Annotated in this window: 104 protein-coding genes (2 of these 104 cut by a window edge); 42 read left to right on the forward strand and 62 right to left on the reverse strand. The window is 62.5% G+C overall.

Annotated features, from left to right (window positions below; translation table 11 throughout):
- Both ACSVHC_RS05290 and ACSVHC_RS05295 read left to right on the forward strand, forming a co-directional pair.
- Positions 1-47 carry the end of a LysM peptidoglycan-binding domain-containing protein gene (locus ACSVHC_RS05290; RefSeq protein ID WP_437772763.1) on the forward strand. The gene continues 1,141 nt to the left of window position 1, outside the view, so 47 of the gene's 1,188 nt are visible here — the last part of the coding sequence; its start codon lies beyond the left edge, outside the window; the stop codon is at positions 45-47.
- A gap of 522 nt (positions 48-569) precedes the next feature.
- Complete coding sequence (locus ACSVHC_RS05295) at positions 570-935, forward strand: TfoX/Sxy family protein (RefSeq protein ID WP_437772762.1); 366 nt, start codon at positions 570-572, stop codon at positions 933-935.
- Positions 936-982: 47 nt separating this feature from the next.
- On the opposite strand, the gene ACSVHC_RS05300 is transcribed toward ACSVHC_RS05295, so the two are convergent.
- The 3 genes from ACSVHC_RS05300 to ACSVHC_RS05310 all read right to left on the reverse strand — a co-directional run bounded on the left by ACSVHC_RS05300 (position 983) and on the right by ACSVHC_RS05310 (position 2,932).
- Positions 983-1,171: a YegP family protein gene (locus tag ACSVHC_RS05300; protein WP_236816014.1), complete on the reverse strand. Its 189-nt coding sequence runs from the start codon at positions 1,169-1,171 to the stop codon at positions 983-985.
- Positions 1,171-1,584 (reverse strand): hypothetical protein, encoded by a 414-nt coding sequence (locus ACSVHC_RS05305; RefSeq protein WP_437772761.1) that lies wholly within the window; start codon positions 1,582-1,584, stop codon positions 1,171-1,173. Before ACSVHC_RS05305 ends, ACSVHC_RS05300 begins: the two co-directional genes overlap by 1 nt.
- Positions 1,585-1,651: 67 nt before the next feature.
- Positions 1,652-2,932 carry a multidrug effflux MFS transporter gene (locus ACSVHC_RS05310; protein WP_437772760.1) on the reverse strand — a complete coding sequence of 427 codons (1,281 nt, stop codon included), beginning with the start codon at positions 2,930-2,932 and terminating at the stop codon, positions 1,652-1,654.
- A 209-nt stretch (positions 2,933-3,141) separates the two neighbouring features.
- Between ACSVHC_RS05310 and ACSVHC_RS05315 the strand changes: the two genes are divergently transcribed.
- The 8 genes from ACSVHC_RS05315 (at position 3,142) to ACSVHC_RS05350 (ending at position 8,438) form a co-directional block, all read left to right on the forward strand.
- Entirely contained in the window at positions 3,142-4,053 is a 912-nt protein-coding gene (locus ACSVHC_RS05315) for a helix-turn-helix transcriptional regulator (protein WP_437772759.1), read from the forward strand.
- Positions 4,054-4,238: 185 nt separating this feature from the next.
- Positions 4,239-4,973 carry a GAF and ANTAR domain-containing protein gene (locus tag ACSVHC_RS05320; RefSeq protein WP_437772758.1) on the forward strand — a complete coding sequence of 245 codons (735 nt, stop codon included), beginning with the start codon at positions 4,239-4,241 and terminating at the stop codon, positions 4,971-4,973.
- A gap of 16 nt (positions 4,974-4,989) precedes the next feature.
- Complete coding sequence (locus ACSVHC_RS05325) at positions 4,990-5,247, forward strand: hypothetical protein (protein WP_439180639.1); 258 nt, start codon at positions 4,990-4,992, stop codon at positions 5,245-5,247.
- A complete protein-coding gene (locus tag ACSVHC_RS05330; protein ID WP_437772756.1) occupies positions 5,244-6,023 on the forward strand; it encodes a GAF and ANTAR domain-containing protein in 780 nt (259 codons plus the stop codon). The genes ACSVHC_RS05325 and ACSVHC_RS05330 overlap by 4 nt, the downstream gene beginning before the upstream one ends.
- Positions 6,024-6,140: 117 nt before the next feature.
- Positions 6,141-6,860 carry a GAF domain-containing protein gene (locus tag ACSVHC_RS05335; RefSeq protein WP_437772755.1) on the forward strand — a complete coding sequence of 240 codons (720 nt, stop codon included), beginning with the start codon at positions 6,141-6,143 and terminating at the stop codon, positions 6,858-6,860.
- A 9-nt stretch (positions 6,861-6,869) separates the two neighbouring features.
- Positions 6,870-7,193, forward strand: coding sequence for a hypothetical protein (locus tag ACSVHC_RS05340; protein WP_437772754.1), 324 nt, complete (start codon positions 6,870-6,872; stop codon positions 7,191-7,193).
- Positions 7,194-7,526: 333 nt separating this feature from the next.
- Positions 7,527-7,760, forward strand: a complete 234-nt coding sequence (locus tag ACSVHC_RS05345) for a hypothetical protein (RefSeq protein WP_437772753.1) — start codon at positions 7,527-7,529, stop codon at positions 7,758-7,760.
- A 354-nt stretch (positions 7,761-8,114) separates the two neighbouring features.
- Complete coding sequence (locus ACSVHC_RS05350; RefSeq protein WP_439180640.1) at positions 8,115-8,438, forward strand: hypothetical protein; 324 nt, start codon at positions 8,115-8,117, stop codon at positions 8,436-8,438.
- 778 nt (positions 8,439-9,216) lie between these two features.
- Here the strand turns inward: ACSVHC_RS05350 and ACSVHC_RS05355 are convergent.
- Entirely contained in the window at positions 9,217-10,020 is an 804-nt protein-coding gene (locus tag ACSVHC_RS05355; protein WP_437772750.1) for a DUF2599 domain-containing protein, read from the reverse strand.
- A gap of 31 nt (positions 10,021-10,051) precedes the next feature.
- On the opposite strand from ACSVHC_RS05355, the gene ACSVHC_RS05360 reads away from it, so the two are divergent.
- The 6 genes from ACSVHC_RS05360 (at position 10,052) to ACSVHC_RS05385 (ending at position 21,927) form a co-directional block, all read left to right on the forward strand.
- A complete protein-coding gene (locus ACSVHC_RS05360) occupies positions 10,052-10,270 on the forward strand; it encodes a hypothetical protein (RefSeq protein ID WP_437772749.1) in 219 nt (72 codons plus the stop codon).
- Between the two features lie 1,218 nt (positions 10,271-11,488).
- Positions 11,489-13,486: a type I restriction-modification system subunit M gene (locus ACSVHC_RS05365; protein WP_437772748.1), complete on the forward strand. Its 1,998-nt coding sequence runs from the start codon at positions 11,489-11,491 to the stop codon at positions 13,484-13,486.
- Positions 13,483-14,778 carry a restriction endonuclease subunit S gene (locus tag ACSVHC_RS05370; protein ID WP_437772747.1) on the forward strand — a complete coding sequence of 432 codons (1,296 nt, stop codon included), beginning with the start codon at positions 13,483-13,485 and terminating at the stop codon, positions 14,776-14,778. The genes ACSVHC_RS05365 and ACSVHC_RS05370 overlap by 4 nt, the downstream gene beginning before the upstream one ends.
- On the forward strand, positions 14,775-16,508 hold the full coding sequence (locus tag ACSVHC_RS05375) for an ATP-dependent nuclease (protein ID WP_437772746.1): 1,734 nt from the start codon (positions 14,775-14,777) through the stop codon (positions 16,506-16,508). Before ACSVHC_RS05370 ends, ACSVHC_RS05375 begins: the two co-directional genes overlap by 4 nt.
- Before the next feature lie 143 nt (positions 16,509-16,651).
- On the forward strand, positions 16,652-19,729 hold the full coding sequence (locus ACSVHC_RS05380; protein WP_437772745.1) for a type I restriction endonuclease subunit R: 3,078 nt from the start codon (positions 16,652-16,654) through the stop codon (positions 19,727-19,729).
- Complete coding sequence (locus ACSVHC_RS05385; RefSeq protein ID WP_439180641.1) at positions 19,726-21,927, forward strand: KAP family P-loop NTPase fold protein; 2,202 nt, start codon at positions 19,726-19,728, stop codon at positions 21,925-21,927. The genes ACSVHC_RS05380 and ACSVHC_RS05385 overlap by 4 nt, the downstream gene beginning before the upstream one ends.
- Positions 21,928-22,185: 258 nt before the next feature.
- Here the strand turns inward: ACSVHC_RS05385 and ACSVHC_RS05390 are convergent, their stop codons facing one another.
- Positions 22,186-23,118: an HNH endonuclease gene (locus ACSVHC_RS05390; RefSeq protein WP_437772741.1), complete on the reverse strand. Its 933-nt coding sequence runs from the start codon at positions 23,116-23,118 to the stop codon at positions 22,186-22,188.
- Positions 23,119-23,393: 275 nt separating this feature from the next.
- The gene (locus tag ACSVHC_RS05395) at positions 23,394-24,329 is read right to left on the reverse strand and encodes a 2-hydroxyacid dehydrogenase (RefSeq protein ID WP_437772740.1); all 936 of its coding nucleotides are present in this window, start codon (positions 24,327-24,329) and stop codon (positions 23,394-23,396) included.
- A 15-nt stretch (positions 24,330-24,344) separates the two neighbouring features.
- On the opposite strand from ACSVHC_RS05395, the gene ACSVHC_RS05400 reads away from it, so the two are divergent.
- From ACSVHC_RS05400 to ACSVHC_RS05415, 4 genes are all read left to right on the forward strand, one after another.
- Complete coding sequence (locus tag ACSVHC_RS05400; RefSeq protein WP_437772739.1) at positions 24,345-24,878, forward strand: hypothetical protein; 534 nt, start codon at positions 24,345-24,347, stop codon at positions 24,876-24,878.
- 58 nt (positions 24,879-24,936) lie between these two features.
- Positions 24,937-25,485 carry a hypothetical protein gene (locus tag ACSVHC_RS05405; protein WP_437772738.1) on the forward strand — a complete coding sequence of 183 codons (549 nt, stop codon included), beginning with the start codon at positions 24,937-24,939 and terminating at the stop codon, positions 25,483-25,485.
- A 128-nt stretch (positions 25,486-25,613) separates the two neighbouring features.
- Positions 25,614-26,588, forward strand: a complete 975-nt coding sequence (locus tag ACSVHC_RS05410) for an aldo/keto reductase (protein ID WP_437772737.1) — start codon at positions 25,614-25,616, stop codon at positions 26,586-26,588.
- A gap of 244 nt (positions 26,589-26,832) precedes the next feature.
- Complete coding sequence (locus tag ACSVHC_RS05415) at positions 26,833-27,084, forward strand: hypothetical protein (RefSeq protein ID WP_437772736.1); 252 nt, start codon at positions 26,833-26,835, stop codon at positions 27,082-27,084.
- A gap of 360 nt (positions 27,085-27,444) precedes the next feature.
- On the opposite strand, the gene ACSVHC_RS05420 is transcribed toward ACSVHC_RS05415, so the two are convergent.
- From ACSVHC_RS05420 to ACSVHC_RS05430, 3 genes are all read right to left on the reverse strand, one after another.
- Positions 27,445-28,551, reverse strand: a complete 1,107-nt coding sequence (locus ACSVHC_RS05420) for an ABC transporter substrate-binding protein (RefSeq protein WP_439180642.1) — start codon at positions 28,549-28,551, stop codon at positions 27,445-27,447.
- Between the two features lie 67 nt (positions 28,552-28,618).
- Positions 28,619-29,473 carry an ABC transporter permease gene (locus ACSVHC_RS05425; protein ID WP_439180643.1) on the reverse strand — a complete coding sequence of 285 codons (855 nt, stop codon included), beginning with the start codon at positions 29,471-29,473 and terminating at the stop codon, positions 28,619-28,621.
- 26 nt (positions 29,474-29,499) lie between these two features.
- Positions 29,500-30,357, reverse strand: coding sequence for an ABC transporter ATP-binding protein (locus ACSVHC_RS05430; RefSeq protein ID WP_437772733.1), 858 nt, complete (start codon positions 30,355-30,357; stop codon positions 29,500-29,502).
- Positions 30,358-30,585: 228 nt separating this feature from the next.
- On the opposite strand from ACSVHC_RS05430, the gene ACSVHC_RS05435 reads away from it, so the two are divergent.
- Complete coding sequence (locus ACSVHC_RS05435; protein ID WP_437772732.1) at positions 30,586-31,254, forward strand: response regulator; 669 nt, start codon at positions 30,586-30,588, stop codon at positions 31,252-31,254.
- A gap of 87 nt (positions 31,255-31,341) precedes the next feature.
- Here the strand turns inward: ACSVHC_RS05435 and ACSVHC_RS05440 are convergent, their stop codons facing one another.
- The 3 genes from ACSVHC_RS05440 to ACSVHC_RS05450 all read right to left on the reverse strand — a co-directional run bounded on the left by ACSVHC_RS05440 (position 31,342) and on the right by ACSVHC_RS05450 (position 33,520).
- The gene (locus ACSVHC_RS05440; protein ID WP_439180644.1) at positions 31,342-32,157 is read right to left on the reverse strand and encodes a glycoside hydrolase family 25 domain-containing protein; all 816 of its coding nucleotides are present in this window, start codon (positions 32,155-32,157) and stop codon (positions 31,342-31,344) included.
- Between the two features lie 158 nt (positions 32,158-32,315).
- The gene (locus tag ACSVHC_RS05445; protein WP_437772730.1) at positions 32,316-32,879 is read right to left on the reverse strand and encodes a YceI family protein; all 564 of its coding nucleotides are present in this window, start codon (positions 32,877-32,879) and stop codon (positions 32,316-32,318) included.
- Between the two features lie 101 nt (positions 32,880-32,980).
- Positions 32,981-33,520: a flavodoxin domain-containing protein gene (locus tag ACSVHC_RS05450; RefSeq protein ID WP_437772729.1), complete on the reverse strand. Its 540-nt coding sequence runs from the start codon at positions 33,518-33,520 to the stop codon at positions 32,981-32,983.
- A gap of 108 nt (positions 33,521-33,628) precedes the next feature.
- Here ACSVHC_RS05450 and ACSVHC_RS05455 point away from each other — a divergent pair, with 108 nt between their 5' ends.
- The gene (locus ACSVHC_RS05455) at positions 33,629-34,960 is read left to right on the forward strand and encodes a DUF2254 domain-containing protein (RefSeq protein WP_437772728.1); all 1,332 of its coding nucleotides are present in this window, start codon (positions 33,629-33,631) and stop codon (positions 34,958-34,960) included.
- 13 nt (positions 34,961-34,973) lie between these two features.
- Here the strand turns inward: ACSVHC_RS05455 and ACSVHC_RS05460 are convergent, their stop codons facing one another.
- The 13 genes from ACSVHC_RS05460 to ACSVHC_RS05520 all read right to left on the reverse strand — a co-directional run bounded on the left by ACSVHC_RS05460 (position 34,974) and on the right by ACSVHC_RS05520 (position 47,952).
- Entirely contained in the window at positions 34,974-36,383 is a 1,410-nt protein-coding gene (locus ACSVHC_RS05460; protein ID WP_437772727.1) for an APC family permease, read from the reverse strand.
- 99 nt (positions 36,384-36,482) lie between these two features.
- Positions 36,483-36,713, reverse strand: a complete 231-nt coding sequence (locus tag ACSVHC_RS05465; RefSeq protein ID WP_439181373.1) for an ester cyclase — start codon at positions 36,711-36,713, stop codon at positions 36,483-36,485.
- A gap of 82 nt (positions 36,714-36,795) precedes the next feature.
- Positions 36,796-37,545, reverse strand: coding sequence for a DUF2182 domain-containing protein (locus ACSVHC_RS05470; RefSeq protein ID WP_439180645.1), 750 nt, complete (start codon positions 37,543-37,545; stop codon positions 36,796-36,798).
- 77 nt (positions 37,546-37,622) lie between these two features.
- Positions 37,623-38,240 (reverse strand): DUF1326 domain-containing protein, encoded by a 618-nt coding sequence (locus ACSVHC_RS05475; protein WP_439180646.1) that lies wholly within the window; start codon positions 38,238-38,240, stop codon positions 37,623-37,625.
- A gap of 167 nt (positions 38,241-38,407) precedes the next feature.
- Positions 38,408-38,851, reverse strand: coding sequence for a hypothetical protein (locus tag ACSVHC_RS05480; protein ID WP_437772724.1), 444 nt, complete (start codon positions 38,849-38,851; stop codon positions 38,408-38,410).
- A 95-nt stretch (positions 38,852-38,946) separates the two neighbouring features.
- Positions 38,947-40,160 (reverse strand): IS3 family transposase gene (locus ACSVHC_RS05485; protein ID WP_437771182.1). Its coding sequence is split into 2 segments (ribosomal slippage): positions 38,947-39,899 and positions 39,899-40,160, totalling 1,215 coding nucleotides; the frame shifts between segments, so codons are not numbered across the junction.
- Between the two features lie 113 nt (positions 40,161-40,273).
- Positions 40,274-40,882 (reverse strand): hypothetical protein, encoded by a 609-nt coding sequence (locus tag ACSVHC_RS05490; RefSeq protein WP_439180647.1) that lies wholly within the window; start codon positions 40,880-40,882, stop codon positions 40,274-40,276.
- A 9-nt stretch (positions 40,883-40,891) separates the two neighbouring features.
- Positions 40,892-41,263 carry a hypothetical protein gene (locus ACSVHC_RS05495; protein WP_439180648.1) on the reverse strand — a complete coding sequence of 124 codons (372 nt, stop codon included), beginning with the start codon at positions 41,261-41,263 and terminating at the stop codon, positions 40,892-40,894.
- A 257-nt stretch (positions 41,264-41,520) separates the two neighbouring features.
- The gene (locus ACSVHC_RS05500; protein WP_437772721.1) at positions 41,521-44,082 is read right to left on the reverse strand and encodes a helix-turn-helix transcriptional regulator; all 2,562 of its coding nucleotides are present in this window, start codon (positions 44,080-44,082) and stop codon (positions 41,521-41,523) included.
- A gap of 209 nt (positions 44,083-44,291) precedes the next feature.
- Positions 44,292-45,659, reverse strand: a complete 1,368-nt coding sequence (locus tag ACSVHC_RS05505) for an MFS transporter (protein ID WP_437772720.1) — start codon at positions 45,657-45,659, stop codon at positions 44,292-44,294.
- A gap of 83 nt (positions 45,660-45,742) precedes the next feature.
- A complete protein-coding gene (locus ACSVHC_RS05510) occupies positions 45,743-46,054 on the reverse strand; it encodes a hypothetical protein (protein ID WP_437772719.1) in 312 nt (103 codons plus the stop codon).
- A 200-nt stretch (positions 46,055-46,254) separates the two neighbouring features.
- Positions 46,255-47,169 (reverse strand): glycoside hydrolase family 25 domain-containing protein, encoded by a 915-nt coding sequence (locus tag ACSVHC_RS05515; protein WP_437772718.1) that lies wholly within the window; start codon positions 47,167-47,169, stop codon positions 46,255-46,257.
- A gap of 234 nt (positions 47,170-47,403) precedes the next feature.
- Positions 47,404-47,952 (reverse strand): TetR/AcrR family transcriptional regulator, encoded by a 549-nt coding sequence (locus tag ACSVHC_RS05520; RefSeq protein ID WP_437772717.1) that lies wholly within the window; start codon positions 47,950-47,952, stop codon positions 47,404-47,406.
- Between the two features lie 115 nt (positions 47,953-48,067).
- Here ACSVHC_RS05520 and ACSVHC_RS05525 point away from each other — a divergent pair, with 115 nt between their 5' ends.
- Complete coding sequence (locus ACSVHC_RS05525) at positions 48,068-49,489, forward strand: MFS transporter (protein WP_437772716.1); 1,422 nt, start codon at positions 48,068-48,070, stop codon at positions 49,487-49,489.
- Between the two features lie 9 nt (positions 49,490-49,498).
- On the opposite strand, the gene ACSVHC_RS05530 is transcribed toward ACSVHC_RS05525, so the two are convergent.
- On the reverse strand, positions 49,499-50,002 hold the full coding sequence (locus ACSVHC_RS05530) for a mycothiol transferase (RefSeq protein WP_437772715.1): 504 nt from the start codon (positions 50,000-50,002) through the stop codon (positions 49,499-49,501).
- 59 nt (positions 50,003-50,061) lie between these two features.
- The gene (locus ACSVHC_RS05535; protein WP_437772714.1) at positions 50,062-50,589 is read right to left on the reverse strand and encodes an AAA family ATPase; all 528 of its coding nucleotides are present in this window, start codon (positions 50,587-50,589) and stop codon (positions 50,062-50,064) included.
- A 133-nt stretch (positions 50,590-50,722) separates the two neighbouring features.
- Here ACSVHC_RS05535 and ACSVHC_RS05540 point away from each other — a divergent pair, with 133 nt between their 5' ends.
- The 3 genes from ACSVHC_RS05540 to ACSVHC_RS05550 all read left to right on the forward strand — a co-directional run bounded on the left by ACSVHC_RS05540 (position 50,723) and on the right by ACSVHC_RS05550 (position 53,608).
- Positions 50,723-51,043, forward strand: coding sequence for a hypothetical protein (locus ACSVHC_RS05540; protein WP_437772713.1), 321 nt, complete (start codon positions 50,723-50,725; stop codon positions 51,041-51,043).
- 93 nt (positions 51,044-51,136) lie between these two features.
- Positions 51,137-52,786: an HNH endonuclease signature motif containing protein gene (locus ACSVHC_RS05545; protein ID WP_439180649.1), complete on the forward strand. Its 1,650-nt coding sequence runs from the start codon at positions 51,137-51,139 to the stop codon at positions 52,784-52,786.
- A gap of 66 nt (positions 52,787-52,852) precedes the next feature.
- Positions 52,853-53,608 carry an ArsR/SmtB family transcription factor gene (locus ACSVHC_RS05550; RefSeq protein WP_437772711.1) on the forward strand — a complete coding sequence of 252 codons (756 nt, stop codon included), beginning with the start codon at positions 52,853-52,855 and terminating at the stop codon, positions 53,606-53,608.
- Between the two features lie 28 nt (positions 53,609-53,636).
- Here ACSVHC_RS05550 and ACSVHC_RS05555 read toward each other — a convergent pair whose 3' ends face one another.
- The 3 genes from ACSVHC_RS05555 to ACSVHC_RS05565 all read right to left on the reverse strand — a co-directional run bounded on the left by ACSVHC_RS05555 (position 53,637) and on the right by ACSVHC_RS05565 (position 56,138).
- Positions 53,637-53,990, reverse strand: a complete 354-nt coding sequence (locus ACSVHC_RS05555; protein ID WP_404502402.1) for a GNAT family N-acetyltransferase — start codon at positions 53,988-53,990, stop codon at positions 53,637-53,639.
- A gap of 114 nt (positions 53,991-54,104) precedes the next feature.
- Positions 54,105-54,929 carry a pullulanase X25 domain-containing protein gene (locus ACSVHC_RS05560; RefSeq protein WP_437772710.1) on the reverse strand — a complete coding sequence of 275 codons (825 nt, stop codon included), beginning with the start codon at positions 54,927-54,929 and terminating at the stop codon, positions 54,105-54,107.
- 183 nt (positions 54,930-55,112) lie between these two features.
- Positions 55,113-56,138, reverse strand: coding sequence for an adenosine deaminase (locus ACSVHC_RS05565; RefSeq protein WP_439180650.1), 1,026 nt, complete (start codon positions 56,136-56,138; stop codon positions 55,113-55,115).
- Between the two features lie 476 nt (positions 56,139-56,614).
- Between ACSVHC_RS05565 and ACSVHC_RS05570 the strand changes: the two genes are divergently transcribed.
- Positions 56,615-57,520 carry an MSMEG_6728 family protein gene (locus ACSVHC_RS05570; RefSeq protein ID WP_437772708.1) on the forward strand — a complete coding sequence of 302 codons (906 nt, stop codon included), beginning with the start codon at positions 56,615-56,617 and terminating at the stop codon, positions 57,518-57,520.
- 18 nt (positions 57,521-57,538) lie between these two features.
- Complete coding sequence (locus tag ACSVHC_RS05575) at positions 57,539-57,943, forward strand: DUF1622 domain-containing protein (RefSeq protein ID WP_437772707.1); 405 nt, start codon at positions 57,539-57,541, stop codon at positions 57,941-57,943.
- 331 nt (positions 57,944-58,274) lie between these two features.
- Here the strand turns inward: ACSVHC_RS05575 and ACSVHC_RS05580 are convergent, their stop codons facing one another.
- The 4 genes from ACSVHC_RS05580 to ACSVHC_RS05595 all read right to left on the reverse strand — a co-directional run bounded on the left by ACSVHC_RS05580 (position 58,275) and on the right by ACSVHC_RS05595 (position 63,386).
- Positions 58,275-59,687 carry a sensor domain-containing phosphodiesterase gene (locus tag ACSVHC_RS05580; RefSeq protein ID WP_437772706.1) on the reverse strand — a complete coding sequence of 471 codons (1,413 nt, stop codon included), beginning with the start codon at positions 59,685-59,687 and terminating at the stop codon, positions 58,275-58,277.
- Positions 59,688-59,810: 123 nt separating this feature from the next.
- Positions 59,811-62,228 (reverse strand): Tex family protein, encoded by a 2,418-nt coding sequence (locus ACSVHC_RS05585; protein ID WP_437772705.1) that lies wholly within the window; start codon positions 62,226-62,228, stop codon positions 59,811-59,813.
- Positions 62,229-62,336: 108 nt separating this feature from the next.
- Positions 62,337-62,774, reverse strand: a complete 438-nt coding sequence (locus tag ACSVHC_RS05590) for a CBS domain-containing protein (protein WP_437772704.1) — start codon at positions 62,772-62,774, stop codon at positions 62,337-62,339.
- 153 nt (positions 62,775-62,927) lie between these two features.
- Entirely contained in the window at positions 62,928-63,386 is a 459-nt protein-coding gene (locus tag ACSVHC_RS05595; RefSeq protein ID WP_437772703.1) for a nucleoside deaminase, read from the reverse strand.
- Between the two features lie 79 nt (positions 63,387-63,465).
- On the opposite strand from ACSVHC_RS05595, the gene ACSVHC_RS05600 reads away from it, so the two are divergent.
- The 3 genes from ACSVHC_RS05600 (at position 63,466) to ACSVHC_RS05610 (ending at position 68,743) form a co-directional block, all read left to right on the forward strand.
- Positions 63,466-63,858, forward strand: a complete 393-nt coding sequence (locus ACSVHC_RS05600; protein WP_437772702.1) for a GntR family transcriptional regulator — start codon at positions 63,466-63,468, stop codon at positions 63,856-63,858.
- On the forward strand, positions 63,855-64,940 hold the full coding sequence (locus ACSVHC_RS05605; protein WP_437772701.1) for a DUF1648 domain-containing protein: 1,086 nt from the start codon (positions 63,855-63,857) through the stop codon (positions 64,938-64,940). Before ACSVHC_RS05600 ends, ACSVHC_RS05605 begins: the two co-directional genes overlap by 4 nt.
- Positions 64,941-65,023: 83 nt before the next feature.
- Complete coding sequence (locus ACSVHC_RS05610) at positions 65,024-68,743, forward strand: TM0106 family RecB-like putative nuclease (RefSeq protein ID WP_439180651.1); 3,720 nt, start codon at positions 65,024-65,026, stop codon at positions 68,741-68,743.
- 38 nt (positions 68,744-68,781) lie between these two features.
- Here ACSVHC_RS05610 and ACSVHC_RS05615 read toward each other — a convergent pair whose 3' ends face one another.
- The 12 genes from ACSVHC_RS05615 to ACSVHC_RS05670 all read right to left on the reverse strand — a co-directional run bounded on the left by ACSVHC_RS05615 (position 68,782) and on the right by ACSVHC_RS05670 (position 81,853).
- Positions 68,782-69,597, reverse strand: a complete 816-nt coding sequence (locus ACSVHC_RS05615) for a triose-phosphate isomerase family protein (protein WP_437772699.1) — start codon at positions 69,595-69,597, stop codon at positions 68,782-68,784.
- Entirely contained in the window at positions 69,548-70,897 is a 1,350-nt protein-coding gene (locus ACSVHC_RS05620) for an MFS transporter (RefSeq protein ID WP_437772698.1), read from the reverse strand. The genes ACSVHC_RS05615 and ACSVHC_RS05620 overlap by 50 nt, the downstream gene beginning before the upstream one ends.
- 62 nt (positions 70,898-70,959) lie before the next feature.
- Complete coding sequence (locus ACSVHC_RS05625; protein ID WP_437772697.1) at positions 70,960-71,727, reverse strand: SDR family NAD(P)-dependent oxidoreductase; 768 nt, start codon at positions 71,725-71,727, stop codon at positions 70,960-70,962.
- Between the two features lie 25 nt (positions 71,728-71,752).
- Positions 71,753-72,742: a 3-hydroxyacyl-CoA dehydrogenase family protein gene (locus tag ACSVHC_RS05630; protein WP_439180652.1), complete on the reverse strand. Its 990-nt coding sequence runs from the start codon at positions 72,740-72,742 to the stop codon at positions 71,753-71,755.
- A gap of 1 nt (position 72,743) precedes the next feature.
- On the reverse strand, positions 72,744-73,226 hold the full coding sequence (locus tag ACSVHC_RS05635) for a ribose-5-phosphate isomerase (protein WP_437772695.1): 483 nt from the start codon (positions 73,224-73,226) through the stop codon (positions 72,744-72,746).
- Entirely contained in the window at positions 73,223-74,962 is a 1,740-nt protein-coding gene (gene dhaL, locus ACSVHC_RS05640) for a dihydroxyacetone kinase subunit DhaL (RefSeq protein ID WP_437772694.1), read from the reverse strand. Before dhaL ends, ACSVHC_RS05635 begins: the two co-directional genes overlap by 4 nt.
- A gap of 4 nt (positions 74,963-74,966) precedes the next feature.
- Positions 74,967-76,004, reverse strand: a complete 1,038-nt coding sequence (locus ACSVHC_RS05645; protein ID WP_437772693.1) for a sugar phosphate isomerase/epimerase family protein — start codon at positions 76,002-76,004, stop codon at positions 74,967-74,969.
- A 315-nt stretch (positions 76,005-76,319) separates the two neighbouring features.
- A complete protein-coding gene (locus ACSVHC_RS05650; protein WP_437772692.1) occupies positions 76,320-77,018 on the reverse strand; it encodes a GntR family transcriptional regulator in 699 nt (232 codons plus the stop codon).
- A gap of 131 nt (positions 77,019-77,149) precedes the next feature.
- Positions 77,150-78,220, reverse strand: a complete 1,071-nt coding sequence (locus ACSVHC_RS05655) for an alkene reductase (protein ID WP_437772691.1) — start codon at positions 78,218-78,220, stop codon at positions 77,150-77,152.
- A 90-nt stretch (positions 78,221-78,310) separates the two neighbouring features.
- Positions 78,311-79,129, reverse strand: a complete 819-nt coding sequence (locus ACSVHC_RS05660) for a hypothetical protein (RefSeq protein WP_437772690.1) — start codon at positions 79,127-79,129, stop codon at positions 78,311-78,313.
- 125 nt (positions 79,130-79,254) lie between these two features.
- A complete protein-coding gene (locus ACSVHC_RS05665) occupies positions 79,255-79,887 on the reverse strand; it encodes a DUF6318 family protein (protein ID WP_437772689.1) in 633 nt (210 codons plus the stop codon).
- Between the two features lie 214 nt (positions 79,888-80,101).
- Positions 80,102-81,853 carry a purine-cytosine permease family protein gene (locus ACSVHC_RS05670; RefSeq protein WP_439180653.1) on the reverse strand — a complete coding sequence of 584 codons (1,752 nt, stop codon included), beginning with the start codon at positions 81,851-81,853 and terminating at the stop codon, positions 80,102-80,104.
- Between the two features lie 234 nt (positions 81,854-82,087).
- Here ACSVHC_RS05670 and bioB point away from each other — a divergent pair, with 234 nt between their 5' ends.
- The 6 genes from bioB (at position 82,088) to ACSVHC_RS05700 (ending at position 87,644) form a co-directional block, all read left to right on the forward strand.
- Positions 82,088-83,116, forward strand: coding sequence for a biotin synthase BioB (gene bioB, locus ACSVHC_RS05675; protein WP_437772687.1), 1,029 nt, complete (start codon positions 82,088-82,090; stop codon positions 83,114-83,116).
- Positions 83,117-83,235: 119 nt separating this feature from the next.
- Positions 83,236-83,343, forward strand: a complete 108-nt coding sequence (bsaP, locus tag ACSVHC_RS05680; RefSeq protein ID WP_438825489.1) for a biotin synthase auxiliary protein BsaP — start codon at positions 83,236-83,238, stop codon at positions 83,341-83,343.
- Positions 83,340-84,650, forward strand: coding sequence for an adenosylmethionine--8-amino-7-oxononanoate transaminase (locus ACSVHC_RS05685; protein WP_439180654.1), 1,311 nt, complete (start codon positions 83,340-83,342; stop codon positions 84,648-84,650). Before bsaP ends, ACSVHC_RS05685 begins: the two co-directional genes overlap by 4 nt.
- Positions 84,651-84,658: 8 nt before the next feature.
- Entirely contained in the window at positions 84,659-85,849 is a 1,191-nt protein-coding gene (locus tag ACSVHC_RS05690; protein WP_437773966.1) for an 8-amino-7-oxononanoate synthase, read from the forward strand.
- A complete protein-coding gene (bioD, locus tag ACSVHC_RS05695; RefSeq protein ID WP_437772685.1) occupies positions 85,846-86,544 on the forward strand; it encodes a dethiobiotin synthase in 699 nt (232 codons plus the stop codon). The genes ACSVHC_RS05690 and bioD overlap by 4 nt, the downstream gene beginning before the upstream one ends.
- Positions 86,541-87,644, forward strand: a complete 1,104-nt coding sequence (locus ACSVHC_RS05700; protein WP_437772684.1) for a cytochrome P450 — start codon at positions 86,541-86,543, stop codon at positions 87,642-87,644. The genes bioD and ACSVHC_RS05700 overlap by 4 nt, the downstream gene beginning before the upstream one ends.
- Here ACSVHC_RS05700 and ACSVHC_RS05705 read toward each other — a convergent pair.
- The 3 genes from ACSVHC_RS05705 to ACSVHC_RS05715 form a co-directional block, all read right to left on the reverse strand.
- Entirely contained in the window at positions 87,628-87,891 is a 264-nt protein-coding gene (locus tag ACSVHC_RS05705; protein ID WP_437772683.1) for a hypothetical protein, read from the reverse strand. The two genes, ACSVHC_RS05700 and ACSVHC_RS05705, sit on opposite strands and share 17 nt — an antisense overlap.
- Positions 87,888-89,285 carry a glycosyltransferase family 2 protein gene (locus ACSVHC_RS05710; RefSeq protein WP_439180655.1) on the reverse strand — a complete coding sequence of 466 codons (1,398 nt, stop codon included), beginning with the start codon at positions 89,283-89,285 and terminating at the stop codon, positions 87,888-87,890. Before ACSVHC_RS05710 ends, ACSVHC_RS05705 begins: the two co-directional genes overlap by 4 nt.
- A 72-nt stretch (positions 89,286-89,357) precedes the next feature.
- Positions 89,358-90,101, reverse strand: a complete 744-nt coding sequence (locus tag ACSVHC_RS05715; protein WP_437772681.1) for a response regulator transcription factor — start codon at positions 90,099-90,101, stop codon at positions 89,358-89,360.
- 99 nt (positions 90,102-90,200) lie between these two features.
- On the opposite strand from ACSVHC_RS05715, the gene ACSVHC_RS05720 reads away from it, so the two are divergent.
- The 4 genes from ACSVHC_RS05720 to ACSVHC_RS05735 all read left to right on the forward strand — a co-directional run bounded on the left by ACSVHC_RS05720 (position 90,201) and on the right by ACSVHC_RS05735 (position 94,233).
- Positions 90,201-91,868, forward strand: coding sequence for a sensor histidine kinase (locus ACSVHC_RS05720; RefSeq protein ID WP_437772680.1), 1,668 nt, complete (start codon positions 90,201-90,203; stop codon positions 91,866-91,868).
- Between the two features lie 190 nt (positions 91,869-92,058).
- Positions 92,059-92,463 (forward strand): hypothetical protein, encoded by a 405-nt coding sequence (locus ACSVHC_RS05725; protein WP_437771023.1) that lies wholly within the window; start codon positions 92,059-92,061, stop codon positions 92,461-92,463.
- Positions 92,464-92,495: 32 nt separating this feature from the next.
- On the forward strand, positions 92,496-93,494 hold the full coding sequence (locus tag ACSVHC_RS05730) for a transposase (RefSeq protein ID WP_437771022.1): 999 nt from the start codon (positions 92,496-92,498) through the stop codon (positions 93,492-93,494).
- Positions 93,495-93,765: 271 nt separating this feature from the next.
- Complete coding sequence (locus tag ACSVHC_RS05735; protein WP_439180656.1) at positions 93,766-94,233, forward strand: very short patch repair endonuclease; 468 nt, start codon at positions 93,766-93,768, stop codon at positions 94,231-94,233.
- On the opposite strand, the gene ACSVHC_RS05740 is transcribed toward ACSVHC_RS05735, so the two are convergent.
- From ACSVHC_RS05740 to ACSVHC_RS05800, 13 genes are all read right to left on the reverse strand, one after another.
- Positions 94,175-94,411 (reverse strand): PLDc N-terminal domain-containing protein, encoded by a 237-nt coding sequence (locus ACSVHC_RS05740; RefSeq protein ID WP_236815885.1) that lies wholly within the window; start codon positions 94,409-94,411, stop codon positions 94,175-94,177. The genes ACSVHC_RS05735 and ACSVHC_RS05740 overlap by 59 nt on opposite strands.
- A 91-nt stretch (positions 94,412-94,502) precedes the next feature.
- Complete coding sequence (locus ACSVHC_RS05745) at positions 94,503-95,693, reverse strand: 5-methylcytosine restriction system specificity protein McrC (RefSeq protein ID WP_437773965.1); 1,191 nt, start codon at positions 95,691-95,693, stop codon at positions 94,503-94,505.
- A gap of 91 nt (positions 95,694-95,784) precedes the next feature.
- Positions 95,785-98,019: an McrB family protein gene (locus tag ACSVHC_RS05750; RefSeq protein WP_437772678.1), complete on the reverse strand. Its 2,235-nt coding sequence runs from the start codon at positions 98,017-98,019 to the stop codon at positions 95,785-95,787.
- A gap of 142 nt (positions 98,020-98,161) precedes the next feature.
- Positions 98,162-100,093 (reverse strand): DUF5107 domain-containing protein, encoded by a 1,932-nt coding sequence (locus ACSVHC_RS05755; RefSeq protein ID WP_437772677.1) that lies wholly within the window; start codon positions 100,091-100,093, stop codon positions 98,162-98,164.
- Between the two features lie 151 nt (positions 100,094-100,244).
- Positions 100,245-100,985, reverse strand: coding sequence for a copper homeostasis protein CutC (locus ACSVHC_RS05760; RefSeq protein WP_437772676.1), 741 nt, complete (start codon positions 100,983-100,985; stop codon positions 100,245-100,247).
- A gap of 52 nt (positions 100,986-101,037) precedes the next feature.
- Positions 101,038-101,454 (reverse strand): acyl-CoA thioesterase, encoded by a 417-nt coding sequence (locus ACSVHC_RS05765; RefSeq protein WP_437772675.1) that lies wholly within the window; start codon positions 101,452-101,454, stop codon positions 101,038-101,040.
- Between the two features lie 26 nt (positions 101,455-101,480).
- Positions 101,481-103,577 carry an ABC transporter ATP-binding protein gene (locus ACSVHC_RS05770; RefSeq protein ID WP_437772674.1) on the reverse strand — a complete coding sequence of 699 codons (2,097 nt, stop codon included), beginning with the start codon at positions 103,575-103,577 and terminating at the stop codon, positions 101,481-101,483.
- A complete protein-coding gene (locus ACSVHC_RS05775) occupies positions 103,574-105,307 on the reverse strand; it encodes an ABC transporter ATP-binding protein (RefSeq protein ID WP_437772673.1) in 1,734 nt (577 codons plus the stop codon). The genes ACSVHC_RS05770 and ACSVHC_RS05775 overlap by 4 nt, the downstream gene beginning before the upstream one ends.
- Positions 105,308-105,553: 246 nt before the next feature.
- Positions 105,554-107,593: an MDR family MFS transporter gene (locus ACSVHC_RS05780; protein WP_437772672.1), complete on the reverse strand. Its 2,040-nt coding sequence runs from the start codon at positions 107,591-107,593 to the stop codon at positions 105,554-105,556.
- A gap of 11 nt (positions 107,594-107,604) precedes the next feature.
- Entirely contained in the window at positions 107,605-108,087 is a 483-nt protein-coding gene (locus ACSVHC_RS05785; protein ID WP_078106157.1) for a MarR family winged helix-turn-helix transcriptional regulator, read from the reverse strand.
- Between the two features lie 180 nt (positions 108,088-108,267).
- Entirely contained in the window at positions 108,268-109,932 is a 1,665-nt protein-coding gene (locus ACSVHC_RS05790) for a thiamine pyrophosphate-binding protein (RefSeq protein WP_437772671.1), read from the reverse strand.
- On the reverse strand, positions 109,929-110,993 hold the full coding sequence (gene speB / locus ACSVHC_RS05795) for an agmatinase (protein WP_437772670.1): 1,065 nt from the start codon (positions 110,991-110,993) through the stop codon (positions 109,929-109,931). Before speB ends, ACSVHC_RS05790 begins: the two co-directional genes overlap by 4 nt.
- 184 nt (positions 110,994-111,177) lie before the next feature.
- Positions 111,178-113,838: a sialidase family protein gene (locus ACSVHC_RS05800; protein ID WP_439180657.1), complete on the reverse strand. Its 2,661-nt coding sequence runs from the start codon at positions 113,836-113,838 to the stop codon at positions 111,178-111,180.
- A gap of 282 nt (positions 113,839-114,120) precedes the next feature.
- Between ACSVHC_RS05800 and ACSVHC_RS05805 the strand changes: the two genes are divergently transcribed.
- Positions 114,121-115,343 carry the 5' portion of an APC family permease gene (locus ACSVHC_RS05805; protein ID WP_437772668.1) on the forward strand. The gene runs 766 nt beyond the window's last position, so only the first 1,223 of its 1,989 coding nucleotides appear in the window; the start codon lies at positions 114,121-114,123; its stop codon lies off the right edge, out of view.

Here is a 115,343-nt window from a genome sequence, read left to right on the forward strand (position 1 = left end):
CCGGCCAGACAATCAGCCTCGCCTTGACCAAGCCCATCCACAAGTAGCTGTCCGGGTCCATCCAAACAGCCGAGGCACCCAAAAACGTCCACCCGTTCCTACCCCTCGAAGTGAGTTTCGATCCCGCTCCCCGAGACCTGTGAATGCACCTGGCTTGGATGTGAAAAAGTTCAGCGCAGCACTGGCGTCTTCGCTGATTTCCATGGGAATCCCCAACGAGCTATGAACACCTATCTCTGCGAATTTCTTGGTGAGAGCCGGCCAGCGCAGGTCTGTCGAACCGTCGTCGATAATCACAGGAGACATCTCCCGGAGCGCCGCGATGCAGGGGCCGTCACCGATCAGAAGCATTCTCTGCGCCCACCAAAACAGACTGGAGGTCCAGAATGCCTTGAAGCTGGTCTGCAGGCTCGTTTTCGGGTGAACTCGGCATTCGCCCATCCTACTTTCCTCGTTTGACCTGTTCTGGATTCAAAGGAGAACGGTGCCCCGACGCTGGCGGCCCGCATCCCGCCGTCGTATGCTGCATGCAGTCCTAGGCTTTCGATCCCCTACCGCGGAGTACGCACATGCAGATCCCCAAACCGTCCGACGCCGACAAAGACCGCTTCCGCGCGGTGGTGCCAGAGAACCCTGATGTCGTCGTCAAGCCGATGTTCGGGAACCTGGGCGCGTTCGTGAACGGCAATATGTTCGCCGGACTGTTCGGCCCGATGATCGGCGTCAAGCTTTCCGACGCCGACCGCGAGGCACTGGAGGCCAGCCACCAAACGCTCCCGTTCGGCCCCGAAGGCCGCGCCATGGGTGGCTACGTCGGGCTCCCCGAAGCTTTGAGCGACGACGAGGAGCAAACGGCGGAATGGATTGAGAAGGCTTTCGCCTACGTTGCTACCCTTCCGCCGAAGGTCGCGAAGCCCCGTTCGTCGAAGAAGTAGCTGCCGCTGCGGCGACGGCCCGTGGCACCAGGACCAGGGCACAAGACTCAGAATCGGGACGTGTGGTCTTCGATCAGTCCGCTCGCCGCGATCTCGCGGAAGGTATAGATCCCGCGGACCGCGGCGTCCGTGTCCCGGAATGGTGAGGAGACGGCAAGCTCTTTCCCGAACTCGTCGACCAGCCGCACCCTGCAGCTGCCTCCGTTGTCAGTGAAAACTTCAAAGTGTCCCGCCATCAGAGAAGTTCTCCCCGACGGCGGCCGGGAGCAAGCGTGGGCAGTGCGGGATGCCGGGTAGCCGGCCCGTTGCTGAGAGGGTGATGATGTCCTGGTTCGCGTCGCCGCTCCAGCTCGCTCGTCACGAGATCCAGCAACGCCTGGGCCGGTTCGGAGAGCCGGCGGGTTGCGGCCGCGTGGGCTATTTCGTCGCAATGAAGAAGCACGAGACGGATGCGTTCCAATTCCCGCGAGGGCACGAACGGCCATCGCCGAAACAGTTGTTGAACCGCGCTTGGCCTGGGAAGGTAGCCCCGCAAGGCTTCACCGGAGGTGTCCGCCGTCCAGGCTGCACCGCGCCGTGCAGCGCGAACATCGAGGTGGAAGGCCCTTTGACCATGAAGATGGGGATGACTGGGTTGAATAGGTGCCATGACTGACCTCCTCGTACGAAAATCGAGAAGCCAGCTGCTTGACCGATACCAGCATATAGAATGTGACTTAGGTCATGTCAATCGATTTGACTTTATTTCGAGCAGTAACGGGCCTGGTGAACGCCCTGATGGTTGCGCTGGGCCGGGCCACAATGACAAGACCGAAGAGGGACAGCAGGGCCCCGACAATCATGATGACTGCCATCGGGACGGCCGTGTCCGTACCGCCCAACCCTGCGATCGGCGCGATGATGCCGGCAGTGGTCCACTGCACCAGACCCAGGACGGCAGAACTCGTGCCCGGGTGCGCCGGCACTTCAGCCGAGGCAAGGGCACCGCCATTGGTATTGATCAGTCCCTGGGCCACCATGAGCGCGAAGAAGCTGCCCATTGCCACGAGCAAAGGAGTGCCCCACCAGAGGGCGCCGGCAAGCATGACGACTCCAGCGGCGAGCGCGATGGTCTGTCCTACGAGGATGACCCGTCGCGTGGGCACCTGCCCTGCCAGCCGCGCCGAGACGAGGGCAGCGATAGTCATCCCGCCAGCGTTCGCGGCAAAGACGATGGAGTACGCCACCGGCGACAATCCGTTCATGTTCTGCAGGATGAATGCGGACGTTGCGACGTAGGCGAACAACGCGATAAATGCCGAAGATGCCACCATCACGTATCCAACGAACCGGCGGTTCGCCAGGACAGTGCACGCCGCACGCCCGAATTCACGCAGTCCGCCCGCGTGACGTTTCCCGGGCGGCCGGGATTCCGGCACGACGAACAGCGCACAAAGGGTCATCAGGACACCAAGGGCCGCCAGTGTCCAGAAGGTCATCCGCCACCCGGTCAACTGCAGGATCACGGCGCCCAGCAGTGGGCTGATGATCGGCGCCACGCCCCCGATCCCCATCACGATGTTGAGCACCCGGACCAATTGAGGGCCGTGGGCCAGGTCCACGATGACGGCGCGGCCGATCACCATCGCCCATCCCCCGCCAAAGCCCTGCAGCAACCGGGCAATCATCATGAATCCGATGCTCGGGGCCAGGGCGCAGCCAACCGTCGCGATGGTCATGAGGATCGTGCCTGCCACAAGCGGCATGCGTCTGCCGCGTTGGTCGCTGAACGGGCCGCCGACCAGCTGCCCCAGTCCCATGCCGGCAAAGAACGTCGTCAGAGTCAGCTGAACCGACGACGCCGAGGTGCCGAATTCTTCCGACACGCGCGGGAACGCCGGGACGTACATGTCGGTTGCAAGCGGTGCGACAGCGGTAAGGAAGACGACAGTGGCGACTAGTGCTGCCGGGACAGTCCCGGCCGTCGCAGCCCGTGTGGTGGTCGGCGTCGTACTCACGGGCGGTAGGACCACCGGTCCGAGCCGCATACGCGGACATCTCCGGGGGTGTGCATGATGGTTGCGCGCATACGCTGGTGCTCCATTTCATCGAATGCCTGACTTCGATTTCCATGAAACCCGCAATCCGCAGGCGTAGCGAGGGCTCTGTCGAAACGGGTTATGACAGAACCTCCCAACCGTCCCTGGTTGGGTCGTACCGTTTCCATATGGATAACCGAGCCGAGGTACGAGAGTTTCTGGTCTCCCGCCGAGGACGCATCACCCCCGAGCAGGCGGGCATCGAGCCCATCGGCGGCCGGCGCCGAGTGGCGGGTCTCCGAAGGGAAGAAGTCGCCCGTCTCGCCGGTGTCAGCATCGACTATTACACCCGCCTCGAGCGTGGAAACCTCACCGGGGTCTCGGACAGCGTCCTCGACTCGATCGCCCGGGCTCTTGAGCTTGACCGCGCCGAACACGACCATCTCTACGACCTGGCACGTGCGGCCGTCCCCTCGGTAAGGAAACGCTCCAGCGACACACCCGCGTCAGCCGTGCGGCCCGTGATGCAGTATCTGCTCGACGCCATCACCGGAGCCCCGGCCTTTATCGGCAACAACCGCATGGACATCGTTGCCGCCAACGCCCTGGGCTATGCCCTTTACTCCGAGATGTACCGCAGCCCGGCACGCCCTGCGAACCACTCGCGCTTCATCTTCCTGGACCCCCGCGCCCAGGGCTTCTACCCCGACTGGGACCGTGCTGCGAACGTCAACGTCGCGATCCTGCGCCGCGACGCGGGCCGCAACCCCCACGACAAAGACATCGCAGCACTCGTGGGCGAACTCTCCATGCGCAGCGACGAATTCCGCACGCGCTGGGCAGCACACAACGTCCGCCGCCACTACTCAGGCACCAAATTCTTCAACCACCCCGTGGTCGGGCTCCTTGAACTGAGCTACCAGGCCATGGACCTCGAAGACGACCCCGGCCACACCCTGACTGTTTACCCCGCCATTCCCGGCAGCCCCTCGGAAGAAGCCCTGAAGCTCCTCGCCTCCTGGGCGGCGACCGAGAATATAGTCCAGTCCCCCAACCTCACGCGGGACCTTCGAGCCAGCACCACCAAAGGTGAGGTCTGAGCCGTCTCCGCTCACGACCACGGCCTCTCGTGTCCAAAGCTCCCGGGAGGGCGTAGTGTCGAAGTAGGAGATTTCAGGATGGTCGTTCGGGTCCAGGGATTGAATATAAGGGCTATGCAGCGCGCAAGCGGGCATGGCTACCGGCCTGGGTTAGGGATCCGGGCGCCCCTTGGAATCGAGGCCGCATGGCCAGCAACAACGCTGTACCCACCACAGAACAATTGCAGGACCTCCTGCTTGAAAGTCCCGGCTTCACCGAATTTCTCCTGGGCTTGGCCACCATCTCAGCATCCTTGTTGGACGGTCGGGAACCTCTCTTGTGCGCTATCACCGTCGAGCGGGATGCCGGCCCCTCAACGGTGGCCAGTAGTACCGCTGCGGCGCAGCGCTTGGACGAAAAGCAATACACGTTCGACGACGGCCCTTGCCTTACGGCGTTGCGGCACCAACACCGCGTGCTGATTGATGATCTGCAGGCCGACGATCGTTGGGCACAGTACGCCCACCAGGTAGACGGCGAAGGTATTCGCTCTGTCCTCGCAGTCCCTATCCAGACAGACTCTTCGGCACGCGCAGCATTGAATTGCTACGCCTATGCGCCCGGCACATTTAACCCGGCCATCGTCGCCCGCGTTTTGGAGCATGCCGAGACAATTTCGAAAACGCTGAGGTTGGCGCTGCGGCTTCATGTTCCGGAGCCGTACCCCGAACACCTCCGATCTGCGCTGCAGTCACGCGCTGTGGTGGACGCGGCGCTGTCCTTGATCATGCTCCAGAACCATTGTGGACGGGACCGTGCCATGGAACTGCTTCAGCTTGCTGCCCGGGACAACGACCGGCGCCTTCATGACATCGCCACCGACATCCTGAACGCGTCAGTCCCCCTCGATTGGACCTCCCCGGGTGCATCCCATGAATAATCGTGAGGGATCGGGAATGCGTCATCCTGAGTGGGCATCCGAGCAACGGAGAAGCGCCGCCGACTGGTACCGGGACGGCCGCACGGCCTTGGCCGGGGTATGGGCCTACTTTTACGGGATTGGGGGCGATGTGGATGAAATGGCTGTGGACGCGTATCTTCATGAGCTCGGCGAGCTCCCCCCATCGCAAATGAACCTTCTGGCCTTGGCAATGCGGGAACTAGACACAGAAGCGATGCGGGAACTCGATTCGGGAAGGATCGCAGGCACATGACTAGCTCAGAGCCGCGCCCGACCCACAACGCGTTGGCCGGATTGCCTGCCCACCCGAACCAGGACCTTGGCATCACCCTCCAGGATCTTTGTTTGGAGAGCGTCGACCTTGACGATTTCCTCGCGAACCTTGCGACCCTGGCAGGGGCTGCTCTCACAACGGCCTCCAACGCCGTCTCATGCGGTCTCACCGTTGTCACGAAGAAAAAGGGCATCACCACAGCCAGCAGCGATGAGCGGGTGCGCGCGCTCGATGAACTGCAAATTGAATTCGGAGACGGGCCTTGCCTCACGGCGCTTCGGCACAATTCAGTGATGCTCGTCGTCGATAGCCGCCATGAAAGCCGTTGGGGTGACTACATCGAGGCAGTCTGGCGGAACGGCATCGGATCTATCCTGGCAGTCCCGCTTGATCTGGCCGGTGAAGCCGAAGCCGTCATGAACCTCTATTCGACCACCCCACACGGGTTTACCGGACCGGACATTACGGCTGCAGAAGAATTCGCCGAGAGTGCAGCGAAGTCCTTGCGTCTGGCTTTGATGATCTCCCAGTTGCGTAACGCCCGGGACGATCTCACCGCAGCCATGCAGTCCCGCTCGACGATCGACACCGCCGTCGGGATTGTCATGGCGCAGAACCGATGCGGACGCGACACCGCCTTCAAGGTTTTGACCCGGGCCTCGAACAGCCGAAACGTCAAACTCCGGGATATAGCCGCTCATGTCATTGCCTCTGTGTCGGGCGAGACGGATCCGGAAGTTTACTTCGACGAATAGCCAAAACGTGGGGAATGGTGCGGACTAAGCTAGGAACAGCGCACCAAATGCCGTGCTGGATTCTCTTTCACAGGAACGCTTGCGGCTCGATGCACTGGACCTAGATGAATGAGGACTATGGCGCGGAAACTACCGCTGGATGAACTGTCGACCGTTATCGCGCGAATCCAGGGCCTGCTGCTGACGGAAGAGAAAGTGGACCGCGCCGTGCGGTTGCTTGCCCGTGCCATCAAGGAATCCGTGTCCGGAGCCACCGGCGCTGGAGTTTCCATTGTGGATTCGAGAGGCAGGCTGACCAGCAGCGCCTCCACAGACGAAGTGGTCACCCGCGCGGATGCCCTCCAATATGAGTTGGGCCAGGGACCGTGCCTGACGGCCTGGGCCATGGAAGAAACAGTGATCGTCCAGGATGTCGCAACAGATCCGCGCTGGCGCCAATGGTCTGACGCTGTGAAGGGCATGCCTATCCTTTCGGTGATCAGCACCCCTTTGATCGCCGAGCAAGAATGCATCGGCGCCCTGAAGATCTACTCGGACCGTGCGGGCGCTTTCGGCGAGGACGCGGCCGGGGTGCTGGAACTATTTGCCGCCCCGGCTGCAACGTTGCTTGCGAATATCCAGGCCAGCGAAGCACCTCACCGCATCAGTGAAGCCCTGGCCGAGTCCCTCCATAGTCGCGACCTCGTCAACCGGGCCTGCGGCATACTGATGCAGCGCCACTCTTTGACCGTTGACTTGGCCCTTGCCGAACTGATGCGCCGGGCCCGGCGGCAGAACAGCACACTGGGTCAGATCAGTGCCGATCTCGTCGCCGGGATTCCGGCGGCCCTGGACTAAGGCCGGCCCGTGGGCTTCGATCAGCACGAACCACAACAGCAGCGCATGCTGGCCGCTGCCATGAAGTCAGCACAAATCAACGTCGGCGAACTCTGGCTCAAGTACTTCAGCCTGGGCGGCGAAGTTGGCGAGTACGAGGTGGAAGCCTATCTCCAAGGCCTCCTCTCCCTGCCCGTCCTACAACGCGACCTCCTGGCGATGGCCGCCAACGAACTCATCGACACCTCCCCCCAAGGTCGAGCACCCTACTCCGACGAACTTGGCCCGGATGGCGAGCACCCAAGGAAAGAACCTGGATCCGGGCCGCAGGAACTGCCGGAGTCTGAGGAGTAGACGGTAACTTGCGTCGCCGGGGGTGGGGTGCACGACGGCGGGCGGCACTTGGGCGGTTGCGTTCACTTCCTGCGTGGTTCAGTTGCGGGGTACGACGGCGGGGTGCGTCGCACGTAGACGCGGGTAGTCCCAAACACGTAGACGCCGGCTCTTCCACACTGAATTTTGCGGTTTTCACACGGAGATTCGCCCAAAACGCACGGAGATTCACCAAATCCACACGGAGACGGGCATTCGCAGGTTTATCTTTCTCTCAGGATGGGACCGTCAGCAGCTCAACGGCTGATCGATTTTTCCTAACCAAGCGAAGTCGACCTAACCCTTGGGGGGATTATGAACTGGCACCAACTGGCGGCCCGTCGCTTGCCTTGGGGTGTGGGTGACGGCGTGATGAAACTTCTGACCCTCTTCCCAGCCGTATTGCTCTTGATCGTCGCTACCATCGCGTTCTTTAACAATCAGACCATCATGGGGATCCTCTCCGTGGCCGCATCGGGGGCGAATCTCGCGACGTGGCCTGTCTATAAGAAGCAAACAAAGCAGGTCGGTCGTGTTGAGCCCAACTGATACGGATAACCCAGTCGTCAGCGACGCCTGGGCTACGCCTTTTTTGGGCATCGTCTATTTCGTGTTGGTAGTCGTAGCGCTTGCATCGCTTATGGCATCAAAGTGGATTCCCCCTCTAAGTAAGGTGGCCGTTGCCGTCGTGATCTTTGCAGTGCCGTTTGCAGGCTCAATCGCATGGATTATTTACTCACAAGCGCGGCATCGGGGGCTCCGCAGGCCGTACGAAAGATCTTAGAGAGTCCGGTCCAAGTCGGACGCGGAAGTGTGGGAAAGACATGGTGATATCAGAGGCCCGGCTGGCGCGTGTTGGTTGTGTCAGCTCTGGTCTCGGGCATCGTATTGCCCGGGCTTCTCATGGCCGCCGGCATCGTCGCCTTCACCTGGGCGATTGTTCGGATGACCGTCTCCATCGCCATAACTGAGGAGAAAATCGTGCTGCGCCTCGCGCCGTTCTATTCAACCGAAATGTCGATCTCAGACGTTGTGGCCGTAGCTGGGGTCCCGGAGACAACCCTCGCTGACGGATATGGCTTCCGGATCATGGGCAAAAACACCCGAGGCTTGCTGGTGGGAGGGCCTGCGGTCGCCTTGGAAACGAAGACGCGCCGATGGATCGTCTCAACCGCCCATCCCGAAGAGATCACGTCGGCAATTCGAGCTCGAATGACAACCAGGTGAAAACCGCACTGTCCAAAGAAACAGGAGCAATCAAATGATCCCCGCAGAACAAGCGCGTCATGTGATGCTTCATGGTCGGAGCGGCTTACTGACGCTCGCAATTGCGCTCTTGGGCGTCGCCATGATTTTCATCAGCCCCCTGCGCGAGCTGCTTGGACCGCTGTGGACCGGCTACCCGGCCATAGCGTTTGGGTACATCCTTCTTGGGGTCCCGGCGATTCACCGTTACCGGGTAGGAAAAGGCGGTCAGAGCCGCTCTCATTAGAGCTATCGACTGGCAAAGCGCCAAACCCTCCGTCGCTCTGAGCACCACCAACAGCCTGCTCTACCGGGCAAGGAGCATCACCGCAGGCCGGCCGAGCCAATCCTGCTGACAAGGATGGTTCGCCATGGGAGCTATTCGTAACGGACGACCTCCCCGGACGCCTGCCAAAAGTCGAGGCCGCCTCAGCAAGCGCATGGGGTGTGAGCGAGACATCCACCTCCGCGAGCGAAATCCGCGAACCCGCGCTCGTCGATGAAATGATCGAGTGGCTGCTACTCCTTAGGTCCCCGTCTTCTGAGCACAATGAGCCAAGTAATAGATCCCGCAACCACGAGGATGCTCCCCAGCCAGAGGGCCGCCTGCAGTGGTGGGGTGGCCTCTGTCAGATTGGCAGCGTCAATCTCAAATGTCCGCACTGTCCAGATCACTGTTACGACTGAAAAGACTACGAGACCAAGGGCACCTATGATGATGGGGGCTGTTCGTTTACTCATTTCGTCCTTCGTTTACGTGCTACCAATTGCACCGGTACCAGATGAAGTCGAGTGGGTTGGTCACAACTCGGCGCCAACCCTCCAGATCCCAAGTATTGTTGGGTGGCGGCTCGAAGAAGATCACGAACTTTCCTAGGGCATGGCAGAGCCATTGCTGATGGAGGGTAGCCTGGTTCACCCGGTTACGGGTCTTTGTCTTCAGCTCGTCCCAGCCTGCGCCGGCGGCGACAGTCTCGTTCACGAAGCCCATCATGGGGGTAACGTGAACCTTGATATTGTTTCCGTCCCAGCTAAACCTGTCAATCAAGTCGATTCCTAGCCATGGATCCGCCACGACGGGGTACGTGTACGACTGGGACGTGTGGTCTACAACCTGGGTGAGAGTGGGACCATTTAGCTCGTAATGAGTCGCCACGACCGTGCCTCTGGAGTCCTTTGCCCAGGCGGGGGCAATCACGCCCGAGAAAGCGCCCTTGGCATCGAAGATTTCGACGGCACCTCGATTATTCAAAATTGCGGTGCCGTCGGATGGAACCGTGAGATTGTAGTTGAAACGACTGGGTGAGGAGGAGTCGGAAAGGACGGTCACTGCGGCAACGCCCATTCCTTCCTTAGGCACCAGCACGGAACTCGTTCCGTTCTCATTATCAAAAACGACTGTCCCGTTGGACTGTTTCTTGCCCTCAACGGCCTTTTCACGGAAGGGAAGCCCCAACCTAATCACGGCCCCACTCGAACTCTGGACTGCCACAGGATCACTAGAATTCGTGGGAAGCTCATTCGAGGCGTTCCCGGCTAGGGCCCTGGCCTGCGAGGTGTTCAAATCTGCAGATCCTCGCACGTTGGCCGTCGGAATGAATCCCGGTGCCGAATTCTCGATGGCGCGGATTGCCGGACTTATCGGTGGCACGCTCTCGGCCGCCACGCTGGGAGAAATAGTTGACAAAGAAAGTATTGCAGCGGCTGAGACCGAAATAACTAAGGATACTGAACTAATTTTCACGTTTCCTCCAGATTTTGTTGTTCGGCGGGAATGTCCGGTTCGCGCCCCTTCAGGTGCGAGCTTGCTGTAGCAATCACGTCATTCCGGCAATTGGGAGGCGCAAGGGCCGCCCAGTTCGCCGTAAAAAGGCTATGTCTGGATTTGCCATCTAAGTGGTGAGACCACGAAAAATACGTGCAAAAATGGCCAATCTACGTGTAATAAAGGCTCCATCTACGTGTCACAAAAGGAGCGTCTACGTGTTCAAGACCGAAACACGTAGACGGCTGCTATCCCGCTGCAGCTAGCATCGTCACCGCTCGGATGGCACGTTTCTGGTTCTATCCACTTCAGGTCGGTCCGCTGTTCGCGACCTTCACCTTCGGCCCGAGCATCCTGAAAGCATTCGGGGACGAGTCTTGCAACGTGGTTTGTCTACAAGAAGCTGCAAATCCCCGGGCGGCGATCACCACCGCAGGCTGGTCGGGCCCGTCGTGCTGGCAAGGGTGGTCCGCCATGGGAGACCACTCGGCTGCGACGAGGCGAGCTGCGGGGCCGTCTGGGGTTCAGTCTCGGCATTGGGCGGGTTACACGGGCCGGATCCGGAGCATTTGGCGCGGGAACAAACTGGAATGACGCTTGCAGATAGGACGGGCGCCGGACAATTTCGGCCAAACCGAAGATAACGACCCCAAAGACCGGGTGGGGACGACTTTATGTTTACGTCGCTTCGGTAGGCGGCATGTGGGCAGCTCAATGGTTGCTTTACTGGGCGACCTCTGGTTGGACACCCAAGCCCACTCTAGCCAGCTTGGTGATGTTCAGCATCATCTTCCCGTTCTTCGCTCTTGCCATCAAACCAGGAGTTCCTTGGTTCCCAACAAGAAAGAAGTAGGGCCGGTTAGGACGGTCGGACAGTAAGTCCTGAACTTGGACGCGGGCGCTCGACCACTCGGTACTGGTTGACGAGCACGGTCAATCGCTTGACGATTCTGGTGAGCAGCAAGCGGCTGACGGGGACGTCACCTTGCGAGCAACTCACGTTTCGCCTGCAACCCATTCCTCTCCTGCGCCGGCGCCGCCATGACATCCACCTCCGCGAGCTCGGTCGCCAACGGAGGTCCGCTGGCTCAGCACGGTCCTGCGAAACGTAGCGTCGCGTCAGGACACGCGGGCCCTCAAGTTGGCCAATCCGTCAGCTCCGATCGCCTGCTCCCAATAGAATGCAAAGCGAGTACGTGCGTGATCAATGAATGCTGCACGGCAATGGGGACGATGCCAGCATCAAGTTAAGAAGCTGGTCCCCTCATTGCCCGCAGCAACGGAAGTGGGAACAGTGGCCAGCAACAACAACGCCAACCTAGTCTGGAGCATCGCGAATATTCTGCGAGGCACCTACAAACCGGCACAGTACGGCTCGGTGATCCTGCCGTTCACCATCCTCCGCCGCCTGGACTGCGTCCTGGACGCCACCAAGGACGCCGTCCTGCAGGAAGCGCAGGCCAAGAAAGACCTGAATATCCCGCTGGACACCTTCCTGCAGAAGGCCTCGGGCCACAGCTTCTTCAACACCTCCCAGTTCAACTTCGCCAAGCTCCTGGATGACCCCACCAACATCAAGGCGAACATCCTCGACTACGTCCAGGGGTTCTCGGAGAACACCCGCGACATCTTCGAGCGCTTCGAGTTCTACAAGACGTTCGAGAAGCTGGACAGCTCGGACCTGCTTTATCGCGTGACCAAGGACTTCGCCGCGATCGACCTCCACCCGGAGACCATCAGCAACATCGAGATGGGCCTCATGTTCGAGGAACTCATCCGCCGCTTCGCCGAAGCCTCTAACGAGACCGCCGGCGAGCACTTCACCCCGCGCGAAGTCATCCAGCTCATGGTCCAGCTGCTGCTGAACTACGACGACGACGTCCTCACCAAAGAGGGCATCGTCCGGTCCATCTACGACCCAACCGCCGGGACGGGCGGCATGCTCACTGTCGCCCAGGAACACCTCCATGCACTCAACCCCAGCGCATCCCTCGTCGCCTACGGGCAGGAAATCAACGACGAGTCATACGCCATCTGCAAATCGGACCTGCTGATCAAGGGCCAGGACATCTCCAAGATCTCGGTCGGCGACACCCTGGCCAACGATCAGAACATCGGCCAGCAGTTCGACTTCATGCTCTCCAACCCGCCCTTCGGCGTTGAATGGAAGAAGATCCAGCTGCAGATCCAGAAGGAACACGAACTCCACGGCTTCGACGGCCGCTTCGGCCCGGGCTTGCCCCGCGTGAGCGACGGCTCGCTGCTTTTCCTGCTGCACCTGGTCCGCAAGATGCGCCCGTCGCACGACGGCGGCTCCCGCATCGGCATCGTCCTGAACGGCTCACCGCTATTCACCGGCGGCGCCGGCTCGGGCGAGTCCGAGATCCGCAGGTACCTGATCGAGAACGACTTCGTGGAGGCCATCATCGCGCTCCCCACGGACATGTTCTACAACACCGGCATCGCCACCTACGTCTGGATCCTCTCCAACAACAAGAAGCAGAAACACCCGGAGGGTGTCGGCAAGGTCCAACTCATCAACGGCGTGGACTTCTTCCAGAAAATGCGCAAAAGCCTTGGCTCCAAACGCAAGGAACTCGGGCCCAAAGACATCACCAAGATCGTCCGGCTCTATGGCACTTTCGAGGACGACGGCGAGACCTCTAAGATCTTCAACAACCAGGACTTCGGCTACTCCACCATTACGGTGGAACGCCCATTGAAGCTCAACTTCGCCTGCACGCCCGAGCGGGTCGACGCCGTGCTGGCGCAAAAACCGGTCGAGAAACTGTCCGACGACGACCGGCAGCTTCTCGAGAAGACGCTCACCCGGCTCGGCGAAAGCGAAACGAAACTCTGGAAGAACCGTGAGACATTCCTCAAGGCCCTCAAGACGGGTCTCGCAGGTGCTGGTCTCAAACTCGGCGCGCCCGTCCTGAAAGCGGTCCTCGCCGGCCTCTCCGAACGCGACGAAACCGCCGACATCTGCCAGGGCCCCAAGGGCACTCCCGAGGCGGACACGGACCTGCGCGACACCGAAAATGTGCCGCTCGGTGAGGACATTCAAGACTACTTCGCACGCGAAGTCGTCCCCCACGTCCCCGACGCCTGGATCGACGAAGCCAAGACCAAGGTCGGCTACGAGATCCCCTTCACCCGCCACTTCTACAAATACGTCGCGCCCAGGTCCTTGGAGGAAATCGATAAGGACCTCAACAAGCTCATCGGCGAGATCACGATGCTGCTGTCCGAGGTTGAGAAGTGACGCACCCTCAATTGGCGGTCCGCCGTGCGGTGGCAGCGATCGAAAGCGGCACCAGCGTAAATGCGATTGATTTCCCATCAGCTGAAGACGAAGTAGGCGTGCTGAAGACCAGTTGTGTTTCCAACGGATTCTTCGATGCAACGGAAAACAAAGTCGTGGATCCAGACGAGATTGAACGCGCGTCCTGTCCCGTTCGTTCCGACCGGCTGATCGTCAGTCGCATGAACACGCCGGCTCTTGTGGGTGCTGCTGGCCACACTCAGCGTGATTATGACAATCTGTATCTTCCGGATCGTCTTTGGCAAGTGCGGACGTCCGAAGCCGCAGTCGCAAGATTTGTCTACTGGTGGATGCAAACTCGGGAATATCGCGACCAGGTTGCCGCCATATGTGTTGGCACCAGCAGTAGCATGCAGAACCTCAGCCAGAATGATTTTCGTTCTTTTCAAATGCCATACCCAAGCCACGCGATCCAGAGTGCGATCTCTGATTTCCTCGACCGCGAAACCGCCCAGATCGACGAACTGATCGGCAAGCAGGAGCGGCTCATCGAACTGCTCGCCGAGAAACGCCAGGCCATCATCACCCACGCCGTCACCAAGGGCCTCGACCCCACCGCACCCACCAAGCCCTCGGGCATCCCATGGCTCGGCCACATACCTGAAACATGGTGGACTACAGAGTTGAAGCGGGCTCTCACCTTCATTACCAGCGGCTCGCGAGGATGGGCAGAATTCTATGCGGACCATGGAACGCCATTTGTTCGAATTGGCAATCTTACGCGAGGACACCTCCACCTAGATATGTCCGAGACTCAACACGTCGACATCCCTCGTGATTCGGAGGGCACACGTGCTGTGGTTGAAGCGGGCGACGTTCTTTTCTCGATCACCGCGTATCTTGGGTCCGTTGGAGTGGCATCGGAAAAGGAGGCCGGCTCGTACGTTAGTCAGCACGTAGCTCTCACTCGACTCGATCAAAATCGACTCCAGTCACGATTCCTCGCGTACTTCGTCCTTTCAGAGTTCGGGCAGCGCCAACTGAACCAGGGTGCCTACGGGGGAACTAAGCTCCAACTAAGCCTCGAAGACATCAAAAGACTCTGGATTCCGGTGCCCGAGACATCCAAACAGATCGAGATAACCCGGTATCTCGATGAGTCGACGACTCGGATCGATGATCTGCTTGAATTAGCCCGGCGGTCGATTTCGCTCCTGCGCGAACGTCGCTCCGCCCTCATCTCGGCCGCAGTCACGGGTGTGATCGACGTTCAGACCAAAGGAACCAAATGATTAAGTCATTGAGGCTCACAATGTTCAAGGGCTTTAAATCATACTCTGTTTCTTTCTCTGGAAGTGCACTCCTTCTCGGGCCGAACAACGCTGGAAAAAGTACCCTAATTTCGGCAATAAGACTTTGCAATGAAGCCGCCCGGTTTGCCACGCGAAACAGACCCCAGGAATACTTTTCGAGTAACGGCAAAACGATAAATGGATATTTTCTCGGGAAAATTCGAACCGAATCATTTAATCTCGAAAATGTGCGACATGAATTTAGTGATGACACCGAATCTAAGTTAGAATTGCGCTACACTTCTGGCGCCATACTCAGAATCACCTGGCCCGCCGACGATCCTCCATTTTTCTGGCTCGAACATAAAGGCAGCCATGTACAAACTGCTGCGGCGGCAAAGGCACTCGTATCAGTAATTGGTATCGTCCCGACTCTGACGCCACTTGAACGCAATGAAAAGCGATTGACCGCGATTCACCTAAAGGGGCACTTGGAAACGCGACTTTCAAGCCGACACTTCCGAAATCATCTAAAGGTTTCACAATCCGGCGATTCGGATGAACATAATGATTTGATCTCATTCCTTCTGACGAATACTCCGGAAATTACAACATTGGCGTTAACGTCTCGACGCGTAGATGGGGAAGACTGGTTAGACGTCTTCTACATGGACGGAGGTAGCCGCACCGAGAAAGAGATCTTCTGGGCTGGAGACGGCATTCAAATCTGGCTACAGCTTCTATTTCATCTTTGGCGAAATCGGAATTGCGCATCCATCCTTTTGGACGAGCCTGACGTTTTTCTCCACCCTGATCTCCAGCGCCGCTTGGTCAGGGTCGTCGAGGCTGCCAAACAGCAGGTCATCATGTCGTCGCACGCTGCAGAAGTGGCGTCCGAAGCTCAACCATCATCCCTGGTTTGGATAGAACGAACTGCAGCGTCTGCCGTCCGCACCTCGAATCAGAATGGGCTAGGTGTGATTGCCGATGGTCTCGGCAGTTCTTTTAACCTTTCAATGGCTCGAGCTCTCAAGGCGAAGAATGCTCTCTTCGTGGAAGGGCAGGACATGAAGATTCTGCGTGTGGTGGCCGAACGCCTTGGTTGCGCTGGACTCGCAATGGAGCGCAATCTAGCCATCATTCCAATTGGGGGCTTCAGCCGATGGCCAAGCGTTGAGTCATTTGCTTGGCTTTCTTCTCGATATATGGGCGAAACCATAAATATTAGGCTGATCTTGGATAGAGACTATCGCCAGCAAATCGAGTGCCAGAAGATTGAAGAAGATCTCTTAGCCTCTGGCGTAAAAGCCCACGTGTGGAATAAGAAGGAATTGGAAAGCTATCTCATCTCCCCTCAAATAGTTTCCACATTTACAAAACTCAACGATTCAATCGTTCGATCAGAGCTGGAACTGATTGCTGAATCATTTTTCGACGACGTTTTCGGACAGTATTCTTCAAGCGTTGCAAAGACGTTACCTGCTCACTATGACGAGTCAACGAAGATAACGACGGCGCTGAGAGATTTCAAGGCTTTATGGGATAAGGGCTTGGATCGACGTCTTGGCATGATACCGCCAAAGGATTTCATTGCATCTTGGAACCGACGAACGCAGGAAACAAGGTTTCCAGTGCTGTCGGCCAGGAAGCTCGCATCGGCAGTGTCACCTGAGAATCTGGAATGGGAGATGGTTGAGTTGCTTAGAAACATTGAGGCGGAGTTGCGTTGATAACAGCCAACTGGCGGGCCCGGACTTGAGAAAATTCACCACTCGTCTGGAACGGCAACTAAAGTTGCCCATAGTAAATCCAGCATGACTGCTTTTCTCGCATACGTCCTGTTCATGTCTAAAGAACATCCGGATTGGTGACCATGGCACAGCACAATGAAGTGACATTCGAAGAGGAGATCTGTCAGGCCCTCGCGGCCGAGGGCTGGATTTACGAGCCTCACCGGCCGGCTCGCAGCCTCTACGACGCCACCCGGGCCATCGTCCCTGAAGATGTCATCGCATGGCTGGCGGATACCCAGCCTGAGCAGCTGGCGAAGGTCCTGAAACCCGCGGACTCCCCGGCCGAGCATGACGTCGCTAAGGGTCTCCTTCTGGACAGGTTGTGCAAGGTGTTGGACAAGCCCGCTGCCAAGGAAGCCGGCATGCTCTCGGTCCTCCGTACGGGGTTCAAGGACGTCGCTGCGAAATTTGAGATGTGCCAGTTCAGGCCGGCCATGGGTCTGAACCCCGAAACGCTGGAACGCTACGGCAAGGTCCGCCTTCGAGTGATCCGGCAGGTCCATTACTCCACGGTGGACACCATGAAGAGCATCGATCTGGTCCTGTTCGTCAACGGCCTGCCGGTCGCGACCATCGAGCTCAAGACGGACTTCACGCAAAACATCAATGATGCCGTCGAGCAGTACCGCAAAGACCGACAGCCCCGCAACGGCAAGAACAGGGACGAGCCGCTGTTGTCCTTCGGCCGCCGGGCCCTGGTGCACTTCGCGGTCAGCAACAACGAAATCCAGATGACCACCGAGCTCAAGGGCAAGGACACCTACTTCCTGCCCTTCAACCTCGGCGACGACGGCCACGCCGGCAACCCGGTCAACGCCAAAGGATCGGCCACCAGCTACCTCTGGGAACAGGTCCTGCAGCGCGCCTCCTGGCTGAACATCATCGGCAAATTCCTGCACCTACAGATAAGCGACAAAACCAACCCCGTCACCGGAGAACGGGTAGTCCGCAAATCCCTCCTATTCCCGCGCTACCACCAGTGGGACGTGGTCAACCAGCTCATCGAGACCGCCCGCAATGAAGGCCCCGGCCACCGCTACCTGGTCCAGCACTCCGCGGGCTCCGGCAAAACCAACTCCATCGCCTGGACCGCTCACCAACTCAGCTCCCTGCATGGCGCCGGCAACCAGAAGATCTTCGACTCCGTCATCGTCGTGACCGACCGGACCGTCCTGGATGCCCAGCTGCAGGACGTGATCTACCAGATCGAACACAAGTCCGGTGTCGTGGTCCCCATCCGCGGCAACGCCGGCTCCAAGTCCGCCGAACTCACGGCCGCGCTAGTGGCCCGAACACCGATCATCATCGTCACCATCCAGACCTTCCCGTTCGCGCTGAAAGCAATCGCCGAATCCCAGTCGCTAAAGGGCCGGAACTTCGCCATCATCGCGGACGAGGCCCACTCCTCCCAGACCGGGTCCACGGCGAACAAGCTGAAGAAAGTCCTCTCTGCGGAGGAACTTGCGGACGTCAACGACGGCGGCGATTTCGACGTCGAATCCTATCTGGCGGCCGAGATGGCCGAGCGTGCCGATGCCAAGAACATCAGCTACTTCGCCTTCACTGCCACGCCCAAGGCCAAAACCCTGGAGCTGTTCGGCCGCAAGGGCCCGGACGGGCTGCCGCAGCCGTTCCACCTGTACTCCATGCAGCAGGCCATCGAGGAGCGCTTCATCCTGGACGTGCTGCAGAATTACACCAGCTACAAGGTGGCCTACCGGCTAGCCCACGAGGGCCGGGACTACGACTCGGACGACACTCAAGTGGAGAAATCAGAGGCACTGAAGTCGCTGATGAACTGGGTAAAGCTGCACCCGTACAACATCAGCCAGAAGGTCCAGGTGATCGTCGAGCACTTCCGCGCCAACGTGGCCTGGCGCCTCGACGGCAAGGCCAAGGCGATGGTGGTCACCGGTTCCCGCAAGGAAGCCGTCCGGTACAAGCTCGCCATCGACAAATACATCCACGACGCCGGCTACTCCGGCCTGGGCGCCATGGTCGCCTTCTCCGGGGAAGTGAACGACGACGAATCGGGCCTCGAGGCATTCACCGAGATCAACATGAACCCAGGGCTCAAGGGGCGCACGCTCTCAGAGGCGTTCTCCACCGACGAATACAAGATCATGCTTGTGGCCAACAAGTTCCAGACTGGATTCGATCAACCGCTGCTTGTCGCCATGTACGTGGACAAGAAGCTCTCGGGAGTGTCGGCCGTCCAGACCTTGTCCCGGCTGAACCGCACCGCCGTGGGCAAGGACCAGACCTTCGTGCTGGACTTCGTCAACAATCCGGACGAGATCCTCGCTTCCTTCCAGCCCTACTTCCGCGAGGCCGCGTTGGAGGGCGTCTCGGATCCGAATGTCGTGCACGACCTTCAGGCCAAGCTCGACGCCGCCCAGATCTACCTCGAGTCCGAGGTGGACGGGCTGGTGAAGTCCTACGTTCTGGAGGCAGGTAACAACGCGCTCTCCGGCTGGGTGGCTCCGGCAAAATCGCGCTTCAACACTCGGTACAACGCCGCCGTGGCTGAGTGTGACAAGGCGGCCCAAGAGGAGCTGGACCTGTTCCGGAAGGACCTCGGCTCCTTCGTCCGCGCCTACGACTTCCTCTCCCAGATCGTAGACTTCGCCGACACGGACCTGGAGAAGCGCTCCATCTACTACAAGCACCTCCTTCCCGTTCTCCGCGTGAACGATGCGAAGGTGGCGCTGGACCTATCCGGGGTCGTGCTTGCGAAGTACGCGCTCAAGGACAAGGGGCAGGCCCAGCTTCAGCTCTCTGGCGAGGATGCGTTTCTGAAACCACCGACCGAGGTGGGCACCGGGCAGGCTAAGGATCCTGTTCTGGCGACGTGGGAAGAGATCATCCGGCAGGCCAATTTGCCGTTCGAGGGGGAGGAACTGGATGCGGTTGCACACTTCGTCGAAGGCGTGCGGCGCGAGCTGGTGAAGAATGAGACGTTGCAGAAACAGGCACAGAACAACTCGCGAAGCCACTTCGGCGGCAGTCCCCATCTAGAGAAGGCCGTCACCGATGCCGTGTCGAACTCGATGGACAGCCACTACAACCTGAGCCTGCAGGCCTTGGGTGACAAGACGAAGATGAGGGCACTGCTGAAGATGCTGAGTGAGCTGGTTTACGAGGAGCTCCAGGGATGAATGACCACCTCCAACAAGCCTTAATCGAACCCTGGACAGACGCGCCGCTGAGGAATCCGAAGGATGACCTCCTTGGGAGACAGCCGTTCCTCAGCATGGTTGCGGACCTACTAAAGAATCTGACCAACAGCAACGACAGCAGCGTTGTGGCACTTACCGGTCCCTGGGGTTCAGGAAAGTCCACCCTGCTAAACTTCCTGCGACCTGCTCTTAGACCCCAGGTTAAGGTGGTTACGTTCAGTCCTTGGTCGGCTGAAGGCTCGACAGAGATACAGCGTGAATTCTTCGCATCGTTCCTTGAGGCATTCCCGAAAGGCAGTCATCGAAAAGTACGAAAAAACGTCAAAACGATCATGAGACGTTCCTCGCCATTGCTGAAGTCGGTTCCGTGGGGCCTTGGCAATGGAGTTGCTGAGCTGGTCAAGGAGACACTACCCGAAGAATCCTGGGACAGTGCCTTTCAACGTCTCTCCGATGCTATAAACGAAGCCGGGTCTAGGGTTCTGGTGATAATCGACGACATTGACCGATTGCAACCTGACGAAATCATGACGTTGATGAAAATGGTCCGGTTGACTGGAAGATTTCCACGGACCAATTACCTTCTTTCCTATGATCACAACTCACTTGTTGAGATACTAGCCGCCGGTCTTCGGGGTAAGACCGAGACGGCCAACGCCTTCTTGGAGAAGATTGTTCAGTATCCGCTTTCACTTCCGCCGGCGCAACAGACTCACCTTCAAAGAATCGTTTTCGATGAAGTCCGATCAATATTAACTGACACCACCAGCCCGTTTACACTTTCCCCATTCCAGCGGTTTCAGGCGTTCTATACGGACCATATGTGGGACCACTTGACAACCCCCAGGGCATGTCGGAGGTACTGCGCCCAGGCCAAGACGTATCTTGCCCTCGCGGAGAATGAAGTGGATCCCGCGGATTTCTTAGCTATCACATTCCTGCGGCTTCATCATCCGAGGATTTATGCGCAGATCCCGAAGTGGAGGGGTCGTCTGATCGGAATGAAAAAAGTTGTTGCTCCTGTTCAAGATCGCCCCAAGGCCCAGGCGGAATGGGATGAACTCATCAGCGAATCCGGATATACAAGCAAGACCGAAATACTCGCACTAGGTCGAGCAATTTCTGACCTATTCCCAAGAATGGCAGGTGAACTCGGCCGCTCGGCGGACTCTTCGGGAAAATTTCGGGCTTGCGACCCCGCATACTTTGACCGGTATTTTACGTTCTCGCTACCTTTTGGCGACATTTCTGACCAATTGATACTTACGCAGATAGACAGCTTGTCTAAAGGAGTAACCCCAGCCGGGCAGCCATTGATTGATACCTTCGACCATCCCAATATCGATATTCGAATGCTTGCAGTTCAGAAGGGGAACCTACATTCCGACTGGAGCAGTGCAGTGCCGAACATGAACCTGGTTAAGTTTGTCGCGAGATCGTTGGCCAGAGATCCGGTTCAATTTGACCTTCCGATCTCCCCAGGGATGCAGAAAGTCGGATGGCTCGCCAGGCTGCTCGACGCCAATCTCGAAAATCATGGTGAGCACGTCTCGTTTATTGTCGATTCCTTTGGGTCGCCCGCATCGCTCGGCACGGCACTCAGAAGGGCCACAAACACCTACTACCCATTTGGGAAGAACATGGCCGCTGACGAGCCGGCCGAGTCCACTGAGGCAAACGGCCCACAAGCACCTGAATTCCTGGTTGACCTGGCGGATGCATGGCAACTGCGAGCCGCAGATTGGATGGTCGAGATTCTCCTCAGCGAATCCTATGCAACGTCCGACCGTGAGTTCCTTGAGGTCTGGTCATGTTTGGACTTCTTTGATGGATTGGAACACGTCCGACTCAGACTACAAGAAACAATCGAATCGCAGCATTTTGACCTTATTACAGTCGCCGGGCACTTCGCTTACAGAGGCGATTCGCAACGTGGCCGTTTCTACCTCGGATCGAATGGAAACAATTTTGACAGTTTAGACATTCAAAAACTCAAGGAATTAATCCCACTGGAAGTACTTCGTACTGCGCCCCTTCCAACCGAAGTTAGTGATGCGCAGATTCCGCACTCCGGAACAGCGCAGCTTCGCCGATATCGCGCCATTGAAGGACTTCGGATGTTCAGGGGAGAAGTCGGGCAAAACGAGGATGAAGACAAACCCGTCGACTCTCCATAAGCTATTTCATCCGCGATCTCGAAGAGGGTTATTGACGTCGACTAGCACACTGCCACCGATCGTGAACCTTCAGGCTTGCGGCATATAGGCAGCCAAAAGCTCTAACTATTTTAGCGACGTCCGCGCCAATGCCCATCTGCAGTCTTTGTGCTGAAATTGGGCATTTGTTATAGTGTCTGATGCGAAGGCGCTTGTCACCCATTTCTTACGATGACTCTGCCAGGGTCTTAAAGTGAATTCGCTCTTCGGGGACGGACCTCAAGCGCTCCTGAAAGCTTGGTAGGCGTGTTCAAGTAGATCCTGGCTGGGGTACTCGCGACGGTTTTGCGGCAGTTCCATGAGACGTTGACCGTGCCGGGCTTGGATCCCATAGGTCAACATTGGGCCATCGACTTCCGCCAAAATATCGTCCCTAACTTCCACTACAAAATCCGGACGAATGCCCAGTATGTGCGCATCAAAAGCGGCATGGTGAATCTTGCACAGCGCCATACCGTTTACAACGGAAGCAATGCCCAGTTCTGAGGAGTCTGGAACGATGTGCGCTGCGTCGAGCAGTTCTCGGTGAGCCAACGCGCACACCGCGCACCTAGTCTTGTAGGCCCGAAGTACGGTCGAGCGAAATACAGGTTGATGCAATCGCCTTTTGGTTTCCACGGTGAGATAGCGACGGAGGTGTTCTTCTATCGGGCTTTCTTTACTGACGAGGCCCTTGCCAACGTTTGGATCAATGACAAATCGCTTGCGTTCAGGTTCTTCCCAAAGAAGATAGACAGGGAAGACAGGTTGAAAAACGGCGGGCCCCATCCCAACACCGAAGAACCAGATAAGAGGCAACTGCTGCTCCATGGCAGCTCGAAGCGCGCGATTATCCGGGTGCTCCCGGTTATCTCCACGCCATGCATAGCGAAGGAGCCCGTCCTCCCCCATTTCATCGTTGTATGGGCGTTCCCTACCGGGAGCCCTGTAAACGGTTTGGATCGAAAGTGCCGCCCCAAGATCCTTCGGCTTCCAAATCCCCGTCTGCGTGGCCTGCAGTCTTCTTGGCTCCCCGTCCAAAGTGAAGTCCTTGATGTCCTCTCGGGTGAGCCAATCCTCGCCATCATTAGTACGTACCGTCAGCCATGCCATCGCCTCACGCCGCAACTTCGCGTCGAAATTCACTGTGTCGGTTTCCCCAATTGCGGCCATCTGCCCAGGATAGCTTGGGAGTCGTCACTCCTGCCGCCGCCGAGCCTGCGCGATCACAAGCAAAGCTTCCGCGGCCCACGCACCCGTTGTCCCTCCTCCCCTATCCTGTTGGACACCGTGGATCGGGGCCTTCACCAACGAAAGCTCGTCATCGCCGGCTACCGGCCGACGTCGTCGTGGCCAAAAAGTTCGGAACCGAATACGGCCACGACGGTTCCTTCGTCGGTGTCAACCGCATGCCCGAGTCCATCCGTTCCGTCTGCCCGCTCAGCCCGCTACTCGCCCACCGATTCCGCACCCAGCACCACGTTCACCGGCACCTCACCGGCCAGCAGCAACGAGATCTGCTTTTGGATCAGCCGGACCATCCGGGGGAACATCGCGGAGCTCGCCCCGCCCACATGGGGCGTGATCAACACGCCAGGCACCGTCCACAAAGGATGGTCGGCCGGCAGAGGCTCCGGGTCCGTTACATCCAAAGCAGCACGTAACCGTCCCGAAGACGTCTCCCGCAGCAAGGCTTCCGTGTCCACCACCGGGCCCCGCGCCACGTTCACCATCAACGCGCCGTCCGGCATGGCCGCGAGGAACCGAGCATCCACCAGCCCACGGGTGTGCTCGGACAAAGGTACGCTAACCACCACGATCTCGTGCAGCGGCAACTGCTCATAAAGTGAGTCGATGCCGAGGATACGGCCGTGGTCATCGTCCCGTTCCCGGCTTGCCATCCGCGTCACCTGCGTTTCGAACGGCAACAGCCTGGCTTCAATCGCCTTCCCCACTCCCCCGTAGCCGACCAGGAGCACCCTGCGGTCCGCCAAACTTGGTCTCTGCCCATAGCCCCACGTACCGGACGCCTGGTTGCGCACAAAGTCCGGAATACTACGCTGGCTGGCGATCATCATTCCCAAGGCGAGTTCCGCCGTCGACGTCTCATGGACGCCGGCCGCGTTGGCGAAAACGCAACCCGACGGCAAGACGTCAGCGACGCCGTCGTACCCTATCGACTGGCTCTGCACGAGCCTGACCGGCACGCCATCCAGCGCCGTGAGCGCGTCTGGCCGGCCCATGTAAGGCGGCACCAGCAGGTCGAAGCTGTCCGCCGGGGCGGGGCCAGTCAGGTCCCACACGACGAACTCGACGTCGGCGGAAGGTTCCATGGCGTCCAGGAGTTTCTGATCGGGCAGGCACACCCGCAGCCGGGCCGTCACCGCGCCACCATCAGATTGACCTTCGCAGCATGCAGCGCGGTTTCGCTCATTTGTCGTTTCCTGATTCCCTTTTGCCGGTCGATTTGGCCGGACGGCATGTCGTGTTCCAACACCAACTTACTTTCCCGCAGCGGTCTGCGGCCCGTTCCGATCCGTGGAGGCGGAGGTGATTGGATGATGGATATGGGGAAATCTGGAAACGGGGCCGTCTGGATAGGCATTACGTTCGCGCTTCCGTGCCTGACGGCGGTGTCGACGTTCGTTGCCTTCTGGTTCGGGTTCGACTTTGATCCAGACGACAAATCCGGCTCGCACTACAGGGCCGAGATCGCCAAACGCCAGTGGGTGATGGCAGCGTCCGTCGCTATTCCGGCAATGGCTGATATGGCGTCGGTGCGCTCCATTCTTAACCTGCCGCGAGAGGTCTTTTGGATCACAGCCTCGTCGGTTTTCCTGCTCATCGCGCTTGCCGCTGCAGTGTTTTGTTGGATCATCGGGATTGAGTCCATCGAATCAGCTAAGGACTTCGCTGAGCGCTTCGGCGGTTAGACGGTTCTCGCGTGGGTCCATGTGGGACAACGCGTGGGACCCGGGACTATAGTGTGGCATGACCGGGAAGAAAGCCAGGATCAAGCATCTGCTGACGATCGGTCTCGTAGGTTCGGGCTCGATCGTCCTCCTTGTGTTCGATGGCGCAAAGCCCAGCTCGATTCCCATATTCGCTATCACTTTTGTGGCCACTTGGATCGTTTCCCTAGTGGTAGCCCGCGTAGTTAATCGACTCAGGTTTAAGCTATGGCGACGGCGCGGGTGGACGGAATTCTGGATTCGTTCGCCCGAACCATTGCCCGGCGGCGTGGCCAATGGCTGGGTGCGGGGCCTGCTTTCCGTCCGCGCACCGCTAGTTGACTTCGTGGCAAACGAGTCTCGAGACGGATCATGGGTCAATCCAGCTACTTTCCTCGTAAATGGCCGGACACCGGCGACCCGCAGGCACTTGGAACTGTGGGATTTCGCGGCAGTCAACTTCGGCCCTGGTTTCCGAGTGGTTTCACTTCAGACCACACGCGGACCCATCGATGTGGCGGGGTATCCCGAAGCCCTCGACCAGCTCGATGCAGAACTGTTCGGCCAATCCGAAGTTGCCATTCAGTAGCTTGGCCGCTCTCCCTGCCTCAACGTTGTCCACTCTCCCCCGACGTGCCTATAGTGGCCCTACCCGCACCCCTCTCTGAGCACCGTCCTGCTATCCAGCACGTTCTGCCACCTATAGGAGAGAACCCCATGGAAATCCGCACGCTTGGTTCATTGACCGTTTCTGCTCTCGGCCTCGGCTGCATGGGCATGAGTGAGTTCTACGGCGAAGGGGACGACCGGGAGTCCCTTGCCACCATCAACGCCTTCCTCGACGCGGGCGGCAGCCTGTTGGACACCGCCGACATGTACGGGCCCTTCACCAACGAAAAGCTCGTCGGCCAGGCCATCGCCAGCCGCCGTGACGACGTCGTTGTGGCCACGAAGTTCGGGAACGAACGCCGCGAGGACGGATCCTTCCTGCGTGTCAACGGCAGGCCCGAATATGTCCACTCCGCTTGCGACGCCAGCCTGCAACGCCTCGGTGTGGATCACATCGACCTGTACTACCAGCACCGCGTAGACAAGACGGTACCCATCGAAGACACGGTGGGCGCCATGGCCGAACTGGTCCAGGCCGGAAAGGTCCGGCACTTGGGACTGTCCGAAGCCGCACCGGACACCATCCGTCGGGCCCACGCCGTGCATCCGATCACGGCGCTGCAGACCGAGTACTCCCTCTGGGAACGGGAGCCCGAAACGAAGGTCTTCCCGGTCCTGGCCGAGCTGGGCATCGGGTTCGTTCCGTACAGCCCTCTCGGCCGCGGGTTCCTGACCGGACAGCTGCGCAGCGAGGCGGACTTCGCCGAGAACGACTACCGCCGGCACTCCCCTCGTTTCCAAGGCGACAACTTCACGCGCAACCTCGAGCTCGTGGACCGGGTGAAGGAACTCGCTGACCAGAAGCAATGCACGCCTGGGCAGCTTGCCCTCGCGTGGCTGCTGGCACAAGGCGACCACATCGTCCCGATCCCCGGCACCAAGAAGCGCGAACGCCTGGCAGAAAACCTGGCGGCCACCGCCGTCGTACTCTCCGAAGAGGACCTGAAGCGCCTCGACGAACTGGCCCCGGCTGGGTCCACGGCCGGGGACCGCTACCCCAACATGGCCAGCATCGACACGTAAATCCAGACGCTCCCAAGGGTTGACCCGTGGGAGCGTTATGGCCTAGTTTAAACAAACCGCTCGTCCGGTTTTGGAATGCCTGCTCCCTGATGGAGATCAACATGCGCCTCGTAAGGAAACTGCTTCTGCTCGGCGAAGTGATCCCACGACGAGCCATGAAAGCAGAGCCGGGGACAGGAACACCATCGGGCCTCTCCAACTGAAGAGCATCTGGCATGAGCATGAGCTCAGGAACTTCGACCTCATGGTCATACTGCAAATTTCCGGGTGCGAGCACATTGCACAGCGTGCGATCGGTGGCGAGTCAGTGTCCGCCGAAGAAAAGTCGGTCTTGGTGATAGCGAATGAATTGGCGGAACAAAAAGGCTATCTTCCCCTGTTTGACATGACCGATGACGACGTACGTATCTCGGAGAATGCAGGACCGGAGCTGGAAAGTTTCTTCAGATCCGAGGAATGGCAAAAGAGGGATCGAAGCAGTACACGGCAGCTCTAACGCCGCGGGTCCACAAGCACCGGAAGCAAAACGATCGGCCTGCGTGGAAGCATCGACGGCCGTTAGGGAGGTCTGCAAGATGTCTGGTCGTGCTGTTGTATTTGCCGCTGTAGCAACAGGCTTACTTGTGTTCGTCGTTCCATACGTTATCTGGGGACTGTTCGGTTTTGCTCCCAACGGGACCGAGACGTTGATCCTCGTCATTCTGCTCTGGATCACTGTCTGGACGGTCAGCAGAACAAGATTCAAGCGCAATACCCAACCAAGATGAAGATCGCCTGTACCCCCAAACAAAACAATCGGCCTGCGTGGATTACCACGCAGGCCGATCGTTTGGGGGCTAGCTATAGGGGGTAGGGATTAGCCGTCGTTGCCGGCAGGGGTGGTGGTGGCGGTGTAGCCCTCGAGCTTGAGCGCGGCCTGGGCGTACTTCTGGGTGAACGTGTCGGGGATGTTGACCTTGGAGGTGTCAACGCCGATGGTCTTCTCCTCGGCGAAGATCGTCTTGGGGCCACCTGCAGGCATGAGGCCGTCCGGGAGGAACTGACCCTTGTCCTGGTTCAGCGCGGCGACGTACTGGTCCTTGGAGATGGTGCTGTTCTGGACGTAGGACTGGGGCAGCTTGTCCGCGATTTCCTGGGCGGAGTGGGTGCTGATCCAGTGCATCGTGTCCACAAGGGCGTTGACGACCTTCTGGGCTGCGTCCTCGTGGGTCTTGACCCAGTCAGACTGGGCCAGAAGGCCGGCCGACGGCAAGGTGCCGCCAAGAGCTGCCTTGGCTCCGTCAGAGGTGGCGAGGTCGATCGCGGAAACGGCGAGGTTCTTGTTCTCAAGGGCGCCCACGGTCGGCTGGGTGGTCATGACGCAGTCAGCGGATCCGCGCTGGATTGCCGCGATTGCGGTTGCACCGGCGCCGACGGCGATCGTGTGGTAATCGCTCTTCGCGAGTCCGGCCTTCGCAGCGATGAACTGGGTGAGCTCATCGGTTCCCGAGCCGAGGTCGGTGACGCCGACGGTCTTGCCCTTGAGGTCTGCGCCCGTCTTCACGTTCGCCTTAGGGCTGCACATGATGCGTTCGCCCGGTGCACTCGAAAGCTGCACGAGGTTGATGACGTTCTTGCCCTTGGACTGGAAGTCGACCGTGTGGACGTACCACGCACCGGCCATGTCCACCTGCCCGGATGCCATTGCGTCTTCGGCGCCGACGCCACCCTGGGACTCGGTGGAAAGCTCCATCTTGACGCCGTACTTCTCGTAGAAGCCGAGCTGCTGTGCGAGCTGGTACGGCAGGTAGATCTGCTTGTCGATGCCGCCGACCATCATCTTCACGGTGGGCATCGAGGCGGTGTCCGCGGAAGCACCGCCGCTTGCCGCGCCGTTGCTGCTTGCGGTGCTGGTGCCGCACGCCGCGAGGCTCAGGGCGATCACTCCGGCAGCGCCGACGGCGTAGATCTTGTTCTTCATCATGGTTGTGCGTTTCCTTCTATTTTGAGGATTCGAGCGTTGGGGTAAGTGGAATGGAAGACGGCGAGCGTCAGATCGCCTGTGCTTCGGAACGGTTTGGTGGCCGCCATTTGAGCAGCGTGTGCTCTAGCAGTGCGATGAGGTATTCCGCGCCGAGCGTGATGACTGCGATGATCACCATGCAGGCGAAGACCGTATTGGGATCGAATGTTCCCTGTGCCTGGCTGATGATGAGGCCGATTCCCTGCTGGGCGCCGAGCACTTCAGCAACAAGCGCACCGATGATCGCGAAACCGAACGCCGTGTGCAAGCTTGCGATGATCCAGGTCATTGCCGAGGGAATGGTCACGTGGATCGCTACCTGGAGCGGCGATGCTCCCAGGACGCGAACGTTTCCGACCAGGTTCTGGTCGACTTCACGGACACCCTGGAAAGCGTTGAAGAAGACGACGAAGAAGACCAGGACCGCTGCGAGCAGCACCTTCGGGAAGACGCCGAGGCCGAAAGCCACGATGAAGATCGAGCCGAGCACGATTCTGGGGATGGAGTTCACGATCCGGATGTACGGGCCGACAACTTCGGACAGGTACTTGTTCGAGCCAAGAAGGATTCCGAGCACGACGCCGACGAGCGTTCCGAGCGCGAAGCCGTAGATGGCTTCCTGCATGGTGACCCAGAGGTTCTCCCAGATCGTGCCGAAGGCCGTGCCCTTGGTGAAGAGATCCACCAGGCTGTTCCAAATTTCGGTCGGCTGGCCGAAGAAGAACTTGTCCACCCAGCCCTCGGTCGTGAACCACTGCCAGCCACCGATCACGATGACGGCGAGGATGGCACGGCCGGCCCAGACCCACGTGGTACGGCGGTTCATGGCACGCCGGGCGGAATTCTTAAGCTCACTCGCTTGTGCTTTTTCTTGCTCTTGCACGGGAGCACCTCTACTGATTGTGGTTGTCATGCTGCTGCACCCGCCGATTGCTTGTAGGCGCGGGTGACTTCGTCCTTCAGGGACTCCCAGATCTGGCCCTGCAGCTCCAGGAATCGTTCCTCGTGCCGGATCTTCTGGACATCTCCACGCGGCCTGGGCAGATCGATGTCGAAGACATCCTTGATCGTGCCCGGGCTGCTGGTCATGATGACCACCTTGTCGGCGAGCGCCACGGCCTCGTCGAGGTCGTGCGTGATGAACAGGACAGAGGGGCGCAGTTCCTCCCAGAGCTGCAGGAGCTCGTTCTGCATGATGGCCTTGGTCTGCACGTCGAGGGCGCCGAACGGCTCGTCCATCAGGAGGATCCGGGGGTTGTTGATCAGTGCTGCCGCCATGGCGACGCGCTTGCGCATGCCGCCGGACAACTGGTGCGGGTAACGGTCTTCGAAGCCGGCCAGGCCCACGCGGCGCAGCCAGTCCCTTGCGAGCAAGGTGGCTTCCTTCTTGGGCGTCCCGAGCAGGACCGGGCCGATTAAGACGTTCCCGAGGACGGTCTTCCAGGGGAAGAGCGCGTCCGCTTGGAACATGTAGCTGACGCCGTTGGTGATGCCGTCAACGAGCTGGTCGTGGACTCTCACCGAACCGGCGCTTGGCCGTTCGAGGCCGGAAACCTGGGCCAGGGTGGTCGACTTGCCGCAGCCCGTCGGTCCGACGATCGCGCAGAACTGGCCGGGTTCGACCCTCAGGGTCACATCGCGGATGGCAGTGAAGGTCTCGTTCTTGGGAGTGAGGTAACGCTTGGTCAATCCGACAATGTCGATGCCCGCGGCGTCCTCAGCCCTCTCGGGGGCCCCGGGCGGCCGGTTGGGGTGGATAGCATTCATTACGCTAAGACCTCTCTGTCTTACGGATCCCTTCCTTGGGAGTCCGACGAATTAGTGATGTGGATCACTGAAACTATGTAAAGCTTAGGAAGGGATCATCCGGGCCAGAAGTCTTCAGTAAGTTGTGCGCCTTAGCCGCAAAAGTGCACGTTTTGTGCGTTTTCTGCCGTCGCTTCAACTAACGGGAAAATGCCCGCATCGTCGCGGACAAGGACAGGAGAGCAGACGTTGATTAAGACATTGGTGGTCGACGACGATTTCCGGGTCGCCGGAATCCACGCTGCCCGCGTGGCAAGGGTTGACGGTTTCGAATGCGTCGGTCAGGTCTACAGCGCCGCAGCCGCTCGGGAGGCGATAGAGCGCCTCAACCCGGACTTGCTCTTGCTGGATGTACACCTTCCGGACGAGGACGGGATCTCCATGCTGCGGTCCCTGCAGGCGGCTGGAACCGACGTCGATTGCATCATCATCACCGCGGCCCAGGATCTGGCCACCGTCAAGTCAGCGATGACGAGCGGCGCGGTCTACTACCTGGTCAAGCCCTTCAGCTTTGACCGGCTGCGCACGCAGTTGGAGGCTTACCGGATCTGGCGGCAGGAGCTGGATTCCGCTTCAACTGCCGACCAGGCGACTATTGACGGCCTCTACAACGCGCGCTCGGCCGGGGTCAGGACCGCTGCTCCGGCGCCGCGCCTGCAGCCCACCATGCAGAAAGCGCTCGACGCCGTCCGCGCTGCCGGGGGTCCCATCAGCGCCGCTGAGATCGCCGGGCAGCTAGGTGTCAGCCGCCCGACGGCCCAGCGTTACCTCAGTGTCCTGGAGCAAAAAGGGCTTCTCATTTTGGACCTGACGTATGGCAGCACCGGCCGCCCGCTCAACTCTTACACTGTGAGTTGAGCGGGGAGCTGCCGGTCTCCAAGAAGCGCAAACGCCTGGCCTGGAACCTGGCGGCCACCGCGGTCTCGCCAGCGCGAGCGAGCCTCCTCAGGGGCAGGAATAGTCGTAGTCGACTCCGGCAGCCACGTACTGGGTCACAGACACCTGGCTTCCAGACGTAAGGCCGGGCGAAGAACAATTGGACTTCGCTCCGCGCAAGGTCTTGGCACCGGCAAGCCAACTCGGCAGCCCAGCGAGCGGACTGCCGACGGGCACGGTTCCGGCAATAATCGCCCACTGATTGACCGTCGAATATATCCCGACACCTGTACCGGCAGCGCCGGAGGTGATTCTCGTGAAGTAGGCGACCATTCCTTCTAGGTCGGCCCTGTTCAGTGCGGTGTTGGTCTGCCAGCTGTTGCCGGTTTCCACGTCCAGCCACCAGAAGTAGTTCCCGGGGTTGTTCACGCCGCGGATAGTGGCATCGTCATAGGCCTTCGCGTAGCCGTACATGTAGGAGCAGGCAAGATCGACTCCGCCGCCGCACGTCCCGTAAGGATTGGCGACCTGCGTGCCTGCGTAGGAGTTCGACGACGGCCACCATGAGCCGGCGAGTCCTGGGTTGGCAGTGTTCACGTACAGGGCGACCTTGGGCTGCGCTGTTCCCCCCGTTGAGCCAGCCGCCCAAACCAGTTGCTGGGCCAAGCAAGGGTTGGTGTTATTGGCCAGGCCGCCGGTCACGCCCACGATCGCGAAGGCTTGCCCCGCAGGGAGGGTTTTGCCGCACTGTGGCCAGGAAACATCGTTGCCGACCAAGTCCGTAGTCCGCGTCGGTGCGGCCGCTGCTGCGGGAGCCATGCCCGCGAGCGACAGTCCAATAAGAGCCAGGAACGTGCATGCCATCTTCATTCCAAAACGCGCCATGGCCCATAGTACGCCCACCCTCCCTGCACCAAGATGCGCGAACTTCCGGCCGAGAACTTGGGGACACCGCCGTCGAACTCTCCGAACAAGACCTCAATCGACTGGACGAGCGGGCTCCGGCAGGGTCAACTGCCGGAACCCGCTACCGTGCCCCGCGGCTACTCGGCTGCTACGGGCTCAGCCTGCTTCACAAGGGCAGCCTCGAGGTTGATCTTCACTTTGTCGCTCACCAGGAAACCGCCGGCCTCCAAAGCTGCGTTCCAGGTCAGTCCGAAGTCCTTGCGGCTGATTTCGGTTTCGGCGGAGAAGCCGGCGCGGGTCGCGCCGAAAGGATCAACCGCGACGCCGGTGAACTCCACTTCCAGCTCCACCGGCTTGGTGATTCCCCGGATGGTGAGGTCGCCCGTGAGGGTGTAGTCCTCGCCGTCGCCCTCTACGCTCGTGGCGCGGAAGGTCATCTCCGGGAACTTCTCGACGTCGAAGAAGTCGGCGCCGCGGACGTGGCCGTCACGGTTGGCATCGCCGGAGTCGAAGCTCGCGGTCTTGACGGTTGCGTGGAGCGACGCGTCGGCCAGGGACTCGCGCACGCGGGCCTCGGCGCTGGCTTCCGTGAAGCGGCCGCGGACCTTGCTGATGCCGGCGTGCCGGACGCTGAAGCCGATCTCGCTGTGGGACATGTCCAGCAACCAGGTGCCGGAAGTCAAACCTGTGGGAAGAGTCATTGTTGGATCTCCTGTTTCGAAAGAATTCGCTTGGATCGATCCCTTCCACCCTTGTTGAGCCTCGGCGTGAAGTCAAGGTTTCCGGCGCCCCCCGGCCCTGCCTAGGCTGCGGGAGCAGTCAATCCAGCCACGAAGTCCTCAGTGAACCGCCTCACCCCGTCCCACTCGGTGTAGACGTAGTCGCGCGAGGTATCCGTGTCCAGGCTGCCCTTGTCGCGGGCGATCTTCTTCATCATGGCGCGTTTGAGGAACCCGTAATGGGTGTAGAGCAGGGCGCCGCTGAAGAGCCCCACGTGGGCCGGACGCCATCCCGTCTCCTCCTCGAACTTCTCCACATAACCCTCGGCGTTCACTTCATCGCCCTGGGCAGCGAGGCTGACTGAGAAGAACGCGGAGGGGATGCGCTGAAGCGCGGCGGTGTTTTTCCGTACAAAGTCCCGCACATAGCCCTCGTGCTTCCCCACATGGACGGATGCACCGACCACGACGGCGTCGTAACCCTCCGGCAGGGTATCCCCGGACTTCTTGATGTCCGCCGTCTGCGCCTCGTGGCCGTGGCCCCGAGCGACGTCGGCAATATACTCAGCGATCTGGGCCGTCTGTCCCTCAACGGTCCCGTAAGCAATATAGATGTTGGCCATATGCCAGTCTGTCCCGGCTCCGGGCGGCCGCTCTAGGGTCCAAGGTCCTCCCGGTATTCAACACGCATCCCCTTGACTGACGAGGACCGTCGGCAGAGAGTGTCACATGTGAGGCGTGATGCCGTTCGGGAGTATCTGGCGAGTGCCCTGTGGGCGATGCCGACCTGCGCCGTCGTCGTCGCGATCATCGCGGGCGCGGGCCTTTCCGCGGTTCAGCTCGACGCCACTTCACCCTTCGCCGTCCTCCTCTTCCAAGGGACGTCCGACGACGCGCGGAACCTGCTCATCGGCATCGCGAGCACCATGGTGACTGTCATCGCCGTCGTGCTCGGCCTCACCGTCGTGGCACTGCAACTCGCGTCGACGCAGTTCAGCCCGCGGCTGCTGCGGAACTTCCTGCGCGACATCCCCAACCAGGTAACCCTCAGCGCCTTCGTCGCCACGTTCGCCTACAGCACGGCGGGCCTCTATACGGTCGGCATCGCCGCCGGACAGCGCACCCAGGACTACCCTCGCCTCGCGGTAAGCGGCGCACTCCTCTTGCTGTTCGTGAGCATGGTCATGCTCGTCTTCTTCGCCCACCATCTGTCCCACTCGATCCAGGTGGACCAAGTCATGAAGGGCGTCGAGAAGGCCACCCTCAAGGTGATCGAGCGGTCCTTCGTCCCTGGGGATCCCGGAATCCGCATGCCAAACCCGCCGCCCGGCGCCACCGCTTTGCTGGTACCGCAATCGGGATATGTTCAGGCCTTCCATGTCGAGGCGTTCGTCGGGGTGCTCGCGAGCCGGGACCTCACTGCCCGGATGGTGCCCATGATCGGCCGACACGTCGTCGCGGGTTCCCCGCTCGCCTGGGTGTGGGAGGCCACGGGCGAGGGCGCACGGCTTGCGCCCGACGGCGGCACTGAACTGCGCCGGGCGCTCGCCCAGAGCGTACGAATCGGTTACGAGCGGACCCTCGAGCAGGACGTCGCCTTCGGGATCCGGCAACTCGCCGACGTCGCGTCCAAGGCGCTCTCGCCCGCCATCAACGATCCCTACACCGCGAACCAAGCGGTGGACCATCTCGCCTCGATCCTTGCTGCCCTCTCGCTCCGGCAGCACGGGCCGCGGGCGGTGGCGGACGCGCAAGGCACCATAAGGCTGCACGTCCCGGCCCGCGATTTCGCCTATCTCGTGGATCTGGCTCTCGGACAGGTCCGACGGTACGGAGCGAACGAGCCTCGCGTCGTCAGGGCCCTGTTGCGCGTGTGCCGTGAGCTCGTGTGGTTCGGCGACGCGGCCCACCACGCCGTCGTGCGGCAATACATCGAGACCCTCATGAGCGACGTGACCCGGCTCGTGGCCCAGCCGGCCGATCGCGAACCCCTCCTCGCGGAGGGCGCGGCACTGCTCGAAGCCTTCGACGACACCGACGACGGGAGCGACGCCGGCAGCTAGCTCGGTGCGGACGTCAATCGAATTCTGCTTCCGCGGCCACATTGCGGATGCCGCGGGGGCGTCCTGCTTTGGTCCAGAGCCGGTAGAGGAGGCCTGCGACGGCGAGGGCGGCGGCGAGGCTGACGATGGGGAAGCCGCGGGAGAGATTGGCAACGAGGGTGAATGCCACAGCGAGGGCCCCGACAGTGCTGAGGATGAGGACTCCCGGCTGGCGGTCCTTGCGGGCCAAACGTGCCATAGAGACCAGGCCGCCGAGGAAGCTGAGGAGGACTGCGACGGCGTAGAACAGGACAAGCTCCTGGTCGTTGGCACCGGCGATGGCGGTCACCGCACCGGCCAGGACGATAAACACAGCCACGCCCCAATAGGGAGTGTGGTGTTGGTTGGTGTGGCCCAGGGAGAGCGGAAGGACGCCGACGGTCTCACCGTGGGGGTTGATGTGGCGCGCCAGGGCTTTGAGCAGGCCCGGTCCCGCCTGGAATCCCGAGGAAGCCGCTGAGAGCAGCAGCAGGGCAGTGACGAGCTGGAAGGCGGCGAACACGGGCGCCGGCGCAGCGAGGCGGGCGAGTTCGGCGATCTGCGTGCTGTCTTTCGGCGGAATGCCGACGTGCAGCTGCGCGGCCTCCAAGGCGAGGCCCAGCGTGATGGTGCCGACGATCGCGAGAGTCAGCCAGAGAGTGAGCTGCCCGAAACGTCGCTTCCCGTCATTGTCGAGCTGCCCGAGCTGGGCAACCGCCGAGGTCGCCGCTTCCACACCGGTGGCCATGGCCATGGCGACCGGGAACGCAAGCACCACGGCAAGGACAGGTGGATGCCCGGAAACGCCGGCGATCGCGCTGACCGGTTTAGGTGCTGCGCCCAAGCCGTAGAGAAGGACGACAACGGAAACGACGATAAAGGCCATTGTCATCGCCGCGAAGACCAACCTGCCAAGGTGACCGAACCAGGTCGCGGCACCGACAAGGACCACCAAGCCCAGCCCGAGCAGTAAACGCCAGGGAGCAAGAGCGGGAAAATAGGCGATCACCGCCGAGGACCCGGCCGAGACGCTGATCGCGATAGTGAGCAGGAAATCCACCACCAGCGCACCAATGGGGATGAAGGACCAGCCATCTCCGAAGGCCTCACCCACGGCGGCCGGAGCCCCACCGCCTCTCGGGTAGCGCGCGACGAGTTGTCGGTAGTTCACGATGACCAAGGCAACGATTGCCACCACCAAGATCATCGCCGGGACGAGCAACGCCAAATCGCCGTCCAGGGCGCGCAGAGCCGCTTCGATCGCGTACGCAACAGAGGAGACAGGGTCGGCCATGACCGCGAAGGCAAACGCCAATAGCAGTGCGGTGCGGGAACGCAGACCTCTTCCCAGTCCACCTCCGGGGGACGTTCCGCTCGGAATTTTCACGGCGATCTCCGGTTCCATGACAGCCTTATCGAGCTGCCGACCAGACTTCCCGGCTCACCTCCGAATGCCTCCCGCCCGCAGCTAGGAGCGCGGGCGGGAGACGCTATTGCGGAATCGCTACTGGGGAATCGCGCCGATCTGCTGCATGAGGCTGAGGGTGTCAGTGGATCCCCAGTGCTCGGCAACCTTGCCGTCCTCGACGCGAATGATGTCGGTCCCGCCGAATTCGACGCTGTTGCCCGACGCTGGAACGCCCGCCATGTCACCGCGGTGCGTACCCGTCATAACCACGTGGCACGCCTCCAAGTGTCCGTCAGTCAGCCACGGCTCTATCGTCTTGACCTTGATTGTAAAAACGCCCGATCAGTCCAGTACCATCAGTCATTTCTGACTCCCTTATGAGTGAGACCGTCCCATTTCCCCCCCGCACTTACATCCCGACTCCTGGCGCCATCGCGGGCGCAAAGGCGATCGCCACGGCGATCAGGGCGAGCGCGACGGCGACCAATCGGTTGGCGATCCGCTTCCACGGAAGCATCTTCTCCAAGGCAATGAACGCCCCCACCACAGCCATCCAGCCGACGCTCATCACGCCGAGCGCGAAGAGTGCCACCATCAGCGCCCAGCAGCAGGCGACGCACCACGCGCCGTGCTCGAGTCCGAGGCGCAGCGCGCCAAGGCGTCCATAGCGGATGCGGCGCAGGATGAAGTCCATCGGCGTCCGGCATTTCATCAAGGAGACGTTCTTGGCTGGCGTGACTTGGTAGAGGGCCGCCACAAAAATCACGCCGGCCGCCAGGTAGCGACCGCCCGGATCGGAGACAAACAAACCGGGGATGAGGGACGCGACAAGTGCGTAGAGCGCGTACGCGGCGAGGCCGAAGATCGTCCAGGAGATGAGGTAGCCGGCCACGAACACTGCCGTGGAACCCGGCGGGGCATAGCGACCGGTCTCCCGACGGTGGTGGGTGATCCTGGCGTAAGCAACCACCATGGGCGCCACCGACGGAAACATCATCGCCGCGAGCATCACCACCCAGGTGGTGAGGAAGAAGCCGAGCGGCCCCGGATCTGTCCAACGCCCCATGTCCATCCCCGCCGTTTGCACGGCAGAAACGATCCAGCTCACGGCCGCGAGGATCAGCAACACAGCAACCAGACCGGCCGCGCGTGGATCCAAGTTAAAGGCTGTGGCGCGCGGCGTACCGCCCGCCACAGCTCCCCGATTCAACTTTCTACGAGGCAGGTTCCCGGCTGTCATGCCCTACCCTTGGGGGCGCCTTCAGCCATTTCGCTTGCGTAGGCGAACTCTCCGCTCTCGCCGTAGATCCCGTCGAAGTCCAGGCCGAAGAGATCCGAGTGCCCCGGCGCCTTTCCGATCATGTAGTCGGCAGCGAAGGCGTACATCGCGTTCTTGACTGTGGTGACGCTGCCACCCGGGCCGGGCAGCGTTTCCAGTGTGTAGTTCACACTGTCTCCCACCGAGGCGGACGGGTTATCGCCATCCGAGAACGTGACGCCGGCCCGCTGAACGCCCAACCATTCGCCATACAGGGCCGCCAGATCCCCGAACGGTCCGCCGACCTCACCGTGCAGGATGCTTTCGAGGGCGGTCGCCTGCCCGTCGGAAGCGCCTTCATCGACCACGACGCCGATCTTCCAACCTCCCGCGGTCAGGTTCGACGGGAAGAAATTGACGAAGGCGAAGTCGACACCCGAAAGGTCGGTGTCATCGAGCTTCCCGTTCGCAACATGGAACACTGCCACTCCGCGGCACTCGCCGTTGGCACTGTTGGGCCTGCCGTCTACCGGACAGGGACAGATCAAAGCGCAACTGCAATTAGCAACATATTTTCCGGACATTTCCCAAGACATTGAGGACTCTCCTCGCTAGTTCATTCGACTAGCGGAGCTCCCCCAGAGGCAGCGCCGAAAACACTCAAACCGAGACCACGAACCTCGTAAGGCAGAGATTATTCCCACCCGATAGGGGTGTCAACAAGCTCTGCTAAACCAAAGAGCGAGCCTCCCAAGGAAGCCCTTCAGGGCGACCCCGTGGCCGGGACCACGTCCCCCGTTTCGAGGCGGACCGGACCGCCGAGCCAGGCTTCATAAGCGGCAGCCAGGGCACTGCTGTCTGCGCCCTCTGAAACCGTGACCACCACATGGGATCCGTCATTGGCCATCCCGACGACCCTGACTCTTGCATCTTCTGTCAGATGGGTTCCCGCCCGGGCCGTGACGGTTCCCGGAACGCATGCTGCCGAACGGATCGAAATGTCAACGCCAGGGAGTTGGTCGCGCAAGCGTTCGATGCGGTCGTTCTCCGGGCCGTGCCACATGATGACGAGCTTCCCCTGCTCAAGGGCGACTGACCCGAACTTGGGGTCGCCGCTCAACTCTTTGGTGATGAGGCTTGCCGCTGACGACAGCGCCCCGTCTTGCGGGACCGTTTCCGCACTATGAACCGGATCGGTAGGTTTCATGGGGCCGGCATGGTGTTGGACGTTTCCGTCGCACGCAGTCAACGCGGCCCCGTGCGGTCGTCAAGTTTTTGAGACATTTTCGTTGTTTGTTTTGGTTAGGCGGCCAGGGGTTCCTGGACGCTGGTGTGGTGGTTTGCGTGGGCGGTGGCTGGCGGGATGCCGCCGGCCCGTCGGTTGGGTCGGCGGCGGTTGTACCAGCCCTCGATGTAGTCCATCACGGCGGTCCGTGCGGTGAGCCTGGAACCGAAGCGGTGGTGGTGGTAGAACTCGGTCTTGAGGTGTGAGAAGAAGTTCTCGGCGACCGCGTTGTCCCAGCACACCCCCACCTTGCCCATGGACTGGGTGACCTCGTTCTGGGCGCACCATCGTTGGAATTCCTCCGAGGTGTACTGGGTGCCCCGGTCGGAGTGGAAGACGACTGGGCCGCCGATGAGGTGGCCGTGGTTCCGGGCCATCCGCAGGGCCGCGGTGCACAGGCTGGCGCGCATGTGTTCGGCCATGGCCCAGCCGATGACCATCCCGGAGAACAGGTCGATGACCGTGGCCAGGTAGAGCCAGCCCTCGCCGGTGCGCAGGTAGGTGATGTCCCCGACCAGCCGGGTCCCGGGCACCGCGGAGGTGAAGTCGCGCCTGCCCTGGTCATCGAGCATGTGGTTCTGGATGTGGGCGGTCTTGGCCTGCGGGTCCTGGAGCGTGGTCTTTTTCCAGGCCTGGGTGCGGATGGCCCGCAGGCCGTGCTCGCGCATGATGGCCCCCACGGTCGGGGCGGAGACCTTGGTCCCGGCCGCGTTCAGGAGCCGGGTCAGCTGGTCCCGCCCGGCACGCCCGGACTCCTTCGTGTAGAGCTTGGTGACCGCGGTGACCAGCTCCCCGTGCCGCACGGTGCGCGGTGAAGGGCCGGCAGGTTTGCGCCACCGGTAATAGGAGGCCCGGGAGACGTTCAATTTCCGGCATAGCCACACCACGGGATGGTTGGCCTTCTCCGCTTCGATGAACTCGTAGAAATCCTCTACTTTTGCTTCGCGGCAAAGAAGGCGCTGACTTTTCCCAGGAACTCGACCTCGGCCTTCAACCTGGCGTTTTCGGCCAGCGCTTTCTGGTGTTCATCCCACGCCACCGGCCCCCGGTCCTCGGGCTGGGCAGGGGTGTCCGGTTGCTTGTCCCGGGACTTGTGTACCCAGTTTCCCAGCGTGCTTTCCTTCACCCCGATCTCCTGCGCGATCTGCTTCACCGGCCGGTCCGAAGACAAAACCAGTCGAACCGATTCCTCCCGGAACGCGGCGTCGTATGTCTTTCTGCGGGTGGTCATCTGAAACTGAGGCTCCCATCAAGCTGTCTCACAAAACCATACGGCCGCACCGGGGAGCAGCATCGCGGAAACTATGCCTGCATTGCTTCTCCAACGCACAACAACCCCCTTAGCTACAGGGCCCTCACGAACGATCGAACAAGGAGGTCATCGGCGCTGAAGTTGCCTGCCCACGATGCAAAACTTTCGTTGATCGCCAGCATGTACAGCGTGGCGCGGAAGGTGCCTTCGTAGGTGCCGTTAAGTCCCAATGAAATAAGAGGATAGAAGTCCTTGTGCTCATCAAAGCTGGCAAAGATTCCTTCCAGAAGCTTCTGGCGGTCCGGACTAAGGAACCACTCCGACGGAGTACCAGCCTTCGCCTCTGCGTATCTCGGGTCCGTTTCCTCCCACGAGTCGAGCCATTCCGCAGGAGCATCGAGCACAGCGTCAACTTCGATGGTCGTACCTCTTAAGACGCCAAGAATTGTGTGCCAAGAACTCTCCAGCCTCCCAAGCCCCGGGTCACCCATCGCAAGGCCCGTGACCCTGATTCTTAGTGTTGTTGTGTCCATTTGAGCCTGCTCGGGCAAACCGACACGCGGTTCATCAGGGTGCATTCTCGGCCGCACATAGGCGTGTCCGTCGGCCCCCGTGAACAGACGGCCGCGCACTTCGACCAAGCTTCCGTCTCGGACAGGAAGTAACAGCTGGCCGCTGTTTGATGATCTGTTGCTATTCATAGGACGTGGTTACCTCACGGAATCAGGCACCCAAACCCAAAGCGACCAGCGGCCGGCATTGAAGGTGCCCGGACGATTCTGACGACAGTCGTAGTTGAGAATATAGCGGTGCATGCTTTGGACTGCGAAGGAAGCCCTTTTACATGTCTCTTTACTGTAGAAGTTGTCTTGCCAGACGTTCCAAACAAAGGCAACCTGCGGCTCCATGGTTGCATCCACCACGGCGCCGGCAACGCTCGAAGTCGGCGCGGCGGCGGTGCCAGCACTTATGCCCGAAAATGCCAACACTGAAGAAAGCGCGATTGAGCCAAGAATCTTTCGGAAATCGAACATTACGGATCCCCCAAAAATATAAGCAAAAGGCTTGTTCAGCAGCAACAATATTTGGAATCAATTTAAAGATCAATAGCTGTCGGAAGGCTAAAATTTTAAAGTCAAAAACCAGAATTGGTCGATGCATCTGTGCAAGATTTGCCACTACTCAATTTTGACTATTGCACCACTCAATTTGAAGTGTGCGCATACTCAATTTCGAGCATTCATCACTCAATAGAAGCAAAACACTTGACACTCTTAGATAGGGAGTGCTTCAAGATCCAACCCAGGCAGGGCCCGGACTCACGCAGCCGGTTGTCCAACTATCCGCGCTTTGTTTGGGAGTTTCGAGCGTGCTCATGAAGGGACTGGCGCGTGGTGGTTCCGGTCTTGGCTAGGGCTCTGGAGATGTGGTTTTCCACGGTCCGCGGACTGATCCCCAGGAGGACAGCGATTTCAGGCGTGCGTTGGCTGCCTGCCAGGATGGCGATTTCCCTCTCTCGAGGAGTCAGACCTTGGGGATGCCCTCCCGTGTCGAGGGTCAGTTGCACCCCTTGTGGCGGGAAGCGGTTTTCGAAAGTTGAGATGATCTGATGAAAAGTCTTGGCCAACCCCCGGCGGCGTTTGAGGAGGTGACCCTTCACCACGCCTTTCAGGAGCCTCGTGATTGCGGGAAGGTCGGAGTCGGCTTCGTATTGGTCCAGGAGGATTTTTAGCAGTTGGTGGTCGCGGTCACGAATGGCACCGGCGATGGCGAGGAACTGGGCATGGGTGCTCACGCCGTTTTCCTGCAGTAGCCGTTGCGTAGTCTCCAGGATCTTGTGTCCGGGGTAGAGGGACAACATGAACAATGAGGCATACACGGCTTCGGTGATGTAACCGCGGTCCAGCTGTTGTTCCAGAAGGTCCGCAGCCTTTTCGTCAAAGTCGGCTGGATCGGCGTATTTCCGGGAAACGAGCTCATAGACCGCTTTGCCGGTACCAGGCAGGGGCCCAATGTCAGCGACGTCTTTGCGTGCCTGGATCCCGAGGGAGGCGGCATTCTTGCCGGGGCCGGCCAGTGCGCGAAGGCCGGCGATTCTGAGCATCGCGTCGTGGAGGAAGCTCACCAGAAAGCCGGGCCGGCCGAGCGCGAAGACGCTAGTCATTACACAGTCAGCTTCCTTGCTGAGTCCTTGTTGTGTCATTGCCAGTACCGCAACGTAGCTGCTCGCGACGAAGCCGAACTGATCAAGGCGGCGCCGCGCCGCGGCACGTTGACTGAGGGAGAAGATCATTGCTTCTTCGCCGTGGCCGGCAAAATGGAGCGCGAGTCCGCGGACGAAGGGTTCCATGCCTGCGGCAAGGCCGAAGCCGTCTGCTGAATCAAGGGCCCGGAGGGCAGCCTGGGCGTCGAAGCGGTAGAGCTCCAGAATGCCCCGGATGACTGGCAGAACGCCGCTCTCGTGGTGGCGGCTGCGGAGCCTGTCCAGGGTTTCGTCGAGGTTTGAGGGCATTCGGTCGAAGGACGCCTCGAGGTAGAGCGCGAACGCTTGGGCTTCTGCCTCCCAATCGGGGTGAGCTTGGCCGATCGCCTGGAGTATGCCCGTCGCAGCAGATGCTTCCCCGCCGCTGACGATGGCCCAAAGCGCCCGGGTCATGGCGAAGAAGAAGTGATCGCCGGAATCAGCGCCAGCCGCCCCAGTTTCGCTGAAGACTTGTTCGATGCGTGAGGGATCGATCGGGCCGCCCCAGTAGAACTTGAGGAACGCTGCTGCGTTGGACATGGTCTTTTCGGACTCCCAGACGCTGAATTGTGATTCCTCCAGTTCCCGTAGCTGTTCTTGGAAATGCTGCGTCGCAGCGGTGCCGCCGCCGGCTTCACTCCGCAGGTCTCGGATCAATTCGGCCAGAAGTTCAGGCGAGGAACTCTTTACCGGCGGGTCATGGGAATCGATCTCCCGGTTACTCCGATCCGCCAGCACCCTGCGGGAGGATCGGACGTGATGGTCGCGGAAATGGTCGACAACAATGTGGGGACTGACGCTTGCCCACATGGCTCCAGCGCTGTCTTCGGTGAGTGCAACCAGCCCCCGCATTTCGAGCCTGTCCAGGACATCTGCCTCAACTACTGGCTTCAGGGACCCCAGCGGCCGGGCTCCCACCACGGACAGGGTATGCAAAGCCGTCCGTTCATCGGTGCTTAGTCCATGAAGGAGTTCCTGGACGGTGCTCTGGAGATATTCGTTCCAGAGTGTGCGCCCACCCATTCTCCACTGTCCGTCATGGAGGACAAGCTGCTTGCTCAGCTCCGCGCTTTGGGCGATTCTGACCACGAGCCGCGGGTTGCCCCCAGATTTCATGAGCACGGCGGTGGTCAAATCCACGTCCGGCGGCGAACCGAGCGTCTGGGCCAGGAGTTTATTGACTTGATCGTAGTGAAGTGGACTGAGTCGTATCGTTGTCTCCGGCCATCGGGCAGGCGTGAACACGGAGACCCCTGAGTCCATCGGGGCATCGTCCATCGTCACCACCAGCGGCCGTTGCGTCCGCCCCTGAACAATGTCAATGACTGCCGCTGATTCCTTGTCGAGCTCATCGATATCATCAACGACTATTGCCCGGGGGCCTCGCTGCGCCAACTGTTCGGCGAGCACGTTCGCGACTCCTAGCGGCCCATTCTCTTGTCCGCGCCCTTCCAGTCCGAGTGCGCCAATCCCTGCGAACGGCGTCTCATTCAGGAGCCGCGAACCCGAGAGGCTGTAGACCGTGAACCCGGCCTTTTCGAGCCCAGCGGCGATCGACTGCAGGACCGTTGATTTTCCACTTCCGGGGCCGCCGACGATCCGGACACTGACACCGCGAGCCACGTAGTCAAGTGCCCGTCGGACTTCCTCTTCGAACACTTCCCAACTCCTCACGCAGACACCCCAGCTTTGAAATGAGAGCCTAGTGGCCTTCCAAATCTGAGGAGAGCGCCCCAGAGCCCTAGCCTGACAATCTATCCAACGCTACGGGCGAAAATGATCGCTGAGTATGCATTGCACAGAAATTGAGTGTGCATCGCACTGAAAATGAGTGTGCGTTGCGCTGAAAATGAGTGGTGAAGGTGGACCTATCCCACTGCCCCCGGCTTCCGCCAAGCCAGGGCCAACACGAACACCACCCCGCTCAGCCCCAGCATCACCAACACCATGAGCCCCCAGTTCGCCTGGTTGACCCCGGGCCCGTACAGCACACCAATAAGAACCGTCGCCGTGATGGCCCCGAGGTATCTGCACGTCTGGAAAATCCCGGCTGCCACTCCCCTGTCCTCGGGCCGCGCGGACACATATAAACCTTGGTTGGACGCCGTGCTGACCACGCCATACGGAACACCCATCAACGCCGTGAGTATGAGCACCAGTGGTGGCCAGAAGGACAACGTCAGCGCCCCGAGGGCGCAGGAAGCCAGGGCCAAAAGCACGACGCCGGCGATCATCACGGACCGCACGCCGAACCGCTCAATGAACCGCACCGCCACCGGGGTTACGAAAACCGACATGGCAGCCAGAGGCAGCATCAGCAGGCCGACGACGCCGGCGTCGTACTTTCCAGCCTGCTGCAGCAACTGCGGAAGCCCGAAGAAGGCAAAATAGTAAACTGCGCTGAACACCGCGAAACCCAAGTACAACAGCAACAGCGGCCGGTTCCGCCCGAGCAGCCGCAAATCCAGGAACGGCGGACTGAACCGGAACTCGCGCCATGCGAACAGCCCCGCCAGGACAACAGCGACGGCGATGAACCACCAGCGGTAGGCCGGCATCACGTTGAGCAGCGCCATCATTGCGAGCGTCAGTGAGGCGATGAACGCCAGGATGCCCGGAATGTCGGAATCGCGGAGGAGGGCCGACAGCTTGCCGCTTTCGCGTCCGACGTCGGGCGGTGCCACCCTCCGCACCACGATCAGGGCCAGGAGCGAGATCGGCACGTTGATCGCGAACAGCGCCTGCCAGCCGACCAAGCTCACCAGAAGGCCGCCGACGACGGGCCCCACCGCAGCGGCCGAGGTGTTCGCCATCTGGATGCGCCCCAGGGGTCGGGTGGAGCTGATGTTCGCCTGCCGGCTGAGCGTCGAAACCATGACGACGGCGCACGGGTACGCCGTCGCGGTCCCCACCGCCATGAGCGCTCGAGCCACGCAGACCAATGCGAAGTTCGGCGAGAACGGCGCCAAAAGGCAGGAAATGGCGACCACCGCCATACCGAAGGTGAACAACCTCCGCGGACCGAAGCGGTCTGCGAGCCTGCCCATGAGCGGCTGGCCAGCGGCCGAGGCGAGGTAGAAGGACGTAATCACCCAGGTGACCGTGGCGACGTCGAGCGCAAAGTCCTGGCGCAGGACCACCAGCGCGACCGCGATCATCGACGAGTTCAACGGATTAAGCGCCGTCCCGAGACTCAGTGCAGCGATCGCTAGGCCGGGGCGGGGTTTGTTGTTCACGTCCCTAAGTCTGGTCCATCGTTGCCTGAGGTCACGAAACGACGCGTCACGAACCTCGGCTGGGAACCGTCAGGGCCGGCGCGCTAGTGTCCCCCGCCGAACGCCGCCGGAAGGAAAATGAGAAGGAAGGCCAAAAGGCCCAATACCGAAGCGATGGTGTCGATCCACCCAAGGACCTTCCCCAGGGTTGCCGAGTGGTGCAGGGCTTCGGCCTTCCTTGCATTGGCAATCGCCAGGGGCCCGAAAACAATGCCCAGGAAAAAGAAACCGATGACCCCGAAGATTATCGACTTTTCCTTGAACTTGCTCCCCTGAAAGTGCTCGAGGGAGTTGTTCTGCTGGACGTTCGGGTAGTTCGGGTACTGATACGGCTGGTTATAGTTTGGCTGAGACATTTTGACACCTTTCGACTGCTTTGTCGCTGCGAGTAACAATTTCGGGAGTCGCCCGTCAACCTCAGTTATCGGCCATGCCGTTCGTCCCCCGGATCGAAATTACTTAGCTACAGCTCCGGACGGGGCAAACTAGGTCAATCTTGGGGAAATCTTGCAGTGGAGCAGAGCTAGACCAGGCTGCGAACCTCGGCTGGGAACTGTCAGTTCTGCGCTACGGACAGCACCGGCTTCCGCTTACCGCTGGCGTCTGTAGTCAGCGTCGGGACCGGGGGCTTCGGCGGGGCCACTGCCGGAGCAGGTGGCGGGGGTGGTGGCGGTGCCGGCGGAATACAGGAGTGGTTGTAATCGAAGTCAGTGGTGAATTGGGTCAGTGCAACCACGCCGCCGGCCGTCAGTGGCGGGGCCGAACAGAGTTCCACTGCCGACTCCGGAGACGCTGCTCCAGCAAGCCAGCTCTTGAGCCCGTTCAGGTTGCTGTCGGGATGAAGCTGACCGGCGATTACTCCAAACTGGTACGAGGTTGAATAGATCCCCACCGCCGCTCCAATGTCTTGCAGGTAGGCGGCCATGCCTTCAATATCCGCGGCGTTGGCCATGGTGTCCCAGGACCACGCGTTTCCGGTCTCCACGTCCAACCACCACATGTGCTTGGTGGGGTCGGGTACGCCGTAATGATTGACGTCGTCGAACGCGATGCCGTAACCGTAGAGGTAGGCGCACGCCGGCGAAGCCGTCCCGTCGCAGCTCCCATACGGGTTTGGACGGCTCATGCCCACGTCCGCATCGGATGCCGGCCACCACCCGCCGTACTCGGCGGGATTGGCGGTGTTGACGTACAAGGCGGCCGCCGGTTGGCTTGTCCCGCCCGCCGAGCCGCTGGCCCAGCCCAGCTGCTCGGCGAAACAGGGATTCGCGGTGCCCGGACGGCCGTCGTTCACGCCGACAATCCCGAACGCCTGGCCCCCAGGAAGTCCGCCACCGCATTGGGGCCAGGAAATGTCGCTGCCCAAAACAATGCCCGAAGCATCCATCGGTGCGGCATTCGCGGCGGAGAATGGTGTGGCTGTCCAAGCAAGCAAGAGGCAAGCGACGGCCATGAGTTTTGCAGTTTTCATGATGTGCGTCCTTGGCATGGTTCAGGGCCCTGCCGGGGTTGGTACTGCCGCACATTGCATCCCAAAAGCAATGGCAGTGAGCCATCTTCGGCTCACTACGGATCCTACGGACGGGCTTCTGGGCAGCCTTGAGTGATCTCTACTGGACTTGGTTAACGAATTTGCGAGTAAGTGACGTGGCGCACTTGGAGTACAGCTCAGATGCTGGAGTACTCAGCCCAGCGCTGAACCGCGTCAGGGAGCGATTAGTCCGTCAGCGACTACCGCGAGCATCGATGCTGCTGCATCAGCCGGAAGTTCGCTGTTATCTACCACTGCAGCCACGCCGCCGACGAGCCGGCTGATCTGCATTGCATCGACTCCAGGGCGCAAGGCCGAGTCCAACGCTTCGATCACGCGCTGATTGGCGCCCAGGTAGGTCTGGCACTTTGCCGCAAATGGTGAACCCGGGTCGCCCAGCGCTGCGGTAATCCGCGCGGCGGCACCCTTGTGCTCGGTCAGCATCGACGCATAATCGGTGAGCCAATTCAACAACCGCTCCCGCGCAGGGGCGTCGAGGGTAAGGGCGCGGTCGACGGCGGTGTTGACCTTCTCTGCCCATGCTTCGAGGACCGCGTCGTACAGAGACTCCTTGGTCGGGAAGTGCCGATAGAGCGTACCGGGTCCCACCTCGGCCGCCTTGGCGACTTCGTCCATCGAAACGGCTTCGTAGCCTTTGACCCGGAAGAGCGCACGTGCAACCTCCACAATCCGATCGCGGTTGCGTTGAGCGTCAGCGCGCACAGAAACACCTTTCAATACACCATTGCAAAACGGAGAGAGTCTCCGTATAGTTCTAAACGGAGCATCTCTCCTCTTAGTGTACGTCAGCCCTCTCGGCTAGAACAGGACACCTCCAATGACACCCACAATCGCCACACGCGCACCCGCCGGGATCGCCCTGACCAGCGGAAATCCGCGCGGCCGCGCCGGCAGCATTGGCCTCTGGCTGGTCATGCTGGCCCAACTCATGCTTGTCCTCGACGCGACCGTCGTGAACGTCGCGCTCCCCCACATCGCCACCGACCTCCACTTCGACCGGGCCGAGCTCAGCTGGGTCCTGAACGGCTACGCCGTCGCCTTCGGCGGCCTCCTGCTGCTCGGCGGACGGATCGGAGACGTCGTCGGCCGCCGTCGCACCTTCCTGGTGGGCGTCGCAGCCTTCACGCTCTTCTCACTGCTTGGCGGCCTGGCCACCTCGCCCCTCCTCCTTGTCATCGCACGCGCGCTCCAGGGCCTCGGCGCCGCATTCGCCGCCCCGAGCGTCCTCGCGCTCATCACCACCAGCGCAAAGGACGACGGCGCGCGGAACCGGGCGCTCGCCCTGTTCTCCGCCATTGCCTCAATGGGTGGCGCGCTCGGGCTCATCCTCGGCGGACTGCTCACCGACACCACCAGCTGGCGGTGGACCCTCTTCATCAACGTGCCGATCGGCGTCGTGGTCCTCATCGCGGTGCCGCGCCTCGTCGCGGAAACTCCCCGGCGGCCCGGCCGCTTTGACATCCTCGGAGCGGTGACCGCGACGGGCGGCGCCGTCGCGATCGTGTGGGGTCTCATTCAAGCGGGCGACGTCGGCTGGTCCAGCCCGCGCACGATCGGCGGCCTGGTGGTCGGGGCAGCGCTTATCGCAGTGCTCGCCGTCACCGAGAGGAGGTTCGCCCACCCACTGCTCCGTCCACAGCTGCTGCGCAGCCCGAGCCGAGTGGCGGCGCTCGCCGCGATGGCGGCCACCTACGGCGGGATGCTGGCGATGTTCTTCCTCATGGTCCAGTACCTCGAAGACGATCTGCACCTCACGCCCATGGTCACCGGGCTCGCGTTCCTGCCGATGCCGTTGAGCATCTTCGCGATGTCGCGGATCGTCCCGCGTCTACTTGAGCGCTTCGGGGCCGTCCGGCTGGTCATCTTCGGCACCGCCCTTCGCGTCGTCGCCTTCTTGCCGCTGACGCAACTGAACACGGACACCCCGTTCGCCCTTGTTTTGCTTGCACTTCTGGGCACTGGAATCTCGGCGGGCATGACGTTCATGCCGCTCACGACGCTCGCGCTGCGCAACGTCGAACCGGAGCACGCAGGGTCCGCGTCTGGACTCTTCCAGACAATGCAGCAACTGGGCGGCGCCGTCGGCCTGGCCATTGTGGCTTCGATCTACGCGGCCTTCGCTATCCCCGGCGACTTCCTGACCGGCGGACGGGCCGGGTTCTGGTCGGCAACCGTCCTTTCCGCACTCGCACTGGCAGTCGTCGTGGGGTTGGTCTTCAAACCCCGGAAAGCGGTATGAGGAGTGCGCTCACAGGCCGCCTAAGCCCTTGGCATAGGCGGCCTGCCCCACGTGTTGAAGGCAATCGGCAATAGTGCTGACCAACCGCACGCCGAGAGTGACGGGCGGGTCCCAGCGGGTGTCGACGATGCGATCAAGGTCCTCGTCCCCGAGAGTTTTCAGGAACGCAACCGTCTGCCGGTGGACGGCGTCGTAGTATTCGAGCAACAGCTCCGGCGGGGCCTGAACCGCATCGACCTTATCGCTCGAGTGGCCGTAGCCGGTGTCGCGCTCGGGCAGCGGCAGCTTGAAGCGGCCAGCATAGTCCTGCGAAGTCCACACCTGTTCGACGCCGGCGGCGGAGGCGACTTGGACGTCCTCCACCCGGCTGAGGTGCCAGATCAACCACGCAATCGAATTTCCGGTGCTGGCGGGCCGACGGACCAGAGAGCCGTCGTCGAGCCCTTCAAGGGTGGCGGCCACGGTGTCACGGATCCGGCCAAAGGCATCCTGCAGCAGTTCGTTGGATTTCATCGCGTCCCCTCACTAAGCGTTGTCGACGGGCTCCATGGGTCCGCCGGGCTTGGCTGCTCCTACCACCCAACCAGAGCCCGAACTGCCTGGGCAACCTGTTTTGGGCTTCGCGGTCCCGTCGCCACCACATGTGTTTCGAGTCGAGCGCCGGTCAGGATTTCATCGAGCTCCACGCTGCGATCCAGGTGCCAGGTCAGCTCCCGGCTGTTCGGCTCGTGGCGGTTCCTGAGCCGCTCGTGGATAGTCTCGATTGACGCGTCCAGCCGGATCACGGTGAGTTTTCCTCCACCGAGGGCTGCACGATAGCGATCCACCTCGGTGGATTGCTCAAGCACTCCTGCCAAAATGAACCTCCGTACGCCAACGTCACGATAATTCCCCGCGACAGCTTGAAGATTCCTCAGTTCCAGCTCGTGGTTGAACCGGTCCGATGAAGGCGCAGGCCAGCTCCGCCGCAACTCATCGAGGTCGATCACGGCATTGCTGATTCCGTCGTCGGCGAGGAGCCAGTGCAAGGCTTCGCCCGTGGTCGTCTTGCCGGCACCAACCGTGCCATTGAGGAAAACACTCTCAAGATCCGTAGCCATCCAAGGAGTCTAGGCTGAAGCTTGGGCCCACCCCCGTCCACGTAATCAAGGCGCGGCCAAACTGGCAGCGACGGGAGGCGATCACGGGCATAAGCTACAAGCAGAACGTCTCTTCCGACTCCGGGGAGCTCAAATGGACACTGAATTTGCCGATGTCATCGGTCACGATGTCACGACGATCACTTGCCTGTGCGGAAACACGGTCAGCAAAGAGGGATTGATTCAGGCCAACTCTCAAGGCGTCCCGGTGTACAGCGGAGCAACCGAGCCGGTCCCCGCAGGGCTGGCTCCGTGGCCCGACGATGAGGACCTCTACACTTTGTGTCCGTCATGCGGCCGGGTTTACCACGACACCGTCATTGAAGAGACGGGAACCGCACCCGTTGCCTTCCAGATCGACGTCACCGGCCCGGTCGCCGAGGCGATCAGGGTTCATTGGGACCTCAACACCTGATTTTTGGGACCTGTTTTCCTTGTTTCGCTTTGCGCGACGTCGATTGGCAGCGCAGGGGCTAAAAAAGTCAGACCCCCGTGACAGGGTTTATTCATGGAAGGCATCGGTCAACTCGTGGCACGTCGGGCAGCCTCGCCCGATGGCGGGATCGCGGCGCCGGGACGACTGTCCCGCCGCCTGAAGCCCGTCCCTGCCTGGCATGCCGGGCAGCAAAACCCGGCCGCCGTGCCGTCGCCGGCCGCGCTGTCCCCGCGGGCCGCGCTGTCCCCCGCACATGAGCTTGATCAGGCGGTGGCGGCGATGGATGCGCTGCGCTCAACCGCTCTCGCCGACGCCCGCGTGCTGGCTTTCCCCGAAGCCGCCGATTTCGCCGGCAAGGTCGAGGAGATCTCCCGGACGGTCGAGTTTCTGCAGCTCGTCGCAGCCCAGGCCGTGGAACGGACCCGGCGCGAAGCCCAGGCGGCATGGCAGGCATCCCCGGCGCCGGGGTGGCGGACCGGCTGGACCGAACCCACCGCAGCCGACACCGCAGCCGCACCGGTCGCGGGAGCAGCCGACGCGGTCGACGACGGGTACCGGAACGCGGCCGAATTCCTGCGGGCCAGGCTGCGGATCAGCATCGGCGAGGCCAGGCGCCGGCTTGTCCTGGCCTCCGGCGTGCTCCCGCAAACAGGGATCGCCGGACAGGACGTCCCCGCACGCCACGAACTCCTCGCCGAAGCCCTTTCCACGGCAGCCGTGCCGTCCCGATCGGCCACGATCATCAGCATGGCGCTGGACCAGGTGCGACACATCGCCGACGCGGACACCGCCCACCAGATGGAACACTCCCTCACCCGCACCGCAGTTGAGAGCGACCCCGATTTCGTGTCCCGGATGGCCAAACGCTGGGTCGACGCGATCGACCAGGACGGATCCGAACCCGGCGAGGAAGAACTACGCCATCGCCAAGGAGCGTTCATCCGCAAACCCCGCCGCGGACTGCACCACCTGGAAATCTTCGCCACCGCGGAACAATTTGAAACCCTCGCCACCGCCATGAACACCGCCGCCAACCCCCGCCTGCAGCCCAACGCCGCCGGCACAGGCACCGGCACAGGCACCGGCCCCGCCACCGGCCCCGACCTGGACCGCCGCTCCCGGGCACAGAAACTCCTCGACGGGCTCACCGGCGCCTGCGCAGTGGCCCTGGCCACCGGCGAACTGCCCGCCAACGGCGGCCTCCGGCCCCAGCTGATGGTGACCATCGACTACCGGGACCTCCTCGAACACCTCGACCACCTCGGCCGCGAAACGCCCGCCGGTCCCCGCCTCAGCAGCGGCGCGTCCACCTTTCAGGGCCCGCTCCACCCCGCGGTCATCCGCAAGATCGCCTGCGACGCGGACATCATCCCCGTCCTGCTCGGCAGCGATAGCCGCGTTCTGGACATCGGCCGCACCACCCGCATCTTCCCGCCCCACATCCGCAAAGCCATCATCGCCCGGGACCAAGGCTGCGCCTTCCCCGACTGCACCATCCCCGCACCCTGGTGCGAAGCCCACCACATCACCTACTGGTCCCACGGCGGCACCACCGGAACCGACAACGGCACCCTCTTATGCAGCCACCACCACCACGTCATCCACAAAGAACACTGGACCATCACCCTGGACACCGGCACAGCATGGTTCAAACCACCACCCCACGTCGACCCCCGCCAAACACCCCGACGCAACCACCACTTCAGACCCACCCGGACGTAAGCCTGCCCAGTTGAAGTCCACCCGAATCCGTTGACATGTGACCAAATGGTCACCTATTCTGAATGCATGGACGCCGTCTTCAAGGCACTCTCCGACCCCACCCGCAGGGATCTGCTCGACGAGCTCTTCCACGAGGACGGGCAGACGCTCAGCGCACTCGAAGCACGGTTCGACATGACCCGTTTCGGGATCATGAAGCACCTCAAGATCCTTGAGGAAGCCGGGCTGGTTGTGACCCGCCGTCGTGGTCGCGAAAAGCTCCACTACCTGAATCCGGTACCCATCAGGCTCGTCCACGACCGCTGGGTGAGCAAATATGCAGAACCGTGGGCCGCTGCGTTGAGCGACCTCAAGACCAGATTGGAAAGTCCCGTGGAAAAGATCTTCGAAATCTACATCAAGACCACTCCGGAGCGGCTTTGGGAAGCCATCACGGACAGCGACACCCGCAGCAAGTACCAGTTCGGCAACACCCACACCGCGGACTGGACGCCGGGCGGGCATTACGAGATGCATAATCCCAAAGCCAACGGAATGGTCCTGGGCGAAGGCGAAAACGTGGAGGTCGATCCGCCGCGCCGGCTCGTCCAAACCATGCGCGCGCTCTGGGGCGAGGACGTCAAAGCGGAGGGCACATCACGCGTCACATGGGAGATCGAACCCGTCGGCGACTCCTGCCACTTGACCGTCACCCACAGCGACCTTCGCGAAGGCGGTAACGACCAGATCTACGGCGGTTGGCCGATGATCCTCTCCGGCCTGAAGACCTGGCTGGAGACCGGCGAGGTTCTCACCACTCCGGGTTCATTGATGTATTCATGAGGCTCGACGGCGGTGCGACCCGCCGCTTTTAGGCCCTGGCAGCCGGAACGAGGGCCGCGTTGAGGTACTCCAAATGCGCCAGCGTCGGTGCAGTCACGTTCGCCGCGTATTCCGAGTGCTTGGTGAGGAACTTCTTGATGAAAGGGCACACGGGCACGATCCCGAGTCCCTCGCTCACAGTCTCATCCAAGGCAACTTCGGCGAGCCTGCCCGCCAGCCCTTGGCCGCCGAACTCCTCGTTGATCACGGTGTGGTAGAAAATCCGCTGCGGGGACCCACCGTCGTCGTACGCTTTGTACGCGGCCTTACCGATCACGTGGCCATCAGCGAGCACTTCAAAGCGTTCGCGGTCAACGTTGTGGCGGAAGGTGGCATCGGTCATCGCTGGCTCCTCGGTTAGGTCCTTTTGACCTACCCTAACCTCGGAGTCCGGGCGCTTTGTTCCCACGTTTTCTCCAAGTCCACATTTGGACTTGGAGAAAACTTGGAGTTACGGCTAAGCCGTGACGATGTCGCGCGTGGCGTGGTCGTACGTGAAGGTGATCTTGCCGCCGTCGTGCTGCAGTTCGTGATTGGCACCATCACGCGCGCCGAACGCGCCGTAGTTCTCGTCCCACGAGCGGTTCAGCGCGATCTTGTAGGTGTAGAAACCGGCAGGCAGCGTGGCGGCGAGGGTCCACACCTTACGACGCGAATTGAACTTCATCTGCACCTCGTCGTACTGCGGAGCCCAGTCCTCCGGCGCGCCGAGAATCGTGTTGAAGTCACCGGCGATCGCGACGGCGGACGGCTGGTCGAGCTTCTCGACGGCGGCAGTCGCTTTGGGTGCGGCAGCTTTCTTAGGCGCTGCCTTGGCGGCCGGTGCCTTTTCCGCGGCTGCTTTAGCCGCCGCGGCCTTTTCTGCAGCAGGCGCCTTCTTTGCCGCGGGCTTCCTGGCTGCGGCCTTCTTGACGGGGGCCGTGGGAAGCGGAGTGCCTGCAGGGACGGGGGTACCCTCAGTCAGCGCAGTAACGAACTCGTCCGGCTTGGCGAAAGCGACAGTGGCACGAAGACCGTCGTCGGTGATGGTCCAGCCCGAGCGACCCTTGATCAGCCAGCCAGCTTTGACCAGCTTCGCGGTCTCCGTCGTCAGGCTCTTATGGCCGCGTGGAATGCCTCCACTAAGCAGCTCACTCTCGCGCTCATCCAGCGGGACACGGACAATCGCTTCTGCCAGGATCTCGCCGGCATTCAACGACTTCTCGGACCAGGTTCCCTCAGCCAAGACGTCCAGGACGGTCTTGAGACGGGCACTGCTTTTTTCGACGGTGGACTTGGCCACTGGGTCTCCTTCAACGGCGAACATTCCTTCAGCAGTCTGCCAATGTTCTGTAAATTCTGGCGACTGTTCTCGGTAAACACCGTGTGTCGTGACCCACTATTACGCCCAAACGGTCGGCAAGTGATGGAAGGCTCTCGGGTACCGGTCAGTAGCAGGCGATTGAGGTACCCTCGAAGGCCTCCCTTACTCCCCCGAAGCCTTCTCCCACTGCGAAACCTCGTCCAACAGTTCCGCCTTCCGGGACTCGTCCGCGAACGACGAACGCACAGAGTTCGCGGCCAGGCGGGCCCGGTCAGCAACAGACAAGCCGTGCACCGCGACCAGTTGCTCGAAGTTGTCGTCCACGTAGCCACCGAAGTAGGCGGGATCGTCCGAATTCACGCTGACATTCAGCCCGGCCGCCAACATCGCGGGCAAAGGGTGATCGGCCAGGGTATCCACGGCGCGCAGCCGGACGTTGGACAGGGGGCACACGGTCAACGGGATCTGCTCGGCCACCAGCCGTTCCACTAGGGCCGGATCTTCCATGCAGCGGATGCCGTGGTCGATTCTCTCCACGCCAAGCAGGTCGAGAGCCTCGTACACATACGAAGCGGGGCCTTCCTCACCGGCGTGCGCTATCCGTCGGAGTCCGGCCTCCGCCGCCCGGCGGTACAACCGTTCGAACTTCGACGGCGGATTGCCCACCTCGGCCGAATCCAGGCCGATGCCGGCAATCGGCGCCTTCATGGCAAGGAGCTGCTCCAGAACCTCCAGCGCAGATTCCTCGGACATGTCCCTCAGGAACGCGGCAATCAGGAGCGTCGAGACGCCAAACTCCTCTTCCGACGTCGTGAGTTCGGACGCCACACCGTTCACGCACGTCTCCAGTGCCACTCCGCGCGAGATGTGCGCCTGCGGATCCATCATGATCTCGACATGCCGCACGCCACCGGCCGCGGCGCGCGCCAAATAGGCCCTGGTCATGTCCGCGAAATCCTGTTCGGTGCGCAACACGGCCATGTTGGCGTAGTACAGATCCAGGAATGACTGCAGGTCAGTGAACTCGTACCGGGCGCGCAACTCATCCAGATCCGCGTACGGAAGCTCAATCCCGTTCCGTTCCGCGAGCGCGAAAATCAGCTCGGGCTGGAGCGTCCCCTCGATGTGTAGGTGCAGTTCGGCAACCGGAGGTGCCGCCGTCGTCGTCGATTCGCCAAAAGTTTCCACCCGACAAGACTAGGACGAATACTGAATGCACCCGATTCGAGCGGAACCGCAAAGCGGGCTTTACGGCAGGAAGCGGTTGATTCTCCGCAAGAGGGACCCAAACACCGGATGGTGCTGCCAGCGGCGGGCCATTACCGCGCCGCGGGCTCGATCAACCGACCCCAGAACTGCACGAGCGGGCCAGTTTCCGGCACGAGTCTCCCGCCGACGCGCGGCGCTTCGGAGCGAGACAGTACAAGACAGGCATACTCCCGCCTCCGGATGTGCTCCAAGCCGGACGATCTTGGCCTCCGGATACTCGGTGCCGCAACACCAGCAAGCAAAACTGCTATGTACTTCATGACCGAATTCCGGCGCAGCATCCATGGGACAAGTATCGCCGCCAAAGCGATCTTCAGGGCCCCGATACCACGAGCGAGGGGAAGGCCACACCGCGCCAACTTGGATCTACGCGGTTCGGCCCCCAAACTGAAAGGATGCAGACCTTCCTTCCGTTCCCCGATTTCAAGCAGAGTGCTGCCGTCTTGGACACCGCAAGGCTAGGCAAGCAGCGTGTCGAAGCACTGCAGATCCTTCGCGCACTGGTGATCCCCGAGTTCGGCCGGCCCTCCCACCCCGCTATCCGCATGTGGATGGGCTACGTTCCCGCACTTACTCTCTACGGCCTGGCCATGGTGGACGAATGGGTCGCCCGCGGCAATCCGGACAACACCCGCGCCAGCATCACCGAGTTCGCACCCCAAGCAGCCCACCCGGACTACGCCTCCAAGATTCCGATGCCGCCGTGGCTCGGCGACGCCGACTTCCACTTGAGCCACCGCTCCAAGCTGCTCCAGAAAGAGCCCCGCTTCTACGCCGAGCTTTTTCCCGACACTCCGAACGACCTTGAGTACCTCTGGCCCGAGCCCAGTCACGAGTTCATCCCCGAAGACCCCTACGACGACTTCATTTGGGTGCTTCGCGCTCCGGTGGGCGACGTCGAACCCGAGAAGATCGACAAGGTGGGGATGCCGGCAGCGGGCAAAGCCAAGGCCGCGAACATCGACGGCGACGGCTACCAATTCGTCTACGCTTCGGAAACGTCCCGTCGCCCGGGCAAGACCGCCCGCAAGGCCCCGAAGCAACTGGTGAAGAGGCCCACCCGCAACCGCCAGCGCCAGGACGAGGCCTTCCGGACGCTCCCCGGGAACACGCCAGTCCTCGTCCCCATCGAGGGCGGCGCCAAGTTCGCCCTGGGCAAGATCCTCGGCCGGCCGATCACGCTGGAAGACGGACGTTTCGGCCGCAACTTCGAGGTCACCAAGATCATTGACCGCACGGACTTCGACTACCCGGCCTTGTTGCAGGATCCTCGGGCATTCTTCCCGATCCCGGCACCCTAGCCTGGGACAAGGGGACTGATGGATTTCCAGCAAATCATCGAGGCCGTCGGCCGGTACATGGACTTTGCGGGTGTGGCAGTGATGGTTGTGGGAGCCATCGCATCGATACCCCTTGCCCTGCGCGGTTACAAGCCCAAACGCCTGCCGGCAAGCTCGGCGCCGCTTTCGGTCTACCGCTCCTACAGGCAGCTTCTGGGACGCTCCATCCTGCTTGGCCTCGAATTTCTGGTGGCCGCGGACATCATTCGTACTGTCGCAGTCACCCCCACTTTTGAGAGCGTGGGGGTGCTGGCGGTCATCGTGCTGATCCGGACGTTCTTGAGCTTCTCCATCGAGCTTGAGATCACCGGGCGTTGGCCGTGGCAGAAGGCTCCCGCTCCCACGCCGGACTCGGGAGCCCCTCTCACATCACCGGCTTCGTGACACACGAGTAGGCGCCGCCGTCGTTTTGGCGTTGCGGCTACTTGTTCTGCCGACGGACGAGTGCCCGGATAACCAAGATCTCGTAGGCCACCAAGGCGACGGCGGCAAAATGAGTGTTCTTGTTTGGGACGAATGAGTAGTTACATTGGAAATGCCCGCTAGGCCCTTTGGTGAATACTCTGGTTCCCGATGAGTGCCAGCTCAGGCCATCCCCTAACGCAACTAACTCGCAGTAGGTGTCGTTTTCAGGGCTCAAAACGACACCTACTGCGTGGGCCGACGCCGGCGAGGGACCCGGCCTGAGCTTGCGAAGGCTGGGAGCCGGTGGGGACTAGTTGGGCCCGGGCTTCATCGATGTCTTCGGTCTTCCCCGGTGCTGGAACGCCTCGTCCCACTGTGCCCATTCCTCCGGCCGCACCGAAGGCCGGCCCAGCAGGTAGCCCTGCCCCGCAGTCATGCCGAGCTCGGCTACCGCACTTAGCTCGGCTTCGGTTTCAATCCCTTCGGCGACCAGGGCTGCCCCGATTTCCTTCGCGAAGCCGACCATGGCCGCCCCGAGGGCCCGCTGGCCCGGGTCGGTGTCGATGCCGGCGATGATCTCCCTGTCCAGCTTGATCACATTGGGCTTCAGCAACAGGATGTGGCGCATGGAAGCAAAGCCAGCACCTGCGTCATCAACGGCGATCCTCAAGCCGCGGCAGCGCAAAGGTGCAAGCGCCGCAGCGAGGGGACCATAGTCAACAACGTGGTGGCGTTCCGTCACCTCGAGCACGATCCGGCCCGTCGATATTCCAGAGTGCGCAAGAATATCGGAGAGTCTCGCGTCAAGGCATGCCCGGGGTGAGAGATTCACGGAAACCGACAACGCGAGTGGCAGCCCCTTCGCAGCCGCGAGGGCGGTCTCGAGGGCAAGAATCTCAAGCTCAACATCCAGTCCGACGGTGGTAGCCTCGGCGAACATCATCTCGGGGGAAATGCTCGGAGATCCCGGGAACCGCGTCAAGGCTTCAGCCCCAACGATTGAGTCTGATTCCAGGGAGCGGATGGGTTGGAATGCCGTCATCAAGGAACGCCTGGCGAGCACCGCCTCGATCCGGCTCCTGATCTCCCCGGTAGCCAGCGAGTCCCGTGTCCGGGGATCAAGGGCCCTGCTGGTCCCCTCAAAACCACTTGGGCGTCCAGCGGCGTCGCGAAGTGCTCTTCCGGACACCTCGACCAGAACCCTGCTGCCGTCCTTGTGGCGGCACACGGCGTGAAGTCCGGACCACCCGGCGGCAGCATCTTGAGTGGAAGCCCTTCCCTGCAGGGCGTCGGCCAGATCATCAGGGTCAATGATCAGACGGAAATGCCTGCCTAGTAGCTCTGAAGGCTCGTAGCCGATCAAATCCACGCCCGCCGGGCTGGAGAAGGTGAAGCGCCCGTCAGGTCCTATGGCCCACAACCACTCCCGGCTGGTGCTCAGCACCGTGTCCATCAAGCGGGTGGTCCGGGAGGCTTCAGCCCGCTCCCGGAGCTGCTGGCGCACCAAAAAAAATGATGCGAAAACCACTGCCGGCACCACGAGCAACGAAAAAGCATCCGAAATCCAGACCGGCCATCCCCAGGCTTCCCAGGAATCATCGCCGAAGAGGTAGGGCAGCCCCACCGCCAGGGCAACACACAACTCCATGGCGAAGATGGCATACAACCACCATCTAGGCCTGAACGTCCGTGTCCTCTTCCCCTGCCCGCGCGTTCGAATCATGGCCCCCCCTGGCACAAGCTAACGCTGCTGATCTCCTACATGATGCCACTCATACGTCGGGAATCAGTAGCATCCCTTCAGAATGATCAGCCTTTGGGTGCCGGGGCCGGACAATGTGTGCGGCTATTTCCCCAGCCCGGCCCGGCGCAGCGCTTCCGCCATGGCCGTGTTGACCGGCGCCTGGGGAGCCGCCTTCGCAGGCGCCGCCTTGCGAGCAGGCGCACCCTTAGCAAGAGCCGCCTTCGCGCTATGTCCACCCTGCGGCGCCGCCGGGCGCGAGCCGCGCTCACGCCCGCCGCCCCGGGAACCGGACCCGCCCGCGGTGCCAGGTTCGTCGTCGAGCCTGAGGGTGAGCGAAATCCGCTTCCGCTCCGGGTCCGCCTCAAGGACCTTCACGCGGACAACCTGTCCGGACTTCACGATCTCGCGGGGATCGGACACGAACTTGTTGGACAACGCGGACACGTGGACCAGCCCGTCCTGGTGTACTCCGACATCCACGAAAGCCCCGAACGCTGCCACATTCGTGACGGTGCCCTCCAGGATCATGCCGGGCTTGAGGTCCGAAATCTTCTCGATGCCCTCGGAGAACGTCGCCGCCGCGAATGCCGGCCGAGGGTCGCGGCCCGGCTTTTCGAGCTCGGACATGATGTCGCGCACCGTCGGCAGGCCGAACGTCCCGTCCACGAACGCCTGCGGATCGAGCGAAGACACAGCAGCGCCACGTGCAGCAGCGACGATCTTCCGGGCTACCGAATACGCTTCCGGGTGGACACTGGACGCGTCGAGCGGTTCCGTTCCCCCGGTGATCCGCAGGAAGCCCGCGCACTGCTCAAAAGCCTTGGCACCCAGCCGCGGCACCTTCTTGAGGTCGGCCCGCTTAGCGAAGGGGCCGTTCTCGTTGCGGTACGCCACGATGTTCTCGCTGAGAAGCGGCCCGACGCCGGCCACCCGGGCGAGCAGCGCGGGCGACGCCGTGTTCACGTCCACGCCCACCGCATTCACGCAGTCCTCGACGACGGCGTCCAGCGAACGGTCGAGCTTGGCAGCCGTGACATCGTGCTGGTACTGCCCCACCCCGATCGACTTCGGTTCGATCTTCACCAATTCGGCCAGCGGATCCTGCAAGCGTCGGGCGATCGAAACGGCCCCGCGCAAGGACACGTCCATGCCGGGCAGTTCCGCGGCCGCGAGCGCAGACGCCGAATACACGGACGCACCTGCCTCGGAGACCACGAGTTTCTGCAACGTCGGCCCGCCGGATGCTGCCAGCGACTTGATGAGCTGCACCGCGAGCTTGTCGGTTTCGCGGGACGCCGTGCCGTTGCCGATCGCCACCAGCTCGACGGCGTGCTGCCGCGCCAGGCGCTCGAGCGTCACCAGGGCCTCGTCCCATTTCTTTGCCGGGGCGTGGGGATAAACGGTGTCGGTGGCGACGACTTTGCCGGTGCCATCGACGACGGCCACTTTCACCCCGGTGCGCAGTCCCGGGTCCAGGCCCAGCGTGGCACGGTTTCCGGCGGGAGCTGCAAGAAGCACGTCGCGGAGGTTGGCGGCGAACACCCTCACGGCTTCATCCTCGGCCTGGGCGAACATGCGGCCGCGCAGGTCATTGCTGAGCCGGTCCAGGATGCGCGAGCGCCAGGCGATCTGTGCGGTCTGCACAAGCCATGAATCGGCGGGGCGGCCACGCTCGGCGACCCCGAGGCACTTGGCCACAGCGTTCTCGTACCGGCCGCGCGCGGCGGCCAGGGCGTCGTCGTCGGCGGGTTCTGCCTCGGCGAGATCAAGCTCTAGGACGCCGTCGTTCTCGCCTCGCAAGAGCGCTAGCACGCGGTGGCCGGGCATTCCGGAAGGCACTTGGGAGAACTCGAAATAGTCCTTGAACTTTTGCCCCTCGGTTTCCTGGCCCTTCTTCACGCGCGAAACCATCCGTCCCTGCGTCCATAACCGCTCGCGCAGCGTTTCGGCGAGATCGGGGTCCTGGGATACCCGCTCCACGAGGATCGAGCGCGCGCCGGCGAGGGCCGCGGAGGCGTCGTCGATGGAGTGTTCGGCGTTGAGGTACTTGGCGGCCTCACGCTCAGGCTCGAGCTGCGGGTTCCCGAGCAGCGCATCGGCGAGCGGCTCAAGGCCGGCTTCGCGGGCGATCTGCGCTTTGGTGCGGCGCTTCGACTTGAATGGCAGGTAGATGTCTTCCAGCCGGGACTTGGTATCCGCGCCGACGACGGCAGCCTCCAGTTCCGGAGTCAGCTTGCCTTGAGCGGCAATCGCCTCAAGCACAGTTCGACGGCGGTCCTCAAGGTCCCGCAGGTACCTGAGCCGTTCCTCGAGTTCGCGCAACTGGGTGTCATCGAGCGTCCCGGTGACTTCCTTGCGGTACCGGGCGATGAACGGGACAGTCGATCCGGCGTCGAGCAAGTCAACCGCGGCCTTGACCTGCCAGGCCTTCACACCGAGCTCGTCGGCGATCACGGCGTGGATGGCGGCGTCTGCTGATTGGGGCTGTGCTGACTGGGGCTGGGGAAGATGGGTCACCATGACATTTTGCCTTATGGGTTCGCCGTGGCTAAAGACGGCGCGGATTGCCCGCACACGGAAGCGCCACGGCCGGCGGGCCGTGACGCTTGATGGGTGCGAAAGTTGCGGTTAGCCCAGTTGCGCCATGGGGGTCTTGGCGGAGATGTGCTCCACCAATTCGCCCACGCGCTCCTCGGTGTAGTTGCGGGCGATGTCGCCCTGGCTGATGATGCCCACCAACTTGTGGTCGGTGATGACCGGAAGGCGCCGGATCTGGTGCTTTTCCATCAGGTCGATGGCGGCATCAATGCTGGCATCCGCATCGATCCAGATCGGCGTGCCCTGGGCGAGATCTGCCGCGGTCAGCCGGTCGGCATCCAGTCCCTCAGCAACGCACTTGACCACAATGTCGCGGTCAGTGATGAATCCTTTGAGTTTTCCATCGTTGCCGCAGATCGGCAGCGAACCGACGTCCAGATCGCGCATCAGGACAGCCGCGTCACGCAGCGACTGCTCTTCTTTGACGCACTGGGCATTGGTGGTCATGAATTCGCGCACAACACTCATGAGTCCTCCTTGATCGATTGGGTATCGACGCGGACCCCCGGCACCGACGCCGATGCTGTCAGCCTACGCTTGGGGTTTGGCTGTGGCCAGATTCTTTTTGCTCCGCTGGTCTTACTCGGCGCTCCGCTGGTCTTACCCAGCGCTCCGCTGGTCTTACTCGGCGATGTCCTCGGCCCACAGTTCCGGATTCTCTTCCTGGAACGTGCGCATCATGTCCACGCACCTCTGGTCATCGAGGACCACCACCTCCACGCCTCTGGACCGCAGCAGCTCGAATTCGCCGTCGAAGGTGCGGGCCTCCCCCACCACCACGCGCGGGATTTTGAATTGGATGATGGTGCCCGTACACATGGCACACGGAGCGAGGGTCGTATAGAGGGTTGTGTCCCGGTAGCTCTTCTGCCGGCCGGCTGCGCGAAGGGCCGACATTTCCCCGTGCGCGATGGGATCGCCGTTCTGGACGCGTTCGTTGTGCCCGCTCGCGATCACCACGCCACCGCGGGCTAGCGCTGCGCCGATGGGAATGCCGCCTTCGCGAAGGCTTTTTTGGGCTGCCTGGTATGCGGCTTCGAAGGCGGGATCTTGGGCGGTTTTGGCGTCAGACGTGGTCATTCGGAGCCTGCTTTCCGGGTGGTGGGGATCTTCCGCTACTTGTTCTATAACTTATATAATAAAGACGGAGGTGTGAGTGATGATCCTCAACGTAGACCTAGCCAGCGACATACCGATCTACCAGCAGTTGCGGGACCAGATCGTGGAGGCAATCGCCGACGGCGTGCTGGCGGAGGGCAGCTCTTTGCCGGCAACCAGGACGCTCGCCGCGGACTTCGGGATCAATTTCCACACCGTGAACAAAGCCTATGACCTGTTGCGCCAGCAAGGCCTGATCCAGCTCAACCGCAAGACCGGCGCGGTGGTGACCCCGACAGTCGCAGACCCGCCGTTCGGCGCGGAGTGGACTGCGAGGGCACGGACCCTCCTCGCCGAAGCCGTCGCCAGGGGACTATCGGCCGACGAAGTTCTCAAGTCCTGCCGATCGATACTCGATTCATTTGGAACCACGCAGCCAGAGGAAACACCATGACCGTTGCCATTGTCCTGAGCTCCGCGTTGGCGGCACTGGTGCTCGCCATCGCGCTGGTCCTGCCCGCGATCAACAGCCCGACGGTTCCCTTCGGGGTCCGCGTACCGGCCCAGCGTGCCGACGACCCGACCGTGGTCAGGCAGACCCGCATCTATCGTTGGCGGGTTCTCCTGAGCGGGATCGTCGCCATCGGGGTCTGCCTTGCCATTTACGCAATGACAGGCGAAACGCTGCTATTGCCGCTGTCGGTGCTGGTGCTGGTCGGCTTCTGGTACGGCTGCTTCTTCCTGGCCAACCACGAAATCCGGGCGGCCAAAGCCGCCGGAGGTTGGTATGAGGGCGTCCGCCAAGTCATCGCGGTGGACACCGAATTGCGGACCGATCCACCGCGTTTTCCCTGGCTCTGGCTGGCGCCGGCATTGATCGTCACTATCGCCACTGTGGTGATCGGCGTGATCAGCTACCCGTCCATGCCGGACGTGCTCGCAGTGCACTACGGTGCGAAAGGCATGCCCAATCGATTGGCCGCCAAATCGATCGGCACCGCCTTCTCACTGGTATTCGTGCAAATCGGCGTGACCGCGCTGCTCATGGGTATCGCAGCGGCGATCCTCTTCCGCAGCCGGCCCGACATCGACCCGGCGCACCCGGCAGGCTCCGCGCACTGGCACCGCCGGTACATGCTGCTGGGCGCCAAGGCACTCCTCGGATTGCTCGCGATGATCGACCTGGCGATGCTGGGATCATCGTTGCTGATGTGGACGGGCACGGTCACGCCATGGGCGCCGCTGGTGGTCGCGCTCCCGATCCTGGCCGCCGTCGCGGTCGCCGTCGTCGTCTTCGCCAGGAACAACCGCGCCAGGGACGAGGGCGAGGAGGACACCGGCCTGACCCATCGGGAGGACGACAAATACTGGCGGAGCGGTTTGTTCTACGTCAACCGCGAAGACCATGCGCTGATGGTTCCGCGGCGCTTCGGCCTAGGATGGACCCTCAACTTCGGCAATCCCAGGGCAGCCATGATCCTGGCCGGCGTGGTCGCGCTCATCGGCCTGGTGATCACCCTCCGTTTCAGCGGCTGAGCCCACCGCGCTGACCCAGGGCTGCCTTACTGTCGGACCGCACTGATAGCTTGGCTTCATCAGCTCAACGGTCTGGGGGCACGGTGTTTTTTCTCGATTCAGTAGATGCAGGGCACGAGCGGGATCTGGTGTTTTCCGCCAGCGACCTCGTCACGGCCTCCACGTGCGAGTACCAGTTGCTGCGCAAGTTGGATGAGAAGCTGGGCCTCTCGCAGAAGCCGTCCTTCGCCGTCGACGAAATGCTGGAACGGACCGCCGCCCTGGGCGACGTTCACGAGCACAGGGTGCTGGACCGTTTCGTGGCCGAGTTCGGCACCTGGGATCCGCTGACGCGCGCGGGCGTGTTCGACATCGTTCCCGCCGAAGCGATGGACCGCGCCACCCTGCAAGCCAAGCATGCGGAATCGATCGACGCGCTGCGATCGGGCGCGGATGTGGTCTTCCAGGCGGCATTCTTCGACGGCCAGTTTCACGGACGGTCCGATTTCCTCGTCAAGCAGCCGGATGGCAGCTACGCAGTGTACGACACCAAGCTCGCCCGGCATGCCAAGGTCACTGCGCTGCTGCAACTGGCTGCCTACGGCGACCAGCTGCTCAAGGCGGGAATCACTCCGGCCCCGGACCTGACCCTTGTCCTCGGGGCTACCATTCAGCGGGACGCTGCCGGATCGGACGCCGGCGGCTTCGACTACGTGCACAGCGACCACCGGCTCGCCGATGTCCTTCCGGTGTTCCGTGAACGCCGGGACCGCTTCCTCACATTGACGGACGCGCACCGATCGCGGCTGGAGCCTATCCAATGGGGCGCGCCCGGAGTCACCGCGTGCGGGCGCTGCGACTACTGCAAAGAACAAGTGCGCCTCCACCGGGATCTGCTGATGGTGGCGGGGATGAGGATCACCCGGCGCAAGAAGCTCATGGAAAACGGCATCTTCACCATCGACGCCCTTGCCGGGATGCCCGACGCCGCGGATTCCGCCACGCGCCGACTGCAGGAACAAGCCCGACTGCAAACCGGAACAGCCACACCCGATGGGACACTCAATTACACCGACAAGACGGGCACTGCGAAGAGCATCAGCTACTCCGTCCTGGAGTCCAACTCCCTGGCCCGGCTCCCCCGGCCCGACGCGGGAGACATCTTCTTCGACTTCGAGGGAGACCCCCTGTGGCAAGACCCGGTAACGGGCCGCTGGGGACTGGAGTACTTGTTCGGGGTCGTGGAAAATCCGACGGAGCCGGGCGGATCTCCGGTGTTCAAACCGTTCTGGGCACATTCCCGGGCTGAGGAACGGCAGGCGTTCATCGATTTCCTCGACTACGTGGAAGAACGACGCATGAAGTATCCGGACATGCGGATCTATCACTACGCGGCCTATGAGAAAACCGCGCTGCGGAACCTATCGGTCATCCACACGGTGGGCGAAGCCGCCGTGGACAACCTCCTCCGCGAAGGCGTGCTGGTGGACCTCTACGACACCGTGCGGCACAGCATCCGCATTTCTGAAGACTCCTACAGCATCAAAAAACTCGAGCCCCTGTATATGGGCGAACATTTGCGTTCGGGCGACGTGACCGACGCCGGAGCCTCCGTGGTTGCCTACGCCAACTACTGCACGGCCCGGGACGCGAACCGCGACGACGAGGCGGCAACCATCCTCGCGGGCATCTCCGACTACAACGAATACGATTGCCTCTCCACCCTGGAACTGCGGAATTGGTTGCTGGGCTTGGCAGCGGAACGCTCCATTGAACCCGGTTTTCCGGCCGCTTCGGGACCCGAGCTACCCGCGGAGACCGAGCCGGACAAGTACGAGGCCGCGCCCGAGGAAACAGCCCTCCACGACTACCTTGCGGAATTGCCGGACGATTCCCTCCGCTCCAACGACAACCGGGCGGTGGCCATGGTGGCGGCCGCGGTCGGTTTTCACCGGCGTGAGGACAAGCAATTCTGGTGGGGACACTTCGACCGCCTGGACCGGCCAGTTTCCGAATGGGAAGACACGAGGGACTGCTTCATCGTGGAAGGCGGCGAAGTGCTGGACGACTGGGCCAAGCCAACTCCCCGCAGCAACCCGGCCCGGACGGTACGGCTGTTCGGCCACGCCGCCGACGGCTCCGGTTTCGCGCCCGGTAAGAAGTACTTCCGGATGTACGAATCGCCCGTGCCGGAGGCTTTCGACGGCAAGGCAGTCAGCGCCCTGGGCAGGTCGGGAGCGGGAGGGACTGAGGTAATCGAGGTAGGCGATCCCGACGCCCTTGATGACGGGGGCGCGCTTTCAGGGCCCGACGACGGTGCTTCGGATGTCGTGACGATTTCGGAGCGACTGCCCAAGGGTGCCGACGAATACTCGCAGCTTCCCATGGCATTGACCCCCGACGCTCCAGTCAATACGGACGGGCAGAGGAAGGCCTTGAGCGAACTGGCCGTCAAGCTCCGTTCCAGTCTGCCGTCATGGCCCAAGGATCCGGCGTTGGACTTGTTACGCCGTATCCGGCCGAGGCTGGCCGCGCTTCTGGAACTGCCCGCCGTCGGATCCGGCGACGATGCATATGTGGACGCCATCACCGCCGCAGTATCGGATCTGGACCAGTCATACCTGGCAGTGCAGGGGCCTCCCGGCACGGGCAAGACGTACGTTGGCTCGCACGTCGTGGCGCGGCTGGTGCGTGCAGGTTGGAAGGTAGGGGTTGTTGCACAGTCCCATGCGGTCGTCGAAAACATGCTGCACGCTGCGGTGAAGGCCGGGGTGGATCCTACGCTCATCGCCAAGGAAATGAAGCATGACGACCCCGTTCCGTGGGACCAGCAGACCAAGGATGACCTTGAGCGGCTGCTGGCCTCCGCGGAAGGCTGCTTGATCGGCGGCACCGCGTGGACCATGACCGGCCGGACCGTTCCTCCTGGCTCCTTGGACTTGCTGGTGATTGACGAAGCCGGTCAGTTCTCGCTCGCCAACACCCTCGCCGTGAGCCGGGCAACGAAGAGACTGCTGCTCCTCGGCGACCCGCAGCAGCTTCCCCAAGTCACCCAGGGCAAGCACCCCGAACCGGTCGATGAGTCCGCTCTCGGCTGGCTGGCCAACGGCATGCACACGCTGCCCGCGGAGCTCGGCTACTTCCTGGCGACGTCGTGGCGCATGCACCCGGATCTGTGCGCCGCGGTGTCGGAGCTGTCCTACGATGGCCGGCTGCATTCAGCACCGGCTGCTTCGACGCGGCGTCTGTCCGGCGTTCGGGCCGGCGTCGAGTGCGTTTACGTCCAGCACAGTGGCAATTCCACGCAGTCTCCCGAAGAAGCGGTGGAGGTAGTCCGCCAAGTGAGGGCACACCTTGGTCTGGCTTGGCTGGACCCACGCGAATCATCCGAGGAGCGGCCACTGCTTGAAAAGGACATCCTCGTGGTTGCTGCCTATAACGCCCAAGTTCAGCTCATCCAGCACGAACTAAGGGCGGCTGGACTTCGCGGCGTGCGGGTCGGGACCGTGGACAAGTTCCAGGGGCAAGAAGCTCCTGTGGTAATCGTGTCCATGGCTGCGTCGGCTGCAGCCGAGGTGCCCCGCGGCATGGAGTTCCTGCTCTCGCGCAACCGGATCAATGTGGCGGTGTCGCGCGGTCAGTGGCGGGCCGTCGTCGTACGCTCACCGGAGCTGACCAACTACCTGCCCACCCAACCGGAAGGGCTGGAGCACCTGGGCGGTTTCGTGGGACTGTGCCAGCGCAGAGACCCAACTGATCCCCACCGCCACCCTCGCCTCGCAAGCTCGGCCAGGGAACCCTGGCGGCGTGGGCCCACGCATTAGTTGTCGTTATGAGGGCTGAAAACGACAACTACTGCGAGTTAGTTGGGCAAGCCAAGGGCTTCGTGTAACCCCAGCGCTTCGTCCAAGACCGCCCCGAAGTTCGCGGCGTCGTGGGCGAAGCGGCCTAGGAAAAGTCCGGACACGCCCCGCAGTTCAGGCAGGAGCCCCGGTTTGGCGGAGCCACCGTAAATGATCGGCAGCCCGGCGAGGCCATGTTCGGCAAGCAAGCCCCGGAGGTGATCGACGACGTCGGACACGTAAGCCGCGCCGGCTGGCTCGGCAGCGCCGATGGCCCACACCGGTTCGTACGCTATGACCAGGCAGGCCGCCGTCGCCCAGTCGTCCCGTACAGCGGCCGAGATCTGCCGGAACACGAACGACGCCGACACCCCCGGATCGGCGACCGCCTCCTCGCCGACGCACAGCAGCGGGGTCAACCCTGCATCCACCGCGGCCCTGACCTTCAATGCGACCACGGCGTCGTCCTCGCTGAAGTGCCGGCGCCGTTCCGCGTGTCCGATCTCCACGAGCCGCACACCGAGCTCCGCCAGCAGCGACGGTGACACTTCACCCGTCCACGGACCCTCAGCCCAGCCACAGTTCTGCGCGCCCAGGCGCAGCGAAGAGCCGTCCAGAATCCGGACGGCGTCCGGCAACATGGGGAACGACGGGATCACAAACGGGACCACCCGCCCGGCCACGAGGGCCGGACGGGCGTCCACTTCATTTCGCACTCGCTCCAGCCAAGACAAGCTGTGCCGGTAGCCCATGTACATCTTGGTGCTGACCCCGATGTACAACGGGCTACTTGCCCAGAAGATCGTCGGCCTTGTTCCTGAATGCCCGGGTGCCATACATCATGGCGGCCGCCAGGAAGGGCAGGATTCCGAGGGCGTAGACCCCGGCGGATCCGGTGGGGTCTGCCGTGGCGCTGTTGACCGCGGTCCGAAGGATCGGAGCCACGAAACCGCCCAGGTTGCCCAGCGAGTTGATGAGGCCGATGCCGGCCGCGGCTGCGGAACCGGCAAGGAATGCGGTGGGGTAGGCCCAGACGACCGGCCCGACTGCGAGGAAGCTGCATACCGCGAGGGTAATGAAGATCATCCCCAGCACCGGCTGGTGGTTGGTGCCGGCCCACGCCGACCCAAGGATGCACAGACCTGTCGATACAAACAGCACCGTGCCGAACATGCGGCGCTTGGCAACCGTGTTGGCTGCCCGGCCGATCAGGTAGCAGGAGAAGATTCCGAAGAACCACGGAACGGCGATCAGCAGTCCGACGGCGAGACCCACCTTCTGGCCTGTCAGCGAAGAAACCTGCTGCGGGAGGAAGAAGGTGACGCCGTAAACGGCGATCTGCAGGCAGAAGTAGATGAGGGTGAAGTACCAAACGCGACCGTTGCGCATCGCCGCGAACACGCCCCGCGGCCCGGTTTCATCCTTGACAGTGTCTTCCTGCGTCATGATCTCCTTGAGCGCGAACTTCTCGTCGAGGTTGAGGAACTTGGCCTTCTCCGGGCCGTTGATGAGGAAGAAGAACGCCGCAATGCCGGCGAGTACGGCCAGGATGCCCTCGGTGAAAAACATGACCTGCCAGCCCCGGACGCCGGGAAGCTGGTCGCCGATGTTGATGAGCCAGCCCGAGAGCGGGTTGCCGATCATTTGGGAGAACGGCTGCGCGAGGTAGAAGATCGCGAACATCTGCACTCGCACCTTGTTCGGGAACCACTCGGCCAGGTACATGATGACGCCCGGGAACAGGCCCGCCTCGGTGACGCCGAGCAGGAACCGCAGGATCACAAAGGACGTCTCACCCTGCACGAACGCAAAGCAAGCAGAGACGATGCCCCACGTGATTGCAATGCGGGCGAGCCAGATCTTCGCTCCGACCTTCTTGAGCAGCAGGTTGCTGGGGATTTCAAAGATCGCGTAACCGATGAAGAAAATACCGGCACCGAGCGCGAACGCCCCGGCCGAGACGCCTTTGTCAGCGCCGAGCGCAGCTTCGGCGAAGCCGACATTGGTGCGGTCGAGGAAGGAGACCACATAGAGGATGACCAGCATCGGCATGAGCCGGAAGGCAGCCTTGCGGATCGCCGATTTCAGGACCGGCGAATCCAGCATCTCCTTCGTGGACGTTGTTACAGCGGACATCGAAACTCCTCGTTGAGTAATCAGTGTTGAGAAATCAGTGTTGAGTAGTCAGGTTTCAGGCATTAGTGCATGTACAGGCCGCCGTCGACATTCAGCGTCTGGCCCGAGATGTAGCCGGAGTCTTCGCTGATGAGGAAGGCGATGGCGGCAGCGATGTCCCGGGTGGAGCCCACGCGGTTCACCACGAGGTCCTTGGTGAGTTCGTCCTTGCGTTCCTCGCTGAGGGTGCCGCCCATGATGTCGGTGTCGATGGGGCCGGGAGAAATGGCGTTGACGGTGATGTCGTACTCCCCCAGTTCACGGGCGGTGGCGCGGGTCAGCCCGATGACTCCGGCTTTGGCTACCGAGTACGGGGTTTTGGAGAACGTCCCGCCGCCGCGCTGCGCGGAAACCGAGGAGATGTTCACGATGCGTCCGATCCGGTTCTTGACCATGGATTCGGCCACGCGGCGGGTGGCGAAGTGGACGCCGTTGAGGTTGATGCTCAGGACGCGGTTCCATTCGGCAGGCTCGAGTTCCAGGTACGGAATCGGTGAGCTGACGCCTGCGACGTTGGCCAAGGCTACGATCTGCGGCAACTCGGCCTCGAGCGTGTCGATCGCCGAGCGCACGGATGCTTCATCGGCCACATTGGCGCCCACGCCATAGGCCTGCACGCCGTATTCGGTGGCGATTTCCTTGGCGGTGCTCTTGCAGAGGGCGTCGTCGAGGTCGATGATGCCGATGTTCCAGCCCTGTGCCGCGAGGTAGTTGACGGTAGCCCGGCCGATGCCGCGCTCGGAGACGGCGCCGGTGACGATTGCTGTGCGTTCTGCGGGGAAGGTGCTCATGGGTATTCTCCTGTGAATGTCGGGACTAGTTGATGGGGGCCGGGCCGAGCTCGTCGAGGAGCTTCTGCATGGCCACGTAGGCCTTGTTCCGGTAAGCGATGAGTTCAGGCGTCCGTTCCGCCGGGACGTTGAGGAAGCCTGCCCCGGTCTTGGTGCCCAGCTTTCCCGCCTCCACGAGGTCGCTCAGGATCTTCGGGGTCGCGAAGCGTTCCGGGAATCCGGTCTGCAGCGACTTGTAGCAGAAGTTATAGACGTCCAGTCCGGCCATGTCCGCGATGGCGAACGGGCCGAAGAACGGCAAGCGGAAGCCGAACGTTGTACGGACCAGGGTGTCGACGTCGTCGGCTGTTGCGATCCCTTGCTCCACCAGCTGCGCGGCCTCGTGGAAAAGCGCGTACTGCAGCCGGTTGAGCACGAAACCGGTGACGTCCTTGACGACGGCGGTTTGCTTGCCGGCCGCGTGGACCAGTTCGCGGGACGCAGCTACGGTCTCCGGCGTGGTGCCGGCGTGGGGAATGATTTCGACGCCCGGGATGAACGGGGACGGGTTGGAGAAGTGGACGCCCAGGAATCGCTCCGGACCCGCTACGGCCTCGGCGAGATCTGCAATGGAAATGGTGGAGGTATTCGAGCCGATCAACGCGTCCGGACGGGCGGCTGCACTGATCCGGGCCAGGGTCTGGTGCTTGATGTCGAGGACCTCCGGCACGGCTTCTTCGATGAAGTCGGCGTCCGCCACGGCCTCTTCGATGTCCTTGGCGGCCCACAGATTGGCCTTCAGGATTGCCGTGGAACCTTCCGGGAAGAGGCCCGCGGCCACGAATTCGTCCGACTCGACGAGCAGGCGGTCGTAGTTCTTTTGCGCGATTTCGGCGGACACATCCGCCAGCGCCACGCGCGCTCCGCCGAGGGCCAGGACCTGCGCGATCCCGCCGCCCATGTAACCGGATCCGACGACGGCGATCTTCCGGGCCGCGCTTCCGTCGCCTGCGGCGCTGCTTGCTGATTCAGTCATGTCACACTGCCTTGGTGTAATCGGGCTCGTAGGAGCAAATGGCGTCCACCTTGGCGGCGGAAGAGGATGTTTCGTCAAAGTGGTGGCCCAGCCATTCGCCCACCAGTTTCTTGGCCAGTTCCAGGCCAATCACCCGTTGGCCCAACGTCAGAACCTGGGCGTTGTTGCTGAGGACCGAGCGCTCCACGGAGTAGCTGTCGTGCGCGGTGACGGCACGGATTCCGGGGACTTTGTTGGCCGCGATGGCCACGCCCAGGCCCGTTCCGCAGATCAAGAGGGCCCGGTCCGCCTCGCCCTCGGCCACTTTGCGCGCCGCGTTCACGGCAACGTGCGGGTAGGCCGTGGAGTCGTTGGCGCCGACGCCCACGTCGGTTACGGACGCCACCCGGGGATCGGCTTCAAGCAACGCCATGAGCGCCTGCTTGTATTCGACGCCCGCTTCGTCATTGCCGACGACAATCCGCCAGCCCTCTGGTGGTCTCATGCTTGAACTCCGTTTCCTGCCGGGGACGCCAGCTGTGAATCGATATGTTGTGAGATCCGCGCCGTGATCAGCCCGAAGGAGACGGCGCCAGGATCAGGGTGGCCCAGGCTCTTCTCTGCGAGCGGACGGGCCCGGCCCTTGAGCGGACGCAAACGCGCCGTCTCAGCCGCCGCGGATTCGGCCGCCGCAGCGGCTGCCGCGAGGGCCCGGTCAACCGGGGCTCCGGCGCCGAACTCTGTGAGGAACGCGTCCCGGAACGGCAGCAGCGCGTCCACCATGGTCTTGTCGCCAGGTTCGGCTTTGCCGAGTTCGGTGATCGCGTTCGCAAAGCCAGCAACAGCGGCCGCCGCATCCTCGCCGGAGTAGCCGGCTTTGTTGCCGAGCGCCAGTCCGGCCGCAATGATCGCCGAGCCCCACAATGCGCCCGAGGTACCGCCGGCGCGTTCGCTCCAGGCCTCCCCTGCCGCCGCCAGGATCCGGCCGACCGAGGCTCCGCTTGCCGTTTCGGCGGCGGCGAAGGCCGCTTCAACGCCGCGTCGCATGCCGATGCCGTGGTCGCCGTCGCCCGCAATCGCGTCGAGCTTGCCGAGTTCTTCTTCATGCTCGACGACGACGTCCCGAACCTGGGCGAGCACGGCTACGGCCTGCCGGCCGAGTTCGGCAGCAGCCGCGGTGGGCTGCTCGACGTCGGACTCGTTTACTGCGGTGACGCTTGCTTGGTTGCGGGGCGGGCGGGGCGCGAGGTTGCCCTTGCGGAACGCCGGGGTGTCCGCGGGTGCTGCCCAATACTGTTCGAGCTCCTCGTCCAGCCACAGCAGCGTCAGCGAAAGACCGGACATGTCCAGGCTTGTCACAAGCTCGCCGCACTCGGGCTCGACGACAGTGAGTCCTGCTTTGCTGAGGAGCTTCTCGATCTTGCCGAAGAGCAGGAAGAGTTCGTCGTACTTGACGGTGCCGAGGCCGTTGACGATGGCCACCACACGGTTTCCGGCGTCGTCCGGTTTGTCGTTGAGGAGCTTGGAGACGAGCAGTTCGGCGAGCTCGGACGCGGTGGGCATTTTGTGCTCGGAAATGCCCGGCTCGCCGTGGATGCCCAGGCCGAGGGACATTTGGCCGGCCGGAACATGGAACAGCGGATCCGAGGCTCCCGGAAGGGTGCAACCGTCGAAGGCCACCCCGAGCGAGCGTGTGCGGTAGTTCGTCTTGATGGCCAAGCGCTCGACGGCGTCGAGGTCCAGTCCCGCTTCGGCCGCGGCGCCGGCGATCTTGAAGACCGTGAGGTCGCCCGCGATCCCCCTGCGCTTTTCGATCTGGTCCAGCGGTGCGCTGGCGATGTCGTCGGTAACAGTCACGGTGCGGGTCTCGATGCCTTCGGCATTGAGGCGCAACTGGGCCTGGCCGAAATGGAGCACGTCGCCTGCATAGTTGCCGTAGCTGAGCAGGATGCCGCCTCCGGCGTTGGCTGCTTTGGCCACGCGGTAGACCTGGCCGGCCGCCGGGGAGGCGAACATATTGCCGCACGCCGATGCAGTTGCCAGGCCTGGCCCGACCAGCCCGGCGAAAGCAGGGTAGTGTCCCGAGCCGCCGCCCACCACTAAGGCGACCTGTCCGGTGGAGACTTCGGTGGAACGGACCACTCCGCCGTCCACCCGGGCTACATAGCCGCGGTTGGCGGCGACGAATCCGTCCAGGGCATCGTCCGCGAAGTCTGCGGGGTTGTCGAAAATCCTCGTCATGGTTCTAGACGCCAGCCAGTTGGGAGGATGCGGAGTGCTGCGCGGTAGCCGGCTCCGAGCCGGACGTCAGCTGCCGGCCCTGGGCGACCTGGCTCTGGCCGAGGACATAGTTCTCTGTCTTCGGAAGAACCTGTCGCCGGAGATATTCCTGGTTGCTCGCCGTGACGCTGAGCCCGTCGCCGCCGTAATGCTCGGTGCACAAGATGCCTTGGAAGCCTACCGAGAGCGCGAGTTTGAAGGCTTCGCGGTAGTTGATGAGGCCGCTCTCCATCGGTGCGGGCATGGTGATGTAGCTGTCGCGGGCCACGTCTTCGTCGCGGATGTAGTTCTTCATGTGCCAGTAGTTGGAGTACGGCAGGGTCTTGGCCACCATCTCGCGCCAGTCCTCGATGGGACGGTGGAGGCGGATGAGGTTGCCGAGGTCCGGGTTGAGGCCCACATTGTCCAGCCCGATGTCCTGGACCAGCTGGACTGAGGAATCGGCGGTGCCGAGGTAGGTGTCCTCGTACATTTCCAGGGAAAGCAGAATGCCGGCTTCCGCGGCGTGCTCACCGAGTTCCCGCAAGCGTGCGACGGCGTTGCCCCAGGCTTCCTTGTCCCCCACCGGATCCTTGTAGCCTTCCACCGTCCAGAACCACAATTGCTTTTGCTGCTCGGCGGTAATGGCCTGATGGAGTCCGAACGAGACAACTTCGCAGCCTAGTTCGGCTGCGGCGTCGATGGTCCGGTGGCTGTACGCCAGGTTCTCGGCCCAGTCGCGGGTGTGGATGATGCTGCGGCGGATGGCCGAGATGACCGGGATGCCAATGCCAACGTGCTCCGCGGTCTGTTTGAACTCGGCAAGGCGTTCCTTGCTGAGGTCGCCCGGGCGGACCCAGCTGTCCGTGAGGTCTGCGTTGGCAAATCCTGCGTCCTTGACTTCCTGCAGGACCTCGGCCCAAGCGGAAGCATCGGCGTCGTTGATGTGCTGTCCCGTGGCGTCAGTGCCGGGGAACTGGAGCAGGGCCGCGGTGATGGGCCAGGTTTCGGCGGTGTAAGCCATAGTTTTCACTCCTTCGTGGAATCCTGTTTCCTATAGGATTTACTATCTGAGTAAGACTGTCAACATATTTATTCGGACTTCCGCAGGTCGGCCCCGGCTTTCCGCACCCTTACCCCGCATCATCGAAGATCCTATATGTCTTACATATGTTTGTGAAGAGGGTCACGAGATATCGAGTTCGCGCACACAAAGGGCCGCCGTTGGACGGGCCCTGAGGGCTTGGTGGCGTCGGGTCGCCGTCTTGGATCGCCGTCGGACTCGGCCCGTAGGCGACGGTTCAGTCAGCGGGCGTCAACGATGCCGTCCGGCGACGGCTTACTCAGCAGGTGCGTCGGCGATGGCCCGGGCCCGGACCTTGTGCACATGGTCGGCCATGGCGGCCGCGGCCTGTTCCGGGTCACCGCTCGCCAGTGCGTCGAGCACTGCCTGGTGCTCCGCGATGGCCTGGTCGGCGTCGGTGATGCCCACTCCCCCGAACAGCCGGAACCGCTGGACCTGGCCGCCCAGCGCGGTGTAGGCGGCAAGCATGAATTGGTTGCCGGACTGCTCGGCGATCAGCTTATGGAAGCGCTCATCGGCCTCGAGATAGTCCCGGAATTCCATGAAGGACGGGCCTCGGGGAGCCGTCTCCAGGTCCTTCACGGCCGCTCGCAAATCCGTCAACCCGTCAGGAGTGATCCGGCTGCACGCCAGACGGGCATTCACGGGCTCAATCGCGAGCCGGGCCTCCATGAGCTCGGCAAAATCTTCGCGCGTGAAAACCGGGGCTACCCTGTAACCCTTGAGGGCAACTCGGCGAACCATGCCTGTGTGCTCCAGCCTCGCCAGCGCTTCGCGCACAGGGGTCGGGGACACGTCCAGTTCCCGCGCCGTGCCGTCGATGCTGACCGCGGCTCCCGGTTCGAGCCGGCCGTCCATGAGCCACGCGAGAAGTTCCTCGTAGACGTGGTCGGCGAGAACCTGGCGGCTGACGGGTCGGCCGGGCGCGCGGTCCCGTGAGGAAGCGAGTTTCATAGACAAATCCTATAGGAATGGCCTCTTTGTGGCGGCTTCGGACGCCCGGGACAGACTCCGCAGCCTCTCGCGCTCGGTTAAACCGCGACGGCGGCACCTTTCGCAGGTGCCGCCGTCGGGGTTCGGGGGTTCTAGTTGGCGTAGAACGGGTAGTCGGTGTACCCCTTGGCGCCTTCACCGTAGAACGTGGACGGATCCGGTTCGTTGAGCGGGAGGCCTTCACGCCACCTGCGCGCAAGGTCCGGGTTGGCGATGGCCGGGCGGCCGACCACCACGGCGTCGGCGTGACCGTCGGCCACGAGCGCCAGGGCTTCATCCCGTGTGGTCATTACACCGAAGCCGGTGTTCACGAGGAATGTGCCCTTGAAGCGCTCGCGCAGATCCTGGACGAGTTCACCCTTGGGATCATGGTGGAGGATGCTGAGGTAGGCAAGGTTGAGCGAGGCGATGGTGTCAACCAGGACTTCATAAGTGGCGCGGACATCAGCGGGGTCGGTCTCGGCGATCCCCTGGACCGAGTGCTCCGGGGAAATCCGGATGCCGACCCGGTTGGCGCCCAAGGCCTCAACCACCGCGTTGACGGTCTCGATCACGAAGCGTGCCCGGTTTTCCGGAGAACCGCCGTAGCTGTCAGTGCGGACGTTGGTGTTGGGTGCCAGGAATTCGTGCAGCAGGTAGCCATTCGCCGAGTGGAGCTCGACGCCGTCGAATCCTGCCTCGACCGCGTTCCTGGAAGCCGTGACGATTTCCTGAATGACCGAGGGAAGTTCATCGGTGCTCAGTTCGCGGGGCACCGGGTACGGCTTCTTGCCGTTCGGCGTGCGGACTTCGCCGTCGATGGCCACGGCACTGGGTGCCACGATCTCGTGACCGCCCGTGATGTCCGCGTGAGAGACGCGGCCACCGTGCATGACCTGGGCAAAAATCCTGCCGCCCTCGGCATGAACGGCGTCTGTCACTTTCTTCCAGCCCGCGATCTGCTCCTCGGTGACGAGGCCGGGCTGTCCCGGGTAAGACTGCCCCGCGGGCGTGGGGTAGGTGCCCTCGCTGACGATCAGCCCGAGGGAGGCACGCTGCCGATAGTGCTCCGCGACCAGCGGACCGGGAACGCCTTCGACGCCCGAACGAAGGCGGGTCAGCGGCGCCATGACCAAGCGGTTGGGAAGTTCAATCTCGCCGAGGGTCAAAGTGGAAAACAACATGGGCAGTGCCTTTCAAACGGGAACAGGTCCACTGGCGGCAACTGCCGCGCGCATGCAACTATTCCTGTTGAGACGGGGATCACACGCTCTTTAGGGGACGCCCGGGCAGCCTTCGCCCCGCGGATTCACGATGCAGTTGTCGGCGTAGTTGCGCGTGATCGACCTCCAGACACTGACCTTCTGTGACGGCGACGCGAACTGTCCTATGCCAGGAATCGGCATGTTCGGGCCACCGTTCACGGAGTAGGTGCCGCGGAAGATTGTGGTCACGGACACCTGAAAGTCACCGGGCTGTTGATACACGTGGCTTGTTCTGGTCTTTTGGCCCCATTCCGCCTCCGGGAGCGGCCCGCCAGCAAAAGGTGTTGGCCCGAGGCTGCTGCCGTCCCCGTAGGCGTAGGTGTACTCCACGGGGGTAGCGACTACGTGGACTCGCTGGCCGAGGAGTGTCACATCGAATTGCTGCTCAACGGCGTCCGCGAAGATGTTGGTTTCAGCGCCCTTGAGTGTGTGCGGGCTAGGCTGGGCCGTCAGATCCGCCGGTTTAATCGGAAGGTTCCGGAAGTCGCTCTCAATTCTCTCCGCAATGCGCTGCAAGAGATCCTCTGGCTTTTGGTCGTACAGGCAGGACGGACCGTTGTTACCCGATTTCCAGTCGACCCACGTGGGATTTGAAATCGCCTTAGGTGCGACCTTCCAGATAACCGGAGTTCCAGACTTCCCACCAGGCTCGCGGGGCGGGCATTGCACCTGTCCGGGAAGGCACTTCTTATCTAAGGCATCCTCGTCAACCTGGCATTGGAGCTCTGCCTTGTATTGGTTGGGGTCGTCGCTGACGTGGTTAGGTGGGGCCGGAACGATTTCACCGGTTTGGAGGTCACGGACCCAATTCTCAGCACCCAGGCTCACGCCGCTTTTCCTGAAGCCTATGTTGATTGGTGGATCTTCGCTCTCGGCGTTCGCCGGAACTGCGGAACCAACCCAGGACAAGAAGACCAATGATCCAATCAATAGGCCACGTACAGTTCGCATTGCTATCGAATCAATCCGAGGTCTGTGACCAACCAACCATCCACACTGAATGTGGCCACTAGTTGGCTACCGCTGTTGGAAGCTTCAGTGGGTTCTTGGTAAAGGGTTCCATCCGCCTTGCGAATCTCTATTTGCTGCTGGATTACCTGGACCGTCGCCTGCCGAGATTCTGGTCCGGTTCCAAGTTTTCCGGCCACCACTGGCGTCTCAATGCGTCCGCCGACGATCCACTTTCCTTCTGCCCAAGACTGGCCGATCGATTCTTGGAGGCCATTACAAAACACGCAGCTAGGACCGGTAACCCGCTTGCTAACAGTAGTATCCCCAGTCTCATAGGCGTATGAAAGCGCCTGGAACCAGTACCTCGCAAACGCCTCCACCCCTTCCTTGCTGTTCGCTTTCGCCGCCTCCGGCAACACGGGAACGGGCACGTTCTCCGCTTTGCCCTTGGCGTCCGCAGGTTTGTAGGCAACCGTCGGGGTCCGAGAGGGCATGGCAGTAGCAGTGGAAGTGGCAGAAACTGTGGGTGACGCAGACTGCGGCTGGGTAGTGTTCCCGCAGGCGGTCAGCGTCAACGCCGTCGCAAGGCTGACAATCATGAAAAAGCGAGCAGAAACCGAGGTGCGTGGAGTCATGGTTTGCTATCCCCAAATAGTTTTCAAGACTAAACGTTTCCAAAAAGGGTAGCCTAATTGCCCATCTTGGCGGGAAAGTTATCCACAGGCTGCCGTCCACCAGCGCGGCCCAACACAGCCAACACAACAAACACAGACCAAAGGCCTCGACGACGGGACCGCGGCCAGGCCGCCCATCCGTCGTCGAGGCCTATGGAACCTGTCGAACTCCCGCCTACTTCTGAGCCGGCAGGACCAACTCCCCCGTCTTATCCGTCGACAAGGCGAGCGAAGAGATGAACTGCGGTTCGCCGTCGGGCCCGTCCTGGGCGGAACGGACCATATCCGGACGCTCGAACTCCAGTCCCGTGACGTGGCACAACAGCTTGGCGTCGCTCGGGTTGCCGTCGGCGTCGAACATGGGCAGATCGATGCCGTCCTCGTAGCGGCGCAAGTAGTACTTCCCGCGTGTCAGCAAGGCCAGCACGGGCGGCAGCACAAGCGCCAGCCCGACGGCGAAGATCGGCGAGTACGGCTGAACAGCCGAACCGAAAGCCCCGAAGAACACCGCAATCGAGACAACAGCCGAAACCAGCATCGAGACGAAGCCCACTGGGTTGACGGCGTAAAGCATGCCGCGGCGGAATTCGGGAACCTTGGGCGAAATCTTGAGCAAGTATTTATTGATCGCGATATCGGACGCGACGGTAACCACCCAGGCCATGGCGCAATTCGCGTAGAAGCCAAGGATCGTATTGAGGAATTCGAACATATTTGCTTCCATCAGCACCAGCGCAATCACCAGGTTGACCACCACAAACACCATGCGCCCCGGGTAGCTCTTAGTGATCCGCGTGAAGCTGTTGGTCCACGCGAGCGAGCCGGAGTACGCGTTGGTCACGTTGATCTTGATTTGCGAAATGACCACGAGCACTACGGCCAAGGTCATCGCGAGCCACGCCGGCATCATTTCCTGGTACACGCCAAGAAACTGGTGAACAGGCTCGTTCGCGTGGACGGATGCGGCAGGATCCAGGTTCGCGATCAGATAGATCGCAATGAACATGCCCACGATCTGCTTGATCGCGCCGAAAATCACCCATCCCGGACCGGCCAGGATCACGGCACGCCACCAGGCACCGCGGTTCTCGGCGGTCTTGGGCGGCATGAAGCGCAAGTAGTCAATTTGTTCAGCGATCTGCGCCATGAGTGACAGACAGACACCCGCGGCCAGCATCACGGAGGCCAGATTGGTGCCTTCAGCGCCGGATTTTCCCGTGAAAGCGAAGAAGTCCCCGATGCTGTCCGGGTGCGAAATCACCAAATACCCCACCGGCACCACCATGAGCAGGAGCCACAAAGGCGTGGTCCACACCTGCAGTTTGGACAAGGCCTTCATCCCGTAAATCACCAAGGGAATGACGATAAGCGTAGAGGCCGCATAACCGAGCCATTGCGGAATCCCCAGCCCAAGTTCCAAGCCTTGCGCCATGATGGATCCCTCGAGCGCGAAGAAGATGAACGTGAACGTCGCGAAAATGACGTTGGTGACCACCGAGCCGTAATAGCCGAATCCGGAGCCCCTCGTGATGAGGTCAAGATCAATGTTGTACCGGGCCGCATAGTAGGCCAAAGGATATCCGGTGGCGAAAATGACCACAGCCGCCACCACGATTCCAAAAATAGCGTTCACGGTGCCGTACGAAATACCGATGTTCGCGCCGATCGAGAAATCAGCCAAATAAGCGATTCCACCGAGCGCACTCGTCGCCACCACGCCCGCACCCCACTTGCGGTAGGACCGTGGCGCGAACCTGAGGGTGTAGTCCTCCAGGCTCTCCTTCGCTGCGCTCATCGCATCGGCATTGCCCGCCGTACGACCCCCGGCAGCTATCGTCTCGGAAGGTTCGACGACGGCGGCCCCCACCGGGGAGCCGCCCGTCGTCGGGGGTTCAAGCACTTGCGTTGTCTTCGAGTCGTCAGTCATCCCCGCAACTTCCTTTGTCTGCACATGTTTCCCCTCTGAACATGGCCTTGACGCTATCGGCGGGATGAAACCACGGAGTCTCCACGGTGTTTCCGGGCTGTAACTTATCCAGCGAGCCGGCCGCCAAGATTGCAGCTTCGGGTTTGTGGACGTCCAACAAAATCAGGTCCACACAAGCCCACTACCGTCATGAAGGAACGCACCATCCCCCGCAAGTAACGGCCGAGGAGCATCATGACCACCCAGCCAAACCCAAGGCGTACGTCCACATATCCGATTCTGGAAACAGCGCGCGAGCAGGTCCTCGCGAAAGGCGAAGGCCTCAGCGAATCCCAACTGCTTCAGATCCTGGAGCTTCCGGACGAAGCCATCCCGGAGGCCCTGCAGCTTGCCCACGAAGTCCGCCTCGAGCACTGCGGCGAGGACGTGGAAGTAGAGGGAATCATCTCGATCAAGACCGGCGGATGCCCCGAGGACTGCCACTTCTGCAGCCAATCGGGCCTGTTTGACAGTCCGGTCCGGGGCGTCTGGCTCGACATCCCCGAGCTCGTGAAGGCCGCCAAGGAAACCGCCGCCACCGGGGCCACGGAGTTCTGCATCGTGGCAGCCGTCCGTGGACCGGACATCAAGCTCATGAACCAGATCAAGTTCGCGATCGACCGCATCAACGCGGAAGTGGATATCAACATTGCGTGTTCCTTGGGCATGCTTACCCAGCGCCAAGTGGACCAACTCGCCGAGTGGGGCGTTCACCGCTACAACCACAACCTCGAAACCGCGCGCAGCTACTTCCCCGAAGTCGTCACCACCCATACCTACGAGGAACGCCTCGACACCTGCAACATGGTCAAGGCAGCCGGGATGGAACTTTGCTGCGGCGCCCTGATCGGCATGGGCGAAACCACCGCCCAGCGGGCAGAACTCGCGAGCCAGCTCGCGGCCCTCGAACCGCACGAAGTCCCGCTGAACTTCCTCAATCCGCGCCCCGGGACGCCCCTCGAAAACCAAGGAATCATGGACGGCAAGGACGCCCTCCGCGCGATCGCGGCGTTCCGCCTCGCCATGCCGCGGACCGTGCTGCGTTACGCCGGCGGACGCGAACTGACCCTGGGCGACCTCGGCACGCGCGAAGGCCTCATGGGCGGCATCAACGCCGTGATCGTCGGCAACTACCTCACCACCCTGGGCCGTCCCGCCGACGCCGACCTCAACCTCCTCGTGGAGCTGAACATGCCCATCAAGGAACTCCAGAAGTCGCTGTGAGCACGATTGAGACGGCAAGTTTCTGCGGGCACTGCGGCGGGCCCGCCGCCGGAGCCGGAGCCCAGCAAGGCGAGCGCCCGACGTCGGACGCTCACCAGGGCTGTGAACAGCGCCTCGCGATGGAGCCTCCCCGCTATTGCGCTGTTTGTCGGCGCCGCATGAAAGTCCAGGTCACACCACTCGGCTGGACCGCCGAATGCTCGCGCCACGGAAGGCTGACACCATGAGCGTCATCAAGCGGGACCGGGCGAGCCTCTGGCATCCGTACGCTCCGGCGTCGGGAACGCTGCCGTTGTGGGAAGTCGAAGACGCCGACGGCGTGACGCTGCGGCTCCGCGACGAAACCGGCCAACGCCATGAGGTGCTCGATGCCATGTCCTCCTGGTGGGCAGTCATCCACGGCTACCGGAACCCCGTCCTGGACGCCGCGGCGAAGCGCCAACTAGACACATTCAGCCACGTGATGTTCGGCGGCCTCACCCACGAACCCGCCGTCGAACTGGCCGAACGGCTCGTGGCCATGGCCCCTTCCTCGGCAGATCGGCCACGGCTGGAGCGGGTGTTCCTGGCGGATTCGGGATCGGTGTCCGTGGAGGTGGCGCTCAAGTTGTCGGTGCAGTTCCAGACCGCTTCGGGGTTCCCCAAGAGGCAAAGGTTCCTCAGCATCCGCGGCGGCTACCACGGCGACACCTTCGCGGCGATGGGCGTCTGCAACCCCGTGGACGGCATGCATTCGGCGTTCCCCGGACTGTTGGCCGCCAATGTGTTCGCAGCGAGACCGCCCGCCGCGGACGCGCCACCCGAGGAAATCGCGGAGTGGCGGGCGCACGTCGAGGACCTCGCGGCGGAACACGCCAACGAAGTCGCCGCGATCGTCGTGGAGCCGGTGCTTCAAGGCGCCGGCGGCATGTTCGTCTACGCCGCCGAATGCCTGAGCATCCTTCGCGACATCGCCGATCGGCACGGGCTCCTCCTGATCCACGACGAGATCGCCACCGGTTTCGGCCGTACGGGCGAGCTGTTCGCCGCGCAACATGCCGGCGTGGTACCGGACATCATGTGCGTCGGCAAAGCCCTCACCGGCGGTTACCTCACGCTCGCCGCGATGCTCTGCACGGGCGAGGTGGCGGCCCGGGTTTCGAGCAGCCGCGCGGGTGCCTTGCTGCACGGTCCCACGTTCATGGGCAATCCGCTCGCGTGTTCCGTGGCCAATGCGAGCCTGGGAATTCTCGACGGCGGCGCCTGGCGCAGCGATGTGGCCCGGATCGGCTCGGGGCTCGCTGCCGGTCTCGAAGCCGCCAACGCGTTCGACGCCGTCAAGGAGGTCCGCACGATCGGTGCGGTGGGCGTCATCGAGTTGAAAACGGAGGTCGACGTCGCCGCAGTGACGAGTGCCGCCGTCGGGCGCGGCGTTTGGCTGCGGCCGTTCCGGAATCTTGTCTACGCGATGCCGCCATATGTCAGCACCGCCGAGGAGGTCGGGCGAATGGCCGAAAGCATGGTGGCGGCCGTGGCCGAGGTACACGGCCCATGAGCAGCTCCATGACTGCGTGGTTGGAACAGCAGGCCGCGGTCCGCGAGCGCCGGGGCCTCGTCCGCACGCCGGTGACGCGCCTCGGTGGCGATCCCGAGGTGGATCTGGCGAGCAACGACTATCTTGGCCTCGCGACGGACCCAAGGCTGGCGGAGGCTGCGCGGGAAGCGATCGGCCGTTGGGGAACCGGTGCCACGTCCTCGCGACTAGTTGCCGGTACCACTGCGCTGCACCTGGAGCTCGAATCCGAGCTTGCGAGCCTCACCGGCATGGAATCCGCGTTGGTCTTCTCGTCCGGATACCTGGCCAATCTGGGCGTCACCACCGCGCTCGGCGGCCCCGGGACCCTCATCGTGGCCGACGAACATTGCCATGCTTCGCTGATTGACGGTTTTCGCTTGAGCCGATCGAGGGTGGAAACGGTCCCGCACAACGATCTCGGCGCAACCGAGCACCATCTGCGGACCCGCGCGGAACCCCGGGCCCTGGTCGTGGTCGAGGCCATCTACAGCGTCTTCGGCGACGCCGCCCCGCTCCCCCAGCTGTTGGCACTGGCCGAAGACCAAGACGCGATGCTCCTCGTGGACGAGGCCCACAGCCTCGGCGTTGCAGGCCGCGGCGCGTTCGAGGGCTTTGGCTCGGTAGCGGGAACGGACCTTGCGGCCCATCCCAACGTGGTGCTGACCGCGACCCTTTCCAAGTCGCTCGGCAGCCAGGGCGGTGCCGTGCTTGGCAGTGCCCTGCTCCGCGAACACCTCGTCAACAGGGCCCGCAGTTTCATTTTCGACACCGGGCTCGCACCAGCGTCGGCCGCTGCAGCACTGGCCGCCGTCGGAATCATCCGCGCTGAACCTTGGCGTGCGGCGGCCGTCCATCGGAACGCGGCCAGCCTCACAGCGGGACTGGCGCCCGCGCTACACGCGCCAACCCTACAGCGGCGCGGCGCCGCCGTCGGGCCCGCTGACGCGTCGCTTGAAACAGCCGGTGCCGTGCAATCCATCCCCATGCCCTCTGCCGCGGCGGCGCTTGCTGCGAGCCAGGCGGCGCACCGGGCGGGTGTCCGCGTCGGATGCTTCCGCCCTCCATCGGTTCCCGATGGTGTCTCGCGCCTCCGGTTGACGGCCCGGGCCACCCTGACTTCCGACGACATCGACTACGCGTGCGCAACGTTGCGCCGCATCCTGGAGGAAACGCCATGAAACTGCCACACATAGTGCTGGTCACCGGAACGGACACCGGCGTCGGCAAGACGGTCACGACGGCGGCCCTTGCGTCAGCGCTGCAGGCTGAGGGCCGCTCGGTGTCCGTGTACAAGCCTTGCCAGAGCGGCGATGTGGTGGGCGACTCCGACTGCACCGAAATCACCCGCTTGGCCGGACCGCTCACGGCCGAGGCCGGCGTCGTGCTTCAAGAACCCCTCGCCCCAGTGCCCGCAGCCGCGCTGGACGGAATCACGCTGCCCCCGATTGCGGCACATGCCGCACGCATCCGCGAACTGGCCAGCACGCATGACCACGTTCTCGTGGAAGGTTCCGGCGGTCTACTCGTGGAGTTGGACGCCGACGGCGGCACACTGGCAGATCTAGGCAGTCACCTTGGAAGTGACGCGACTTTTGTTGTGGTAGCCCGCCCCGCGTTGGGAACCCTGAACCACACGGCACTGACACTCGAGGCCCTGGAACGCAGGGACCTGGCCATCCATGGTGTGATTCTAGGAACCTGGCCGGACGACCCGGGCGTGCTGGAACACGGCAACCGGGCGACGCTCGGCGCGTTGAGGCCGCTTCTTGGGGTGCTCCCGGAGCGCGCCGCGGACCTCCCGCCGGTCACATTCAGGGCGGCGAGTGTGCACTGGTTGGGCGGTTTGGACTGCTTGAACGGGGCCTGGTCATGAGCTCCGCTTCTGCCGCCGTCCAGACGTGCCCGTATATGGTGCTGCGGGAGCCCGCTGCGGTGCGGGAGGTCCTGCACCGGCCCGAAGACTTCAGCCCGGCGAACGCCCTCATCGCTGTGACACCGTTGTCCGGACCGTCATTGCGCGTCCTGCAGCGTGCCCGTTTCGCCCTGCCGCCCGTGCTGGCCAGCAACCACAGCGATTCCCATGCAGGCATCCGCAAAGTGGTGGCCGGGTACTTCACCCCCGCAACGGTGAGTGCTTTCGAGCCACGTATTCGCGGCATCGCGCGGGATGCCGCGACGACGGCGGCCGGGCTGTTGAAGGCGCACGGGCAGGTGGACCTGGTGCAGGCCGTGGCTGCCTACCCGCCGGCCATCGTGATGTTGGAGCTTCTTGGCCTTCCAGTCCGCGACCTTCCGGAGCTGAAAGCGTGGAGCCTGGACTCCCTGGAACTCTTCTGGGGCTGGCCGGATCCCGAACGGCAACTGGAACTGGCACACAGCGCGGCACAGTTCTACGGCTGGCTGCGGGAATTCGTCCTCGAGTCGGTGGCCTCGCCCCGGCGGAATCTCTTCAACTCCTTGGCGGAACACGGTCTCAGCACTCCCGAGATCTGCTCCCTCGGCTACTTCCTGCTCATAGCGGGACAGGAAACCACCACTCAGCTCATCAGCACGGCACTATTCCGGCTTGCCGAGGGATCCACAGGCCTTGCCTGGAAAGACGCACCTTCCGGCACCACGGCCCGGGATCTCATCCGGCACATTTTGGCCACGGAATCTTCGGTTCCGACGTGGCGTCGGGTTGCTGCAGAGGACACCGTGCTCGACGGCGAGCACATCCCGGCCGGTGCCGAAATCCTCTTGGAGCTCACGGGGAACCACGAGTCATCGGAACACGGCCCTACGGCCTACGGGCTGGCCTTCGGCTCAGGGATCCACCGCTGCCTCGGTGCGAAGCTCGCGGAACTGGAGGCCGCCGTCGTCGTGCAGGAAACCGCGGCGGCCCTGCAAGGCGTCCGTTTGGCAGAGCCGAATCCTGAGTGGCTCCGCCTGTTGTCCTTCCAAGCGCCGCGGACGGTCAGCGTCGGGCTTTAACGAAGTCAGTGGCTTCGTTCACGGCCGGAGCATCCGGGTGGATGCTGCGAGTCTCCGATCGCTGGTTCCGGGTGCGAACCCAATCGCCGGGGTGCGCTTTCGGCAGGATCTTGGCGATGGCCAACGCGCCGTACATCAAAGTATTAATCGCAACGAAGGTCGCCAAAACGGCAAACCAATCGGAATGCAAAATTTGCTCAGGAAGCAGGATTCCTGCGGGATGGGAAGCATAAATAGCCACGGTCATGCTGCCTTAGGAGATTCGCCGGCCGGTGAATGGTGGAGGTGTCTCCATTTGGCTTGCCGACCTAGCGAGATGTCGATGATTCCCTTGACATAAACCACGTTGAGGAACATATCGAAGAACAATTCCGGAAAGAGCGTGACCGCCAAGAGGCGTGCCCGCCAGCCGCCCTTCCATACCGTGACAACCCGCTCGATCGAGAAGACGACGCCGATTCCCAGCCAGAACGGGAACCAGACCCAGTTATCCAGGGACAAAACCATCAAGAGGATCAGGAGGAGGTAGGCGCTGAGGGCAATCACTCCGTAGCCGATGCCGAACTGCTGCGCCCAGTAGCGAAGTGTCTGGGGCGTGGCGCCGTAAGCCCCAAGGTTTTCCAGGGCGCCGCGTTGCCAACGAAGTCGCTGTGCCCACAAGGTGCGGAAATTCGGCATCAACTCGGTGACCACGGTGCATTGCATGGGGGAAATCATGAGGCCTCCGAGGGACTTCAAGGCGATCGTGAGCTCATTGTCCTCGGTCAAAGATGCCGTGTCATAAACGTCTCCTTGAATTCCCGGGATCGATTCGCCCCGGCTCTGGGCAACAGTGCGCAATGCGCGGGGACGGAAAAGCGAGGCCGTACCAGTCAGCACAAAAACGCGGCCACGCCGTCGTCCGATTTCCCGTGAATATCGAATATATTCGTTGCGTTGGAACTGGCCGACAATTCCGTGTCCTTCTTCCCCATAGAAAAGACCTCCCACGGCCATTAGTGCCCTGTCATTGCTCATCCGCGCAACCGCGACCTCCAGGAATCCATCGTCAAGGCGGGTGTCTGCATCCATGACCATGACGACGTCGTTGTCCCTTTGGCCAGGGAGAAGCCACTTCAGAGCCTGGTTGAGTGCGCCGGCCTTTTTCTTCGTGTTGTTCACCGATTCGAATACTTCAACCCCGGCCTCGCGGGCAAGGGCGGCAGTTGCATCCGTGCAGTTGTCGGCGACCACAATTACGCGTTCCGGGCGATGCGATTGCGACAAAAGGGAGGCAATCGTGGCCGGCAACGAAGCTTCCTCATTGTGTGCAGGAATCAAGACGGTCACCGTAACCGGGCCGGCGTATACACCGCGGGTTTCGGCCATGACGATCTTTGGCGCCAGCGGTGTCCGGGGATTCGCGGAACGGCGTGATCTGTTGGCAATGCGAGTCTCGAGCAAAGCCACTCCGGCGGAAAGCAGAAGTGCAAAGGCGATTGCCGCCAGAATCACGCGGGGTTGCGGCGCCACCGAATCGTAGAGAATCCTCCAGACGCCAAGGACGATACCCTCAGCCCGCGACTCGACTGCCGAATTACCCGTCGAGGCAATGGCAAACCACAAGAGGGCCGCCGCACCGCCGACGGTTACCGCAATCACAATGCCAACCAAACGCTGAAATATCCCTCGACCCACCGGCGAATGCTATCAGTCGTTCGCCACGTGAAGAATTCACGTTCTTGCCGGAGCCAGCCGATATCCCACCCCGCGCACTGTTTGCAGCCAACGCGGGTTCTGCGCGTCGTCGCCGAGCTTGCGGCGAAGGTTTCCAATGTGCACTTCGACCGACCGTTCTTCGGCGTCGCTCGTGTAGATCCCGACGTCGTAAGGTTCGTTCCGGAGGCCGCGCACAAGGTCCGCTTTGCTCAAGACCGTGCAACCTGCCTCAAGCAAGGAGTGCAGGAGATCGAACTCCGTTGGAGTCAGCCGTACGTCCTGGCCGTCGATGGAAACGGTCCGCGTCGCATAACTGAATACCAGCCCGTTGTGCCGGAAAGTCCGTTGGGAAGGCGGAGCCTCCCCTTGATGGATTGGCGTGGCTCCTGAGCGCGGGCGACGCATCATTGCGGCCACCCTGGCGCGAAGCTCCCGGGGCCGGAAAGGCTTGGTCAAATAGTCATCAGCGCCGGATTCCAAGCCCAGGAGGGTATCTAGCTCGTCGGCCTTGGCCGTCAACATGACGATATATGCATCGGAAAAGTTCCGGACCTGGCGTGCCACCTCGAAGCCATCAATATCAGGCAAGCCCAAGTCCAGGGTGATGACGTGTGGCTGCAAATCACGCGCTGCCCGGATACCGGCGGCCCCGCTCGTCGCCATGTGAACCTCGAAGCCAGCTTGGCTGAGGACAACGCCGACCAATTCCCGGATGTCGTGATCGTCTTCTATGACAAGCCCAACCCGTAATTCAGTCATTTGCAGCCCTCCCAGCCCGCTACGAATGGAAGTATATCGGGCTGCCGGTATCCTTTCTGGCATGCGACGCGACCTTGAACAATTGCGAATTTTGGCCTTATGAAACGTCCGTTTGAATGGGATGCCAAAAGCGGCCGGGTGATGTTCTTTCAACATGCCTTCCATGAGTACTCGCTCAAGGATCGCGTCGCGCTCAGCCAATTGCCGCTGACGGTGACGGCGTGCCTCACTGCGGTCCTGGTTGGCCTCTATTTCCCCGCAACCCTCGGCAATCCCCTGTTTGTCATCTTCCTGGCTACCCAAGCTGCAGCGTGGGTGCTCTGCTACGCAGTCCCGTGGGACAGACTCCCCTTTCCGACATTCCTGGCCATCCCGCTCCTCGACATGGTGTCCATCGGGCTAGGGCGGGAGGGAGGACAAGACAGCCCCATCGGAATCAGCCTCCTGACCGTCTTTCCCGTCATGTGGCTTTGCGCCTCGGGGTTGTATCTACGCTCTGCCCTGGTTGTTTCCTTCCTGGGGCCGCTCGCCATGATTTGGACGCCGCAATTCATCCATGGAACGTACACGCCGCAGGATCTGCTACGCGGGTTGCTGCTGCCCATCATGATGCTCGGCATCGGCGTTTCCATTGGCGTGATGACCCAAAGCATGGTCGCCCAGCAGAAGCGTCTTGAGGAAAGGGACGCCGCGCTGCTCCGCGCCTTGGCGGACAGCCAGGAGAAGGAACGACTGCTCAACACGGTTCTTGAAACCGTCCACCTTGGTGTCGTGGCTATTGACGCCGACGGCCGCGAAATGATGGCGAACCGCAAGCAGCGGGAGAACCAAGTGCTCGAGGCTTCTGGGGACACCGATCGCCACGGCGAGCCAGAGCTCTTGGTTTTCGACGCCGACCGCGTGACCCCCACGGAGGCGGATCGCACGCCGATGCGCCGCGCCGCGTTGAGGCAGGAGTTCACTGACTACCTCGTCTGGGTCGGGACGGGCAGGGAAAAGCGCGCGTTCACCACCAGCGCGCGGTCCATGAAGGACTGCGACGGCAGCTATCTGGGTTCAGTGGTCGTTTTCGGCGATGTCACGGCACTGGTGGACGCTCTCGCTGCGAGGGACGACTTCGTCTCAAACGTTTCGCATGAGTTCCGCACCCCGCTGACGTCCATCACAGGGTACGTGGACCTTGTGCTGGAGGAGGCAGAAAACCTCCCGACCTGGGCGGTGCAGCAACTTGAGATTGTGCAACGAAACGCGGACCGGCTCCTCTCCCTCGTCTCCGACCTCTTGGCAGTCCGCTCGGGCCACATGATCGTCCAGCCACACGCGGTGGACGTATCCGAACTGGTCAAGTCGAGTGTCGCCTCGGCCCAGCCGAAAGCGAACGACGGCGGGGTGCGGCTCCACGTCGACGCCCCCGAACGCCTCGAGGCGCACGTTGATGCCAACCGCATTTCCCAGGTGCTGGACAACCTCATCTCCAACGCCATCAAATACTCCCCCGACGGCGGCGACGTCCGCGTCACGCTACTGCAGGAGGAAAACGCGGTGGTGTGCCACGTCAAAGACACCGGAATGGGCATGGACACGCAGGACCAAGCCGATGCCTTCACTCGGTACTTCAGGGCCGGAAGCGTCCGAAATACGGCCATTCACGGCGTCGGTCTGGGCCTTTCCATCTGCAAGGCAATCGTCGATGCCCACGGCGGGACCATCGGCCTCGAGAGTACCCCCGGCGAAGGAACAACCTTCACATTCCGCGTTCCGGCCTGACCCTCGCTCACAAACAAGCCACCCCCGGCCAACCCTCGCTCACAAACAAGCCACCCCCGGCCAACCCTCGCTCACATATGGGCCCTTTCCGGCCAACCCTCGCTCACATATGGGCCCTTTCCGGCCAACCCCCCCTCATCGTCAAGCTGGTTGTGAGTCATTCATTACCTGTTGATTGAAGGAGCCGGCGATGGCCGTTGATAACAAGGGTTTTACGCGTGAAGAGATCCGTGAGTTCATGCATGAGTACTATTTGCAGCCGCACGGGTCGAGGAAGGAATGGATGGCCTCGACGTCCGTTTCGGAATGGACGTTCCGCCGGTGGCGCAAGATGATGGTCCAGGGCGATATCGACCGTGGCCTGATTCCGCGGGAGCATGGAGGCATGGTCCCGACGAATCGTGAACTCTCCGCGTTTGAAAAAGCACGCGCGAAGGAAATGGCTGCCCACCGTGCCGAAGTCGAAAAACTCCAGAAGCGGGTGCAGGAGCTGGAGGACACGAATTCCGCGCTGGGAAAAGCTATCGGGCTCTTGCACGAGTTGAGCGTGCCAGAGCCCGATACAACCCCGACGAGCGCTCACAACGATTCATAGCGGCCGAGAACACTCTGGTCCTGGAACTGCATGTGATCATCGGCTCCCAGCGGACAGCGCTCAAGCTGGCGGGCCTCTCGCGCGGGACCTGGCATTACCGGTCCAATCCCCGTCCGGCGGTGCAGCACCCGATCCACCAGAGCGACCGGGCCTACGAATCCCGGATCAGCTCCGCGCATCAGGACCGGATCCTGGGGCTCATCCTGGCCAGCTGGGAGAAGGGCAACTCCGTTGACCATGCCTTCGCCACAGCCTGGGACAACGGCGAGCTGCTCGCCTCCAACCGCTCGTGGTGGCGGATCGCGGCAGACTACGAGGACCAGCAGGCCCGCCCAACCATCCCGCGCAAGCGTTGGGGCACGCGTGGTTCCTCTGAAAAGCCGGTGGTCAAGGCCACCGGACCCTGCCAGGTCTGGTCCTGGGACATCACCGACATCTATGCCAAGTGGCAGGGCAAGGTTTTCAAGGTGTACTCCATCATGGACATCTTCTCCCGGGAAATCGTCGGCTGGCGGGTGGAGGAACGCGAGTCCGACCACCTCGCCGCGCAGATGTTCAAGACAGCCATCGCCCGGCACGGCGCCCCGCGCATCGTGCATGCCGATTCAGGCCCGGCCATGAGATCAACCCTGCTCCGTGACACCCTCACCGCCCACGGCGTGGAACTCAGCCATAACCGCCCGTACGTCTCCAACGACAATCCCTTCTCGGAGTCAGGCTTTCGCACGATGAAATACCGGCCCGGCTACCCCCGGATCTTTAACGATCTCGAGGCCGCCAGGGAGTACCTCACCTGCTACGTGCACTGGTACAGCACCGATCACAAACACTCCGGCATCGCACTGTTCTCACCATCACAGGTCCACGACGGGTCGTGGAAAGAACTCTGGACCAAGCGAGACAAAGTCCACCAGGACTACTACGAACGACACCCGGGAAGATTCCGCCGCCGACCCACCACACCGGCCCCCGCCACATACGCCGGGATCAACCTCCCCCAGACCAAAACACCCCAAAAACTAGCCCAGTGACTCCACACAGCTTGACAACTTTCGCCCCGCTCACATATGGGCCCTTTCCGGCCAACCCCCGCTCACATATGGGCCCTTTCCGGCCAACCCTCGCTCACAAACAAGCCACCCCCGGCCAACCCTCGCTCACAAACAAGCCACCCCCGGCCAACCCTCGCTCACATCATGCGAGCGAGCGTCCAAGGAAGAACCCACATACGTGAGCGAGCGTCCAAAGAAGAACCCACATACGTGAGCGAGCGTCGCAGGGTGGGCTGCGTAGACTGAGGATATGGGCGAGAGCCGCGACCTGCTGACGCCTGAGCAACGCAGCCTGAACATGTCCAAGATCCGGGGCAAGGACACCAAGCCCGAGCTCTTGGTCCGCAGGCTCCTGCATGCCAAGGGTTACCGGTACCGGCTCCATGGCCGGGCCGCGGGCGAGAAGTTGCCCGGCAGCCCGGATCTCGTGTTCGCCGGCCGGCGCAAGGTGATTTTCGTGAACGGATGCTTCTGGCATTTCCACGATTGCAAGGCAGGCCAGCACGCACCGAGCGGCAACGCGGATTTCTGGGCAGCGAAGCGCAATCGCACCCGGGAGCGCGACGCCGGACAGCGCGAACTGCTGAGAGCCTCGGGATGGGAGATTCTCACCGTGTGGGAATGCGAACTGCGGGACCGTTCGGCTTTGGAGAATCAGCTCACGCAGTTCCTCGACGGCGACCGAACAGGAAGTAGCTCAGCGGCCCAAAGAAATTGATAAAGCTTGCGGCCCGCCATACGGCTTTGTTTCCCCTGATCTGGGCCGCGGGGGTCTTGGAAATGCTGCGTTGTGCCGCGACCAGCAACGCCAACTGTCCCGCACCCACCACGAGCATGCCCACCCGTTGCCCAGGTGTCATGTCCTTCCAGGACTTCTTCTTTTTCTTGCCGTGCATGATGCCTCCATCTGCGGTGACTTGCTCTCTCAGGCTAGTCCGCCCGCCGCCCGGACGGAACCGGTCCCCGCCGCCCTGCTGAGGAGGCCCCTCACAGTCGCGCCTGGCGGACCACTTCTCCCCAGGACTGCTGGGCCAAGTCGGTGACGGCGGCAAGGATCTCCGCCGGTGGCCGGGACAAGTCCAGCGGGTACTCCACAATGTCGATGTCCGTGTTGAGGATCCGCCGCAGCTTCATCTCTCCCTTGCCCGCATAAATCAGCCACGCCGTGGGTACTTGCAGCGCGGTGCAGTAGGCCAGGAGTTGGTAGTGGTCCGCGTTGAGCGATGCCCCGGAATCCGTGGCCGAGGTGTATTTGGAGTCGTACACCACCACCGGCCTGCCACCCAGGAAATGCACGGCATCGGGGCGCACGGTGAGCCGGTCCGAATCCCGAACGGCTTCGTTGAGGGTGGCGCCGTATTGAAGCCGCATTTCACCCGGATGTGCCCGCATGGCCGCCCGCAAAGCCACGCCCACGAATTCCTCAAAAACAGTGGACATGTCCACGACAAACGAGGCGGCTTGCTGTTTCCCCTCGCCGGCTTCGGCGGAGGCATTCCGCAGGATGAGCTCGGCCAAACGGAGGACGGGATGGTAGCGGAGGTTCATCCGGTTGGCCTGCCACCGCGGGAGTGGCGCTCCGGACTGCAGCCGCGTGACGGCGTCGAGCTTTCCCTTGAGCTGCCGCAAGCGGCTCAGCACGTTCTGCCGCACTCCGGGAACCTTGCCCATCCGCTCAAGAGCGGCACGCAGGATGCGGTTTTCGGCAATGTCCTCGGTGAATTCGTCATAGGAGACTTCAAGCGGAACCAGCATCCCTGGGCGGCGGGAGATCTGGTCGGAGATCCGGATGCGGCCCTTGACCGTCCTGAGGGACTCGTCCACGGTGAGGTACCCCTGCAGCGGGCCCCGGCTGAGGGCCCGCTCCGCCAACTGGGCGAGGGACTCAGCCAGGGCGCTCCACAGGTCCTTGTGCTCGACGGCGGCCACCGAATCCTCGCGGAATCCCTGGTCCCCGGCGTAGCTGAGGAGGAACAGCAGCCGGTTCAAGCCCAGTCGGTCCTTAGGCCGGACCTCGAACTGGACGGTCGGCGTCCGCACAGACCCGACCTTGCCCACAGGCTCGATGCGGTAGAGGCCCATCCCCATGGGCGAGGCCTTCGCGAGCCCGCTCGAGTTGAGGAGGGCGGCGGCGTCTGGATCAAGCTTGTCCACGATGCCACCGGAGAGCTCGTCCATGACGATGTGCCGCACAGCCGGAGCCTTCGTCGAAGCGCGGACCGCTGGCTTTCCGATGCCCGGCGCGCGGGCCGGCCGCGGTGGCGCGGTCTTAGCGGACCGCAAGTCGACCCAACAACTGGTCCAGACCGAAGCGCTCCTCCAGCTGGGCCCGGTTCAATTGACCGTGGTAATGCTCCTCCAGGAGTGGCATGAGTTCGTACTTCCAGATCCTGCGCAGCCCGGCAGGGTTCTGGGCCGCGTTCTTCATGAAGTAGGAGGGGCCGATCATCAGGTCCCGGTCCCAGTCGTCGATGGAGTCGTTCAGGGCGTCAAGCAGGTCCGCGTTGAGGGTGTCCAAGCCGCGGGCCGTGAGGAAGCGTCGGAGGGAACCGCGGATCGGTTCCACCTTCGGGTGCAGTTCGACGAACGCGAAGCGACGGCGGATGGCCGCATCCATCATGGCGATAGAGCGGTCCGCCGTGTTCATGGTGCCGATGATGTAGAGGTTGTCCGGGAGGCTGAACGGTTCGTTGGGGCTGTACTGGAGGTAGATGCGGTCGTCGCGGTATTCGAGCAGGAAGTACAGCTCACCGAATACCTTCGCCAGGTTGGCCCGGTTCATCTCGTCGATGATGAGGAAGTACGGCTTGTTGGAGTTCCCGGGCTTCGCAGCTTCTTCAGCGAGGCGACGCAGCGGACCGGCCACGAGCTTGAACGACACCTGGCCGTCGTCGGTCTTGTCCGGCCGGTATCCCTCGAAGAAGTCCTCGTACGCGTAGGACGGGTGGAACTGGACCAGCTTGACGCGCTCGTCGGTACTGTCGCCGGCGAGCTGGGCCGCCAAGTGCTTGGCGAGGTAGGTCTTTCCCGTTCCCGGAGGGCCGTAGAGCACTAGTTGGCGGTTCTCCTCGAGGAGTTCCGCGATCTCGGTGAGTGGCTCAAGCTCCATGTGGAGGGAAGCTGCGAACTCTTCAGTGAGGGGGCGGAACCCTTCAATCACGGGCTCGACGACGGCGTCCGGGGCGGCGGCTTCCTCGCCGTCGGATTCGGCTTCGGCGGGCAGGAGGGCCTGCAGCGACTGGATGACCCTCGTGACGTCCACGACGATGCCCGAAGTGGAGAGCTGGCGCTGGACGTGCCGCGGCGCTTCGGCGATCGGGTGCGTCTCATCGAACCATCGCACTTTACGCCGGAGCCGGCGATTGTCCTCGTTGTGTTCCGGTTCGCCCAGGACCACGCCGATCCTGATGGCACCGGAGTTCTGGAACAGGGCGAGGTCGCCGGGTTTCATCACGGTCAGGAACGCGAAAACGGCGGTCTTCATGTCTTCCCGCTCCACGTAGCCTAGGTGCTTGTAGTCCTCGTCCACGGCATGTTGGACCAGGCCTGCCGTCACGCCGGCGGTGAGTTCGCGAAGGTGTTCGACGTCGAGCGTTGCTTTTTCCTCGTCCCGCCACGCGGCGAGGAGCTCGGCGGAGTCCTGGTGCGTGCGCAGCAGCCAGGCGCGGCGGCCGGGATCTCCCACTTTGCGCCATTGGCTGACGAGCTGGCGGTCGTACCAATCGATGCGCTGGCCGGCCTGTTCGTCGAGGTACAGCCGGATGCGGTGCACGTCCGCGGTGATGTCGGTTTCCGTTTCGCCGTGGGCGCCACCAACGAGCGAGGCGAAGGCGTCCCGGATTTCGCGCCGCTCAACGTCGGCGACCACTGGCTCGAAGTAGCTGGGCCACGCCAAGTATTCGATGCTGCGCCGGATGGCCGGCTGGTCCTCGGGGGTTGCCGCCGCGAGTTCGTGGAATTTCAGCGGGTCCTTGAGGGCCTTGTTGATGCTCGCGTTGGACTGGCCATCGACGTGCGCCACGAACCGACACAACCAGGTCAGGTGGTCCCAGATGGTCCAGTTGAATTCCGCGGTCCGGTCACGGATGACGCCGTGATCGGTCATCCCCTGGTAGAGCTCCTCGGGGAGCTCGAGCTCGGGATCGAGCCAGGACGCGGCTTCGGCAACGCGGGCGCGCTTCACCTTGAGCGACTTGACCTCGTGCGCCAGCGGCAAGGACTGGAGGAAGAGGAGCTCGACGGCGAGCAACTTGGCCTCGCGCGAGGCCCCTTCCAGGTTTTGGCGCAGGTTGGTCATCATGGGCGCTTTGGAGTCTCCGACGCCGCGTTCGAGGCGCTCCAGGAGCTCGCCGGCGGAGTCCACCGTCCAAGTGCGGGTACTGGCGTCGAGCGCCGAAGCTTTGCCTTGCAGCCCCGGGCCCAGCACGAACCAGGCCGCATCTTCGATCTCCTTGGAGATACCGGGGGCACGGGTCAGTGGGGTTTTGGTGGAGGGAGTCACCATGCCAACTTACATGGTTTATCTTGGTGCTGGCATCAGCAAAGTCGGCACCCCCACCACATGCGTCCCGCCTCACGCGTTCTGCCACATGCGTCCCACATCTTGCCTCCTGCCGCATGCGCACCGAGCTCGTGAACCCCGGAGGTCAGTGCATTCCGAAGCGGTAATTGGCTGGCACCGGCTCCTCCGGGCACACTTCCTGCCACAGCTCGGCGATCCCGTCCTCGCCTTCCCGGATGTCTGGTATCTCGACGCCGTCCCGCAACATCCGTGCGGCCTCCTGGCCTTTGCCGACGCCCGCGAGGGCGAGCGCCGTCAGGAAACGGATGCGCCCGACGTCGGACATTCCGGCAGGTGCCTCGCTCGCCAGGGCGAGTGCTTGGGCGGGGTTCCCATGCCGGATGCTGAGGGTCATGGCCTCGCTGAGCAAGGGGAGGTTGGAGGGCTCCAACCGGCTCGCCGCGGCAAGCTCTGCCAGGCCCCCGTCAGTCTTGTCGGTGGCAAGCAGCGCAAGGGCGTGGCCCCGTGTGGCGAGGACCTTGGAACGGGGCGAGAGGTCCTCGGCAACCAGCGCGGCGCCGTATCCGGCGATCGCACCGGCGAGGTCCTGGCGGGCGTGCTTCATCGTGGCCAGGTGGAACTGCGCTTCCGCTCCACCATCCTTTGCCAGCAGTTCTTCCCAATCGGCTCCAGCCACGAAGGTCCCGGCGCCCAGGAAGCTTGCCCCATCCAGCAGGCTGTGCCACGGGCCCGTTTCCTCGATCGCCTCAGGGGTTGCATCGTCGGCGAAGGGAGTGCCGATTTCGTCCAGCCACGCGCGGCCGGAGTGTCGCCGTCGGGCACTCTCCAAAGCACCCCAAGCGCTGCCGCGCACCAGCATCTCGTCCGGAGGCAGGGCATAGTTCCGTGCGGCTTCGGCGAGGGCGACTTCGAGCTCCTCGTCCGGGACGAGCTCTTCGAGCCGGACGCTGGCGTGGGTCACGGCTGCGTCCCAATCCTGGCCGTGGGAGGTTGCGGGATCCAGCTTCGCGTTGCCGTAGGCCTCCACCCAACTCCACTCGGCGCCGGCAGGCATGGCCAGATGCTCGAACTGGGTCTGCGCGAGCCCGGCCTGGATCTCTGCGTAGGGGCCGGCCCCGGGGCTGAGCCATTCCTGCCAGCGTTTCCCGCCGTCACCCTGGCCCCAGACGAACAGCTTCTTCCCCCGAAGGAGGCTCGTGGACAGCATGGCCAGGCCATCGCCGTCGTGGTCTACTGCGGCGATCCAGTGCCGATGGCCCGGCTGGATGTCGAAGAAGAAATCCGCCGCGTGCGGGCTGTTGACCAGCCAGGTGGCATCCGTGCCTTGGTGTTCAGTGGGCCGGACGCGGGCGATGTCGGTGGTGTAATCGCTGCCGAAAGCCTCCGTGGCGGGCGCGATCACGCGCGTTTCCGCCGTCTCGGGAACGGCTGCGTTGCTCCACCAGTACATGGGTACCTCGTGGTCATGGGGGTTCCGGATCCGGACCGCCGTGAGGAGGACGTCCGAGTCCTCCGGAAGCCACATGTCCACTTGGAAAACCACCTCGCGGAGGCGTTCGAACTCCCACATGCGCAGGACGTCGTGGCCTTCGGGAGTCTTGACGATAGCAGTGTGCACCGGATCGCATGTGGTGGGCGAGTGCCCGCGGGTGCCGATGTTCCATTCGAGCCCGCCGGCGAACCAGGCCTTGCGCAGGGCGATGTTGGCGAATTGCAGGGTCCCGTGGGTGTGGAGGAGTTGCTTCCCCGACCCTTTGTCGAAGAGCTCCCACAGCCGGCCGCCCAAGGTGGGAAGGACAACGGCGCGCAGTTTGCTGTTCTCAAGCACGACGGCAGGCACCTCGTGGGCGGTCCGCTCGCGCGAGTAGCCGTCCTGCATCAGGTACGGGAACATGTTCGGCACTTGCCCGTAGCGGGCCGCGGCCTGCAGCTCCTCCGGGACGCCGTCGCCGATTCTGTATGGCAGGTCCAGTTCAGCCGTGACTACGGGCAACGGGCTATTGGGGCCTAGCTCCGCCATGTTCAGGGTGTTGGTGGAGAAGCTCAGGTTTTGCATCTTTGTGACTCCTGGAGGCTATTTTCGATCGCAATGCTTCACCCATCTTTGACCCAAGTCACCGGTGTGTAAAGGGACCCACCCAACTGGCTCGCAGTTGTTGTCGTTTTGAGCGCCCAAAACGACAACAACTGCGAGTCAGTTGGGGGCGTCAGCGGGAGGCGGCGCGGGCGGCCCTTACCAGGTCCCGGTTGGTGACCATGTACGCCGTCGGGTCCGAATCTCCGGGTGTACCGAAGGAGTCCCCACGGTTCTTCCACGTCGAAACCGTGGCCTTGGCTGACAAGTGGACCGCGCTTAGTCCTGCGGCGTGCAGGGCAGGGATATCGTCCAGGGCGAGTCCGCCGCCTGCCATGACTTCAAGCCGGCCCGCTGCCCGCTGGACCATACGCTCGAGGGTCGCGATCCCCGCCCCCACCGTCGCGGCGCCGCCAGAGCTGAGCACCCGCGTGAACCCAAGGTCTACGAGCTGCTCGACGGCGGCCGCCGGGTCCGGGGTTTGGTCGATGGCCCGGTGGAAGGTCAATTGGGCGTCGGGGTTGGTCTCCAAGGCGGTGGCGACGAGCTTTCGCGTGGCTTGGACGTCGATATCACCGGCGGCCGTGAGGACTCCGATCACCACTCCGTGAGCCCCTTGGGTGAGCAAGAACCGGATCTCGCGGTACATGGTGTCCAAATCCGCGCCGGAATACAGGAAATCTCCCGGCCGGCTACGGATCAACGAGTGGATCTCCAGCCGCCCACCGGCAGCCTCCTGCGCGGCTTCCATCAGCCCTTGGCTCGGGGTCAGTCCCCCGAGCTCCAAGGCGCTGCAAAGTTCGATCCGGTCCGCGCCTTCTTCAGCGGCAACGGCAGCGCCCTGGGCACCGACGGCGACGATCTCGAGTTTCATGGGGAAACTCTACGGCCACCGGGATGCACAGGGCGCTGCTTTATCGCTTCAGCTAGGCCCGATAGGGCGCCAACTGCTCCTTCTGCTCGGGAGTGAGCCTGCGGACACGGCCCGTGGACTCATCGACGAACGCCAGATGGGTAGTCGCGTTGACGCAGTCCTGGCCGGTCACGGGATCCTTGATGACGTAGTGAAGGTCAAAACTTGCCCCCTTCACGGCGCCGACCCAGATCTCAACCACTGCCGGTATGTTCCGGTATTCCAAGGTCCGGACGTACCGGACCTTGTGCTCCACCACGAGGGTCATGACCCCGTCTTCAACCGAGTCGAAGACGGAGACCGGCGCTTCCACTCCGGGGAGTCCGGCACCGCGGGGCGGACCGAAAGCCGCGATGCGGGCCTCTTCGAGCATGCGCACGATCTGGACGTTGTTGATGTGCCCGTACGCGTCCATGTCTCCCCAACGCATCGGCACTTGTACCGTAATTCGCTGGCTCAGCTGTGCACCGCCGTCGAGTCATCCACAACTGCTTCCCCGGCATCCTCACCGGCAAACTGCGACATGTAGAGGCGGTAGTAAGCGCCCTGCAATGCGAGCAGTTGGTTGTGGTTGCCCTGCTCCACGATGCTGCCGTTTTCCATCACCAGGATGGTGTCGGCGTCGCGGATGGTGGACAAACGGTGGGCAATGACAAAGCTGGTGCGATCCGTGCGGAGGGCAGCCATGGCCTTCTGCAACAGCAGCTCGGTACGGGTGTCAACGGAGCTTGTGGCCTCGTCGAGGATCAACAGCGAGGGATCGGAAACGAAGGCCCGCGCGATGGTGATGAGCTGCTTCTCGCCCGCGCTGACGTTGTTGCCTTCCTCGTCGATGATGGTCTGGTAGCCTTCCGGCAGGGCACGCACGAAGCGGTCCACGTACGTGGCCTTGGCCGCCTCCATGATCTGTTCCTCGGTGGCTTCGAGGTTGCCGTACTTGATGTTGTCGTAAATGGTGCCGCCGAACAGCCAGGCGTCCTGGAGCACCATTCCCACCTTGGAACGAAGCTCGGAACGGCTCAGCTCCTTGATGTCCACGCCGTCCAGGGTGATTCGCCCCGAATTGAGCTCGTAGAACCGCATGACGAGGTTGACCAAGGTGGTCTTGCCCGCGCCCGTGGGTCCGACAATCGCCACGGTGTGTCCAGGCTCTGCGCTCAGGGAAAGGTTCTCGATGAGCGGCTTGTCGGCAACGTAGCTGAAGGACACGTTCTCGAACTCGACGTGGCCGTCCGTGCGCGGGGGCAGGTGACGGGCCGCGTTCTCCGGCATTTCCTCATCGGCATCCAGGAACTCGAAAACGCGCTCAGCCGAAGCCACACCGGACTGGAGCATGTTGGCCATGCCCGCGATCTGGCCGAGCGGCTGGGTGAATTCACGCGAGTACTGGATGAACGCCGTGGCGTCGCCAAGGCTCATGGAACCGGAAGCAACCCGCAAACCACCGACGACGGCGATGCCCACGTAGCTGAGGTAGGAGACGAAGTTCATGGCCGGGAAGATGATGCCGGAAACAAACTGTGCCCCGAAAGAGGCCTTGTACAGGGCTTCGTTGCGTTCGTCGAATCGCTCCAGCATGTCCGCGTCACGCCCGAAGACCTTGACGAGCTCGTGGCCGGAGAACGATTCCTCGATCTGGCCGTTGAGCGAGCCGGTGTTCTTCCACTGGGCGGCGAAGAGCTTCTGGCTGCGCGAGCCGATCACGCCGGCAAGGACGCCGGAGAGCGGCAAGGCAACCAGCGCGATCAGGGCGAGCTGCCAGGACACGATGAACATCATGATGGTGATGCCGAAGACCGTCAGCACCGAGCTGACCAGCTGCGCGAACGCCTGCTGCAGCCCTTGCTGGACGTTGTCGACGTCGTTGGTCACGCGGGAGAGGATGTCGCCGCGCTGCCGGGTGTCGAAGTAGTTCAGGGGCAGGCGGTTGAGCTTGGCCTGGACATCGTTGCGGAGCCGGTTGATGACCTTCATGACGATCTTGTTCAGGATGTAGCCCTGGGCCCACAGGAAGATGTTGGCCACGAAGTACATCAAGAGCACGATCGAGATCAGGAAGGTGAGCTTGGAGAAGTTGATCCCATTGGTGAGCTCCATCTTGGAGACCATGTCCGCGAAGTTGTTCTGGCCGGCCTGGCGGAGTCCTTCGGCAAAGGCCGCTTGGCTCACTCCGGGAGGCAATTGCTTGCCCATGACACCGCCGAAGATGACGTCCATGGCGCTGCCGAGGATCTTCGGGGCGATGACGTTCAAGACGACGGAGACCACGACGAGGCCGATGACGAGGACGACTCCGGCGGCCTCCGGCTTGAGTAGCCCGAGGAGCCGCTTGGCCGACGGTCCGAACGCCTTGGCTTTCTTGGCCGGCAGGTTGCCGAACATGCCGCCGTCGGCTTCGCCCGGGGTGTATTCGGTTTCCTCGATGTCGTCATCTTCCACGGCTGTTACGGCACCGGCCGCGGCTGCATCCTTTGCTTCCGCAGCATCGCGGGCAGCCTTCGCTGCTTCGGCCTTCGCGGCCCAGCCGCGCTTTTGCTGATTCTGTTCGCTCATGCCACTTCCTCCGCGCTCAGCTGGGATTCGACGATCTCCTGGTACGTGGGTGACGTGTCCAGGAGTTCTTCATGGGTGCCACGGTCAACGATCCTGCCGTTGTCCAGGACCAGGATCTGGTCTGCGTCCGCAATGGTTGAGACGCGCTGGGCCACGATGATGACCGTGGCATCCTGCGTCTTTTCCTTCAGCGCCCGGCGAAGGCGGGCGTCCGTGGCCACGTCCAAGGCCGAGAAGGAGTCGTCAAAGAGGTAGACCTTGGGCTGCGTCACCAAGGCCCGGGCGATGCAGAGGCGCTGCCTCTGGCCACCGGAAACGTTGGTGCCGCCCTGGGCCACCCGACGGTTGAGGCCCGAGGACTTTTCCATGACGAAGTCCTTGGCCTGGGCGGTTTCCAGCGCGTCCCAGAGTTCCTGGTCCGTCGCGTCGGTCTTGCCGAAGCGCAGGTTGTGCTCGATGGTTCCGGAGAACAAGTACGGCTTCTGCGGCACGGTGGCCACACGGCTGGTGATTTCGTCCCGGTCCAGGCTGGTGACCGGGACGCCGTCGAGCAATACATCGCCGGACGCGACGTCGTACAGGCGCGGAAGCAGCGACACCAAGGTGGTTTTGCCGGCGCCGGTGGAGCCGATGATGGCGAGGGTCTGTCCTGGCTCCGCGGTGAAGGAAATGTTGCTCAACACGGGAGCTTCAGCGCCGGGGTATTTGAACGTGACGTCGCGGAATTCGACGCGCCCCTTCTTTTCCGCGGGCGCTACGGGCGCCTTCGGATCGTGGATGGAGGGCTCGACGTCGAGGACCTCGCCGATGCGGTCCGCGCACACGGAGGCGCGCGGGATCATCATGGCCATGAAGGTACCCATCATGACCGCCATGAGGATCTGCAGGAGGTACTGCAGGAAGGCCGTCAGGGAACCCACCTGCATGTTGCCCGCATCCACCCTTTGGCCGCCGAACCACAGCACTGCCGCCGTGGAAAGGTGCAGGATCATTCCGATGGCCGGGAACATCAAGACAAACAGGTTGCCGATCTTGACTGAAACCAGGGTGAGGTCCTTGTTGGCGTCGCCGAAGCGCTTGGCCTCGTACGGTTCACGAACGAAGGCACGGACCACGCGGATACCGATGATCTGTTCGCGCAAGACGCCGTTGATGACGTCGATCTTCTTCTGCATGGAGCGGAAGAGCGGCATGAGCCTGACCACGAGGTAACCGACCACGGCCACGAGGACCGGCACCGAGACCCAGACGAGCCACGAGAGGCTGAGGTCTTCACGCAGGGCCATGATGATGCCGCCAACGCACATGATGGGCGTGGAAACCATGAAGTTCAGGCCCATCAGCATGAGCATCTGGACTTGCTGGACGTCATTGGTGCCGCGGGTGATCAACGTGGGTGCGCCGAAGCTGTTGACGTCCTTGGCCGAGAAGCTGCTGACCTTGCGGAAGACGTCCCTGCGCAGGTCGCGGCCCATGGCCATGGCCACGCGGGAGCCGAAGTAGACCCCCGCGATGGCTGCAATGACCTGGCCGAGCGCGACCGCGAGCATCAGGGCTCCGGTTTGCCAGATGTAGTTGGTATCCCCCCGGGATACCCCTTCATCGATGATTTTTGCGTTGAGGCTTGGAAGGTAAAGGGTGGCAATGGTAGACGCCAACTGGAAGATGATGACGGCCAGTATCTGCGGCAAATACGGCTTGGAGTAGCGCCGTATCAGGGTGACAAGCATGCCCACGGATCCTTAATGAGAGTGCGCGAATGAATTAGTGCGAATGACTTAATACTGCGAATGACTAAATACATGGATAGCAGCAGGCGCTGACAGTATTAGTCCCTCAACTCTACGAAATCCGTTGCCTCAGCGAAATATCGATAGCCGAATATCATCCTTGCGGCGTAGCTGAGCCGCCGCAGCGCTTCCAAACTCGCTGCAGCGGCTCCCGCCACACATTCCGGGGCGGCTGCCCGCCGGCGCTTAGCCCGCGTGCCGCCCGGTTTCCCCTGCCCTCGAGGCGTCGCCGGCAAGGAGCAGCAAGGCAGCCCTTTCCTGGCGACGGCGTTCACGCTTGAGTTCCTTGCGCAGCGCGGACAACTCCTCGGCGATCCGGGACTGCTCGACGGCGGTGGCAAGTTGTTCTTGCACGCGCACCTGGAGCTCGCGCTGCGCCTTGCTCAGCTGAAGCTGTTGTTCGGCCAGCAGCCGTTGGGTGCGGGCAAGCTGGTCCTGGACCTCGCGCAGTCCCGCGGCAGGATCAGGCCGTTCCTGCGTCAGGATCCGGGCAAACTCAAGGTCCAGGTCATCGTGCTCCTTCTCGGCCGCCGCACGGGCGCGGCTGACCCCCAAGGGGGTGCCGCCGTCGTCGGTCGCTTGGGCAAATTCAGCGGATTCGATAACCGGCAGCGCGGAGGTGTCCAGCGTCATGGCGGCCTCGCCGGAGGCGTTTGCCAGCAGTTCCTTCGCTGGCGTCGCGTCCACGGTCTTCCGCAGCGGAACTTCCTTGATGAACAGCACGGCGATGAACGCGACCAGGGCAATGACTGCGGAGATCAGGAAGATCTGGGCGGTCGCGTCGCCATAGGCTGCACGCATGATGTTGCGGATCGGGGCGGGCAAGTCCGTCAGGTCCATGCTCGCGTTGCTGGAGCCGCCGCTGACCGGGATGTGTGCCGCAGCGAGGCCTTGGGTCGCAAGGTCCTTGACGTGGGTCGCCATGATGGCGCCGAGCACCGAAACGCCGATCGCACCGCCGACGGAGCGGAAGAATGCCACAGACGCGCTGGCCGTGCCGATGTCCTGGGCGCGGACGGTGTTCTGGACCGCGAGGACCAGGTTCTGCATGAGCAAGCCAAGGCCCAGGCCGAAGATGGCGGTGTAGCAGCAGGTGATCCACAGCTCAGTGGTGTGGTCGATGGTGCCGGTGAAGGCAAGGCCGCCGGCCAGCAACACGGTGCCTGCCAGGAGGAAACGCTTCCATTTGCCGAAGCGGCTGATGAGCTGGCCGGATGCCACCGAACCCAAGAGGTTGCCCGCAATCATGGGAAGCGTCAGGAGGCCGGCCTCGGTGGGAGTGGCGCCGCGGGCTACCTGGAAGTACTGGCCAAGGAACGTGGAGGAGCTGAACATCGCGATACCGACGGCCACGGAGGCCAGGATCGCCAAAGCGGTGGTGCGCTGGGAGATGATCTTCAGCGGGATGATGGGCTGGGCCACCTTCGATTCGACCAGTACCAGCAGTGCCAGCAGAAGTACGCCGCCGCCAACCATGAGGGCGGACTGCCAGGAGATCCAGTCGTAGTAGTCCGGGTTGCCGGCGAAGGAAACCCAGATCAGGAGCAGGCTGACGCCCGAGGTCAGCAGGATGGAGCCGAGCCAGTCGATCTTGGCCGGGCGCTTGATGTGCTGGATCTTGAGGGTCACCTGGAGCAGGATGAGCGCGACGACGGCGAGCGGCACGCAGACGAAAAACGTCCAGCGCCAGCCGAGCGGGCTGTCAACGATGAAGCCGCCGAGGAGCGGGCCGCCTGCGGTACCGACCGCCATGACTGCGCCCATGTAGCCCGAATACTTGCCACGGTCACGCGGCGGAATCATGGTGCCGATGATCGCTTGGGCCAGTGCGGTGAGGCCGCCCAAGGCGATGCCCTGGATGACGCGGGCGGTCAGCAGGAAGGGAATGCTCATTGAGAACCCGGCCATGACGGAGCCGGCCACGAAGATCACGATGCTCAGCTGGACCAGGAGCTTCTTGTCGAAGAGGTCGGCGAGCTTGCCCCAGATGGGCGTGGTGGCGGCGTTGGCCAGCAGTGCGGCGGTGATGACCCACGCGAAGTCCGTTTGCGTGCCGTGGAGATCGGACATGATGGTCGGCAGCGCGTTGGCCACGATGGTGCTGCTCAGGATAGCGGTGAAGAATGCCGCGAGGAGGCCCGTCAAGGCTTCCATGATCTGGCGGTGCGTCATGGGCGCTGATGACGCCGGCACCGCCGTCGAACGTTCTTGTATTCGGGTTGCCATTGCTGCTGCTCCTAAGCTGTGTGGTTCGAGTGGTGGGAGCCGGCCGCCGTTGCCCGGACTGAGTGGTTGAGTGATGTGGTCAATTTCTCCAGGACCTGCCCTGCCTCCAGGGCGTCTTCCTCGCTCCACTCGGCGAGGTAGGCCCGTAAGTTGAGGCTGCGCTGTTCTTCGAAGTCCCGGACCTTCTCAATCCCGGATTCGGACAGGGCCACCAATTGTGCGCGCCCGTCGGCGGGATCGGGCCGCCGGACCACCAAACCGAGTTCCTCCAGTTCGGCGATGTGCCTGCTGAGCACCGGGGGGCTGACGCCGAGTCGGGATGCGAGCTTCGTGGCCCGGGACTCCCCCTCGCCGATGAAGCGCATGACACCCTGCAGGGCGAACCCGACGTCGGCATCTTTCGCGATGTTCGCGGTCACGATGCAACGCAACACCCGCTGCAGATCGAAAATCTGATGGACGAGTTCGGTTGCTGTGCTCGATGCGACAGCCATGGAAGACACCTCACTTTTGTTTGCCTAAAGCAACTATACGCCAAACTGATTGCTTTGGGAAACTAATGATGTGTGAGGTGCGTTAAACACCAAGCGCGAACTGGCAGGTAATGCCCTTATCTTTCGAAAAAGGGGTCATTATCTGCCAGCTCGCGCTGGGGGTTTGGAGGGTCCGGAGTGTCAGTCGCCCAGGTGCGTGGGGCCGAACATCTTCAGGAGGGTTTCAACCACGACGACGTTGGGGCCGTCCGCGGCGAAGCTTTCCTTGAGCGCGTCCCCGACGTCGTCCGGGTCCACCCTGCGGGCGGGGACACCGAAGGCCTCGGCGAGCTTGACGAAGTCCGGGCGGGCGAGCTCGGTTGCCGTGGCCTTGCCGAAGGCACCCACCATGTATTCACGCAGGATGCCGTAGCCGCCGTCGTCCACGATCAGCCACGTGACCGGGACGTTGTGCTGTTTGGCGGTGGCCAGCTCGGAAATCGAATACATGGAGGATCCATCACCTGAGACGGCCAGCACGCGACTCGGTTTGCCCACCGTTTCCAGTCCCACGGCACCGCCGATAGCCGCCGGGAAGCCATAGCCGAGGCCGCCGGCGCCCTGGGCCGAGTGGAACTGGCCCTCGCGGGAATCCCAGCAGCTCCATCCCCAGTACGCGGAGATCGTCATGTCCCAGAAGGTCTGCATGTCCGCCGGAACGGCTTCGCGGATATCGGCCATGAACTTCAGTTCCTTGCCGAGGTCCTGCTCTTCAAGGCGAGCCTTGACCTTCGCGAGGGACTCCTTGACGAGGTCTTCGGGCGTGGTGCCGTGCCAGTCCGGTACCGCCGCCGTCGCAGACAAGGCCTCATCCAAGGCAGAGTCGAGCGCGGCAAGGGCCTGGCCGGCGTCGGCACGGATGCCCAGGCCGGGCCGGTTGGACTCCAGGACCCTCGGTTCGGCGTCGATCTGGATGATGCGACCGCGCGGCTCGAAGGTGAAGTAATTGGACGTCACCTCGCCCAGGGAGGAACCAATGACGATCAGCACGTCGGCATCCTCGAGGACGTCCGTCATGTGGCGGTCTTCGATCCAGGACTGCAGGGACAGCTCGTGGGTCCACGGGAACGCTCCGTTGCCACCGGGCGTGCAAATCACCGGGGCCCGGAGTTTCTCGGCGATCGACAGGAGCGACTTCTCGGCCCGGCCACGGCGCGTGCCGCCGCCGGCGATGATGGCTGGACGCTCCGCCGTCGAGAGCCATTTGACGGCTTCCCGGATCAGCTCCACACGCGGCGGGTTATCGGCGGCTTCGGCGAGGGCGTCCTCCACCGGAGGGACCATGATCGGGTCCAGGAGCACGTTCTGCGGAATCTCGATCCACACCGGACCCTGCGGCGAGGAAATGGCCTCGGTCCAGGCATCCTGGATAGCCGAGGGAATCCCGGAAGCGTGCTGGATGAGGCGCTGGCTCTTGGTGACGTTCGCGGCCGAGGCCTTCTGGTCATCGAGCTGGTGGAGCATACCTTTCCGGCGCGCCCCCAGACCTTCCAAGGGGATCTGGCTCGCCACGACCACCATAGGCACGCCGCTCGCATACGCTTCCTGCAAGCCGGCCAGGGACGTCAACGCGCCCGGACCGGTGGACAGGAACAGCACGCCGACTTCGCCCGTGGCACGGGAATACCCGTCCGCGGCGAAAGCCGAGTTGTTCTCCACGCGGGAGGACACGAAGTGCAGATTGCCGCGGCCCATGGCGTCGAAGAGGCCCAGGGCGTGCTGGCCGGGGATCCCGAAGACCGTCTTCGCACCGAGCGCCTCGAGGGTCTCGACGACGAGGTCCCCACCGTTGCGCTGGTCCGTCACTTCGTGACCGCCGCGGCGAAACCGGCCGGGCGCCGGGATTCCTGGCCAAGGGCCTGTGCGGCGTAGCCGTTCGGGGCGCCGTGGCGGTTGCCTTCGACTGCGTTGTCCGCCATGAGGGTGACGAGTTCGTAGGCAACGTGGCTGGCCGCGACACCCGTGATCTCAGCGTGGTCATACGCCGGAGCGACCTCGACGATGTCTGCGCCCACGAGGTTCAGGCCACGGAAACCGCGGATGATTTCGAGGAGCTCGCGGCTGGTGATGCCGCCGGCTTCAGGCGTACCGGTTCCCGGGGCGTGGGCCGGATCCAGGACGTCGATGTCCACGGAAATGTACAGCGGACGGTTCCCGATGCGGTCCCGTATCTTGGCCACGGTTTCGAGGACGCCCTGGTAGTAGACGTCCGCCGAGGTGACGATGCCAAAGCCGAAGCGGTGGTCGTCGTCGAGGTCCTTCTTGCCGTAAAGCGGGCCGCGGGTACCGACGTGGCTGATGGCCTCGGTGTCCAGGATGCCCTCTTCGACAGCACGGCGGAACGGGGTGCCGTGCGTGTACTCGGCGCCGAAGTAGGTGTCCCAGGTGTCCAGGTGGGCGTCGAAGTGCAGCATGGCAACGGGCTCGGCGGCGCGTTCGGCAGCGGCGCGGAGCAGCGGCAGGGCGATGGTGTGGTCACCACCGAGCGTCACGAGCTTGCTTCCATTGGCGGTCAGGTCCAGCGCGTTCTGCTGGATGGTCTCGATGGCCTCGTTGATGTTGAACGGGTTCACGGCCATGTCGCCGGCGTCGGCAACCTGGATGTTCTCGAACGGGCTGACGTCCCAGGCCGGGTTGTACGGGCGCAGCAAACGGCTGGCTTCACGCACATGGTTGGCACCGAAGCGCGCGCCGGGGCGGTAGGAAACGCCGGAGTCGAAGGGGACGCCGACCACCGTGACATCGGCCTTGGAAACCTGGTCCAGTCGCGGCAAGCGGGCATAGGTGGCAGCACCGGCATAGCGCGGGATTCGGGCCGAATCAATGGGACCAAGGTTGCCGTTGGCCTCAATACGAAGCTCTTCCAAAATGCGCCACTCCTTTGTGAATAGGTGGATCGGACAGTGACTGTGACACCAATCATACACTCAAAGTTGCCTTATATGCATCACTTGTTTACGATAACAAAAACCACCAAACTCCCCACGACAAGACCGGGCCGGGCTCCCCCCAGAGCCCGGCCCAGCTTGTCACTCCATGCTCCCTCGCGGGTTACTTGCTCCCGAAGGGCGTCACTTGGAAGTCTCCGAATGACACTTGATGGCCTTCCGAGTCCAGCACAACGAGGCTGTCCATTCCGTTTTTGACATCGTTGGGCAACGCGAAGGAAAGGGTGTTCTGCTGCGTGGGGAAGAACCAGCCCAGACGGTATCCACGCTTGTTCAGGTAGACGTAGTACCACTTGCCATACTCGACGTTGTGGACCGTCACGGTTTGTCCAGTGCGGTACTTTTCCGCCCCGAGCCCCAAGTCCAGCGGCGCATTCGTGCCGATGAGATCCTGGGCAGCCAGGGCAGGCTGCGTGCCGGGCATTGCCGGCTTGACCTTCAGCGCGACCGTTTGCCCCGCCAATTGAAGGGACGCAACCTTGGCACCATTGCTGGCACTGACCGGGATGGTGATTGCCGGGAGTTGCTTGGCCGCGATGTCGGCGTCGGTCACGGTGTAGGTGGAGGTGAGGTTGACCGACTCACCCACGGCAAGGGTTGGTTTGGACAATCCAATGGCCGCAGCCGAAAGGCCCGTCAACGCCACATTGCCGCTGTTGGTCACGCTGTAGGCAAAGGTCACTGTATCGCCCGGACCGGCAAACCCGTCCCCGTCCACATCGTTGAACGTGGGCACCACCGATCCGCTCAACTGGGGATTGCGGACCAGCAGGTCCACTTCGTCACCCGTCACCGTGTAGTTCTGGGTGGCAGCCCCAGTGCCTGTTACCTGCCAGACGGCGCGGGGGACGAAGAATCCTTGCGCCACTTCGTCCGAAGTCACGGTGTGCTGCGGGGTGCCGCAAAGGTAATTGCCCCACACGCCAAGGGAGCTGAACCGGCAGTTGCCCGAACCCGGCGGGAGGAACGGCTGGAAGTTGCCCGACTGCGGGACAACGGATTCCGTGACATTGCCCGTGCTGTACACCCGGAACTTGTAGGGCACCGCGCTGCCCGCGGCGTACGGCTTGGTTGCCAGGTCCCTTCCGGCATCATTGCGGGTGCCGAAAATGTAGGCTCCCACGACGCTGCTCGCTGAACCGCCCGTCACCGTCACCGACACGGGTGCGGTAATCGATGCCGCACCGACGTTCAACCTTGCGGTCAGGGGTACCGAACCCGCCTTGGCGTACGACGGCGCCGTGACAGTCAGCTCGACAGTCGCCGAGGCGCCCGGATCGAGGGAGGCGAGCTGCGCCGTCGTCGACGTCCAATCCTGCAAGGCGTCGAGGCTGACGGTCGAAGCGGGAAGCGGCGAACCGTCCTTGTTGGTGACGGTCACGCTGAGTTGCGTGCTGCCACCGTTCGTGACGGTGGCAGCACCGGGGACGACGACGGCGGCAACCGGGCTCAGCCAGGCAGCGTCGAATTTCCCGAAGGTGATGGTATTGCTATCGCCTTCGTACAGGACGCCGAAAGTACCGTCCGACAGGGCGCTCAACGTGGAGTAGGACATGCTTCCGGGCTTGAAGACGCGCGAGGAACCCCACGTCTTGCCGTCGTCGGCGGAGTAGCGGACCGTGCCGTCCACGCGTGCGCCGCCGGCGGTGGGTGTGGGCGAGTTGGAGAAGAGCAGCTTCCTGGCATCCGCCGATCCCGCAGCCGCCTCCGGATACATCCGGGTGATCGAGCCGTTGTTGCGCGGATCCGGGAGCTGCGTCTCGGCAACCGGTGTGCTGTACGTGACACCGCCGTCGGAGGAATATGCCACCTTGCGGAAATGCGGGTTGGCGCCGCTGCTGTCCCGCGAGTTCAACATGACGCGGCCATCGGAGAGTTCCACCGTCTTGTTCTCATCCATGCCTGTTCCGGTGGGCGTACCCATGTTCCACGACTTGCCGTGGTCATCGGAGTAGACACTGTAGGCCTGGATCTGGCGGCTCCCATCGGGCTGGACGATGGTTCCGGCAAATTGTTGGATGAGCCTGCCCGCATGAACTCCGTACTTGAGCTGAATGCCCTCACCCGAGGAGGCGAACATGCTGACCACGCCGCCGACATTGGCGACCCCGTTGACGGTGCTGCCGTTTGGCTTGACCGTACTGGTGACCAGCGGACCCGCGAACCCGGCGTAGGCCGAACCCGCCGGGTAGCTGGACGGAACAGGCAGGGTGGGCTGATTGGACGGATCCGTGGACCACGTGAGTCCGCGGTCGGTGGAGACGGACACTTGCGAGCTGATCACATTGAGGTCGGAATCGTCATTGCCGAGCACGCTGCCCGCGAATCCCTGGTTCTTGGAGTAGACGTGGAAGTTGAATACCGTCCCGCTGACCTTATCCACGACGTAGCTGGGGTCGCTGAAACCGTATTTCTGCACGCCCGCCGAACCCATCTGTCCCCGGGCGATGAAGGTGGGACTGCCCCACGTCTTTCCGCCGTCGGTGCTGCGCCGCTGGACGATGGAGTTGGCAGAAGGAGAATCGCCCCCATCGGGACGGCCGTCGTAGGAAGCCAGGAGGACTCCGTCGCCCAAATCCGCGAGCGCGACGATTCGGTAGTACTTGCCCAGGACGGGATCGATGGCGTTGTCACCGTTGGAAGCGAGGACCTGCTCGGCGTAGTTTCCCGGAGGGCTGGAGGGAACGTTGGGACTCGGGAACGGATCCAACGCGGCATAGGCGGGCAAGACGGTTGACGTCACGAGAACTGCGGCAGCTGCCATGGAGACGGCAAGTCTGCCCCGGCTCCATCCCGACCGCCTCCTGACCCTGTCACTGAGTAGCGGGTTATTCATGCGTAGCCCTTTCGTATTTTGGTCACATCCAACATAGGACGTTCTATATGCTACGTGATGCCGCTCACATACCAAATGCTTGAATGCGTCTTTCCTGGAAGTGACCCGCCTCACATGCGGCGTAAAGATTCCATAAAGAAGGGCATCCGATCTCCGGCCCACCCGTACGCTCCATCTGGAGCAGCTTCCAAGCTGCGCGAAAGGACCCATGTGACAACGCTGACCAGGCCACCTGCCGAACCCTCTGACAGGCCCAAACCCGCGGGCGACATCAAACAGGGGCAATTCAAGCGATGGCTGCTCGACGGAATGCCAGAGACGTCCGGAAAGCGCCAAGGTCCGCACGGCAAACCGGACCAGGACCACACGCCGCAGGCTTGGTGGAAAGTCATGTGCCTCACCGGCGTCGACTACTTCTCCACCCTCGGCTACCAGCCCGCCATTGCGGCGCTCGCGGCCGGTATCGTCTCGCCGCTCGCCACGATCGTCCTGGTCGCCGTCACCTTGCTCGGCGCGCTGCCGGTCTACCGCCGGGTCGCCGCCGAAAGCGCACGCGGCGAAGGCTCCATCGCGATGCTCGAGCGGCTCCTCCCCCGCTGGGGCGGCAAACTCTTCGTGCTCGCCTTGCTGGGATTCGCCGCCACGGACTTCATGATCACCATGACCCTCTCCGCCGCCGATGCCAGCGCCCACGCCATCGAAAACCCCTTCGCCCCGGAATGGCTCCACGGCCAGGAAATCACCATCACCCTGGCGCTCATCGCCGGACTTGGCGTGGTGTTCCTCAGGGGATTCAAGGAGGCCATCAACGTCGCCGTCGTGCTGGTGGGCGTTTATCTAGTGCTGAACGCCGTCGTCGTCGCGGTCGGCTTGGCGCACGTGGTGACCGAGGCGCATGTGGTGACCGATTGGTGGGCAGCGCTGAACCAGCAGCACGGAAACCCGTTGATCATGGTGGGCATCGCGCTCCTGGTCTTCCCCAAACTTGCCTTGGGCCTCTCAGGGTTCGAGACCGGCGTCGCGGTCATGCCACAGATCAAGGGCAGCCCGAGCGACACGGAGGAAAATCCGGCGGGCCGCATCCGCGGCACCCACAAACTGCTCACGACGGCGGCACTCATCATGAGTGCCTTCCTGGTGGCCTCGAGTTTCATCACCACGTTCCTGATTCCGGCCGCCGAATTCCAGCCGGGAGGGAAGGCAGACGGGCGAGCCCTCGCATTCCTTGCGCACCAGTTCCTGGGCGACGGCTTCGGCACGGTCTATGACATCAGCACCATTGCCATCCTGTGGTTTGCGGGCGCCTCTGCCATGGCCGGCCTGCTGAACCTCGTGCCGCGCTATTTGCCGCGCTTCGGCATGGCCCCCGCATGGACCAAAGCCGTCCGCCCGCTGGTCCTGGTCTTCACCGCAGTTGGATTCATCATCACGTT

The sequence above is a fragment of the Arthrobacter sp. KNU-44 genome (genome assembly GCF_051843155.1).
GTDB lineage: Bacteria > Actinomycetota > Actinomycetes > Actinomycetales > Micrococcaceae > Arthrobacter.

What these genes read in the sequence shown, in the direction of transcription:
- ACSVHC_RS05295 (WP_437772762.1), top strand. Translation starts at nt 570, where the DNA reads ATGCAGATCCCCAAACCGTCCGACGCCGACAAAGACCGCTTCCGCGCG.
- ACSVHC_RS05300 (WP_236816014.1), bottom strand. Translation starts at nt 1,171, where the DNA reads ATGGCGGGACACTTTGAAGTTTTCACTGACAACGGAGGCAGCTGCAGG.
- ACSVHC_RS05305 (WP_437772761.1), bottom strand. Translation starts at nt 1,584, where the DNA reads ATGGCACCTATTCAACCCAGTCATCCCCATCTTCATGGTCAAAGGGCC.
- ACSVHC_RS05315 (WP_437772759.1), top strand. Translation starts at nt 3,142, where the DNA reads ATGGATAACCGAGCCGAGGTACGAGAGTTTCTGGTCTCCCGCCGAGGA.
- ACSVHC_RS05320 (WP_437772758.1), top strand. Translation starts at nt 4,239, where the DNA reads ATGGCCAGCAACAACGCTGTACCCACCACAGAACAATTGCAGGACCTC.
- ACSVHC_RS05325 (WP_439180639.1), top strand. Translation starts at nt 4,990, where the DNA reads ATGCGTCATCCTGAGTGGGCATCCGAGCAACGGAGAAGCGCCGCCGAC.
- ACSVHC_RS05330 (WP_437772756.1), top strand. Translation starts at nt 5,244, where the DNA reads ATGACTAGCTCAGAGCCGCGCCCGACCCACAACGCGTTGGCCGGATTG.
- ACSVHC_RS05335 (WP_437772755.1), top strand. Translation starts at nt 6,141, where the DNA reads ATGGCGCGGAAACTACCGCTGGATGAACTGTCGACCGTTATCGCGCGA.
- ACSVHC_RS05345 (WP_437772753.1), top strand. Translation starts at nt 7,527, where the DNA reads ATGAACTGGCACCAACTGGCGGCCCGTCGCTTGCCTTGGGGTGTGGGT.
- ACSVHC_RS05350 (WP_439180640.1), top strand. Translation starts at nt 8,115, where the DNA reads ATGGCCGCCGGCATCGTCGCCTTCACCTGGGCGATTGTTCGGATGACC.
- ACSVHC_RS05360 (WP_437772749.1), top strand. Translation starts at nt 10,052, where the DNA reads ATGAATCCCGGTGCCGAATTCTCGATGGCGCGGATTGCCGGACTTATC.
- ACSVHC_RS05375 (WP_437772746.1), top strand. Translation starts at nt 14,775, where the DNA reads ATGATTAAGTCATTGAGGCTCACAATGTTCAAGGGCTTTAAATCATAC.
- ACSVHC_RS05380 (WP_437772745.1), top strand. Translation starts at nt 16,652, where the DNA reads ATGGCACAGCACAATGAAGTGACATTCGAAGAGGAGATCTGTCAGGCC.
- ACSVHC_RS05385 (WP_439180641.1), top strand. Translation starts at nt 19,726, where the DNA reads ATGAATGACCACCTCCAACAAGCCTTAATCGAACCCTGGACAGACGCG.
- ACSVHC_RS05390 (WP_437772741.1), bottom strand. Translation starts at nt 23,118, where the DNA reads ATGGCCGCAATTGGGGAAACCGACACAGTGAATTTCGACGCGAAGTTG.
- ACSVHC_RS05405 (WP_437772738.1), top strand. Translation starts at nt 24,937, where the DNA reads ATGACCGGGAAGAAAGCCAGGATCAAGCATCTGCTGACGATCGGTCTC.
- ACSVHC_RS05410 (WP_437772737.1), top strand. Translation starts at nt 25,614, where the DNA reads ATGGAAATCCGCACGCTTGGTTCATTGACCGTTTCTGCTCTCGGCCTC.
- ACSVHC_RS05415 (WP_437772736.1), top strand. Translation starts at nt 26,833, where the DNA reads ATGGTCATACTGCAAATTTCCGGGTGCGAGCACATTGCACAGCGTGCG.
- ACSVHC_RS05420 (WP_439180642.1), bottom strand. Translation starts at nt 28,551, where the DNA reads ATGATGAAGAACAAGATCTACGCCGTCGGCGCTGCCGGAGTGATCGCC.
- ACSVHC_RS05430 (WP_437772733.1), bottom strand. Translation starts at nt 30,357, where the DNA reads ATGAATGCTATCCACCCCAACCGGCCGCCCGGGGCCCCCGAGAGGGCT.
- ACSVHC_RS05440 (WP_439180644.1), bottom strand. Translation starts at nt 32,157, where the DNA reads ATGGCGCGTTTTGGAATGAAGATGGCATGCACGTTCCTGGCTCTTATT.
- ACSVHC_RS05445 (WP_437772730.1), bottom strand. Translation starts at nt 32,879, where the DNA reads ATGACTCTTCCCACAGGTTTGACTTCCGGCACCTGGTTGCTGGACATG.
- ACSVHC_RS05450 (WP_437772729.1), bottom strand. Translation starts at nt 33,520, where the DNA reads ATGGCCAACATCTATATTGCTTACGGGACCGTTGAGGGACAGACGGCC.
- ACSVHC_RS05460 (WP_437772727.1), bottom strand. Translation starts at nt 36,383, where the DNA reads ATGGAACCGGAGATCGCCGTGAAAATTCCGAGCGGAACGTCCCCCGGA.
- ACSVHC_RS05475 (WP_439180646.1), bottom strand. Translation starts at nt 38,240, where the DNA reads ATGTCTTGGGAAATGTCCGGAAAATATGTTGCTAATTGCAGTTGCGCT.
- ACSVHC_RS05480 (WP_437772724.1), bottom strand. Translation starts at nt 38,851, where the DNA reads ATGAAACCTACCGATCCGGTTCATAGTGCGGAAACGGTCCCGCAAGAC.
- ACSVHC_RS05490 (WP_439180647.1), bottom strand. Translation starts at nt 40,882, where the DNA reads ATGAATAGCAACAGATCATCAAACAGCGGCCAGCTGTTACTTCCTGTC.
- ACSVHC_RS05510 (WP_437772719.1), bottom strand. Translation starts at nt 46,054, where the DNA reads ATGTCTCAGCCAAACTATAACCAGCCGTATCAGTACCCGAACTACCCG.
- ACSVHC_RS05515 (WP_437772718.1), bottom strand. Translation starts at nt 47,169, where the DNA reads ATGAAAACTGCAAAACTCATGGCCGTCGCTTGCCTCTTGCTTGCTTGG.
- ACSVHC_RS05525 (WP_437772716.1), top strand. Translation starts at nt 48,068, where the DNA reads ATGACACCCACAATCGCCACACGCGCACCCGCCGGGATCGCCCTGACC.
- ACSVHC_RS05530 (WP_437772715.1), bottom strand. Translation starts at nt 50,002, where the DNA reads ATGAAATCCAACGAACTGCTGCAGGATGCCTTTGGCCGGATCCGTGAC.
- ACSVHC_RS05535 (WP_437772714.1), bottom strand. Translation starts at nt 50,589, where the DNA reads ATGGCTACGGATCTTGAGAGTGTTTTCCTCAATGGCACGGTTGGTGCC.
- ACSVHC_RS05540 (WP_437772713.1), top strand. Translation starts at nt 50,723, where the DNA reads ATGGACACTGAATTTGCCGATGTCATCGGTCACGATGTCACGACGATC.
- ACSVHC_RS05545 (WP_439180649.1), top strand. Translation starts at nt 51,137, where the DNA reads ATGGAAGGCATCGGTCAACTCGTGGCACGTCGGGCAGCCTCGCCCGAT.
- ACSVHC_RS05550 (WP_437772711.1), top strand. Translation starts at nt 52,853, where the DNA reads ATGGACGCCGTCTTCAAGGCACTCTCCGACCCCACCCGCAGGGATCTG.
- ACSVHC_RS05555 (WP_404502402.1), bottom strand. Translation starts at nt 53,990, where the DNA reads ATGACCGATGCCACCTTCCGCCACAACGTTGACCGCGAACGCTTTGAA.
- ACSVHC_RS05570 (WP_437772708.1), top strand. Translation starts at nt 56,615, where the DNA reads ATGCAGACCTTCCTTCCGTTCCCCGATTTCAAGCAGAGTGCTGCCGTC.
- ACSVHC_RS05575 (WP_437772707.1), top strand. Translation starts at nt 57,539, where the DNA reads ATGGATTTCCAGCAAATCATCGAGGCCGTCGGCCGGTACATGGACTTT.
- ACSVHC_RS05580 (WP_437772706.1), bottom strand. Translation starts at nt 59,687, where the DNA reads ATGATTCGAACGCGCGGGCAGGGGAAGAGGACACGGACGTTCAGGCCT.
- ACSVHC_RS05585 (WP_437772705.1), bottom strand. Translation starts at nt 62,228, where the DNA reads ATGGTGACCCATCTTCCCCAGCCCCAGTCAGCACAGCCCCAATCAGCA.
- ACSVHC_RS05590 (WP_437772704.1), bottom strand. Translation starts at nt 62,774, where the DNA reads ATGAGTGTTGTGCGCGAATTCATGACCACCAATGCCCAGTGCGTCAAA.
- ACSVHC_RS05595 (WP_437772703.1), bottom strand. Translation starts at nt 63,386, where the DNA reads ATGACCACGTCTGACGCCAAAACCGCCCAAGATCCCGCCTTCGAAGCC.
- ACSVHC_RS05600 (WP_437772702.1), top strand. Translation starts at nt 63,466, where the DNA reads ATGATCCTCAACGTAGACCTAGCCAGCGACATACCGATCTACCAGCAG.
- ACSVHC_RS05605 (WP_437772701.1), top strand. Translation starts at nt 63,855, where the DNA reads ATGACCGTTGCCATTGTCCTGAGCTCCGCGTTGGCGGCACTGGTGCTC.
- ACSVHC_RS05615 (WP_437772699.1), bottom strand. Translation starts at nt 69,597, where the DNA reads ATGGCACCCGGGCATTCAGGAACAAGGCCGACGATCTTCTGGGCAAGT.
- ACSVHC_RS05620 (WP_437772698.1), bottom strand. Translation starts at nt 70,897, where the DNA reads ATGTCCGCTGTAACAACGTCCACGAAGGAGATGCTGGATTCGCCGGTC.
- ACSVHC_RS05625 (WP_437772697.1), bottom strand. Translation starts at nt 71,727, where the DNA reads ATGAGCACCTTCCCCGCAGAACGCACAGCAATCGTCACCGGCGCCGTC.
- ACSVHC_RS05630 (WP_439180652.1), bottom strand. Translation starts at nt 72,742, where the DNA reads ATGACTGAATCAGCAAGCAGCGCCGCAGGCGACGGAAGCGCGGCCCGG.
- ACSVHC_RS05635 (WP_437772695.1), bottom strand. Translation starts at nt 73,226, where the DNA reads ATGAGACCACCAGAGGGCTGGCGGATTGTCGTCGGCAATGACGAAGCG.
- dhaL (WP_437772694.1), bottom strand. Translation starts at nt 74,962, where the DNA reads ATGACGAGGATTTTCGACAACCCCGCAGACTTCGCGGACGATGCCCTG.
- ACSVHC_RS05645 (WP_437772693.1), bottom strand. Translation starts at nt 76,004, where the DNA reads ATGGCTTACACCGCCGAAACCTGGCCCATCACCGCGGCCCTGCTCCAG.
- ACSVHC_RS05650 (WP_437772692.1), bottom strand. Translation starts at nt 77,018, where the DNA reads ATGAAACTCGCTTCCTCACGGGACCGCGCGCCCGGCCGACCCGTCAGC.
- ACSVHC_RS05655 (WP_437772691.1), bottom strand. Translation starts at nt 78,220, where the DNA reads ATGTTGTTTTCCACTTTGACCCTCGGCGAGATTGAACTTCCCAACCGC.
- ACSVHC_RS05665 (WP_437772689.1), bottom strand. Translation starts at nt 79,887, where the DNA reads ATGACTCCACGCACCTCGGTTTCTGCTCGCTTTTTCATGATTGTCAGC.
- ACSVHC_RS05670 (WP_439180653.1), bottom strand. Translation starts at nt 81,853, where the DNA reads ATGACTGACGACTCGAAGACAACGCAAGTGCTTGAACCCCCGACGACG.
- bioB (WP_437772687.1), top strand. Translation starts at nt 82,088, where the DNA reads ATGACCACCCAGCCAAACCCAAGGCGTACGTCCACATATCCGATTCTG.
- bsaP (WP_438825489.1), top strand. Translation starts at nt 83,236, where the DNA reads ATGGAGCCTCCCCGCTATTGCGCTGTTTGTCGGCGCCGCATGAAAGTC.
- ACSVHC_RS05685 (WP_439180654.1), top strand. Translation starts at nt 83,340, where the DNA reads ATGAGCGTCATCAAGCGGGACCGGGCGAGCCTCTGGCATCCGTACGCT.
- ACSVHC_RS05690 (WP_437773966.1), top strand. Translation starts at nt 84,659, where the DNA reads ATGACTGCGTGGTTGGAACAGCAGGCCGCGGTCCGCGAGCGCCGGGGC.
- bioD (WP_437772685.1), top strand. Translation starts at nt 85,846, where the DNA reads ATGAAACTGCCACACATAGTGCTGGTCACCGGAACGGACACCGGCGTC.
- ACSVHC_RS05700 (WP_437772684.1), top strand. Translation starts at nt 86,541, where the DNA reads ATGAGCTCCGCTTCTGCCGCCGTCCAGACGTGCCCGTATATGGTGCTG.
- ACSVHC_RS05705 (WP_437772683.1), bottom strand. Translation starts at nt 87,891, where the DNA reads ATGACCGTGGCTATTTATGCTTCCCATCCCGCAGGAATCCTGCTTCCT.
- ACSVHC_RS05715 (WP_437772681.1), bottom strand. Translation starts at nt 90,101, where the DNA reads ATGACTGAATTACGGGTTGGGCTTGTCATAGAAGACGATCACGACATC.
- ACSVHC_RS05720 (WP_437772680.1), top strand. Translation starts at nt 90,201, where the DNA reads ATGAAACGTCCGTTTGAATGGGATGCCAAAAGCGGCCGGGTGATGTTC.
- ACSVHC_RS05725 (WP_437771023.1), top strand. Translation starts at nt 92,059, where the DNA reads ATGGCCGTTGATAACAAGGGTTTTACGCGTGAAGAGATCCGTGAGTTC.
- ACSVHC_RS05735 (WP_439180656.1), top strand. Translation starts at nt 93,766, where the DNA reads ATGGGCGAGAGCCGCGACCTGCTGACGCCTGAGCAACGCAGCCTGAAC.
- ACSVHC_RS05740 (WP_236815885.1), bottom strand. Translation starts at nt 94,411, where the DNA reads ATGCACGGCAAGAAAAAGAAGAAGTCCTGGAAGGACATGACACCTGGG.
- ACSVHC_RS05745 (WP_437773965.1), bottom strand. Translation starts at nt 95,693, where the DNA reads ATGGACGAGCTCTCCGGTGGCATCGTGGACAAGCTTGATCCAGACGCC.
- ACSVHC_RS05750 (WP_437772678.1), bottom strand. Translation starts at nt 98,019, where the DNA reads ATGGTGACTCCCTCCACCAAAACCCCACTGACCCGTGCCCCCGGTATC.
- ACSVHC_RS05755 (WP_437772677.1), bottom strand. Translation starts at nt 100,093, where the DNA reads ATGCAAAACCTGAGCTTCTCCACCAACACCCTGAACATGGCGGAGCTA.
- ACSVHC_RS05760 (WP_437772676.1), bottom strand. Translation starts at nt 100,985, where the DNA reads ATGAAACTCGAGATCGTCGCCGTCGGTGCCCAGGGCGCTGCCGTTGCC.
- ACSVHC_RS05765 (WP_437772675.1), bottom strand. Translation starts at nt 101,454, where the DNA reads ATGCGTTGGGGAGACATGGACGCGTACGGGCACATCAACAACGTCCAG.
- ACSVHC_RS05770 (WP_437772674.1), bottom strand. Translation starts at nt 103,577, where the DNA reads ATGAGCGAACAGAATCAGCAAAAGCGCGGCTGGGCCGCGAAGGCCGAA.
- ACSVHC_RS05775 (WP_437772673.1), bottom strand. Translation starts at nt 105,307, where the DNA reads ATGCTTGTCACCCTGATACGGCGCTACTCCAAGCCGTATTTGCCGCAG.
- ACSVHC_RS05780 (WP_437772672.1), bottom strand. Translation starts at nt 107,593, where the DNA reads ATGGCAACCCGAATACAAGAACGTTCGACGGCGGTGCCGGCGTCATCA.
- ACSVHC_RS05785 (WP_078106157.1), bottom strand. Translation starts at nt 108,087, where the DNA reads ATGGCTGTCGCATCGAGCACAGCAACCGAACTCGTCCATCAGATTTTC.
- ACSVHC_RS05800 (WP_439180657.1), bottom strand. Translation starts at nt 113,838, where the DNA reads ATGGCAGCTGCCGCAGTTCTCGTGACGTCAACCGTCTTGCCCGCCTAT.